This window comes from Flagellimonas marinaquae (assembly GCF_023716465.1).
Classification (GTDB): domain Bacteria; phylum Bacteroidota; class Bacteroidia; order Flavobacteriales; family Flavobacteriaceae; genus Flagellimonas; species Flagellimonas alginolytica.
Genome location: NZ_CP092415.1, coordinates 1,599,559 through 1,714,901, shown reverse-complemented (window position 1 = coordinate 1,714,901; position 115,343 = coordinate 1,599,559). Strand labels below are relative to the sequence as shown.

General features: G+C 41.6%; 115 protein-coding genes (2 of these 115 only partly in view). 36 read left to right on the top strand and 79 right to left on the bottom strand.

Annotated features, from left to right (window positions below):
* Both MJO53_RS07740 and hflX read right to left on the bottom strand, forming a co-directional pair.
* Positions 1-653 carry the 5' portion of a PA0069 family radical SAM protein gene (locus MJO53_RS07740; RefSeq protein WP_252081110.1) on the bottom strand. The gene continues 415 nt to the left of window position 1, outside the view, so only the first 653 of its 1,068 coding nucleotides appear in the window; the start codon lies at positions 651-653; its stop codon lies beyond the left edge, outside the window.
* Between the two features lie 393 nt (positions 654-1,046).
* Complete coding sequence (hflX, locus tag MJO53_RS07735) at positions 1,047-2,258, bottom strand: GTPase HflX (RefSeq protein ID WP_252081109.1); 1,212 nt, start codon at positions 2,256-2,258, stop codon at positions 1,047-1,049.
* Positions 2,259-2,343: 85 nt separating this feature from the next.
* Between hflX and MJO53_RS07730 the strand changes: the two genes are divergently transcribed.
* On the top strand, positions 2,344-3,288 hold the full coding sequence (locus MJO53_RS07730) for an endonuclease (protein WP_252081108.1): 945 nt from the start codon (positions 2,344-2,346) through the stop codon (positions 3,286-3,288).
* A gap of 151 nt (positions 3,289-3,439) precedes the next feature.
* A complete protein-coding gene (locus MJO53_RS07725; protein ID WP_252081107.1) occupies positions 3,440-5,635 on the top strand; it encodes a S8 family serine peptidase in 2,196 nt (731 codons plus the stop codon).
* A 526-nt stretch (positions 5,636-6,161) separates the two neighbouring features.
* On the opposite strand, the gene MJO53_RS07720 is transcribed toward MJO53_RS07725, so the two are convergent.
* Genes MJO53_RS07720 through hemA form a run of 14 tightly spaced genes read right to left on the bottom strand, consistent with a single transcriptional unit; the run spans position 6,162 to position 17,824 of the window.
* Entirely contained in the window at positions 6,162-6,875 is a 714-nt protein-coding gene (locus MJO53_RS07720; RefSeq protein WP_252081106.1) for a 3'-5' exonuclease, read from the bottom strand.
* Between the two features lie 9 nt (positions 6,876-6,884).
* Positions 6,885-7,355 (bottom strand): methylated-DNA--[protein]-cysteine S-methyltransferase, encoded by a 471-nt coding sequence (locus tag MJO53_RS07715; protein ID WP_252081105.1) that lies wholly within the window; start codon positions 7,353-7,355, stop codon positions 6,885-6,887.
* The gene (locus tag MJO53_RS07710; RefSeq protein WP_252081104.1) at positions 7,355-8,476 is read right to left on the bottom strand and encodes a CNNM domain-containing protein; all 1,122 of its coding nucleotides are present in this window, start codon (positions 8,474-8,476) and stop codon (positions 7,355-7,357) included. Before MJO53_RS07710 ends, MJO53_RS07715 begins: the two co-directional genes overlap by 1 nt.
* Before the next feature lie 45 nt (positions 8,477-8,521).
* Entirely contained in the window at positions 8,522-9,823 is a 1,302-nt protein-coding gene (locus MJO53_RS07705) for a serine hydrolase domain-containing protein (RefSeq protein ID WP_252081103.1), read from the bottom strand.
* 11 nt (positions 9,824-9,834) lie between these two features.
* Positions 9,835-10,824, bottom strand: coding sequence for a porphobilinogen synthase (gene hemB, locus MJO53_RS07700; RefSeq protein ID WP_252081102.1), 990 nt, complete (start codon positions 10,822-10,824; stop codon positions 9,835-9,837).
* A gap of 38 nt (positions 10,825-10,862) precedes the next feature.
* Positions 10,863-11,228 (bottom strand): four helix bundle protein, encoded by a 366-nt coding sequence (locus MJO53_RS07695; RefSeq protein WP_252081101.1) that lies wholly within the window; start codon positions 11,226-11,228, stop codon positions 10,863-10,865.
* A 29-nt stretch (positions 11,229-11,257) separates the two neighbouring features.
* Positions 11,258-12,046: a PhzF family phenazine biosynthesis protein gene (locus MJO53_RS07690; RefSeq protein ID WP_252081100.1), complete on the bottom strand. Its 789-nt coding sequence runs from the start codon at positions 12,044-12,046 to the stop codon at positions 11,258-11,260.
* A 22-nt stretch (positions 12,047-12,068) separates the two neighbouring features.
* Positions 12,069-12,971, bottom strand: a complete 903-nt coding sequence (gene hemF / locus MJO53_RS07685) for an oxygen-dependent coproporphyrinogen oxidase (RefSeq protein ID WP_252081099.1) — start codon at positions 12,969-12,971, stop codon at positions 12,069-12,071.
* Positions 12,961-13,494 (bottom strand): GNAT family N-acetyltransferase, encoded by a 534-nt coding sequence (locus MJO53_RS07680; RefSeq protein WP_252081098.1) that lies wholly within the window; start codon positions 13,492-13,494, stop codon positions 12,961-12,963. Before MJO53_RS07680 ends, hemF begins: the two co-directional genes overlap by 11 nt.
* A gap of 6 nt (positions 13,495-13,500) precedes the next feature.
* On the bottom strand, positions 13,501-13,986 hold the full coding sequence (locus MJO53_RS07675; RefSeq protein ID WP_252081097.1) for a DUF6973 domain-containing protein: 486 nt from the start codon (positions 13,984-13,986) through the stop codon (positions 13,501-13,503).
* Positions 13,983-15,008, bottom strand: coding sequence for a uroporphyrinogen decarboxylase (hemE, locus tag MJO53_RS07670; protein WP_252081096.1), 1,026 nt, complete (start codon positions 15,006-15,008; stop codon positions 13,983-13,985). Before hemE ends, MJO53_RS07675 begins: the two co-directional genes overlap by 4 nt.
* Complete coding sequence (locus tag MJO53_RS07665; RefSeq protein WP_252081095.1) at positions 15,005-15,667, bottom strand: uroporphyrinogen-III synthase; 663 nt, start codon at positions 15,665-15,667, stop codon at positions 15,005-15,007. The genes hemE and MJO53_RS07665 overlap by 4 nt, the downstream gene beginning before the upstream one ends.
* Positions 15,645-16,571, bottom strand: coding sequence for a hydroxymethylbilane synthase (gene hemC / locus MJO53_RS07660; RefSeq protein ID WP_252081094.1), 927 nt, complete (start codon positions 16,569-16,571; stop codon positions 15,645-15,647). The genes MJO53_RS07665 and hemC overlap by 23 nt, the downstream gene beginning before the upstream one ends.
* Positions 16,568-17,824 carry a glutamyl-tRNA reductase gene (gene hemA / locus MJO53_RS07655; protein WP_252081093.1) on the bottom strand — a complete coding sequence of 419 codons (1,257 nt, stop codon included), beginning with the start codon at positions 17,822-17,824 and terminating at the stop codon, positions 16,568-16,570. Before hemA ends, hemC begins: the two co-directional genes overlap by 4 nt.
* Before the next feature lie 198 nt (positions 17,825-18,022).
* Here hemA and MJO53_RS07650 point away from each other — a divergent pair, with 198 nt between their 5' ends.
* Both MJO53_RS07650 and MJO53_RS07645 read left to right on the top strand, forming a co-directional pair.
* Positions 18,023-18,913 carry a helix-turn-helix domain-containing protein gene (locus MJO53_RS07650; protein ID WP_224835852.1) on the top strand — a complete coding sequence of 297 codons (891 nt, stop codon included), beginning with the start codon at positions 18,023-18,025 and terminating at the stop codon, positions 18,911-18,913.
* Positions 18,914-18,923: 10 nt separating this feature from the next.
* Positions 18,924-19,682, top strand: coding sequence for a ThuA domain-containing protein (locus tag MJO53_RS07645; RefSeq protein ID WP_252081092.1), 759 nt, complete (start codon positions 18,924-18,926; stop codon positions 19,680-19,682).
* On the opposite strand, the gene MJO53_RS07640 is transcribed toward MJO53_RS07645, so the two are convergent.
* Both MJO53_RS07640 and MJO53_RS07635 read right to left on the bottom strand, forming a co-directional pair.
* Complete coding sequence (locus tag MJO53_RS07640) at positions 19,668-20,519, bottom strand: N-acetylmuramoyl-L-alanine amidase-like domain-containing protein (RefSeq protein WP_252081091.1); 852 nt, start codon at positions 20,517-20,519, stop codon at positions 19,668-19,670. The genes MJO53_RS07645 and MJO53_RS07640 overlap by 15 nt on opposite strands.
* Positions 20,519-21,583, bottom strand: coding sequence for a mechanosensitive ion channel family protein (locus tag MJO53_RS07635; RefSeq protein ID WP_252081090.1), 1,065 nt, complete (start codon positions 21,581-21,583; stop codon positions 20,519-20,521). Before MJO53_RS07635 ends, MJO53_RS07640 begins: the two co-directional genes overlap by 1 nt.
* A gap of 146 nt (positions 21,584-21,729) precedes the next feature.
* Here MJO53_RS07635 and hemH point away from each other — a divergent pair, with 146 nt between their 5' ends.
* The 4 genes from hemH to MJO53_RS07615 are packed head-to-tail and all read left to right on the top strand — an operon-like array spanning position 21,730 to position 26,156.
* Positions 21,730-22,776 carry a ferrochelatase gene (hemH, locus tag MJO53_RS07630; protein ID WP_224835856.1) on the top strand — a complete coding sequence of 349 codons (1,047 nt, stop codon included), beginning with the start codon at positions 21,730-21,732 and terminating at the stop codon, positions 22,774-22,776.
* 19 nt (positions 22,777-22,795) lie between these two features.
* The gene (locus tag MJO53_RS07625) at positions 22,796-23,587 is read left to right on the top strand and encodes a DUF3050 domain-containing protein (protein WP_252081089.1); all 792 of its coding nucleotides are present in this window, start codon (positions 22,796-22,798) and stop codon (positions 23,585-23,587) included.
* A gap of 38 nt (positions 23,588-23,625) precedes the next feature.
* Positions 23,626-25,002, top strand: a complete 1,377-nt coding sequence (locus MJO53_RS07620) for an MATE family efflux transporter (protein WP_252081088.1) — start codon at positions 23,626-23,628, stop codon at positions 25,000-25,002.
* A gap of 53 nt (positions 25,003-25,055) precedes the next feature.
* Positions 25,056-26,156, top strand: coding sequence for a lactonase family protein (locus tag MJO53_RS07615; RefSeq protein WP_252081087.1), 1,101 nt, complete (start codon positions 25,056-25,058; stop codon positions 26,154-26,156).
* Here the strand turns inward: MJO53_RS07615 and MJO53_RS07610 are convergent.
* From MJO53_RS07610 to MJO53_RS07585, 6 genes are all read right to left on the bottom strand, one after another.
* Positions 26,153-27,472: a tetratricopeptide repeat protein gene (locus tag MJO53_RS07610; RefSeq protein WP_252081086.1), complete on the bottom strand. Its 1,320-nt coding sequence runs from the start codon at positions 27,470-27,472 to the stop codon at positions 26,153-26,155. The two genes, MJO53_RS07615 and MJO53_RS07610, sit on opposite strands and share 4 nt — an antisense overlap.
* Positions 27,473-27,600: 128 nt before the next feature.
* Positions 27,601-28,533: an alpha/beta hydrolase family protein gene (locus MJO53_RS07605; RefSeq protein WP_252081085.1), complete on the bottom strand. Its 933-nt coding sequence runs from the start codon at positions 28,531-28,533 to the stop codon at positions 27,601-27,603.
* 7 nt (positions 28,534-28,540) lie between these two features.
* A complete protein-coding gene (locus MJO53_RS07600) occupies positions 28,541-29,635 on the bottom strand; it encodes a DNA helicase PriA (protein WP_252081084.1) in 1,095 nt (364 codons plus the stop codon).
* Between the two features lie 145 nt (positions 29,636-29,780).
* Positions 29,781-30,920: an SPFH domain-containing protein gene (locus tag MJO53_RS07595; RefSeq protein WP_252081083.1), complete on the bottom strand. Its 1,140-nt coding sequence runs from the start codon at positions 30,918-30,920 to the stop codon at positions 29,781-29,783.
* Between the two features lie 98 nt (positions 30,921-31,018).
* Entirely contained in the window at positions 31,019-31,522 is a 504-nt protein-coding gene (locus MJO53_RS07590; RefSeq protein WP_252081082.1) for a DinB family protein, read from the bottom strand.
* 16 nt (positions 31,523-31,538) lie between these two features.
* Positions 31,539-32,963, bottom strand: coding sequence for a Gfo/Idh/MocA family protein (locus MJO53_RS07585; RefSeq protein ID WP_252081081.1), 1,425 nt, complete (start codon positions 32,961-32,963; stop codon positions 31,539-31,541).
* A gap of 200 nt (positions 32,964-33,163) precedes the next feature.
* Between MJO53_RS07585 and MJO53_RS07580 the strand changes: the two genes are divergently transcribed.
* From MJO53_RS07580 to MJO53_RS07550, 7 genes are all read left to right on the top strand, one after another.
* On the top strand, positions 33,164-36,298 hold the full coding sequence (locus MJO53_RS07580) for a VPS10 domain-containing protein (protein ID WP_252081080.1): 3,135 nt from the start codon (positions 33,164-33,166) through the stop codon (positions 36,296-36,298).
* Between the two features lie 80 nt (positions 36,299-36,378).
* Positions 36,379-39,504 (top strand): VPS10 domain-containing protein, encoded by a 3,126-nt coding sequence (locus MJO53_RS07575; RefSeq protein WP_252081079.1) that lies wholly within the window; start codon positions 36,379-36,381, stop codon positions 39,502-39,504.
* Between the two features lie 18 nt (positions 39,505-39,522).
* Entirely contained in the window at positions 39,523-40,068 is a 546-nt protein-coding gene (locus tag MJO53_RS07570; protein ID WP_252081078.1) for a CopD family protein, read from the top strand.
* A gap of 114 nt (positions 40,069-40,182) precedes the next feature.
* Positions 40,183-41,610 (top strand): sensor histidine kinase, encoded by a 1,428-nt coding sequence (locus MJO53_RS07565; RefSeq protein ID WP_224836434.1) that lies wholly within the window; start codon positions 40,183-40,185, stop codon positions 41,608-41,610.
* 26 nt (positions 41,611-41,636) lie between these two features.
* Positions 41,637-42,419, top strand: a complete 783-nt coding sequence (locus tag MJO53_RS07560) for an enoyl-CoA hydratase/isomerase family protein (RefSeq protein WP_224835871.1) — start codon at positions 41,637-41,639, stop codon at positions 42,417-42,419.
* Positions 42,420-42,443: 24 nt separating this feature from the next.
* Positions 42,444-43,994 (top strand): hypothetical protein, encoded by a 1,551-nt coding sequence (locus tag MJO53_RS07555; RefSeq protein ID WP_252081077.1) that lies wholly within the window; start codon positions 42,444-42,446, stop codon positions 43,992-43,994.
* Positions 43,995-44,213: 219 nt separating this feature from the next.
* Entirely contained in the window at positions 44,214-44,918 is a 705-nt protein-coding gene (locus MJO53_RS07550; protein ID WP_224835873.1) for a collagen-like protein, read from the top strand.
* A 93-nt stretch (positions 44,919-45,011) separates the two neighbouring features.
* On the opposite strand, the gene MJO53_RS07545 is transcribed toward MJO53_RS07550, so the two are convergent.
* The 11 genes from MJO53_RS07545 to MJO53_RS07495 all read right to left on the bottom strand — a co-directional run bounded on the left by MJO53_RS07545 (position 45,012) and on the right by MJO53_RS07495 (position 53,746).
* Positions 45,012-45,944, bottom strand: coding sequence for a DUF3078 domain-containing protein (locus MJO53_RS07545; RefSeq protein WP_224835874.1), 933 nt, complete (start codon positions 45,942-45,944; stop codon positions 45,012-45,014).
* Positions 45,945-46,360: 416 nt separating this feature from the next.
* Positions 46,361-46,870, bottom strand: coding sequence for a DUF2480 family protein (locus MJO53_RS07540; RefSeq protein ID WP_252081076.1), 510 nt, complete (start codon positions 46,868-46,870; stop codon positions 46,361-46,363).
* A gap of 70 nt (positions 46,871-46,940) precedes the next feature.
* Positions 46,941-47,180: a TIGR03643 family protein gene (locus tag MJO53_RS07535; protein WP_224835876.1), complete on the bottom strand. Its 240-nt coding sequence runs from the start codon at positions 47,178-47,180 to the stop codon at positions 46,941-46,943.
* Positions 47,181-47,199: 19 nt separating this feature from the next.
* A complete protein-coding gene (locus MJO53_RS07530; protein ID WP_100816841.1) occupies positions 47,200-47,529 on the bottom strand; it encodes an iron-sulfur cluster assembly protein in 330 nt (109 codons plus the stop codon).
* Between the two features lie 6 nt (positions 47,530-47,535).
* Positions 47,536-47,958 (bottom strand): SufE family protein, encoded by a 423-nt coding sequence (locus tag MJO53_RS07525; protein WP_224835877.1) that lies wholly within the window; start codon positions 47,956-47,958, stop codon positions 47,536-47,538.
* A 72-nt stretch (positions 47,959-48,030) separates the two neighbouring features.
* The gene (locus tag MJO53_RS07520) at positions 48,031-49,257 is read right to left on the bottom strand and encodes an aminotransferase class V-fold PLP-dependent enzyme (protein ID WP_286037779.1); all 1,227 of its coding nucleotides are present in this window, start codon (positions 49,255-49,257) and stop codon (positions 48,031-48,033) included.
* 27 nt (positions 49,258-49,284) lie between these two features.
* A complete protein-coding gene (sufD, locus tag MJO53_RS07515) occupies positions 49,285-50,601 on the bottom strand; it encodes a Fe-S cluster assembly protein SufD (protein ID WP_252081075.1) in 1,317 nt (438 codons plus the stop codon).
* A gap of 92 nt (positions 50,602-50,693) precedes the next feature.
* Positions 50,694-51,446, bottom strand: a complete 753-nt coding sequence (gene sufC / locus MJO53_RS07510; protein ID WP_224835879.1) for a Fe-S cluster assembly ATPase SufC — start codon at positions 51,444-51,446, stop codon at positions 50,694-50,696.
* Positions 51,447-51,532: 86 nt separating this feature from the next.
* Positions 51,533-52,978, bottom strand: a complete 1,446-nt coding sequence (sufB, locus tag MJO53_RS07505; protein ID WP_224835880.1) for a Fe-S cluster assembly protein SufB — start codon at positions 52,976-52,978, stop codon at positions 51,533-51,535.
* 27 nt (positions 52,979-53,005) lie between these two features.
* On the bottom strand, positions 53,006-53,374 hold the full coding sequence (locus MJO53_RS07500) for a four helix bundle protein (RefSeq protein ID WP_252081074.1): 369 nt from the start codon (positions 53,372-53,374) through the stop codon (positions 53,006-53,008).
* Positions 53,375-53,416: 42 nt separating this feature from the next.
* Positions 53,417-53,746 carry a HesB/IscA family protein gene (locus MJO53_RS07495; RefSeq protein ID WP_224835881.1) on the bottom strand — a complete coding sequence of 110 codons (330 nt, stop codon included), beginning with the start codon at positions 53,744-53,746 and terminating at the stop codon, positions 53,417-53,419.
* Between the two features lie 248 nt (positions 53,747-53,994).
* Between MJO53_RS07495 and thiL the strand changes: the two genes are divergently transcribed.
* Positions 53,995-55,041: a thiamine-phosphate kinase gene (gene thiL / locus MJO53_RS07490; RefSeq protein WP_252081073.1), complete on the top strand. Its 1,047-nt coding sequence runs from the start codon at positions 53,995-53,997 to the stop codon at positions 55,039-55,041.
* A 118-nt stretch (positions 55,042-55,159) separates the two neighbouring features.
* Here thiL and MJO53_RS07485 read toward each other — a convergent pair whose 3' ends face one another.
* Positions 55,160-55,414, bottom strand: a complete 255-nt coding sequence (locus MJO53_RS07485; protein WP_224835883.1) for a hypothetical protein — start codon at positions 55,412-55,414, stop codon at positions 55,160-55,162.
* Between the two features lie 243 nt (positions 55,415-55,657).
* On the opposite strand from MJO53_RS07485, the gene brnQ reads away from it, so the two are divergent.
* Positions 55,658-56,956: a branched-chain amino acid transport system II carrier protein gene (gene brnQ / locus MJO53_RS07480; protein WP_252081229.1), complete on the top strand. Its 1,299-nt coding sequence runs from the start codon at positions 55,658-55,660 to the stop codon at positions 56,954-56,956.
* Between the two features lie 4 nt (positions 56,957-56,960).
* Here brnQ and MJO53_RS07475 read toward each other — a convergent pair whose 3' ends face one another.
* From MJO53_RS07475 to MJO53_RS07460, 4 genes are all read right to left on the bottom strand, one after another.
* Positions 56,961-57,575, bottom strand: coding sequence for a class I SAM-dependent methyltransferase (locus tag MJO53_RS07475; RefSeq protein WP_420485540.1), 615 nt, complete (start codon positions 57,573-57,575; stop codon positions 56,961-56,963).
* The gene (locus MJO53_RS16940) at positions 57,572-58,807 is read right to left on the bottom strand and encodes an alpha/beta hydrolase (RefSeq protein WP_286037778.1); all 1,236 of its coding nucleotides are present in this window, start codon (positions 58,805-58,807) and stop codon (positions 57,572-57,574) included. The genes MJO53_RS07475 and MJO53_RS16940 overlap by 4 nt, the downstream gene beginning before the upstream one ends.
* A 125-nt stretch (positions 58,808-58,932) precedes the next feature.
* The gene (locus MJO53_RS07465; protein WP_224835886.1) at positions 58,933-59,106 is read right to left on the bottom strand and encodes a hypothetical protein; all 174 of its coding nucleotides are present in this window, start codon (positions 59,104-59,106) and stop codon (positions 58,933-58,935) included.
* Between the two features lie 58 nt (positions 59,107-59,164).
* Complete coding sequence (locus tag MJO53_RS07460) at positions 59,165-60,457, bottom strand: aminopeptidase P family protein (protein WP_252081071.1); 1,293 nt, start codon at positions 60,455-60,457, stop codon at positions 59,165-59,167.
* Positions 60,458-60,536: 79 nt separating this feature from the next.
* On the opposite strand from MJO53_RS07460, the gene MJO53_RS07455 reads away from it, so the two are divergent.
* Together MJO53_RS07455 and MJO53_RS07450 are read left to right on the top strand one after the other, a co-directional pair.
* The gene (locus MJO53_RS07455) at positions 60,537-60,926 is read left to right on the top strand and encodes a DUF2721 domain-containing protein (protein WP_224835888.1); all 390 of its coding nucleotides are present in this window, start codon (positions 60,537-60,539) and stop codon (positions 60,924-60,926) included.
* Positions 60,927-61,110: 184 nt separating this feature from the next.
* Positions 61,111-61,542, top strand: a complete 432-nt coding sequence (locus tag MJO53_RS07450; RefSeq protein WP_224835889.1) for a hypothetical protein — start codon at positions 61,111-61,113, stop codon at positions 61,540-61,542.
* A 14-nt stretch (positions 61,543-61,556) separates the two neighbouring features.
* Here MJO53_RS07450 and MJO53_RS07445 read toward each other — a convergent pair whose 3' ends face one another.
* Positions 61,557-62,438, bottom strand: a complete 882-nt coding sequence (locus MJO53_RS07445) for an ATP-grasp domain-containing protein (protein WP_224835890.1) — start codon at positions 62,436-62,438, stop codon at positions 61,557-61,559.
* Positions 62,439-62,606: 168 nt separating this feature from the next.
* On the opposite strand from MJO53_RS07445, the gene MJO53_RS07440 reads away from it, so the two are divergent.
* From MJO53_RS07440 to MJO53_RS07425, 4 genes are all read left to right on the top strand, one after another.
* Positions 62,607-63,275, top strand: coding sequence for a succinate dehydrogenase cytochrome b subunit (locus MJO53_RS07440; RefSeq protein ID WP_224836437.1), 669 nt, complete (start codon positions 62,607-62,609; stop codon positions 63,273-63,275).
* Positions 63,276-63,277: 2 nt separating this feature from the next.
* Entirely contained in the window at positions 63,278-65,281 is a 2,004-nt protein-coding gene (locus tag MJO53_RS07435) for a fumarate reductase/succinate dehydrogenase flavoprotein subunit (protein WP_252081070.1), read from the top strand.
* Between the two features lie 6 nt (positions 65,282-65,287).
* Complete coding sequence (locus tag MJO53_RS07430) at positions 65,288-66,034, top strand: succinate dehydrogenase/fumarate reductase iron-sulfur subunit (protein ID WP_224835892.1); 747 nt, start codon at positions 65,288-65,290, stop codon at positions 66,032-66,034.
* A 68-nt stretch (positions 66,035-66,102) separates the two neighbouring features.
* The gene (locus MJO53_RS07425) at positions 66,103-66,582 is read left to right on the top strand and encodes a very short patch repair endonuclease (protein ID WP_252081069.1); all 480 of its coding nucleotides are present in this window, start codon (positions 66,103-66,105) and stop codon (positions 66,580-66,582) included.
* On the opposite strand, the gene MJO53_RS07420 is transcribed toward MJO53_RS07425, so the two are convergent.
* A complete protein-coding gene (locus tag MJO53_RS07420) occupies positions 66,566-67,270 on the bottom strand; it encodes a helix-turn-helix domain-containing protein (protein WP_252081068.1) in 705 nt (234 codons plus the stop codon). The two genes, MJO53_RS07425 and MJO53_RS07420, sit on opposite strands and share 17 nt — an antisense overlap.
* 139 nt (positions 67,271-67,409) lie before the next feature.
* On the opposite strand from MJO53_RS07420, the gene MJO53_RS07415 reads away from it, so the two are divergent.
* Positions 67,410-67,730, top strand: a complete 321-nt coding sequence (locus MJO53_RS07415; protein ID WP_252081067.1) for a hypothetical protein — start codon at positions 67,410-67,412, stop codon at positions 67,728-67,730.
* On the opposite strand, the gene MJO53_RS07410 is transcribed toward MJO53_RS07415, so the two are convergent.
* The 7 genes from MJO53_RS07410 to MJO53_RS07380 form a co-directional block, all read right to left on the bottom strand.
* Complete coding sequence (locus tag MJO53_RS07410; protein ID WP_252081066.1) at positions 67,716-68,234, bottom strand: GNAT family N-acetyltransferase; 519 nt, start codon at positions 68,232-68,234, stop codon at positions 67,716-67,718. The genes MJO53_RS07415 and MJO53_RS07410 overlap by 15 nt on opposite strands.
* A gap of 323 nt (positions 68,235-68,557) precedes the next feature.
* Positions 68,558-69,211, bottom strand: coding sequence for a 3-oxoacid CoA-transferase subunit B (locus MJO53_RS07405; RefSeq protein ID WP_252081065.1), 654 nt, complete (start codon positions 69,209-69,211; stop codon positions 68,558-68,560).
* Between the two features lie 2 nt (positions 69,212-69,213).
* Complete coding sequence (locus MJO53_RS07400) at positions 69,214-69,915, bottom strand: CoA transferase subunit A (protein WP_252081064.1); 702 nt, start codon at positions 69,913-69,915, stop codon at positions 69,214-69,216.
* Between the two features lie 97 nt (positions 69,916-70,012).
* Positions 70,013-72,337 carry a transglycosylase domain-containing protein gene (locus MJO53_RS07395; RefSeq protein WP_252081063.1) on the bottom strand — a complete coding sequence of 775 codons (2,325 nt, stop codon included), beginning with the start codon at positions 72,335-72,337 and terminating at the stop codon, positions 70,013-70,015.
* Positions 72,338-72,339: 2 nt separating this feature from the next.
* Positions 72,340-72,828 (bottom strand): gliding motility lipoprotein GldH, encoded by a 489-nt coding sequence (locus MJO53_RS07390; protein WP_252081062.1) that lies wholly within the window; start codon positions 72,826-72,828, stop codon positions 72,340-72,342.
* Positions 72,818-73,978 (bottom strand): PSP1 domain-containing protein, encoded by a 1,161-nt coding sequence (locus MJO53_RS07385; protein WP_224835901.1) that lies wholly within the window; start codon positions 73,976-73,978, stop codon positions 72,818-72,820. The genes MJO53_RS07390 and MJO53_RS07385 overlap by 11 nt, the downstream gene beginning before the upstream one ends.
* A gap of 102 nt (positions 73,979-74,080) precedes the next feature.
* A complete protein-coding gene (locus MJO53_RS07380) occupies positions 74,081-75,112 on the bottom strand; it encodes a rhodanese-related sulfurtransferase (protein ID WP_252081061.1) in 1,032 nt (343 codons plus the stop codon).
* A 268-nt stretch (positions 75,113-75,380) separates the two neighbouring features.
* Between MJO53_RS07380 and recA the strand changes: the two genes are divergently transcribed.
* The 5 genes from recA (at position 75,381) to MJO53_RS07355 (ending at position 80,283) form a co-directional block, all read left to right on the top strand.
* Positions 75,381-76,388 (top strand): recombinase RecA, encoded by a 1,008-nt coding sequence (gene recA / locus MJO53_RS07375; protein ID WP_224835903.1) that lies wholly within the window; start codon positions 75,381-75,383, stop codon positions 76,386-76,388.
* 98 nt (positions 76,389-76,486) lie between these two features.
* Complete coding sequence (locus tag MJO53_RS07370) at positions 76,487-76,927, top strand: hypothetical protein (RefSeq protein ID WP_224835904.1); 441 nt, start codon at positions 76,487-76,489, stop codon at positions 76,925-76,927.
* Between the two features lie 27 nt (positions 76,928-76,954).
* Positions 76,955-77,485: an RNA polymerase sigma factor gene (locus tag MJO53_RS07365; RefSeq protein ID WP_252081060.1), complete on the top strand. Its 531-nt coding sequence runs from the start codon at positions 76,955-76,957 to the stop codon at positions 77,483-77,485.
* A gap of 11 nt (positions 77,486-77,496) precedes the next feature.
* Complete coding sequence (locus MJO53_RS07360; protein ID WP_252081059.1) at positions 77,497-78,954, top strand: outer membrane beta-barrel protein; 1,458 nt, start codon at positions 77,497-77,499, stop codon at positions 78,952-78,954.
* 108 nt (positions 78,955-79,062) lie between these two features.
* Positions 79,063-80,283, top strand: a complete 1,221-nt coding sequence (locus MJO53_RS07355) for a histidine kinase (RefSeq protein ID WP_252081058.1) — start codon at positions 79,063-79,065, stop codon at positions 80,281-80,283.
* A gap of 1 nt (position 80,284) precedes the next feature.
* On the opposite strand, the gene MJO53_RS07350 is transcribed toward MJO53_RS07355, so the two are convergent.
* Positions 80,285-81,016, bottom strand: a complete 732-nt coding sequence (locus MJO53_RS07350) for a lysophospholipid acyltransferase family protein (protein WP_224835908.1) — start codon at positions 81,014-81,016, stop codon at positions 80,285-80,287.
* Between the two features lie 135 nt (positions 81,017-81,151).
* On the opposite strand from MJO53_RS07350, the gene trpS reads away from it, so the two are divergent.
* On the top strand, positions 81,152-82,120 hold the full coding sequence (trpS, locus tag MJO53_RS07345; RefSeq protein ID WP_252081057.1) for a tryptophan--tRNA ligase: 969 nt from the start codon (positions 81,152-81,154) through the stop codon (positions 82,118-82,120).
* 395 nt (positions 82,121-82,515) lie between these two features.
* Here the strand turns inward: trpS and dprA are convergent, their stop codons facing one another.
* Positions 82,516-83,622 carry a DNA-processing protein DprA gene (gene dprA, locus MJO53_RS07340; protein WP_252081056.1) on the bottom strand — a complete coding sequence of 369 codons (1,107 nt, stop codon included), beginning with the start codon at positions 83,620-83,622 and terminating at the stop codon, positions 82,516-82,518.
* A gap of 105 nt (positions 83,623-83,727) precedes the next feature.
* Here dprA and MJO53_RS07335 point away from each other — a divergent pair, with 105 nt between their 5' ends.
* Positions 83,728-84,672: an SPOR domain-containing protein gene (locus tag MJO53_RS07335; RefSeq protein WP_252081055.1), complete on the top strand. Its 945-nt coding sequence runs from the start codon at positions 83,728-83,730 to the stop codon at positions 84,670-84,672.
* A 62-nt stretch (positions 84,673-84,734) separates the two neighbouring features.
* Entirely contained in the window at positions 84,735-85,250 is a 516-nt protein-coding gene (locus tag MJO53_RS07330) for an acyl-CoA thioesterase (RefSeq protein WP_224835912.1), read from the top strand.
* A 3-nt stretch (positions 85,251-85,253) separates the two neighbouring features.
* Here the strand turns inward: MJO53_RS07330 and MJO53_RS07325 are convergent, their stop codons facing one another.
* From MJO53_RS07325 to MJO53_RS07235, 19 genes are all read right to left on the bottom strand, one after another.
* The gene (locus MJO53_RS07325) at positions 85,254-86,090 is read right to left on the bottom strand and encodes an aldo/keto reductase (protein ID WP_252081054.1); all 837 of its coding nucleotides are present in this window, start codon (positions 86,088-86,090) and stop codon (positions 85,254-85,256) included.
* 4 nt (positions 86,091-86,094) lie between these two features.
* A complete protein-coding gene (locus MJO53_RS07320) occupies positions 86,095-87,321 on the bottom strand; it encodes a murein hydrolase activator EnvC family protein (protein ID WP_252081053.1) in 1,227 nt (408 codons plus the stop codon).
* A gap of 1 nt (position 87,322) precedes the next feature.
* Positions 87,323-88,102 (bottom strand): DUF4292 domain-containing protein, encoded by a 780-nt coding sequence (locus MJO53_RS07315; protein ID WP_224835915.1) that lies wholly within the window; start codon positions 88,100-88,102, stop codon positions 87,323-87,325.
* Positions 88,102-89,019 carry a tetratricopeptide repeat protein gene (locus tag MJO53_RS07310; RefSeq protein WP_252081052.1) on the bottom strand — a complete coding sequence of 306 codons (918 nt, stop codon included), beginning with the start codon at positions 89,017-89,019 and terminating at the stop codon, positions 88,102-88,104. The genes MJO53_RS07315 and MJO53_RS07310 overlap by 1 nt, the downstream gene beginning before the upstream one ends.
* Before the next feature lie 41 nt (positions 89,020-89,060).
* Positions 89,061-90,077 (bottom strand): sugar phosphate nucleotidyltransferase, encoded by a 1,017-nt coding sequence (locus tag MJO53_RS07305; protein WP_252081051.1) that lies wholly within the window; start codon positions 90,075-90,077, stop codon positions 89,061-89,063.
* Positions 90,078-90,167: 90 nt separating this feature from the next.
* On the bottom strand, positions 90,168-90,602 hold the full coding sequence (dut, locus tag MJO53_RS07300; RefSeq protein ID WP_252081050.1) for a dUTP diphosphatase: 435 nt from the start codon (positions 90,600-90,602) through the stop codon (positions 90,168-90,170).
* Entirely contained in the window at positions 90,592-92,055 is a 1,464-nt protein-coding gene (locus MJO53_RS07295) for a lipopolysaccharide biosynthesis protein (protein ID WP_252081049.1), read from the bottom strand. Before MJO53_RS07295 ends, dut begins: the two co-directional genes overlap by 11 nt.
* 192 nt (positions 92,056-92,247) lie before the next feature.
* A complete protein-coding gene (atpG, locus tag MJO53_RS07290; protein WP_224836438.1) occupies positions 92,248-93,108 on the bottom strand; it encodes an ATP synthase F1 subunit gamma in 861 nt (286 codons plus the stop codon).
* A 100-nt stretch (positions 93,109-93,208) separates the two neighbouring features.
* Positions 93,209-94,789 carry a F0F1 ATP synthase subunit alpha gene (gene atpA, locus MJO53_RS07285; RefSeq protein ID WP_224835921.1) on the bottom strand — a complete coding sequence of 527 codons (1,581 nt, stop codon included), beginning with the start codon at positions 94,787-94,789 and terminating at the stop codon, positions 93,209-93,211.
* 2 nt (positions 94,790-94,791) lie between these two features.
* Positions 94,792-95,331, bottom strand: coding sequence for an ATP synthase F1 subunit delta (atpH, locus tag MJO53_RS07280; protein WP_252081048.1), 540 nt, complete (start codon positions 95,329-95,331; stop codon positions 94,792-94,794).
* Between the two features lie 6 nt (positions 95,332-95,337).
* Positions 95,338-95,838, bottom strand: coding sequence for a F0F1 ATP synthase subunit B (locus MJO53_RS07275; protein ID WP_224835923.1), 501 nt, complete (start codon positions 95,836-95,838; stop codon positions 95,338-95,340).
* A gap of 95 nt (positions 95,839-95,933) precedes the next feature.
* Positions 95,934-96,125, bottom strand: a complete 192-nt coding sequence (gene atpE / locus MJO53_RS07270; protein WP_053970734.1) for an ATP synthase F0 subunit C — start codon at positions 96,123-96,125, stop codon at positions 95,934-95,936.
* Positions 96,126-96,156: 31 nt separating this feature from the next.
* Entirely contained in the window at positions 96,157-97,296 is a 1,140-nt protein-coding gene (gene atpB, locus MJO53_RS07265) for a F0F1 ATP synthase subunit A (protein WP_252081047.1), read from the bottom strand.
* 119 nt (positions 97,297-97,415) lie between these two features.
* Complete coding sequence (locus tag MJO53_RS07260; RefSeq protein WP_252081046.1) at positions 97,416-97,805, bottom strand: hypothetical protein; 390 nt, start codon at positions 97,803-97,805, stop codon at positions 97,416-97,418.
* Positions 97,802-98,035, bottom strand: coding sequence for an AtpZ/AtpI family protein (locus MJO53_RS07255; RefSeq protein ID WP_224835926.1), 234 nt, complete (start codon positions 98,033-98,035; stop codon positions 97,802-97,804). Before MJO53_RS07255 ends, MJO53_RS07260 begins: the two co-directional genes overlap by 4 nt.
* Positions 98,013-98,435, bottom strand: coding sequence for a bactofilin family protein (locus tag MJO53_RS07250; protein ID WP_252081045.1), 423 nt, complete (start codon positions 98,433-98,435; stop codon positions 98,013-98,015). Before MJO53_RS07250 ends, MJO53_RS07255 begins: the two co-directional genes overlap by 23 nt.
* A 21-nt stretch (positions 98,436-98,456) precedes the next feature.
* Positions 98,457-100,958 (bottom strand): tetratricopeptide repeat protein, encoded by a 2,502-nt coding sequence (locus MJO53_RS07245; RefSeq protein WP_252081227.1) that lies wholly within the window; start codon positions 100,956-100,958, stop codon positions 98,457-98,459.
* Between the two features lie 130 nt (positions 100,959-101,088).
* A complete protein-coding gene (locus MJO53_RS07240) occupies positions 101,089-101,784 on the bottom strand; it encodes an ABC transporter ATP-binding protein (protein ID WP_252081044.1) in 696 nt (231 codons plus the stop codon).
* Between the two features lie 18 nt (positions 101,785-101,802).
* Complete coding sequence (locus MJO53_RS07235) at positions 101,803-103,272, bottom strand: DUF5687 family protein (protein WP_252081043.1); 1,470 nt, start codon at positions 103,270-103,272, stop codon at positions 101,803-101,805.
* Between the two features lie 117 nt (positions 103,273-103,389).
* On the opposite strand from MJO53_RS07235, the gene MJO53_RS07230 reads away from it, so the two are divergent.
* The gene (locus tag MJO53_RS07230; protein ID WP_252081042.1) at positions 103,390-104,436 is read left to right on the top strand and encodes a ferredoxin--NADP reductase; all 1,047 of its coding nucleotides are present in this window, start codon (positions 103,390-103,392) and stop codon (positions 104,434-104,436) included.
* A 6-nt stretch (positions 104,437-104,442) separates the two neighbouring features.
* Here MJO53_RS07230 and MJO53_RS07225 read toward each other — a convergent pair whose 3' ends face one another.
* On the bottom strand, positions 104,443-105,216 hold the full coding sequence (locus MJO53_RS07225; RefSeq protein ID WP_252081041.1) for a patatin-like phospholipase family protein: 774 nt from the start codon (positions 105,214-105,216) through the stop codon (positions 104,443-104,445).
* Between the two features lie 199 nt (positions 105,217-105,415).
* On the opposite strand from MJO53_RS07225, the gene MJO53_RS07220 reads away from it, so the two are divergent.
* Together MJO53_RS07220 and arsS are read left to right on the top strand one after the other, a co-directional pair.
* Positions 105,416-105,751, top strand: a complete 336-nt coding sequence (locus MJO53_RS07220; protein WP_252081040.1) for an arsenosugar biosynthesis-associated peroxidase-like protein — start codon at positions 105,416-105,418, stop codon at positions 105,749-105,751.
* 102 nt (positions 105,752-105,853) lie between these two features.
* A complete protein-coding gene (arsS, locus tag MJO53_RS07215; RefSeq protein ID WP_252081039.1) occupies positions 105,854-106,942 on the top strand; it encodes an arsenosugar biosynthesis radical SAM (seleno)protein ArsS in 1,089 nt (362 codons plus the stop codon).
* Here the strand turns inward: arsS and MJO53_RS07210 are convergent.
* From MJO53_RS07210 to MJO53_RS07200, 3 genes are read right to left on the bottom strand one after another with little or no spacing between them, the layout of a single operon-like run.
* Entirely contained in the window at positions 106,939-107,988 is a 1,050-nt protein-coding gene (locus MJO53_RS07210) for a glycosyltransferase family 9 protein (RefSeq protein WP_224835934.1), read from the bottom strand. The two genes, arsS and MJO53_RS07210, sit on opposite strands and share 4 nt — an antisense overlap.
* A complete protein-coding gene (locus MJO53_RS07205) occupies positions 107,972-108,577 on the bottom strand; it encodes a DUF4254 domain-containing protein (protein WP_252081038.1) in 606 nt (201 codons plus the stop codon). The genes MJO53_RS07210 and MJO53_RS07205 overlap by 17 nt, the downstream gene beginning before the upstream one ends.
* 39 nt (positions 108,578-108,616) lie before the next feature.
* Positions 108,617-109,546, bottom strand: coding sequence for a DUF6427 family protein (locus MJO53_RS07200; protein WP_252081037.1), 930 nt, complete (start codon positions 109,544-109,546; stop codon positions 108,617-108,619).
* A gap of 39 nt (positions 109,547-109,585) precedes the next feature.
* Between MJO53_RS07200 and MJO53_RS07195 the strand changes: the two genes are divergently transcribed.
* Positions 109,586-109,807 (top strand): DUF6341 family protein, encoded by a 222-nt coding sequence (locus MJO53_RS07195; RefSeq protein ID WP_224835937.1) that lies wholly within the window; start codon positions 109,586-109,588, stop codon positions 109,805-109,807.
* Here the strand turns inward: MJO53_RS07195 and purD are convergent.
* The 5 genes from purD to MJO53_RS07170 all read right to left on the bottom strand — a co-directional run.
* Positions 109,802-111,073, bottom strand: a complete 1,272-nt coding sequence (gene purD, locus MJO53_RS07190; protein WP_252081036.1) for a phosphoribosylamine--glycine ligase — start codon at positions 111,071-111,073, stop codon at positions 109,802-109,804. The genes MJO53_RS07195 and purD overlap by 6 nt on opposite strands.
* Positions 111,074-111,136: 63 nt before the next feature.
* Positions 111,137-112,108 (bottom strand): UDP-glucuronic acid decarboxylase family protein, encoded by a 972-nt coding sequence (locus MJO53_RS07185; protein WP_252081035.1) that lies wholly within the window; start codon positions 112,106-112,108, stop codon positions 111,137-111,139.
* Positions 112,105-113,256: a glycosyltransferase family 4 protein gene (locus tag MJO53_RS07180; RefSeq protein ID WP_252081034.1), complete on the bottom strand. Its 1,152-nt coding sequence runs from the start codon at positions 113,254-113,256 to the stop codon at positions 112,105-112,107. The genes MJO53_RS07185 and MJO53_RS07180 overlap by 4 nt, the downstream gene beginning before the upstream one ends.
* A gap of 23 nt (positions 113,257-113,279) precedes the next feature.
* Complete coding sequence (locus tag MJO53_RS07175; protein WP_252081033.1) at positions 113,280-114,473, bottom strand: glycosyltransferase family 4 protein; 1,194 nt, start codon at positions 114,471-114,473, stop codon at positions 113,280-113,282.
* Positions 114,470-115,343 carry the 3' portion of an alginate lyase family protein gene (locus MJO53_RS07170; RefSeq protein WP_252081032.1) on the bottom strand. Its footprint extends 713 nt past the window's final position, so the window shows 874 of its 1,587 coding nt (coding positions 714-1,587); the start codon falls outside the window, past its right edge; the stop codon is at positions 114,470-114,472. The genes MJO53_RS07175 and MJO53_RS07170 overlap by 4 nt, the downstream gene beginning before the upstream one ends.

The following is a 115,343-nucleotide window of genomic DNA, read 5'->3' as shown; positions in this document are numbered from 1 at the left end:
TCGATCGTTTTGAGTCTTTTTTGGATAGATGCCGTTCTGGGTTCCAGTGTTCGTCTTATTTTTTCCGACAATGAGGTTACGGAGATATTTACGCCGATCAAATTATAGCTGTTCAACTCCTTTAAAATGTCCAAATCCCTCAAAACCAATGCATTCTTTGTAATGATCCCGACCGGATGGCGATATTTTAAGAACACCTCAAGGCATTTCCGAGTTAACTCATATTCTTGTTCTGCTGGTTGGTAGCAATCGGTGTTCCCTGACATAACAATAGTGCTTGCCTTCCATTTTTTACGCTTGATCTTTTCTTCCAACAGTTCCGGAGCTGCTTTTTTTATGAGTATGTTACGTTCAAAATCCAATCCAGCACTATAGCCCCAAAATTCATGTGTATTTCGGGCATAACAATACACACAACCATGCTCACATCCTTGATAAGGATTCATGGAATATTGCATACCAACATCCGGGCTGCTCACTTTATTGACGATGGTCTTTGGAAAAATGGGCACATAAGTTGTTTTATTATGGTCGGCCACCTCCCCTTCCAACCTACAGAATTCCAAAAAATCTTCCCGAGTTTCGTACACATGTTGTAAAAACCTGTTATCGGTATTTTGTTGTGCTCCTCTCCCTTTCAGAAAATTTCCCATTTACAATATTTGGATTTATTCCAAATATATGGATTATTTCCTTTATTTTTTTGTTCAAAAATTTATGAGGACCTACTCTTATGCCCAGACCAATAAAAGACTTTAGCAATGGTCTGGGAGATAATATTTTAATCACTTGGCACAAAAAAAGCCCTCGATAAAGAGGGCTTTTTTGTGGGGTGAAAAAATATTTTTCCATGTTCTTAAGACCAAGGTCTAAGTAGGTTAAGATCCATAAGATCTGTGCATGACACTAAAATGACTTAAAAACATGGTGAAAGTATACCGCCGGTGGTCAGTTTCTAAATTTTTGTTGTGTAGGGCACTGAAATTGTGGTGAACCTGCCTCACCCATGTAGTTTATCGAAAAAACGGGCCGAACGTCCGTTCGCCTTAAAACTCATCCAAATGCTCCGGGTACAAAAAGTTGTTGTACGGAAAGCGGGTCACATGAATATCCCTTACGGCATGGTACACTCGTTTTCTGAATTCGTCCATGTTCTCCTTGTTAAGCGCAGAAATAAACAGAACCTTGTCGCCCAATTTGTTAAAATAAGTATTTTTCCATTCCTCAAGGGTGAAATGTGCAGTGGTGCGTTCGGTTACAAGGTCATCTTCTTCTATTGTTTCCGGGCTATATTGGTCTATTTTGTTAAAGACCATAATGGTAGGCTTGTCGGAACTTTCTATCTCGTCCAAAATCTGGGTTACTGAGCTGATATGATCTTCAAAATTAGGATGCGATATATCTACCACATGAAGCAAGAGATCGGCTTCGCGAACCTCGTCCAACGTACTCTTGAAACTCTCCACCAATTGGGTGGGTAATTTTCGTATAAACCCAACTGTATCACTCAATAAAAAAGGAAGGTTGCCCAAGACCACTTTTCGAACGGTAGTATCCAAAGTGGCAAAAAGCTTGTTCTCCGCGAACACATCGCTCTTGCTGATCACGTTCATTAAAGTGGATTTCCCTACATTGGTGTACCCGACCAAAGCTACACGGACCAAAGAACCTCGGTTACCACGTTGGGTTTCCATTTGGCGGTCTATTTTGGCAAGTTTCTTTTTGAGCAAAGCAATTCGGTCGCGAACAATACGCCTATCCGTTTCAATTTCCGTTTCACCGGGGCCACGCATTCCTATACCCCCTCGCTGCCTTTCCAAGTGGGTCCAAAGACCTGTAAGCCTTGGCAACAAATATTCATATTGGGCCAATTCCACTTGGGTTCTGGCGTAGCTTGTTTTTGCCCTTTGGGCAAATATGTCCAAAATAAGGCTGGTTCTGTCCAGCACTTTGCAGCGCAACAGCTTTTCAATATTGTTCTGTTGTGCGGGCGAGAGTTCATCATCAAAAATAACAGAGCCGATTTCGTTCTCCTTAACAAAACTTTGAACCTCTTCCATTTTTCCACTTCCAATATATGTTTTGGGATTGGGCACATCGACTTTTTGTACGAATCGTTTTGCGACCTCACCTCCTGCAGTGTAGGTCAAAAATTCGAGTTCGTCCAAATACTCTTTTACCTTTTCCTCGTTCTGGTGCTGGTTCATTACACCGACCAGCACCGCCTTTTCATATTCTATAGTCTTCTTTTCTAGCATTAAATGGGTTTAGATTGCAAATCTACATAATGTTTTGGAAGCTGTTTTTGTACATTCGCTTTTGAACAGTAACAATCAATAAAAATTGCTAAAAAAGAAGAATAGGTACACCATCGCTTTTTATAACCTTGAGAATTTTTTTGACACCAAGGACGATCCCTATTTGTTGGATGATGATTTTACACCAAAAGGTTTTCGAAAGTGGGATGAGCATAAATTTGGCAAAAAGGTAAAACGGATTGCGAAAGCCATTTCAAAAATTGGAAGAAAGGAGAGTGTCCACCCCCCGGTTTTAATCGGTATGGCCGAAGTAGAAAACAAGTTTGTGGTCGAAAAAATATTACATGCCCATAAATTAAAGAATACTGCCTATGATGTTATCCATTTTGATTCTCCGGACGAACGGGGAATCGATACGGCTTTGGTTTACCACAAACAACATTTTAAGGTATTGGATGCTCAAACCATTCCTTTGATCGTAGATAACACTAACGGGGAAAGGGATTTTACGCGAGATATTTTATATGTTAAAGGGGTACTTCACCAGGAGGAAATCCATGTTTTCGTAAATCATTGGCCGTCCCGAAGGGAGGGCGCAGATGAAACCAACTTCAAAAGAGTCAAAGCCGCAAAAACAATTCTGGATAAATTGGAAATAATGCAAGGGGATTCCGATAACATTATCATAATGGGGGATTTTAACGATGATCCACGTTCGGAAAGTATACAAACCTTGATGGAAACGGGTCGATTTATAAACCCTATGAATAAATTACTGTCCCCCAAAACAGGCAGTGCTAACTATAGGGGAAATTGGAATCTTTTTGATCAAATATTGATTTCCCATAGTTTTTTGAATTTCCAAGCTGGCACACATAGTTTTGTTGAAGCCAAAATTTTCGCGCCGCGCTTTTTAAAGGAATGGCATGGGAAGTATAAGGGGAACCCGTTCAGGACATATGCAGGAGGTAGTTATTTGGGAGGGTATAGCGATCACTTTCCTGTTTATGTTATTTTAGAAGAAAATTAAAAAGTAAGAAATAAATTACACAACGTAAAAGTTAATTTTCACAACAAAAGGCGTAAAAAGCCGTGTATTTCGTCGAATAAAGTAGGAATTTTATCGAAGTATATCATCTTTCCTAATATATTCGTAGTCCAAATCTTACCTAAACTTAATTATGGACTACAGATTTCCTTTAGGGACCAAGAGAGCTATCTTCTCTTTATGTATCTCACTACTCAGCGTGAGTTCCCTAATTGCACAATCTAAAAACGAGAAGGACAAGATTCGTTTTTCCTACGATCAAGGAAAAATATCTTCCTTGATTTCCGATTTTGAATCGGAGCACCAAAATAAGCGTCAAAAAATAGAAGAATTAATAAAGACCAAAGGTCTTTTTGCGTCAAAAAATAAAGGTGATGGCACTCAAATAGCACTTGAGGATATCGGCTCCGACGGCACTCCTTTGTTTTATACAACATTGAACGACCCAGCATCCCAAACATCGAGAGCCCATACCTTGTACGATAATGGCCTGTTGAACCTTGGGCTTACAGGAAGCAATATGGAAGTGGGCGTATGGGATTCCGGCATTGCTCTAAGCTCGCATCAAGAGTTTGATACAAGGGCATACAAAAATGATAATTCCACCGAAGTAAGTCTGCATGCCACCTTGGTAACGGGCAACCTTATATCTGCAGGAGTAGAGCCCAATGCCAAAGGTGTGGCCTATAACGCCAAGGCCTTGAGCCACGATTGGAGCCGAGATAAGATCGAAGTGGCACAGGCTGCCGCAAATGGCCTGTTGTTGAGCAACCATTCCTATGGAATTTTGTCCGACAGAGTACCAGATTGGTACTTTGGGGCTTACATAAAAGCTACCCAAGATTGGGACAGGATCATGTACAATGCTCCTTATTATTTGATGGTGACCGCAGCAGGGAATGCCAGACAATCCAACGATAATGCTAGCCCAAACTTTGGTAAGACCAGCGATGGTTTTGATCTTTTATTGGGATTTACAACATCAAAAAACGGATTGACCATTGCCGGTGCAAATACAGAAATAGACAACAAAGGAAATTTAAAGAACGTATCGGTGGCCGGATATAGCAGTTTTGGCCCTGTTGACGATGGCCGTGTTAAGCCGGACCTTGCAGGAGATGGAGGAAATATTCTATCTACCAGCTCATCGACCAACAGTAGTTATCAAGTGTCTGCCGGAACTTCCATGGCAGCACCCGGAGTAACAGGTTCTTTACTTTTGCTGCAACAATACCACGAAGAGCTTTTTGGCAAGTATATGAAAGCGGCAACCTTAAAAGGATTGGCTCTTCATACAGCAGATGATGTGGATGCCAAAGGACCCGATTACAAAATGGGTTGGGGGGTGATGAATGCCAAATCGGCGGCAGAGGTGCTTCAGAACAAAGACTACACCTCCTTGGTCAATGAAGAAAGTTTGATCAATGGTGATACCTATTCCTTAACGGTAACTGCACTTGAAAACCATCCTTTGATCGCTTCCATATCCTGGACCGACCCAGAATCGGAAAACATTAACCGTGGAGACTTGAACAGCACAACAGCCGCTTTGGTCAACGATTTGGATATTCGTATCACAAAAGATGGAAAGAACTATTTTCCTTGGAAACTTAATCCAGCCAGAGCCAACGACCCGGCAACCTTGGGAGATAACAAGGTAGACCCGTTCGAACGAATTGAAATCGAAAATGCCAAGGGTACGTATACCATCACTGTAAGCCATAAAGGGCGATTAAAAAACGGAATCCAGGATTTTTCCTTGATCGTGTCCGGGGCTCAAATATCCAATTGCTCTATTGAGGTTCCTACGGGTTTTGAAATTAAAAACTCTACGGAAGCAGGCACTACACTTTCTTGGAGCAATGCCGATGAAACATTGTTCGAATTTCAATATAAAAGTATTGATTCCGATAACTGGAGCAATGAACTGATTTGGGAAAACAGCTTTAATCTTGATTTACTGGAAACGGGAAAGGTATACGAAGCACGGGTACGTTCCATTTGTACCGAGAATGCAGTATCCGAATTTTCGGAAACGATTGAATTTGAGTTTAATGGTATAGAAACAGTATTGATTCAGAATACACCTATGTACGTACCACAGCAGTTGAGCATTTCCGTTTATCCTAATCCTACCGTGGACTACCTCAATGTAAACGGTGAGTTGTCCAAAGATGCAGAATTCTCTATTGTGACGACTTCCGGAAATGTTATAAAAAAAGGAAAGACCCAAGGCTCAATAAATGTATCTTCAATTTCTTCCGGCCTATATGTTTTGGTCATTCAGGATTATTCTGGGATAAAAAGTACCAAGTTTTATAAGAATTAGAGGTAAGGCCGGAGTGCCAATAACCTTTTGCCGCTCTGAAAAGGCCACCATCCATCGATATCGGGATTTACAGAACGGTCACTCTATTTTTGTAGGCTATTGAACGAAAGTTTGCCACAGGTAATCGTGGAAATGAAGTTTGTTGAACCCAAATAGAGATTTTACTAGACTTTTTGTAGTAAGAAGGTCTAAGGCTATCCAAAGAAATTATCGATTATATGTCATGCTGTTTATACTCTGGACAGCGATACCTTTTGAAGTGTACACACCAAAAGCCCATTAATGGGACACCATGTATGCAAAAGTAATATCGGAGGTCATTTCAACATGAGATGCAAAGCATCGATTGAGAAATCTCAAAATAAAAAGATTTCTCCCTGCTTCCTTCGACCCATTTCGACTTAGCTCAATAACCAGCGCTCAGGCTGACAGTTCGAAATGACGATGACAGACTTTTTAGTAGATAAAAAAAGATACCTTACTGCATTTGGAAAGACATATAATTAGCATGGTAAAGGGAACATGCCTATACCTTCTTAATTTCATCATCCGTTAAAAGTTCCTCGTTGCGCATGCGTAAAAACACCTGTGCAGTGGTCACAACATCCAATTCACAATAGGCAATGATTCTGTCAATATCATTCTCCTTGTAAAATACATCCTTTACCATACTGCCATCCATATCTTCTTTTGGTGAAGGTATCCCAAGAATATGCGACAATAATTTGAGGGAGGTATAATGCTTGTAATCACCGAACTTCCATAGTTCCATGGTATCCAAATGGGGTACTTCCCATGGCTTTTTCCCGAAAAGATCCAGTTTATAGGGTAGATTGATTCCGTTTATTACCATTCTGCGGGCGATATAGGGGAAATCGAACTCCTTTCCGTTGTGGGCACACAAGAGATGTTTGGCATGATTAAAATGGTCTTGGAGCAGTTGTTTGAATTCTATTAAAATTTTGTTTTCACTACCGTAAAAGGAAGTCACCCTAAAACTCCTTATGTCTCCTTTATGGGTAAAATAACCAACAGATATACATATGATCTTCCCAAATTCGGCCCAAATTCCGGCCCGGCCGTAAAATTCCTCAGCGGTGAATTCATCCTTACGTTGATATTGTGTTTTTTGTTCCCACAAGTGTTGACCAGTTTCATCCAAATCGGTGAAATGTTGATGTTGGGGCACAGTCTCAATATCCAAAAAAAGGATATGTTCCAGGTTAAGTTTATAAAGCATGGCAACTAATTAAAAAAGAGTCGTCTGCTTTGCAGGACTCTCGTGTTCCAATAACCATTTTTTTCTATGCAGTCCACCTGCATATCCTGTGAGGTCTCCATTGGTTCCTATTACTCGATGACAAGGAACCACAATCCAAAGTGGATTTTTGCCATTGGCCGAGGCTACTGCACGAATGGCCTTTACATCACCGAGTTGTTTGGAAAGTTCTAAATAAGAAATGGTTTTTCCAAAAGGAATTTCTAAAAGAGCATTCCATACTTTTTTTTGAAAATCGGTGCCCGATGGGTTTAGCTTAAGGTTAAATACCGTTCGGTTTCCATTAAAATACTGTTGAAATTGCTCTGCTGCTTCCTTAAGTTCCGTTGGTATTGTACCAATTGGTTTTTTGTTGTTTAAAACCGTAACCGATGCAAGTCCGTTCTTGTCTCCTTTTAACTCGGCTACACCTATAGGTGTTTGTATATAAGCAACTTCCATTATTCAACCTCATCTTCACCTTCAATAATACCCAACCGTTTGGCACGGGCATGCCAATTCTTTCTGGCCAGCTTTTGTAGGTCCTCAACATTGTCGCTTTCATCCATAATCTCGAACCCAAGAAGAGTTTCTATTACATCTTCCATGGTTACCAAGCCACTTACCGAACCATACTCATCCACAACCAAAGAAATGTGCTCGCGTTTCTGTACAAATGTTTTAAAAAGATCATTTATGGACTTTCCCCGGTTGGTAACAAGCAAATCCCTACGGATGGTGGCCAAGGTCTGATTTCCTTTTTTGTTGATGATGGCTTCCAATAGTTCGTCCTTTAAAAAGAAACCGGTAATGTTGTCCATACGGTCCTTATACAACGGAATCCTGGAAAATCGCAGGGGACGGTTCTTTTCAAAAAACTCTTTGATCGGGGTATCTTCGGACGCTACTTTCATTACCGTTCTTGGCGTCATTACATCACGGGCCAGGATTTCATCAAAATAGAGCAAATTTTTGATCATTTTGGACTCTGATTCCTTGAACACACCTTCTTCTTCGGCAATTTCCGTCATTGCACTAAAATCTTCCCTACTCAGTATGCTTCCGTGCTCTCCCTTGGCTCCTACAAGTTTGGTGAAAAGTTGTAATAGCCATAACAAACCTGTCCATTTTAGGATAAACACCATAATGTTCAATGCCTTGCTCGTAAAATTGGCCAATTGCTTCCAAAAAGTGGCCCCAATGGTCTTGGGAATTATTTCCGAAGCTACCAGAATTAAAATCGTCATAATAGTAGAAACGATCCCGACCATAAGATCTTCGGTAAGTGTAAAACCAAGAATGCTACGTTCGGCACTTCCGTACATTTCTGCGTAGGCAACTTTGGCCTGCACGCCCACCAAAATAGCGCCCACGGTATGTGCGATGGTATTAAGGGTAAGAATGGCGATCAGCGGCTTGTCAACGTCCTTTTTAAGGCTTTCCAAAGTGGCTGCATATTCTTTTCCCTCTTGTTTTTTTACATTGATAAACGTAGGGGTTATGCTCAGTAGCACTGCCTCCAAAATAGAGCACAAGAATGAAAAGAAAATTGAAATGAGGGCGTAAAAAATGAGTAGTCCCATAGAATGGCTAAATCTTTAGTACCAAGATAGGCAATCGGAATCAATTTAATGGCTTATACCCTGAGCTTTATAAAAAACATCCTGCAATGCTGTCCGGATGTTCAGATTGTACAGTTGACGATGGCTTCTGGAAGGGTATACCCGATTCGACAGAAAAATAAATGTAAGTTGGTTTTCTGGGTCCGCCCATACAAAGGTGCCGGTAAATCCGGAGTGCCCAAAACTTTTAGGCCCTACCCTAGGAGAGGGGTAAGCATCCTCCAGGGCAAGCTCGGCATTATCCAACAATGGCTTGTCAAAACCCAAACCACGACGGTTCTCGTTTTCCGGGTACTGCACTTGGGTAAATTCTTTTACGGTCTCGGCCGAAATAAGTTGCTTACCGTCCATCATACCATAATTTTGATAAAAAAGCATGATCTTGGCAAGGTCGTCCGCCGTACCGAACAATCCTGCATTGCCGGATACACCGCCCATAAGCAAGGCATTTTCATCGTGTACCCAACCTTTTACCAAGGATTTTCTAAAAAGAGTATCTATTTCCGTTGGCACTATTGCATTTATGTAATGGTTGTTTTTTGGCAGATATCCTAAGGTATGGCACCCTAATGGGCGGTAGAAATTTACATCCAGATAAGTCTCATAGTCGATTCCCGAGAGCTGCTCAATCAAACTAGGGAAAATAAGAAACGTGAGACCGGAATATCTATACTTCTTTTCATCTGAAACTTTGGAGCGGCCAATGAGTCGGTTCATTTTTCTTCCAAAACGGTCATTGATGTACAGACCATCATACACTTGTCCCTTAAATCTTTTATTGGATGAATTGCGGACAAACCGTTTTTTGATCTTGCCATTTTTTCGGAGCACTTGTTGCAAAAACACAATATATGGCTCTAGCCCTGCCTGATGCGCTAAAATTTCGCGGAGCGTAAGATCTTTTTTGTCTTTTATATTCTGCCAAGGTTTCCAGTAGGTACTGAAAGGTTTGTCCAGGTCCAATTTGCCTTCGTCCACTAATTTCATAAGGGCTGGCAGTGGCCCAGTAATTTTGGTTACCGATGCCAAATCATAAATGTCGTTCAGGGCAACAGGTCGCAGCTTATCATAAGTGTGAAAACCATAGACTTTGTGAAAAATTACCGTATCGTTTTTGGCCACCAAAACTTGAGCCCCGGGGAATGCCAAACTGTCGATGCCCATCTCCATAATAGAATCCACTTTTTGATTGATGAAATCTTCGTTGAACCCTAATTTGGATGGATATGCGTGTATAAGTTCGCGTTGGGCAAAGGTTAGGGGCATCACTAAAGTGATGAGCAAGAGTGAAATGGATATTTTCTTCATTTGGTAAAGGTTTATCCCAAAGATCGTACAAAATCCTTGGCAAAATAGCTCGCAATAATGTCTGCACCGGCTCTTTTTATGGCGGTCAATTGCTCCAACATCACGGCATCGTGGTCCAACCACCCTTTTTCTGCAGCTGCTTTTACCATGGCATACTCTCCGGATACCTGGTACACGGCAACGGGGGTATCGACTTCATTTTTAATTTCACGGACTATGTCCAAATAGCACAGACCGGGTTTTACCATTACAATATCGGCTCCTTCGTCAATGTCCATTTGGGTTTCCCTAATGGCTTCATACCGATTGGCATAATCCATTTGATAGGTTTTTTTATCCTTGGGCACGTCCGCAATATCCACAGGTGCGGAATCCAATGCATCGCGGAAAGGACCATAAAATGCACTAGCGTATTTTGCGGAGTAGGCCATTATGCCGGTATTCAAGTAGCCTTGATCTTCCAAGGCTTCACGAATGGTAAGGATTCGTCCGTCCATCATGTCGCTTGGTGCTACAAAATCTGCGCCTGCTTGGGCATGGGACACGCTCATTTCGGCCAACACTTCTGCAGTTTCGTCGTTCAAGATCTGTCCTTCTGCTACAATACCGTCGTGCCCGTATGCTGAAAAGGGATCTAAAGCCACATCCGTCATCACCAACATTTGTGGACAGGCATTTTTTACGGTTTTTATGGCACGTTGCATCAACCCGTTCGGATTAATGGCCTCGGTACCTTTGTTGTCTTTTAGTTTATCATCAACTTTTACAAAAAGTAGCACGGAACACAATCCCATCTTCCACAATTCTTTCACTTCTTTTTCAAGATTGTCCAGACTCAATCTAAAATAGTTGGGCATAGATGGAATTTCTTCTTTGATTCCTTTTCCTTCGGTTACAAAGAGAGGTACCAAAAAATCATATGGTGTAACTTGGGTCTCTCGGACCAATCTTCTAATGGATTCGGATGCGCGCAGTCTTCGGTTTCGTATTAGTGGGTACATGGTGTTCGTTTTAAGTTGTAAGCTTTAAGCTATATTATTTAAGTTCTTATTGATTTTTTTATCGTCTTGATTAAGGATGCAAGCATTTTCTTGATTTCATCTATTTCTGAAATAATGGTTTTAGATGTTTCTGATTCTATATATCCTAAGTCAGAAGCCAGCAGCAAAAGATAATCCAATTCGTGAGCAGAACCTGAATCGATGTATAAATATCTAATAAATTCTTTTTGAGTTTCCCTACCACAACACTCTGCTATATTGGTAGGGATGGATACGGAGGCTCTATTCATTTGGGAAATTAAGTTGTATTCTTCCGATTTTGGGAAGTTCTTGGTAAGTCCATATACGCTTAAAACAAGTCGATGTGACCTTTCCCAGACTTTATAATTCTTATAGTTTACCATAGCTTAAACTTATAGCTTATGACTTAGTCCTAAATATCTATTTCTCCTTCCAGATAAGGTACTGCTTTGCCAGAAATTTTAACCCTATCCCCTAAATATTCGCAAACCAGGTCTCCACCTCTTTTGGATAGCTGCTTTGCCGTCATTTTGGTCCGATCCAATTCTTTGGACCAATAGGGCGTTAAGGAAGTATGTGCCGAACCGGTAACCGGATCTTCGGGTATACCGCAGGAAGGGGCAAAAAACCGCGATACAAAATCCACTTCGGTGCCCGGTGCGGTAACAATAACTCCTCTAGCATCCACTTGATCTAAAAGGAAAAAGTTGGGCTCAATTTTTTCAATCTCTTTTTGAGAACTGTAGACAAGCATGTAATCGGTTTTACCCTTAAAGGTTTTGATGGGGGGCTTACCCAAAGCTTGATCGATCTCGTCAATATTTTTGATTGCAACAAGAATATCTGCCGGAAAATCCATTGTTAACCAGCCATTATCAGCTTTGGCAACAGTAAGTTCTCCGCTACGATGCGAGAAAAACCGAACGGTATCCATATCTAAATTATAAAAATGAAACAATACGAAGGCGGTAGCCAAGGTGGCATGGCCACATAGGTCCACTTCCAGCTCTGGAGTAAACCAGCGAATTTCGTAGGTGTCATCTTTTTTAACGGCAAATGCGGTCTCGGCCAAATTATTTTCCCGAGCTATGTTTTGCATCAGTTCTGGACTCAACCAGGCATCCAATATGCAAACGGCGGCAGGGTTGCCGGCAAAAGTCTGGTTGGCAAATGCATCAATTTGATAAATTTTCTGTCTCATGGCTTGTTTTTACGACTACATATTACACCCATTCTTTTGGGTATTGGAGTACTTCTATCAATTTTGCTTCGGCACTGTTCTTTTCTGGATGGTGATCGTACCTCCATTGTACATGAGGTGGCAGACTCATCAAAATACTTTCTATTCTGCCATTGGTGCGCAACCCAAAGAGCGTGCCCTTATCGTGCACCAAATTGAACTCCACATAGCGTCCTCTCCGAATCTCCTGCCAATCGCGTTGTGCTTGGGAGTACGGCAATTCCTTTCTTTTTTCGACAATAGGAACATAGGCCCCCAAAAAGCTGTCCCCGACCTCTGTTACAAAATTGTACCAATCTTCCATACTGGTTTCTTCGGATGCTTTGCAATAATCGAAGAACAATCCACCAACCCCACGGGCTTCGTTCCGATGGGCATTCCAGAAGTAGTTGTCGCACTTCTTTTTATAGTCGGGATAGAAATCCGGATTATGGGCATCGCAGGCTTTTTTACAGACTGAATGAAAATGAATGGCATCTTCATCGAACAGGTAGTAGGGAGTAAGATCTTGTCCGCCTCCGAACCATTGATCCACAATGTTACCTTCCTTGTCGTACATTTCAAAATAGCGCCAGTTAGCATGCACCGTGGGCACCATTGGATTTTTTGGATGAATCACCAAACTCAGTCCGCAGGCGAAAAAGTCCACATCTTCCACTCCAAAGTAGTTTTGCATACTCTTGGGCAACGGGCCATGTACTTTTGAAATATTTACGCCGCCTTTTTCGAAAACTGCTCCGTTTTCGATTACCCGTGTTCTGCCTCCACCACCTTCTTCGCGCTCCCAAAAATCCTGTTGAAATTTAGCTGAACCATCCAACTCTTCCAATTTATGGGTGATGGTATCCTGTAGTTTTTGAATGTATTCGTAAAATTTATCCTTCATAATATAATTCGTAAAGTTCCATATCGAGAAAATCTTCGTTGGGCGGTCGATATGCTTTTTGGATCGTTCTTTTCCATTGAAAACCGCATTTTAGAGCAACCCCTATACTTCCTCGATTAGTTTTATGCGCTATAATTTTAAGGGTTTTTAAATCTATTTTATCAAAAGCAAAATCTATTGCTTGTTTTATGCAAGAACTGGTGATGCCCTTACCATGGTAATCACTGTCCAAACAATAAGCAAGTTCTCCCTCTCCGATGTTGTGATCAATGTTTTTTAGTATGACCAAGCCGAGTATGCTTTGGTCATTATTCTCTCTTATGGCAAAGGTGAATTCCTCTTTCTTAGCAATTTCTTGGTCTTTTTTTTCAATGTAATTTCGAGAATCGAGCACTGAAAGGTTTTGTTGCAGGGTGTTTGGGAAGAAACGTTCAAATATCTCCCGGTTCGATCGCATTAAAAGAGATAAGCTTTCTGCATCGTCCGGATTAAGATAATCTATTTGAAAAGCTGTATTCATCATAACTTATCAAAGAATATGTACCATTTGGTATTTATAATTGGAAAGTTTTGACTTTTCATTTATTTTGATGGATTCACCGGTCATTTCTTTCAACTTGGCTATAACCTCGGTCTCCGCTTTATCGGCATTTTGCCTATAAATAAACCTACCTACCTCATTATTGTGCAAATCCATTTGTTTTGGCAATTTTTTGTTTGGAAACGAATCCTCGTGCCAATCGGTTACCCTTTTTGCCCATTGGGTTGCCGATTCTTCGTTTCTGCTCCAGGCAAAACATCTTTTGGCAATCAAATAATTCCATAGTGCATGCCTAAATGCGTTCGCCGGACCATTTTTATGGTGCAGTTTACCAAAGTACTTGCTCGAAATGGCCAAGCAATCCTTTGTTGCTCTTATAGTCGGGAGTATAAAGAGAGGCTTGCTCAAACCAATACCGATAACCTTTAGGAGATTCTTTACATCTAACCGTTTCAGTATCGCAAAAAGCTTCACCCTTTATACTCCTTAACCGCTTCTATAAAAGCTTGGGCATTCTCGATAGGAATGTTGGGCAAAATACCATGGCCCAGGTTTACAATGTATTGGTCCTTGCCAAAATCACGGATCATCTGTGTCACCATTTCCTTGATTTTTTCTGGGGGTGAAAGTAATCTTGCTGGATCAAAATTACCTTGAAGCGTGATGTTTCCTCCTGTTAAGTATCTGGCATTTTGCGCAGAACAGGTCCAATCGACCCCAACTGCGGACGCACCTGAATTGGCCATCTCTTTTAATGCAAACCAACAGCCTTTACCAAATACAATTACTGGGGCCTCATCTTTTAATGCATCCACTATTTGTTGGATATATTTCCATGAAAACTCTTGATAATCCACGGGCGAAAGCATTCCTCCCCAAGAATCGAAAACCTGTACGGCATTAACACCAGCTTTAACCTTTGCTTTAAGGTAAGCAATGGTGGTATCGGTTATTTTTTGAAGCAGTTCGTGGGCAGCTTTTGGCTGGGTAAAACAGAAACCACGGGCCTTGTCGAAACTTTTGCTCCCTTGCCCTTCCACACAATAGCAAAGAATGGTCCAAGGAGAGCCTGCAAATCCGATCAAAGGAATTTCATCATTTAATTTCTCCTTTGTCATTTCAATTGCGTCCATTACATACCCAAGCGAGTCATGAACATCGGGAACAACCACATGGTCCAAATCTTTTTGCGAACGGATCGGATTGGGAAGATACGGTCCAAAGTTGGGCTTCATTTGCACCTCGATGTCCATAGCTTGGGGTATTACCAAGATGTCACTGAACAATATGGCGGCATCCATGCCATAGCGCCGAATGGGCTGTACGGTTATTTCAGAAGCCAGTTCCGGTGTTTGGCAACGGGTAAAGAAATCGTATTTTTTCTTAAGTTCCATGAATTCTGGCAAATAGCGTCCCGCTTGTCGCATCATCCATACGGGTGGACGATCAACGGTTTCTCCTTTTAAAGCCTTTAGGAACAAGTCGTTTTTTATCATAAGTTCTTATAGTAGTTAATCGCCTGTACCAACACATTTTCAACAGTCGGTTTGTTGGCTAAAATTATATTCTCTGAATGTTTTTTAGCTTCGGCAGCGGTGGTGTTTCCAATGCAGAACAACATGCTGTTGCCCAATTTGTTTTCCAACAAGTAACTTTGAATACCACTGGGGCTGTAAAAAAGAATACCATCGAAATTTCTATTGAAGGCCTTAGGGTTCGAGTGAGTCCGGTACACCATCATTTCTTTATACCGAATGTTATTTTTTTTAAAGGCATTGGGCAAATCATCCCTTCTTTTGTTCCCACATAAAAACAAAAAGGATTCACAGCGGTATTTTTGTGCAATAACTTTTCCCAATTCTGAAGCATACTGCGTGGATTCCACGACCAATACTCCATTATCTTCCAAAAGCGATCGCGTTTTATCGCCTACGCAGAATGCACGAAACCCGGCCCTGTCCAATCCTTCGGTTTGCTTTATAAAAACCTTGACTGTATTCTGGCTGGTAAAAACGTAATTTTTGTGTTCCAAAGGTATCTTGTCTTCGAGAAACTCGATCGATAGCGCATTGTATTCCACCAATCCCAAGCCGGAATTTAGAAAAAGTTCTTTTTGTGACGGGCTTAATATTTTAGTGGACAGCACTGTTTTCATTTCTGATTTCCTGCATCAATTTATCACCGCCGTTTTTTAGCACTTCTTCCGCACACGCTTGACCAAGGTTCTTTGCTTCGGACAGTTTCACCTCTTTTTTGATTTCAATCTTTTTTTTGCCGTCCAAAGAGAACACTACGCCTTTAAAATGCACTTTCTTATCCTTTATTTGGGCCAATGCTCCTATTGGGGCAGTGCATCCTCCTTCCAAAGTGCGCAAAAATTCACGCTCTATGGTTGTTGCCACTTCGGTTTCCGAATGGTTAAGATGGGCCAATGCCTGTTGGGTAAAGTCATCTTCCTGTTTGGCGACCACCAACATGGCACCTTGTGCGGGAGCGGGAACCATCCAATCCAATTGAATGGCGTCTTTGGGCAATAGTTTTATACGCTCCAATCCTGCTTGTGCGAAAATGGCACCTTGCCAGTTGTTCTCGATAAGTTTTAACAAGCGAGTGTTTACGTTTCCCCTAAGGTCCACCACTTTGTGGTCGGGGTATTTGTTCAACCATTGGGCTTTTCTGCGCAAACTGCCCGTGGCAATGGTCGCAGGTTGGTCCTGCTCCAAAAAACCAGAACCTTTATGCACCAGAATATCGTGGGTAACGGCGCGCTCAAGTACGGCCACTTGTACTATGCCTTTAGGGAGTTGGGTGGGTACATCCTTCATGGAATGTACAGCAATATCTATATCGCCCTTTAACAAGGCTACATCCAGTGTTTTGGTAAAAATACCGGTAACGCCCAACTCGTACAGAGGTTTGTCCAACACTTGGTCCCCCATGGATTTTGTGGGTACCAAAATGGTATCGTACCCTAGTGTTTCCAATTTATTTTGAACGGTAGTGGCTTGCCACAGCGCCAATTCGCTATCGCGGGTTCCAATGCGGATTATCTTGCTCATTTGGAATGTAGTTCTAGCTGAAATACTTTCTGGATAAGTTCCAGACTGTCCTCCGTATCAACTTCGTTGCTCTTTAAGTGATTGGCAAACTGTTTGGTAATTTTTTGTATGATCCTATCGGAGATGATTTCTGCTTGAATTTGGTCGAAACCTTCTATTTTTTTGGTCTGAAAATCGATTTCTTCAGTTTTCATTGTGTTCAGTTTGTCCTTAAGGGCATTGATTACCGGAGCAAACTTTCGCGTTTCCAACCATTTAAGGAAATCTTTTCTCACTTTCTCAATAATCGCTTCTGCCTTTGGGATAAATTCCTTTCTTTTGGCCAAAGTCTCATCAGTAATTTGCGACAGCTGATCCAAATGCACCAAGGTAACGTTCTCCAGCTCTTTTACATCGTCGGATACGTTTTTGGGTACGGACAGATCCAAAATCAATAAGGGCTTTTTAGTGTATACCAAAGCTTTCGAAACGGTTGGCAGTTGGGCCCCTGTGGCCACAACAAGTATGTCGGCCTTTCGTATTTCCGACTGCAGATCTCCATAATCTTTTACCGTTAATTGAAACTTGCCTGCAACATCCTCTGCTTTTTCCCTGGTTCTGTTGATCAGTGTAATGTGGGAATTGTTGGAGTGTTTTACTAAATTTTCGCAGGTGTTCCGTCCAATCTTGCCAGTCCCGAAAAGTAAAATGTTCTTATTGGAAATATCATCCACATTATCCAGAATATATTTTACCGATGCAAATGCAACCGAGGTGGCCCCGGAAGATAGTTCCGTCTCGTTTTTAATGCGTTTGCTGGCCTGGATCACCGAATTGCACAAACGTTCCAAGAACGGATTGGCCATTTCCTGCTTTTTGGCACGGTAAAAACCTTGTTTGATCTGGCTGATGATTTCAAAATCACCCAAAATCTGACTGTCTAGACCAGTCCCCACTTTGAAAATATGGGAAATCGCGTCATGGTTTTTATATACATAGGCCACTTCCTGGAATTCCTCCACAGTGCCTTTGGTCTCCTCACACAACAGCTTTATAAGTTGATAGGGGTGCTGTGCAAATCCATACAGTTCGGTCCTGTTGCACGTAGAAATGGCCAAAAGTCCATCGATGCCCATTTCCTTCGCCTTGAACAATATATGATCAATGGCAGGAACATCCAGACTGAACTTTCCTCTAACCTCTGCATCCGCCTTCTTGTAACTCAACCCAATGGCGTAGAAGGAATTATGTTTTGAAATATGGTAGTTCCTCATAAAGGATATAAATCGCAGAACAAAATTAACAGGCTTATGTATCAAAAAATAACGGTAGCGGAACCAGATAGGCCACTACTATTTATTTCGTGTTTTATTTTTGATAAAATTTACGTCAAGTATTGATATTATTGATAAATTTGATATTGCAGAACACAATTTAGAGCCATTCTAAATTAACGAAACATCTAAACCAAATTGAAAAACAACTTAAAAAATATCGCTAGCGGTTCCTATGATGAAATTTTAGTAGAGGACGGAATTTACATCTTAAAGATTCAGAACGACTCCAAGGACCCTAGACTTATTGAGCGTGAAATAGACAGCACGTACATCCAATTCCATTTTTGTTTAAAGGGGAGGTCCAAATTCAATTTTAATGAAGGTAACTACTATTTGGAAGTAAATGAGGAAAACTCGTTGCTCTTGTACAACACCCAAAAGGACCTACCCTTGGATCTGGTGGTCTCGCCTGGCTCTTGGTTGCTTTCCGTAGTTATGACGATAAGGAAGTTCCATTCCCTGTTTTCCGACGAAGCGGATTATATTCCTTTCTTAAGCGACGAAAACAAGGAGAAGAAATACTATTCTCAAGAAATGGTATCTCCGGCCACGGCCGTTGTCCTTAGCCAGTTAATGAACTATAATTTGCATCCATCCATAAAAAAACTGTATTTAAAAGGCAAAGTGTACGAGTTGATCTCCCTGTACTTTAATAAAACCGAAGATGCCGATCTTGAACAATGCCCCTACTTGGCAGACGAGGACAATGTTCGCCGAATTCGAATGGCCAAGGAAATTATGATTTCCCGTATGGCTGAACCGCCAACACTTGCAGAACTCTCGCAAGAGGTTGGGTTAAGCCTTAAAAAACTAAAGGAAGGCTTTAAACAAATTTATGGAGACTCTGTTTTTGGCTTTTTGTTCGATTACAAAATGGAATATGCCCGTAAAATGTTGGAAACAGGAAAGCACAATGTAAACGAGGTGGGATTAAAAGTAGGGTACAGTACCGCTAGTCATTTTATTGCTTCTTTTAAAAAGAAGTTCGGCACAACACCTAAAAAATATTTAACTTCAAATGCCTAATTAAACCCTTATGAAAAAATTTGCGCTGTATTTACTCAGCTTCTGTTTCGCCCTTCATGTTTCGGCACAAGATATACCCGCTGAAAAAGAGAATACGCAAAAAATGCCCGATTTGGTTCTTGTTTTTACCAAAACTCAAGGATTCCGGCATAAATCCATAGAAAAAGGGGTACAGACCTTTAGGGAATTGGGCAGACAAAATGGTTTTATTGCCTTGCAATCCGAATCCGGAGATGATTTTAACACCTTAAATCTTGATAATTACAAGCTAGTGGTTTTTTTGAACACAACCATGGATGTGCTGAACCATACTCAACAGCTTGCATTTGAGCAGTTTATTAAAGGAGGTGGTGCTTTTATGGGTGTGCATGCCGCTGCCGATACCGAGTATGATTGGGATTGGTACGGTAAATTGGTAGGGGGCTATTTTGATTCCCATCCAAATGACCCTAATGTGAGAAAAGCTAAAATTGATGTGGTAAACAATATACACCCGTCCACTGCCCACTTGAAGGAAACTTGGACCAGAACAGATGAATGGTACAATTATAAAAATCTAAGTCCCGATGTTACCGTATTGCTCAATTTGGACGAGACCAGTTATGAAGGGGGCACCAATGGACCCGATCATCCAATTGCCTGGTTCCAAGAGTTTGATGGTGGCAGGGCCTTTTATACAGGGGGAGGCCATACGGACGATTCGTTCAATGAGCCTATGTTCCGCCAGCATCTTTTGGGCGCTATCGAATGGTGTTTAAAAAGAGACTAAAGCAGGTCTGGCAACAATGATTCCTATATTGCTTTTGATGTTTTTGAGGTAATCCGCCAACGGCAACTCGGAAATCTCTACTTCACCATTCTTACTGGAAGCATGTAATAGATGCAACCTACCATCGGGTCTGTGCAATGCAATTCCGGTATGTGTTACATCCAATCCTTTTATAGATGTGGCCAAAGCAATAATGTCCCCGGATTTTATCAGGTGTTCCTTGCTTTCTATTTGGCCCTTTGGCAAATAACAAATTTCTTCTGTGTCCAGTGCCTTTTCCACCTCTAATATTGCTTCAAAATTCTCATCGCTGGCCAAAAAAGGGTACAGGTTACGATGGGTCCCCATAAAATTAATGGACTTTTCCAGTTTCTCGCCCCCTAATTCCTCGGTGATGTCCTTTACTAACCCCTTACGCTCGTTATTCCGAATCCATTCTGTAAAATAGTGTAAACGAGAAGGATACCCGTTTAAACTGCCGTTTCTATACCGAACAGTCTCCAGATTGTCCGTAAAGCTTTCAAAATCCTTTTGCCGGTTTTGCAGCATCAGGCTAAAAGCCAATACATTTTCCACAAATGTTGTACAATCCAATCCGCCGAAGTTCACCACCAAAGTTTCCGTATCACCAACTTCGAGAGTTTTTTCCACATACGGAGTTCCAAGGAACGATCGGCCCACCTGTGCAATGGTGTCGCCCAAGTTGGCGCCTTTGGTTTGCATTAGGTCCAAAAGCTTAACTTCAAAAAGCGATTTGTCCTCTGGGGAACAGGTAATCTGTTGTGCATTTAACCCATATCCCAAAGTCAATAAAAGAGCGAGTATAGTTTGTTTCATCAATTTTCTTCATTTTTATGTTCAACCGTCAATCTCGTGGTTCTAGCAATACTTTCTGGGTAATTTTCTTGGAGGTAAACAATCAGTCTTTCCCTTAAATACACCCTGAGGTCCCAGGCCGTGGACGAGTCTTTGGCACTGACCAAACATCGAATTTCCAAATAATTTGGTTTGGTATCCGTAACTTGTACAACGTTTACCTTACCGTCCCAAAGATCGGTATTGTTCAGGATTTTTGTTTGTTCTTCTCGAATTTTATCAAACGGAACATTATAATCCACATACAGAAAAACGGTTCCCATTAAATCGGCAGATGTTTTGGTCCAATTTTGGAAGGGCTGATTTATAAAGTAAGGTGTAGGCACGATCAAACGCCTTTTGTCCCAAATACTCACCACAACATACGTTAAAGTAATCTCTTCGATACGGCCCCATTCCCCTTCCACAATTACCACATCATCAAGTTTAATGGGTTGGGCAATGGCAATTTGGATGCCAGCCAAAATAGTACCGATAAACTGTTGTGCCGAAAACCCGATAATGATACCCGCCACTCCTGCAGAAGCAAAAATACTGATGCCCACCTCACGGATTTCTTCAAAGCTCATCAATGCAAAACCAGTTGCAAGCAAGACTATGATAAAAATAAAAATACGCTCCAGAATTGTAAACTGTGTATAAACTTTACGTGCCTTTAAATTATCGGCAACACCAATGTCGTAGTTTTTGATGATTACCGCTTTTATAATCTTTAACATGGCGATCATTGCCCACGCCATGGCAAAAATAAATAGGATGGTGCTGGCCTTTCTAAACCAATATCCTGCATCCTCGAGGTTAAGGAGGTCACGTAATGCCTTCATCCTAAGGAGTACGGCAATAAAAATCAAAACCAATGGCGTAGCCAATCGTTTAAAAGAACTTTTGGGCAAAAGATACTTCGGATTCTTGCCCAATCGTTTCATCAGCGCTGCTGTACCCCAAAACAGGAGAACGAGCACAAGAAGGGCAGCGCCCAAGTAAATAAGCGACTCTTTGGAAACTGTATCATAAAAGGACTCCATACTCCAAAAATAAGACAGAAAAATTCAAGGCAATCCCAAAGTCTAAACAAAATCGATATTCATTATTTCATCATAAGAAAGTTTTGTAAGCTACAAAAGGCGAAGTCCTCTTGGTGTTGTATTTTAGCTGCTCAAAACAAATAAGTGTGAAGAAAGGAGTTTTATTGGTCAACCTTGGGTCGCCGGACAGCCCAACAGCCAAAGATGTTAAGCCGTATTTGGATGAGTTTTTGATGGACGAACGTGTAATCGATGTAAATCCTGTTTTAAGGAATATTATAGTTCGAGGAATCATTCTGAATACTCGCCCAAAAAAATCCGCCGAAGCATATTCTAAAATTTGGTGGGACGAAGGTTCTCCTTTGATCATTATTTCGGAAAGGTTTGCAGAAAAGGTCCGAAATCAAATCGAATTACCGGTGGCATTGGGCATGAGATACGGTTCCATGTCCATTAAAGAAGGGTTACAAGAATTGAAGGAGAAAGGGGTCGATGAGGTGTTCTTGGTGCCGCTGTACCCACATTATGCCATGTCTTCCTATGAAACGGTTGTTGTAAAAGCACTGGAGGTGCAACAACAAGATTTCCCTGATATGCAAATGACCACTCTACCGGCCTTTTACAGTAATCCAGATTACATCAAAATATTATCCAAAAGTATAGCGGAAGGTTTAAAGGGTTTCGATTACGACCATATCCTATTTTCCTATCACGGAATTCCGGAGAGGCATATCAGAAAATCAGACCCGACCAAGTTCCATTGCCAGCTGAACGGACAGTGTTGCAAGACCAATTCCGTAGCGCACCATACCTGCTACCGCCACCAATGTTACGATACTACCGAACTGGTAAAGAAAGAGCTGAATTTGCCAGAAGATAAGGTGAGCACCTCATTCCAATCTAGATTGGGCAGTGACCCTTGGCTGCAACCATTTACCGACAAGGAGTTTGAACGATTAGGGGAAGAAGGTATAAAAAAATTGGCCGTAATCACTCCTGCATTTGTGAGCGATTGCCTAGAAACTCTTGAGGAAATTGCCATGGAAGGCAAGGAACAGTTCCAAGAAGCAGGCGGTGGAGACTACATCCACATTCCATGCTTGAACGACCGCGACGACTGGGCCCAACTTATGGCCAAATGGATCAAAGCATGGGAAGTTAACGGTGCTTTGCCAGAAACCCATATCCGATAAGTCTGAAACCAAAGAGAATATGAAAATTGAAAATCTGGGGAAAGAACTTGAACCCCTTCGCAATACGCTCAAAAATCACCTACTTTATACCCAATTGGATTCGTTGGATGACATTAAAACCTTTATGGAAAGCCATGTGTATGCCGTTTGGGATTTTATGTCTCTCCTAAAAGCACTTCAGCGCAGCTTAACTTGTGTAGATTTGCCCTGGCAGCCATGCCCCAATACCGAGGTGGCTCGTTTCATCAACGAAATTGTCCTGGAGGAAGAAACGGACCGCAACGAGTTGGGAGAGCCTAAAAGTCATTTTGAAATGTACCTCGACGCCATGAAAGAGGTTGGTGCAGATACGGAGAAAGTGCAAGCAACTATTTCTTCGTTCAATAATTTGGATAAAATCTCCGATCAAATTAAAAAAGCTCAACTCAACCAAGCAGAAAAGGATTTTCTTCAATTTACTTTTGATGTTATCAGCACCCGACAACCGCATATAATTGCAGCAGCATTTACCTTTGGCCGGGAGGATTTAATTCCTGATATGTTCTTGAGCATTATTGAACAATCTGGCTCAAATGGGCCGAGCAGGTACAAAAAATTGGAATATTATCTTAAAAGGCACATAGAGCTGGATGGCGATGAGCACGGCCCTTTGGCCCTACGTATGATCAAATCCCTATGTGGTGCAGATGAGCAAAAATGGGACGATGTTAAGGTTTATAGCACCAAGGCATTAAAGGTGAGAATTGCGCTTTGGAATAGCATTGCACAAACATTGGAAAAGAAAAAGAGCAAGTTGGTGGGAACCCTGTAGTTAAGCAACCAACAAAATATGTAAAGCTTTAATCCGGCATGGCCAAAATAACCTCAAGCGAACTCGGCGAAGAACCCATCGGAAAATTACTGATCAAACAGGCCGTACCCGCATCGATTGGTATCTTGGTAATGTCCCTGAACGTATTGGTGGACTCCATTTTTGTAGGCAACTGGATAGGCTCCATTGCCATTGCCGCAATCAATGTAGTGTTGCCCGTATCCTTCTTTATCGCTGCCTTGGGCATGGCGATTGGTATTGGGGGTTCCAGCATTATTTCGAGGGCACTTGGAGCAAATAACAAGGAAAAGGCCCTTAAAACGTTCGGAAACCAGATTACGTTGACCTTGTTGGTCACTATTTCCATGGTGGCGCTAGGGCTCTATTTTGTGGATAACCTGATTCCAGCTTTTGGCGGTAAAGGTTCCATTTTTGAACCCGCTAAGATTTATTACACTATCATTTTGTACGGAGTGCCCTTTCTTGCACTTTGCATGATGGGAAACACCGTGATACGTGCAGAAGGAAAACCTCGATTTGCCATGATCGCTATGATCATCCCGTCCGTTGGGAACCTCTTAATGGACTACATTTTTATTTATGTGTTCGATTGGGGTATGCATGGGGCCGCTTGGGCCACCACGGTAGGTTATTTGCTCTGTTTCTTCTATGTGTTTTACTTTTTTCTGTCCAAAAATTCGGAATTAAAAATAGATATTTCCCATTTTGGACTAGATCGACCCATTCTTCGGGAAATCGGTTCCTTGGGGTTTGTGACCTTGGCCAGACAGGCCGTTACCAGCATTACCTATTTGTTGATGAACAATATATTGTTCAACTTGGGAGGAGAGGCGATGGTAGCGGTGTATGCCATTATCGGCAGAATGTTGATGTTTGCCCTGTTCCCCGTTTTTGGCGTAACCCAAGGATTTCTTCCGATAGCTGGGTACAATTATGGCGCCCAAAAATTTGAAAGAGTAAAACAATCCATCTATACGGCAATTAAATATGCAGCCTTGGTAGCAACCCTTGTTTTTGTGGTTCTTATGGTTTTTCCCTCGGAAATCGCCTCATTGTTCCTAAGTGACCGGCCGGAGCTATCTGTCGAAGAACTGGCAACCAACAATTTTGTTTTGGAGCATACGCCTTTGGCCATGCGCTTGGTGTTTGCCGCGACTCCCATTATCGCCATACAGTTAATAGGTGCCGCATATTTTCAGGCAATCGGCAAAGCCATTCCCGCCTTATTGCTCACTTTGACCCGACAGGGCTTCTTTTTTATCCCGTTGATTTTGGTATTGCCCAAGTTTATGGGCGAGTTGGGTGTATGGCTCTCATTTTGTATTGCCGATCTGCTATCGACCATTGTGACCGGTATTTTTCTTCAAAAGGAAATCAAGAACGAACTCTCTTAAATCCATTTATTTTGATTTAGAATGTTTAATTTGGGTGGCCTAACTAAACATCCATGAAAAAAATTATTCTAGTGGGTATAGTTGCTGTTTTAGCAATCGCTTGTGCGGAAAAACCTCAAGAAAAACCCATGTACACCCTATTTGTTGGAACGTATACCGATGGAGATAGTGAAGGCATCTACACGTATTCTTTTGATGCGAGTTCAGGGGAACTGTCCAGCAAAAAACTGGCGGCGAAGTTGACGAACCCATCCTATTTGGCCATTTCGGAAGACAAAAAGAACCTGTATGCGGTCCAAGAAACTGCCAATTTTGATAGTTTGGGCGGGGGTGTTTCCGCTTTTAAGTTGAAAGATGATATTTTGGAACTTCAGAACAGCATGGGAACCCAAGGGGCACATCCTTGTCATCTGTCACTTTCTGGAGACGGACATTTGGCCGTTGCCAACTATACCGGTGGCAATGTTTCTATTTTCTCCCTTAATGAAGACGGTTCTCTATCTGAAAATCCACAAATCATCGATCATAAACCATTGGACTCCGTTAAAACATCGCATGCGCACATGGCACAGTTTAATATAGATGGACTAATGGTTACCGATTTGGGACTGGATACGGTAAAACGATACAATCAAAAGGATGGAGAGTTCGTTCCTGCCGAACAGAGTTCAATATCGTTTGAAGATGGAGCAGGCCCTCGCCACTTTACCTATGGTAAGAATGGTCAAATGTTATATGTCATCAACGAATTGAACAGCACCATTTCCGTCTTTGAAAAAGATGGTGAAGGAAATTACCGAGAAGTTCAGGTGGTATTGACCTTAGCTGCTGATTTTGATGGGGAAAGCTTTTGTGCCGACTTGCATTTGTCTCCGGACGGGAAATTTTTATATGGTTCCAACCGTGGGGAAAACACTATTGTAATTTTTGCTGTGGATAGCGATTCAGGTCAATTGGAATTGGTTGGAAGAGAACCCGTTCAAGGGGATTGGCCGAGAAACTTTTCCATGGACCCAACGGGCGAATTCTTGTTGGTCGCCAATAAAAAGACCAGCAACATTGCAGTTTTTAAAAGAGATAAAGAAAACGGAACCTTGACTTTTATGAATGAGACCAGCCACCCAAACCCAGTTTGTTTGGTGTTTTTGGATTAATCCTTTGAATTACAAAATTCATCAATTTTTTCTTCGGCTTCCATAAACCCAAGATCTAATGATATTTTCCATGATTTACATGCTTCATCTAAGTTTCCCTTCTTTTGATGTATCAATCCTTGATTAAAATAGGGCCTATTATAATTAGGTTTTAAAAGCATTGCCTTTTTGTTCGATTTTTCTGCTTTTTCTAATTCACCTATCATTAAATATGAAAATGCCAAATGAGCGTGAAGATTTGGACTTTGGTCATTTACCAATATTCCTTGCAGAAAGTCATCAATTGCCTCATGGAATTGCCCAAGAATATTTTTAACATATCCTCTATTGTTAAATGAATTTGAGTTCCCGGGATTTAGCCTAATTGCTTCATCAAAATCTTGGATTGCTTCATTGTATAATTTAAGATCAATTTTGATATTGCCTCTAATATCCCATGCTGAAGCTAAATTTGGATTTAATAAAATTGCTTCATCGAGTTGGCTAATTGCTGTTTTTAAATCGCCAAGTTTTTCTTTTACAAGGGCAATAAAAACTAGGTTAATAGGTTTATTGTATCCTAATTCGATTGATTTTTTAAAAGCATTTATAGCTTCTTCTAAATTGTTTTCTTCATATTCATTCCTACCTAACCAGTACCAATCTTCTCCATTATAATCCTCTATTCTTTTGGGTGTTTTTGAGGCTTCTTTTACCTTTAATTTTTCTTCTTGATTCAATTTGCCTAAATAGGATTGAGATTCCTCTTTCTCTATTTTATCCCTTAGATTTTCTATTTGTTCAACAGTTTTTACTGCCTTTTCATGATGCTGCTTCATTTTTGACTTTTCTTCATTTATCATTTGCTCACTTATATTCAAAAAGTCTAATTGAAGATTTTCAATTGCCCGTTTTATAGGAATCTCTGATTTTTTTTCAACTTGCTCTCTTATCCATTTTTCGGTAAGTATTTTATTCAACTTTGCATCTGATAATTCGTGAGCTCTTTCTGTAAAGAAAGTGTTAATGGAGGAGGATAAATATTTCCATCCAAAAAAAGTTAATACAGCAATTGCAATACCTCCCACAACAGAAATCAACCAAATAAAATTTGTTAGTCTACCATCAACTTTTTCAAAATTGGAATTGCTCAATTTCTCATTCTCAATAAGAAGATCTTTTATATGGTTATTGTTGTTTTCTAATGTTCTATTTAAATCATTAATCTCATCCTCAAGTTGAATGATTGTTAATTCTTGAATTGAAATAGAATCTTTTTGGGCAGAACATATTAATACTGAAAAAACCAAAATGGTTAGAAGAAAATTTTTTTTCATAAGAAGAGGTTAGTGTGAAGAGGAACACTAACTTACAAAATATGTGCAGATTACATTACAATTGTTTTTGCTTTTTTAAATGAGACCAGCCACCCAAACCCTGTTTGTTTGGTGTTTTTGGACTAAGGTTATCTTCCGTGTGGCTCCATATTGGGAAGCGGGCTTTCGTCCCTGACATAGCGATCAAAGTGATTTTTCATGGCATGGAACATATCTTCTCGGTACTCTCGAATGCCATGGTCTGCTCCTTCGAACAAAATGAACCTTGTAGGGTGTTTATACTTGTACAATTGGCTTACCAAGCTCAATGATTCCTCCGCAGAAACACGCCAATCGGCACTACCGTGCATAACTAACAGAGGGGTTGTTTTGCACATTTTGTCGGCCCATAGTACAGCAGATCTTATGTTAAGTTGGTTTTCCTTGTCCGCCCAATAATTTGGTGCCAACTCCGAAAATACATGCTTTTCCATTTCGGGTCTGTTTTTTATACTTAAATGAGCATCTGCCATTCCAGCGATCGCTGCGGCCGCTTTAAACCTGCACGATTCTTTCATGGCCAAATAAGTCATCATGCCTCCCCGGCTACCACCCTCAATACCTATTCGGGCAGTGTCCGCCTTTGGCAATTGTTCCAAAACGGGCATTAAATTTAAAACATCGTTAATATCATCGCCGCCAAACTGCTCAATTCCTTCACCACCATCATTTCCTCTATATTGACTGGCGACCACAACATATCCCCAACTTGCCATTTTGCCCATAAAAAACGCAACGCTCAATGGATTCCATTCACCAAATTCCCTGTTGCCGCCCCGATTGGAGATTATACAGGGATATTTTCCTTCTTTTTTGGGCTCGGCAATATATCCGGTTACCTTAAGGCCATCGGACAGATATGTGATTTTAGAGAACTGAATTGCATCCAACTCCGGGACACTTTCCGCTAAACGGGTTCTTATTGAATCCGAAACAACCAAAGCTTCTTTTGAGATAATTTTTCCATCTTGAGCGCAGGCAATACTGCCGATTAAAAGTAAGAGCAAAAGCAGTTTTTTCATGTCCGCATTATTTTTTTGAAACAAGTACAATTACACCAATAAAGGCAAGTACAGCTACAACAGCAAAGAATATTTTCCAAAAACTGTAGGGTCTTGATCCAGATATTCGCCCATTCTCCCCATTTATAAAGAAATTATATTCCTTTCCATTGAATCGGTAAGCACTGACATAAACAGGCAATAGAATATGTTTAAAGGTTTCTTCGGACAAACTCATGTTCATGGAATGTACGCGTTGGGTATCCCCGCCAATATCCCTTCGGCACCAAGTATCCGCAATATCCCTGGCTATTTCTTTGGAACGCAGGTGCCCATCTTTAAGGGGAATCGTGTATTTTTCTGTCACGAACCCAGACAGGAAACCACTATCAAAAGGTTGTAGTTTTTTTAAGTCCCAAGATGCAATTTTGTTTGGAATCCGGCCTGTTTTTTGGTGGGATGCCTTGATCAAGGTATCGTCCACAAATCCTGAAACTTGTCCAGATGCAGGGTACCATCTAGTTTTCCGTACCCTTTGGGTCACCATTTTTCCTTTGGAATTGCGTACTCTTTTGGTCTCGTAATAATATTCGCCTCGTTGGCCGGTGTAGGTGGCGAACAGTTGCGCATCAAAGGTCCAGTAGGGCAAGTACAGACCTTTGGTAAATTGGGGGTCGAGCGCTGCTTTTTTTAAGTTGTTTGGGGCAAACCATAAGCGCTTAACCCAATTTTTGAATATCCCAAAAGACTTTTTCTTATCTATTTGAAACGGGAGTACGGCACCAGGAAGAATCCATTCTTCTTTGTAGGTATCTTCAATAACCAAGGGTTGACCGCAATACACACAATGCAGGGATTTGTAGTTTTCCTCTACGTGCTGATCCGCGCCACAGTTTTTACAATGGAGCATAGAAATTTCCTCACTGTGCTTTTGTGCACCCATTTCTTCAAGAAAAGGATACAGCTCCAATTCCTCGAACCCGTTTTCATCCAGGGCAATGGTCTCCAAATGTCCGCAATATTCGCAGCTTATCTGGGTAGTACCGGGCTTGTATTTAAGCTCTGCGCCACAATTGACACAGGCTTTTTTGAGTTCGGTCTTTTGGATCGTTGGTTCTTCCATGCTTGCTTTTCCGCCGAGGCGGACATCTTTATCAATTGAGATAAATTAGTATTTCGAACAAAAGTGAGAGACCCCTAGAGTGTTTCTAGTGATGAACCTTCTCAATCGTTGTTTTGCAACTCATTTCGAAATGACAATAAAAAGATTACTCTGTTGGTAATGGCGGCGGGGTATTTCCTCCCAAAAACGATTTTAATTCTTCCACTTCTTTAAGAGATGCCCAAGCCGACATGCCTTGTTTCCAAACCAAACTATCACGGTTAATGGTTCTTGAGGCAAAAAGGGATTGCATCTGTTCAAATGTAACCGGTCCGTGTTGTACTCCGTTGGTGGCATAATAGTACATGGTCTGCGTTGGCATTGGAGGCGGAACAGCTCCAGCAGTTTGCTGTGCAGCTTGTTGTGGGGCAGCTTGCATATTTCCGCCCATCATACCGCCCATTTGTTGGGCCAAAACAAATCCCATGCCCATGCCCATTCCTGCTCCAGCGGTTCCGCCCTCGTTTTGGGCAGCGGCCTCGATAGCCTTGGCTGTCTTGAACTTGGTCAATTTGTCCAGGTCAAGTTTGTCGATACGGCTGTACTCGAAGATTTCCTTTTTAAGATCTTCGGGCATGGATACGTTTTCAATGTAGAATTTCTCCAAGGAAATACCCACACTCTCAAACTCGGGAGACATCACCTCGCGGCAAGTATCAGAAAGTTCCGTAGTGTTGGCAGCATATAGTTCAATGGGCAAATTGGCTTGGCCAACGGTATTCGTGAACCCTGTAGCAATCAGACTTTTTAAGTGTTCGTTGATTTCGTAATTGGTAAAATTACTGTCGGTTCCTACAATGTCCTTGATAAATTTGCCTGCATCGGAAATTTTGAAGGCATAGGTCCCAAAAGCACGGATTTCCACCAATCCAAAGCGATCATCACTTAATGTAATTGGGCTTTTTGTACCCCATTTTTCATCGGTAAATAAGTGGGTGTTTACAAAGTAAACCTCTGCTTTAAATGGAGAGTTGAACCCATATTTCCAACCTTTTAGGGTAGCTAAAATAGGTAGGTTTTGAGTTGTAAGGTCGTAAGTGCCCGGTTCAAAAACATCCGCCAGTTGGCCCTCGTTGATAAAAACTGCCGTTTGTCCTTCCCGGACAATAAGCTTTGCGCCATTCTTTATCTCGTTTTGATAGCGTTCAAATCGATATGCTATGGTGTCATCGGTATAATCGAGCCATTCAACAATATCAATAAACTCATTGCTGAGTTTTTCTTTGATCTTTCCAAAAATATCCATGGTAGTGTTTTATTTAGATGATTAATTTATCAAAAAAAGGAGAAAGTCTCCGTTAGATTAGTGTAAAATGATGTAAGAATGTTACAATCGGCAATAAATCACGCTTTTAGCGCACTAACCGTTACCAATAACTGTCCCACATGCCTTTGACTGTGCTCGGCCGAATGAAAGATTAAACCGATAACGGTGGTCGGCAATTTTTTTCGCCCCACAAACCTTTCATCTGTTAGTGTAGACTCGGGAATGGTTTTAAAGTAGTCCAGAGCTTCGTTGACCTTTTGCTCAAATTCGGTGATCAATTGTTGCGACGAAGGTGCTTTTTCCCCATTACCTTCGTTTTTTAAAAATTGGAATTGCTCATCCGTGAGTGTCTCCTGTTTTGCATACGTGAGCAATCGGTCCAATACCCCGGTAAGATGACGGAGATGAAATCCTACAGAAGCCCTGCCGAACGGTGTGTCCCAGAGTTTTTCTTCTGGAAAATCCAACAAATAGTTCTTTGTTTCCCTGACTGATTGCAACAAAGCGTGGGCAGCGGGCTGTAAAAGTGACGGTACATTTTCTATTGGGCCGCTGAGCCAATATTCCTGGGAGGATGACATATATAATTTTTTATGATTAAAAATTCCGGTAATCCCCGGACAGATATTTGTTTGCTTTTTCTTCCTGAAACTGGGCGGTCTCGGCATTCCAATGCAAAGTTTCGCTAGGGAAACGGCCTGCAATGGTTCCCAAGAGAATAGTCTCGGTCAATCGGGCAGCATAGTCAAAAGGAGCGGTTGTATTGTCTTTGCCCAAACAAGCATCTACAAACTGATGATAATGCTTTGGGCCTTCAGTATTATAATTTCGGATGGGCTCACCTAAGTTGTGTTCTTTCGAAACTTTGGTAATTTCCCTTGAAATATCCACGTATTTCCCTTTTCTGATTTTTTTGGGCAATTGCATAAAATGGGGCAGCAATAACCGTCCTTTTTCACCTACAAACATGGCTCCTTGTTCTGGTAATTCATTTTCACCCGCCACTCCGGCATCCAAAGAAATATTATCTTTTGCGCTTTTAGTAACGGATGCGGTATTCTTTTTCATTTCCATGCCGGGCAATAAAAGGTCTTCGTGCATTGTGGGAGCACCTGGACCATCGTACCATATCCATTTTAGGGATTTACCCGTATATCTAGTGCCGGGAAATTCATAGGTAACGGTATTGTTTTCTGGAAACCCAAATCCATTGCTCGGACGGCATTCCGTTTTAATGGTTCTGGGAACATCCAATTGGAGCGCGTTGTAAGGCGTATCAAAAATATGTACTCCCATATCTCCTAAGGTTCCACAACCATAATCCATTAATTTTCTCCAATTGCCGGGGTGGTACAGATCCTTTTTATAGGGTCGTTTGGTGGAAGTTCCCAACCATAGATTCCAGTCCAATTGATCCGGAATTGGGTCTTGGCCTTGGGGCAATGGTCCATCATACCCCCAATTTTTTGGCGACCATGCATGTACCGTATGCACTTTACCAATAATACCGGACTGAATCAAAAGTGTGGCGAGTTTGTAATCGTAAAAGGAATGCACCTGAATGCCCATTTGCGTGATCAAGCCTTTTTCTTCCGCTACTTTTTTCATCTCCCTGGATTCGGACACGTAGTGGGTCAATGGTTTTTGGCAATATACCGCCTTATCCATTTCCATGGCCAATAACGAAGCCGGTGCATGAGTATGGTCCGGGGTCGATACGATTACCGCATCGATTTCATCCCCCATTTCTTCCAACATCACACGATAATCAAAAAAAACACGGGCCTCCGGATGCATTTTATGTGCAGTGGACAGATAAATGGCATCCACATCGCAAAGGGCAACTACTTCTACAGCGGCATGCGAAGAAATAGCTTTAAGGTCTTCCATACCCATATTACCCACACCAATATGTGCAGTTCTTAGCTTTTCTTTGGCAAACCCTTTTTCCAAAAAGGAAGGAGCCAGCATAATGCCCAAGGCCCCAACACTGCTCTTTTTAATAAACTCTCTTTTGTTCATGGTTGATTCTGGTTATTTTAACCCTTACGCATCCATTCATTTTTCGGTAAAAACAATTTCCCTTTAAAAAAAGTGAACGGAAACACTAAGAAATAAATATGGTTTTGTTTTTTGTAAGGATGGTTAAAGTACAAAATAAAGTGTAATTTTTTTGCGGGTTTTTCACTACATTTAAAGCAGACTAACTCAACACTTTAAAAATGAAGATTTGCTTTTTCAAAATCGGTTTGCTTTTGCTTACCGTATCATTATTTGTTACACCAATGCATTCCCAGCGCAGAAATAAAAAACAAAGCGCACCGGAATACCCCGAAGAATTGTACTCAAGTTTAGATTACCGATTGATCGGCCCATTTAGAGGAGGTCGCTCCGCAACGGTAACCGGTGTACCCGGAGAGCCCAACCTATTTTATTTTGGCGCTACCGGAGGAGGTGTATGGAGAACTACGGATGGGGGTCGCTCATGGGAAAATATATCCGACGGGTATTTTGGCGGAAGTATCGGTGCCGTTTCCGTAGCACAAAGTGACCGAAACGTGATTTATGTTGGAGGTGGAGAAAAAACTGTACGGGGCAATGTTTCTTCAGGATACGGAATATGGAAAACCGAGGATGCAGGTAAAACATGGAAATCGTTGGGCTTGGATAAAAGTCGGCATGTTTCACGTATCAGGATTCACCCTACAGACCACAATATAGTTTACGCGGCCGTAATGGGCAATTTATACAAACCAACCACCGAAAGAGGTGTTTACAAAAGTACAGATGGTGGTCAATCTTGGAAAAAAGTGCTCTACGCGAACGATATGGCAGGAGCCGTAGATCTAATAATCGACCCAAACAATCCAAGAATACTTTATGCTTCTACTTGGCGGGTACAGCGTACCCCATATAGCTTGAGCAGCGGTGGAGAAGGGTCTGGTCTTTGGAAAAGTACCGATAGTGGAGAAACTTGGACCGAAATTTCCAAAAACGAAGGATTTCCATCAGATACTTTGGGTATTATTGGTGTTACGGTTTCCCCTAAGAACAGTAATAGGGTATGGTCCATTGTTGAGAATAAAGATAAAGGAGGATTGTACCGTTCCGAAGATGGCGGAAAAACATGGGCGTTGGTTAATAGCGATAGAAGTTTAAGACAACGGGCATGGTATTACACTAGGGTATATGCAGATACCAACAACGAGGATGTAGTGTATGTATTGAATGTAAATTATCATAAAAGTACCGATGGTGGTAAAACATTTGAATCTTCGAATGCACCCCACGGTGACCATCACGATCTTTGGATAGCCCCAGAGGATTCAAATAGAATGATTATTGCCGATGATGGTGGTGCCCAGATAAGTTATGATGGTGGTGAAACTTGGAGCACATACCACAACCAGCCAACAGCTCAATTTTATAGGGTTACCACAGATAACGCTTTCCCATACCGTATTTATGTAGCACAGCAAGATAATTCCACCTTGAGGGTAAATTATAGAAGTGACGATGGGTCCATCGGCGAAGACGATTGGGAATCTACCGCAGGTGGCGAATCCGCTCATATTGCAGTGGATCCAACCAATAATGATATTGTTTATGGAGGAAGTTACGGAGGTTTTTTAACCCGAGTGAACCACGCCAATAAAACAGCAAGGGCGGTAAATGTGTGGCCAGATAACCCTATGGGCTATGGAGCGGAAGGGATGAAATATCGCTTTCAGTGGAACTTTCCAATAATGTTCAGCAAGCATGATCCAAAAAAACTATACACTTTCTCCAACCATGTGCATATGAGCACCAACGAAGGTCAAAGTTGGGAAGTGTTGAGCGATGATCTTACCCGTAATGATCCCGATAAATTGGTTTCCAGTGGTGGCCCCATTACCCAGGACAATACAGGTGTGGAGTATTATTGTACAATTTTTGCTGCTAACGAAAGCCCATTGACCGAGGGATTGATTTGGGTAGGTAGTGATGATGGACTGATTCACGTTACCAAAAATGGAGGACAGACCTGGGAAAATGTGACACCGCCCAATATGCCGGAGTGGAACATGATCAATAGCATAGAACCTTCTGCTTTTGATGAAGGTACGTGTTACGTTGCTGCTACTCGATACAAACTGGGCGACTTTACCCCCTATCTGTACAAGACCACCGATTATGGAAAAACCTGGACCAAGATTACCAATGGAATAGATGATGAGCACTTTACCCGAGTGGTTAGGGAAGACCCGAAAAGAAAAGGGTTGTTGTATGCCGGAACCGAAACAGGGATGTATATTTCCTTTAACGATGGTCAAAACTGGGAAAAGTTCCAGTTGAACTTGCCCATTGTTCCCGTTACCGATTTAACCATTAAGGACGATAACTTAATCGTAGCCACCCAAGGTAGAAGTGTGTGGGTGATAGACGACCTTACCGTTTTGCATCAATTGGACAATACCAAGAAGTCTGCAAGCTCTATCTTGTACAAGCCAAGAGATAGTTATAGAACCAAGGGAAGAAAGGCCAGAAGACCATCAAAAACCGAAGGAGAAAACCTTGCCAATGGCGTAATTACCCATTTTTATCTGAAGGATTTCTCCGAAAAGGACAGCGTTTCGTTGACCTATACCAAAATGAACGGAGACACCTTGGCCACATACAGCACATTCTCCAAAGAAAGAGGTAAAAAACTAGAAGCAAAAAAAGGAGGGAATACCTTTGTGTGGAATACCCGGGGAAAAGGAGCCGAAAGATTAAAGGGCATGATTCTTTGGTGGGCCAACTTAAGCGGTCCCAAAGCTGTTCCCGGAACTTATAAGGTAAGTTTAAATGTGAACGGCAACGGGCAAACGGAGGAATTTACCATTCTTCCAGACCCTAGGGCAGAAGTTTCGGTGGCCGATATGCAAAAGCAGTACGATTTTATCACAGAAGTAAACCAAACTGTGGATAGAGCACATCAATCCATTAAAAAAATAAGGGCCATCAACGAAAAGTTGGACGAGTTCATCAAAAAATATAAGGATGATGAAGCTACCAAAGCATTGGTGGAAAAAGCCAAAAAGATGAAGGAGGAATTTGGTGCCATTGAAAAAGAACTGTATCAGACCAAAAACAGAAGTAATCAAGATCCATTGAACTTCCCGATAAAGCTTACCAACAAACTGGCACATTTGAACAGTTTGGTTTCAATCGACGATTTTCCTCCAACAGATCAGGATATCGCTGTAAAAAATGAACTGTCTGCACAAATTACAAAGCAGTTGGAGGCTTTTGATAAACTTGTGGACCAAGAAATTGGAGCATTCAATAATGAATTCAATCAACTCAAATTGGATTATTTGAGCATTGAGGAATAATACACCAAAGCCCCTACGTAAAACATAGGGGCTTTTCTTTTTTTAGACTACCATACTTCTTAAACAAACCAGCATTTACCATGAAAAAAGGACTTCTTTTTCTGTTATGCAGGGTTTTTGGGACGCTAGCATTCGCCCAGACCGCCAACGATTATTTTGAACCCATGAAATTTAGGAACATCGGCCCATTTCGTGGTGGTCGGTCTGTTACCGCTAGCGGTGTAGTTGGAGACCCACTTACCTATTATATGGGAACTACTGGTGGAGGATTGTGGAAAACCAGTAATGCCGGCGGCAAATGGGAAAACATTTCCGATGGTTATTTTGAAATGGGCTCCGTGGGAGCAGTTTCGGTTTCCCGATCCAATCCCAATATTGTGTACTGTGGGATGGGAGAACATGCTCCACGAGGTGTAATGACATCTTATGGAGACGGTGTATATAGGTCCAACGATGCTGGAAAAACATGGGTAAAGCTCGGCCTGGAAAAAACTCAACATATTTCACGGATAATAATTCATCCAACAAACCCTGAAATTGTATATGTTGCCGCACAAGGAGCATTATATGCGCCGAACCCCGAAAGAGGGGTTTACCGTTCTATGGATGGCGGAAAAACATGGGAGAAAATCCTTTATGTAAACGAAGGTACGGGAGCTGCCGAACTTTCAATGGACGCAAACAACCCAATGATTCTGTATGCGGCTATGTGGGAACACCAGCGTAAACCCAATATCGTAATTAGCGGTGGACCGGGCAGTGGTCTCTACAAAAGCACCGATGGAGGAAATACTTGGCAAGAGATGACCAAAGGCCTGCCAGAAGAAAAAGGCAAAATGGCCATTAGCGTAAGTCCTGCAAATTCTGAAAAGGTATATGCTTTGATCGAGAGCGATTCCAATCAAGACAAAGGCGGTTTGTTTGTATCGAACAATGCAGGGGAGAGCTGGCATATGGTGAGCGGTGATAACAGATTGGTGCAACGCGCCTGGTACTATATTGAGGTCTTTGCCGATCCCAACAACGAAAATACCGTATATGTGTTAAGTGCACCTATGCTACGTTCCGAAGATGGTGGGAAAACTTGGGAGACTATCTCTGTGCCCCATGGCGACACCCATGATCTGTGGTTCAACCCCGATAATTCCAAAAATATGGTGATGGCCAACGATGGAGGTGCGGCCATAACCTTTAACTACGGAAAGGATTGGTCCACATTGGACAATATGCCCACGGCTCAATTCTATCGAATCAATACGGACAACCTATTCCCCTACAACATTTATGGAGGACAGCAGGACAATACCTCGGTGAAAATTGCAAGTCTTTCGTTGGGCAGATGGAGCATCAACCAAGAAGATTGGCATTATTCCGCAGGAGGCGAAAGTGCATTTTTGGCCTTTGATCCCGACGATCCGAGGTATGTGATGGGAGGAAGTTATTTAGGCACAATAGAGTTGTTGGACATGGAAACCAAAATGTCCAGCAAGGTTATGGCGGCCCCAATTCAATACTTGGGCAGGGATGCCCGCGACATGAAATACTTGTACAATTGGAATGCACCGATCATATGGTCTAAACACGAGCCGGGAACATTTTATCATGGAGCACAATTGGTACTGAGAACACGGGATAATGGAGTAACTTGGGAAGAAATTTCACCAGACCTTACCAGAGACCAAGATGCACTCCAAGGAAAAGGAGGAGGTCCATACACCAACGAAGCAGTAGGCGCTGAAAACTATGGAACCTTGGCCTATATTATTGAATCGCCACATGAAAAGGGCGTTTTAATTACAGGAAGTGATGACGGTTTGGTACATATTACCAAAAATGGCGGAGAGACTTGGCAAAATATAACCCCAAAGGGGTTAAAGGAATGTTTGGTCAACGCCATCGAAGTATCCCCACACAATCCTGGTACTATTTATATTGCCACGACCCGCTACAAGTTCAACGATTACACCCCCGCCCTGTACAAAAGCACCGATTACGGAAAAAACTGGACAAACATCAGCAATGGCATACCATATGGCGCATTTACCCGAGTGGTCCGTGAGGATTTGGAACAAAAAGGACTATTATATGCCGGCACCGAAAAAGGATTGTATGTTTCTTGGAACGATGGTAAAATGTGGGAGCCCTTGCAATTGAATCTACCCAAGACACCCATCACCGATTTAAAAGTGCACCGAGGGGACTTGATCGTGGCCACATCGGGCAGAAGCTTTTGGATCTTGGATAATATTACTACCCTGTCGCAATACAATGGTAGTCCACAAAGTCTGGGGCTTTACCAACCAGAAGAGGCCATTTTTGGCTCTTGGGGCAGTGCAATGAACAGTAATTCTAAAAGTTTGAGCGGTACCAACCCTTTTGAGGGGGTAAACCCAGCTAATGGAATGGTAATCTATTACCATCTCCCAAAACAAATGGATTCATCCGAAGTAACTATGGAAATTACGAACACACAAGGGAAAGTGGTACGGAGTTTTACATCAAAAAAAGACCCTGGTTATATTCCCCATAATGGTGGGGGTGCCCCGCCTGCTCCGGTTCTGGGGACCGATAAAGGCTTGAACCGTTTTGTGTGGGATTTAAAAACGCCAATAGTTCCGGGTGTTCCGGGCGTTTATATCGAAGCCAATTTTACCGGCCATAAAGTGCCTCCGGGGGAGTACACCATCAAACTTAAGGCAGGAGATGAAGTGGTTACCGTGCAAGGAACGGTAATCCCAACACCAGAAACAAACATAAGCAAGGAACGTTTTGCGGAATACGATGCGATCATGAACGATTTTGAGGCCAAGGTAACCGAGATGCACAATAGAGTGAACCAGCTAAAAAAAGTACAAGATCAATTGGGAGCACTGATCAAGGATATGGACAATGAAGGGTTAAAACAAGAAGGGCAAGACTTGTCGGATAAACTAAAATTTTGGGACCAGGATATGGTGCAACGTAAATCCCAAGCGTATGACGATGTGGAGAATTTTCCCAACAAGTTTACTGCGGAGTATCTTTTTGTGATGAACCAAAGCAACAGTGAACTGCCACAGATCAATCAACCATCAAAAGATAGAAAAGCAGAGTTGGATGCCCAATGGATCGGATTAAAACAACGGGCAGAAACTTTAATACAAACAGAAATCCCTAATTTTAACACCAAACTTTGGGAGAATGGCATTGGTGCCATTCAACTGTAAAATTAAAACGTAGATCTATTGCTGTATCCTTATATAAAATCGTTGCACCTCATATTTGTGGTAACTTGGTTTGCCGGGCTTTTTTATATTCCAAGGCTTTTTATTTATCATATTGAGGCTTGGCAAAAACCGTCACCGGATAAAGAAATTTTATCCGAACAGTTAAAATTAATGACCAAAAGGTTGTGGTACATCATCACATGGCCCTCTGCAATTATTTGCACGCTTACGGCCATTTGGCTCTTAATTTTAATGCCGGCATGGCTACAACAACCTTGGATGCATGTAAAACTTGCCTTTGTGGCCTTGCTTTTTGGGTATCATTTTAAGTGTCATCAAATATTTAAACAGTTGCAACACGATGAAGTAAAGTACACCTCAAAGTTTATGCGAATCTGGAACGAAGTGGCGACCCTTATTCTTTTTGCGGTCGTTTTTTTGGTAGTCTTAAAAAGCGCCTTCAATTGGATTTACGGTATTGTGGGCATGTTTTTATTGATGATATTGTTGATGTTGGGAATACGATGGTACAAGAAAGTGCGGGAAAGAAACCCCAATGCCTAAACGTAAAACTGCCGTGGATATATCTCGACTTGGCTCGATAATTGCGTAAATTTATCATTAAATCAAGCGAGCTTGTTTAGAAAACTATCCTTACGATCACGTATTTTCTTTGCCATGATCACCTTGGTAGTGGTTGCCTCTGTACTTATAGCCGGGGTTACGGTTTACCAATATAAGGAACAAGGGGACGATTACCATAACGAAAGATTGGAACGTAAGGAGGAGCAATTGATCAAAAGTATCAATTACACCTTAAAAGAGACCACCTACCCGGTTACTACCGAAAATCTTCATCTTATTTTTAGTGAGGACATTTACAAGATAGCCAATATTCAAAACGTAAATTTCAATATATACGATCTGGAAGGCAATCTGGTCAAAAACTCAAGGCCCAGTTTTGATTCGAACACATTTGCAACGTGCTTGGATGCCGAGATACTCAACTTTTTAAGAGGAAGTGGAGAAACACGGTTTGTTGAGGAAAAAAGAGCTGCAGGGGATAACTATCAATCCACCTACACCTACATCCACGACCTAAAATTTAAGCCCATTGGTATTTTGCACTTACCTTATTTTGAGGATAACACCTTCAATAATATGGAATTGAAGGAATTTCTTTTCAGGTTGGGAATGGTATATGTGTTAATGTTGATTGCGGCCATAATTCTTGCCTATTTCATATCAAAATACATTACACGGTCCTTGCAGGCGATATCCGATAAAATGAACCGGACCAATCTTACCCAGGAAAATGAAAAAATCTATTTAGATCGTCCGGGCGAAGAAATAGAAAAATTGGTGGATTCGTACAACCGAATGATCGATGAGCTTGAGGAAAGCGCCGTAAAATTGGCTCGGAGCGAGCGGGAACAGGCATGGCGGGAAATGGCCAAACAGGTAGCGCACGAGATAAAAAACCCATTAACACCCTTGCGCCTTACCGTACAGAGTTTTGAACGCAAATTTGACCCCAACGACCCAGACATCCACGAAAAACTGAAAGAGTTTTCCAAAACGTTGATCCAGCAGATAGATACCATGAGCAATATCGCCACGGCATTCTCCAGTTTTGCAGATATGCCGGCCCAACAGAACGAAACCTTGAACGTGGTAAAAGTTGTGAAGCTGGCCTTGGAGATCTTTAACGAGGATTATATTCATTTTATAGCGGACGAAGAGGAAATCGTTGCCAAACTGGATAGAACACAGCTGATCAGGGTAATTACCAATTTGGTGAAAAATGCCATACAGGCAGTACCCGGGGTAGACTCCCCACGAATATTAGTGACCGTTGCAACTGATGGTCCCGAAGTAAAAATTTCGGTAGCGGACAACGGCATAGGTATATCGGAAGAATTTAAGCACAAGATCTATGAACCAAAGTTCACTACAAAGTCAAGCGGAACAGGTTTGGGCCTGGGAATGGTAAAGAACATTGTGGAAAACTATGGCGGAACCATTACCTTTACTTCTCAAGTAGGCAAGGGGACAGTTTTTTGTGTAAGGTTCCCAAAAGAGCAAAGTACAGAACGGAAAAATTAATAGACCATTTCAAATTTATAGCAAACATGGACTTCGAGAACATTTACATTGAAGAAGAAAACAATTTGGCCACAATTACCATAAACAGGCCAAAAAAATTGAACGCGCTCAACAAAAGGACCATAGAGGAGTTACATGTTGCGTTCAAAGAATTGGAAGAAGACAAGGATATAAAGGCGATCATAATAACCGGAAGTGGGGAAAAGGCCTTTGTGGCAGGTGCCGATATTTCGGAGTTCGCCGAGTTTTCGGTTAAGGAAGGGCGTCAACTTGCAGCTACAGGCCAGCGTACGCTGTTCGATTTTGTGGAAAATCTATCCACTCCCGTAATAGCGGCCATTAACGGCTTTGCCCTGGGCGGCGGATTGGAATTGGCCATGGCATGCCATTTTAGAGTGGCCAGTAGCAATGCACGAATGGGTTTGCCCGAGGTTTCCTTAGGTTTGATCCCAGGCTACGGCGGAACGCAACGATTGCCGCAATTGATAGGAAAAGGGAGGGCCATGGAAATGATTATGACGGCCGGAATGATAGATTCGGACAAGGCCTTTGGTTACGGATTAGTGAACCATGTGGTTTCTTCGGAAGAACTGTTGCCCTTTTGTACAAAAATAGCAAGCAGGATATCGAATAATTCCTCAGTTGCCATAAAACACGCAATAAAAGCCGTAAATGCTGGTTTTAAGTATGACGCCGATGGCTATTCTGTGGAGATCGATGCTTTTGGCCATTGCTTTGGAACCGACGATTTTAAAGAAGGTACATCAGCATTTTTGGAAAAACGTAAAGCCGATTTCCCCGGATCATGACCATTGGCCTAACCAAGCCAGATCATGAGAAAAACTTTCTTACTACTTTTTTGTACAATTTTGGGCATGTTTGTAAATGCCCAAAAAATGCCCGTATCCTACGATTTTGGAGAAAAATATAAGGATCGCTATCGCTACTCCAATCTAGTCGCCATAGAAGAGGACGACTCGGGAGGATACATTTTGGTCCGATCCTATTACCAAGGGCTCATTCTTAAACCAAAGGGCTATTTGATCGAAAAGTATAATAGCGATCTACAATTGGTTTCCGAATATAACTACAAACTCAAGGGGCTGGATTTTGTAAACGGCTTCCTTAAAAATGGGCAGTTGCATCTTCTATTTTTAAATTACAACCCGCTAAAGGGAGAGTATGAATATTGGGCGCATAGCAGTCCAACCATTGCTTTTAATTTTAAGGAAAAAAAGTTACTGTCGATCGCATCGGCAGAAGTAAGCGACCCCGTGGGAAAAAATTATTACAATCGTGATTTTTCGCGCGGATTTACCACGGCCATTCTTTTTAACGAGGATAAAACCGGTTTTGTGATCAGTACGCATCATAAAAAAGGAAAGAGCAATAAACATATGATCCATATGTTCGATACCGCGCTCAACAAAAAATTCGAATATGATTTTTCCGATGAGATAGAAGAAAAAAACTATGCCTTCGAGAACGTGGCTTTCTCTCCCGATCTACAAACAGCTTATATAGTGGGAAAGGCCTACTTTAAAAAGCGACGCTTTAGGGTAGACGAAAGAAAGTTCCAATACGAGTTGATCAAAGTATCTCAATATGGCAGTCAAACACAATCCTTTGTGGATCCGGGCAAGTATCCAGAAGCATTGTATCCCGTTCTTAATAAAGGTAAATTGATTTGCGTAGGCTTTTATTCGGATAGAAAGGATAATAGGTACAACGGTATCGCTTATTTCGATGTTGCCCCGAACAGTTTAACGATCCAATCGCAGATATACAACCCATTCTCCCAACAGTTTATGGACGATAAGTTTGGCCGTGAAGAAGATAAGGACATCAAGAACCTTGTTTTTAAGGGGGTTGAAGTAACGGACGAACAAGAAATCTTCTTTAATGCCGAAGAGTATTTTGTTACTTCCGGATTGGAAACCACCGGAGCCGGTCAGCGGATCAAGATAGAACGCTATCACCACAACGATATTGTGAGCGTAAAACTAGATGCGAACGGCAATATGGAGTGGGCACGGAACATCAACAAGACCGAAGTTACCCAAGGCGATGGAGCCTATGCCTCCTACAGTTCGTATAGCAAAAACGGGAATACCTACTTCTTTATCTGCACTGCTGCAGAAAACCCACAATTGATCAATAACGAACGCTTGATCTTTAAACAAGGGTTTAGTAGAAACCGGAATGTGTTCATGATCTCTTTGGATCAAAACGGGGTAATGGATTATGAAAAAATAATAGACCAACAAGAAGCAAGATTGCCTCTCATGGTCTCCAAACCACTAAAGGACGAGATGGATGATAAAATGCTTTTCTATGCCAAACGAGGAGGCAGGAAACAATTGGTAAAGGTGGATTTTAAATAAAAACACTCTTTAATATAGATAAAACAATGGCCCCGTTCCGGGGCTTTTTTATTTTGCTGAAACAAAATAGAAAGAAAATACTTACAATATAAATATTACATCAATTGATAAGCATCATCCATCAAATGGTGGCCTGTCTACGTTAATTAGGGTAAAATCACCCCATTTTCCTACCATACTTTTGATGCATTAATAACCCTAATTTAAAAACAAAAAATTATGAAATCTTTAAAATTAGTATGTATGGCCATGCTTTCCATGGCAATGATTATGACATCCTGCAGCGGCGAGGATGGTGAAACTGGACCGCAAGGAGATCCCGGTGCAGATAGTACAGTTCCAGGACCACAAGGTCCAGCTGGAGACGATGGAATTAGCTGTTGGGACCTTAATGGAAATGGTATTGGAGATGCGGATGAGGATATTAACCAAGATGGGAATTTTGATGCACAGGACTGCCAAGGCGAAAGTGGAGAGCAAGGTGAAGATGGAAATGCGAATGTTATAGCAATAGAGGATCTCTTTATTCAAGACGTTTCTATTGGAAGTATTTATCAATTTCAAATTGATCAAATAACTGGGATTCCTGTGGAAGAATTGCCAAATTATTCTTTCCTTTTTTATCTAAAAAGCGCAAGCCTTAATATGTACCCGGTTCCAGGTCACCTTATAAACAATGACCACTACGCAAGAATCTATTATAATGAAGGTAATGGAGATGGTGAGTTAAGCTTTTTTAATACTTCTGATGACTCGCCATATGTTGTACCTATTGCTGAGTATTTTTCTCTTACAATTATTGCCATCGAACATTCTACATTGGGCAATAAAAACGGAAGCAATGATATAATGGCAGAACTAAAAGCTGCTGGAGTAGATACTTCGGATTACAACGCTGTGGCCACATATTTTGGTTTAGAATAATTTTTAATGGATCTACCCCTCTAGTGGGGCAATCTAACCATTAGCTAAAAAGCCGGACAATTGTCCGGCTTTTACTTTTACTTCTGCTTGTTTTTAGAACTTATAGCTCAATCCTAAAGTCCAATACGTTTGTAGTTCGTTATCTATACTTTCAAAAGTTGCTGTAGGATCTGGCGTTGGGGCATTGTTCAGAACATAGTTCAAGGTTTCTTGCTTGTTGTTTCTTAACCCAAAATCGAAACCAACCCCAATCATTTTCCATAATGTATAGCTAAAAGAGTTCGTCCAGGTCCAGTTACTGTAATCACCGCTCTTGTAACTTTGGAACATGGAAAGGTTGCTCTTAAAACTAACTGCTCCAATCTGTTTGGTGTAATCGGCAACAATCTTGGCACCCATAGAAGATTCAAAAATGGTATCCTCATCACTGAACACAAAGTTATAGTTGAGAGGGTGCATTACAACTATTAAATCGGGTATGGGCGTCCAAGTAGCACCAACCCCTAAATCCAAGTAACCTGGATCGTTAAAGTTGCTTAATATGGTAGTACGATATTCCATTAAGCCGGAAATCGCAAATTTTTCGCTCAGTTTTCTACCGTACAATGATGATATATTAAAAACATCTGTAGCCTGTCGGAAGCTATCGTCGTCCGTAGGATCGTCCTTATCATCCAACTTTACCCAAGCAAGGTTTATGTTGGCCGCATTACGCCAAAAGAATTTTTCCTCTTGAAGGTTGGCAAATGCATTAACGGTAAAACCTATGTTTCCGGCAGAGTTATTTGGAATGCCCTGGGCAAACCAATTATTAAATTCGGAAATGCTTCCACCAATAGTTCCAAAAGCACCGATTTTCCATCCGGGAAGAGCATCCAGTTTTGCCTGTAGGGCATCCACCCTTGCCTGAATAGCCGCAATGGAATCTTTTTTCGGGGCAATTTCTGATTTTAGTTCCTCAGCTGTCTGTGCCGAAGCAGACACAAATACAAAAAGGGACATAGCTGTAAAAAACAGTTTTTTCATAGTATGGAGTTTAGTGTTAAGACCCGCAAAAATAAGAAAAGTCACTTTCTAAAGTATTATCAATACAGAAATCAGTCATCAGATGTTAGATTTTTGATATAAAACTCTAGAAATGAATGTTTAAAGTTGTTAAGGACAATAATGATAATAAGTATAATTCTTGTCAAATCAATGAGCAATGAATACTGCGTTGTAGAAAACAACTTCATCCTATTTCATTTACAAAAATCTTACTGCTTTTACGACTGAGCGATACTTAGCGCGACAGCTCGAAATGACAATGACAGGCTTATTTAATAGATAAAAAAGGTGCTTCACGACGTTCGAATTGACAAAGAGTCCTATTGGTGATAATTCGTGAAATTGGTGTCAGCAGCATACTGCCTACTGCCCGCTGGACTACTGCCAATTGAAATCTATTTCTTTCTTTTAAACAAGGGCACCGAGGAACAGGCTTCGCCGTACATTACACTTTTGGCCACTTCCTGTATTTTGGTCAAGGCCATAAGGTAGGCGTTTTCTGGGACGGGTTTATTGGAACATCCTTTTATAATCACGGGTTTGTCCTTAAAATCAGAAACGTCCAATTGCTCCAATATTTTTTGATATAAAGCGGTTTCCAAGTATTCCAAACTTCCATGAATCACCTTTTTGGCATAGGGCTGTAGTTTAGAGGCAATCAGCATAAAGGCCCAACCGGGCACTATGGCATCCGAGGAACAATGTAGCGCCACATAGGCATCTTGATAGGCTGTCCAATCATGTTCATCAACGTGTGCACGGAACTCCTTTTCACGTAAAATAAAGCCTTCGTACAGCCAATCCTTAATGTCCAACACCTTTCGCTCTCCCTTTGGATAATAATCCTCTAGGTTGAAAGTGATCAACTTGCTTTGGGCTACTCTATTTACAATTTCTTCAGACATCAGATGTTAGATTTCAGTAGTTAGACCTAAATACCGACCAGTGGACATTTCTAAGAAAACAAAAAATGCATTAGAGCTTTTGATTCTGCGAACGAAACCGATTGGCCGGCGATGTTTTCTGGTGCTTGGTCTTTCTTCCTTTTACCCGCTTTCTCCACAACTCAAAAGACGAACGTTTAAGGTTGCTGCGCATTATTTCCCTTACATCGTTTTCCTTGAGGTCAAATTGGTATTCTATGGCTTCAAAAGGGGTTCTATCCTCCCAAGCCATCTCAATAATCCTATCGATTTGTCTTGTGGTCATCTGCATTTGGGTTTGGCTGTGTATTTTACAGGAGCCCGAGTTCCAATTTGGCTTCTTCGCTCATCAGTTCTTGGGTCCATGGTGGGTCAAAAGTAATCTCCACTTCCACATCCTTCAAAACGTCAATGGACTTTACCTTTTCTTCTACCTCCACGGGCAAAGTTTCCGCCACGGGACAGTTAGGGGATGTCAGGGTCATCAAGATCTTAACTTCGTATTCTTCGTTCACAAATACATCGTAAATCAGTCCCAACTCGTAAATATCCACAGGGATTTCCGGATCATAAATGGTCTTGAGCACCTTTACGATTTTTTCGCCCAATTCTTGTGTATCTATGGTAGTTTCTTCACTCATTCTGTGTTATTTTAACTGTGTTTGATAGGCAACTGCATACAGTTTCAATTGCTTGATCATACTTACCAATCCGTTGGCGCGGGTGGGGGACAAATGTTCTTTTAGTCCAATTTCATCAATGAACTCGGTATCGGCATCAATAATGTCCTGTGGTTTTTGGTTGCTGAACGCCCTGATCAAAATGGCAATAATGCCTTTGGTGATAATGGCATCGCTATCTGCTGTAAAAACCAACTTGTCTCCATCCAGTTCGGCGTGTACCCACACTTTGCTCTGACAACCTTTTATGATGTTGTCGTCGGTTTTATATTTTTCTTCTATTAACGGAAGTGATTTACCGAGCTCGATCATGTATTCGTAGCGCTGCATCCAGTCGTCGAACATGGAAAACTCGTCTATTATCTCTTCCTGTATCTCTTTTATGGTCATGCAATGGTTTTGTTCAAAAATACAACTCGCTATGCTGCGATTCAAGTGTTTAAGATAAAGATAACGCTTTGCCTAAAGCAACATGTTTTTGGCTCGTTTTATACCTTCTACCAGCTTATCCACTTCTTCCTTGGTGTTGTAAAAGCTAAAACTGGCCCGTACAGTTCCCGGAATTTGGTAAAAATCCATGATGGGCTGTGCACAATGGTGACCGGTTCTAACAGCTATCCCCAGTTTGTCCACAATGGTACCGATATCGTAGGGATGGATTCCCTCAATATTAAAGGATATCACCGAAGTTTTATGTACTGCAGTTCCGTAAATCTTGAGGCCTTCGATCGTGAGCAACTGCTCCGTAGCATATTGCAACAATTCATCTTCATATTGGGCAATGGCATCAAATCCGATACTGTTCATATAGTCCAAAGCTGCTCCAAAAGCGATTCCACCGCAAATGTTGGGTGTTCCGGCTTCAAATTTATGGGGCAGGTCGGCATAGGTGGTCCTTTCAAAGGTCACCTCCGCGATCATTTCGCCTCCGCCTTGGTAAGGAGGCAATTTCTTGAGCCATTCCTCTTTTCCATATAGCATTCCAACACCCGTTGGTCCACACATTTTATGTGCGGAAACGGTGTAAAAATCCACATCCAAAGCTTGCAGATCAGCTTTAATATGTGGGGCTGCCTGTGCTCCATCTATCAAGACTGCTGCCCCTACCTTGTGTGCGGTATCAATAATTTTTTCAATTGGGTTAACGGTTCCCAATGCATTGGACACGTGGTTGCAGAAGACCAACTTCGTCCTATCGGACAATAGGTTATGGTATTCCTCCATGACCAATTCCCCATTCAGATTCATTGGAATCACTTTAAGAAGTGCTCCCGTGCGTTCACATAGCATTTGCCAGGGAACAATATTGGAATGGTGCTCCATGGCAGACACTAAAATCTCATCTCCTTCTTTTAAAAAGGAAGTGAATCCGGTTGCCACCAAATTGATGCTTTGCGTGGTTCCCGAAGTAAAAATTATCTCGTGTGCTTTTGCAATATTGAAATGCTTCTGGATTTTGTGACGGGCAGCCTCGTAGGCGTCAGTGGCTTCTTGCGACAAGGTATGCACCCCACGATGGATATTGGCATTATAGTTTTGATAATAATCGACAATGGTGTCAATCACCTGCTGTGGCGTCTGCGAGGTGGCTGCATTGTCCAAGTATACCAAAGGCTTACCATTGACCTCTCTTTGGAGGATGGGAAAATCCTTTCTAATGGTCTGTATGTCCAAAGTGGTCTCTATCATGGTAATGTAACGGTGAAAATCCTTTTTTTAGAGGTCAAAACCCATACGAACGCCGAGTTTATCCGCAATGATTTTATTGATCCTAACTTTTAGTTCAGGGATTCGAACGCTTTCCAATACGTTGTTCGCAAAAGCGTACATCATTAAAGCCTTGGCCTCTTTTTTTGGTATTCCCCTTGATCTTAGGTAAAAAAGGGCCTCATCATCCAACTGACCAATGGTACATCCGTGCGAACATTTTACATCGTCCGCAAAAATCTCCAATTGGGGCTTCGAATTTATAGTAGACTTATCGCTCAACAATATATTGTTGTTCTGCTGAAAGGCATCCGTTTTCTGTGCAATCTTGTCCACAATGATCTTACCATTAAAGACCCCGGTGGAACTATCGCCAAAAATGCCTTTATAATCCTGATGGCTCTCACAATTAGGTTGTGCGTGGTGCACCAAGGTATGGTGGTCCACATGCTGCTTATCTCCCAAAATGGTTACACCCTTCAAGGTAGAGTCGATACGTTCCCCATTCTGATAAAAGTTCAGGTTGTTACGGATAAGTTTACCGCCCAAAGAAAAAGTGTGTACGCGCACTACGCTGCTATCCTTTTGTGAAATATAGGTGTTGTCCACCAAGGAGGCTGTAGATGCATCGTTCTGTACCTTGTAGTAGTCAACAATAGCGTCCTTGCCCGCAAAAATCTCGGTCACGGAGTTGGTAAAAACTTCGTTCCCCGTCAAACTCTGGTGGCGCTCTATAATCTGGACCTCCGCGTTGTCTTCTGCCACGATCAAGTTACGCGGCTGTAACATCAGGGCCGCTTCGTTACCCGTTGCCAAATGCAGAATCTGGATGGGTTTTTTGGGCATTTTGTTCTTTGGGATGTAGATATAGGCTCCTTCTTTACTGAAAGCTGTGTTCAACGAGGTCAGCGTTTCATCTTTTGATGCCGCTTTGTTGAAATATACTTCGATCACTTGCTGGAACATGGGCTTGCTAAAGGCCGAGCTCATCAAACATACATCCACTCCATCGTGTGTGGTTTCAGATAGGTAAGAACTGTAGACTCCATCTACAAATACAATTTTGTATGTGTCTATCTCGTGTAGGAAATATTTTTTGACATCCTTGTACTCCAACGAGGTCTCGTGTTTTGGAAAGATGCTGAAATCTATCTTTTCCAAACTTTTAAGGGATGTATATTTCCAGGCTTCGTCTTTTTTGGACGGAAACCCTTTGCTCTCAAAATTCTTTATGGCCCTGGACCTTTCTTCGTGTACGGGATGGTCTAAATCCATACCATCTTCAAAAGCCAAAAATGAGGAGACTAATTTTTCCTTTAAATCCATTCGTTTTTAATTGTCATTCCTGCGAAAGCAGGAATCGAATTAATGATTCTTTTTCATTTGGATTCCCATTTTCATGGGAATGACAAAACTGGTTATACCGAAGCTTCTTCTTTAATCCAGTCGTACCCTTTTTCTTCCAGTTCCAAAGCTAGTTCCTTGGTCCCGGATTTTACGATTTTACCATTGTACAATACATGTACAAAATCCGGCACAATGTAATCCAACAATCTTTGGTAGTGCGTTATCACAATAATGGCATTGTCCTTGCTGCGCAATTTGTTTACGCCATTGGCCACGATACGGAGTGCATCGATATCCAATCCGGAATCGGTCTCGTCGAGAATGGCCAATTTGGGTTCCATCATTGCCATTTGAAAAATCTCGTTCCGTTTCTTTTCACCACCAGAAAAGCCTTCGTTCAAAGAGCGTGAAAGAAATTTTCTGTCAATTTCCAACATTTCGGACTTCTCACGAATCTTTTTGAGCATTTCATTGGCCGGCATGTCTTCCAATCCTTGTGCTTTTCTGGATTCGTTTATTGCGGTCTTCATAAAGTTGGTCACCGACACTCCAGGAATCTCAACTGGGTATTGAAAGGACAAGAACACTCCTTTGTGAGCTCTTTCTTCTGGTGAAAGTTCTTCCAAGTCCTCTCCTTCCAAGAGAATGTTTCCTTCTCCCACTTCAAATTCTTCCTGACCTGCAATTACTTCGGCCAAAGTACTTTTACCTGAACCGTTGGGGCCCATAATGGCGTGCACCTCTCCTGCGTTCACCTTTAGGTCGATTCCCTTAAGGATTTCTTTATCGTCTACGCTTGCGTGTAAATTTTTGATTTCTAGCATCTTCTATAATTGTATCCTATCTTATTAATTGTGATTTCGACTTAACTCTACCACAAATCGAATTGGGTAGCTGAGCTCAACCGAAGCTATCCTACTGATCCTTCCAAACTAATTTCCAATAGTTTTTGTGCTTCTACTGCAAATTCCATTGGAAGTTTGTTCAACACTTCCTTACTAAATCCGTTCACGATCAAGGCAATGGCCTTTTCGGTATCGATCCCCCTTTGGTTACAATAGAAAATTTGGTCCTCTCCAATTTTACTAGTGGTAGCCTCGTGCTCTATTTGTGCCGATTTGTTTTTGGCCTCGATGTAGGGGAATGTGTGCGCTCCACAACGGTTGCCCATCAACAGGGAATCACATTGCGAAAAGTTTCTGGCGTTTTCGGCCCTGCTGTTTACTTGAACCAGGCCTCGGTAACTATTTTGTGATTGTCCGGCGGAAATTCCTTTGGAAATTATGGTACTCTTGGTGTTTTTTCCCAAGTGGATCATTTTGGTCCCGGTATCCGCTTGCTGAAAATTATTGGTCACTGCAATGGAATAGAACTCACCTATTGAGTTGTCTCCTTTTAATACACATGATGGGTATTTCCAAGTTACGGCCGATCCTGTTTCCACTTGTGTCCAAGAAATCTTGGCATTTTTTTCACAGATCCCTCGCTTGGTCACAAAATTGAACACCCCTCCTTTACCTTCACTATTGCCCGGGTACCAATTTTGTACGGTAGAATATTTGATCTCGGCATCGTCCAAGGCGATAAGCTCTACAACCGCTGCGTGCAGTTGGTTCTCGTCGCGGGAAGGTGCGGTACAGCCTTCCAAATAGCTTACATAGCTGCCTTCATCCGCCACCACCAAGGTTCTTTCGAACTGTCCTGTTCCCGCTTGGTTGATACGGAAATAAGTGGAAAGCTCCATGGGACATCTTACTCCTTTTGGGATATAACAGAATGACCCATCGGAGAATACGGCGGAGTTCAACGCTGCATAAAAATTATCTTTTTTGGGCACTACAGTTCCCAAGTATTTCTTCACCAATTCAGGATGTTCTTGGATAGCTTCTGAAATGGAACAAAAAATTATTCCTTTTTCCGCCAGGGTTTTTTTGAAGGTTGTGGCCACAGAAACGGAATCCATCACAATATCCACCGCTACCCCGGCCAACTTTTTCTGTTCGTCCACGGATATTCCCAACTTTTTAAAAGTCTCCAACAATTCTGGATCTACCTCGTCCAGACTATTGTACTTGGGTTTTTTGTTAGGGGCCGAATAGTAGGAGATATCTTGAAAATCGGGTTTTTCATAGGTCACATTGGCCCATTCTGGCTCCTCCATTTCCTTCCAGGCACGAAAAGCTTCCAGTCGCCACTCCGTCATCCACTCGGGCTCCTCCTTCTTTTTGGAAATAGCTATTACAATATCCTCGTTCAACCCTTTGGGCAGGGTGTCCGATTCAATATCCGTGTAGAAACCGTACTCGTATTCCTTGGTCTCCAGTTCTTTTTTTAATTCTTCCTCTGTATAAGCCATATATTCTCTCAGTTAAAAGTCAAAAAGTCAAAGATTGCTTCGCTTTTTAACGTACTTGATATAATTAGCAAGCTGTTTTGAAATGTTGATTACCTGCTTTTTGTAATCGACCAATTCTTCAGCTTTAAAATATCCTACCTCTTCCATTAAGTTAAAAAGATTTCTGATTTCTCCGGCCGAACCTTTGGAGAAATAAAGGAACCTTATCAACTCTTTATCCGTTTCCCTTTCAAATCCTTCCGAAATGTTGTTTGAAATTGAAATGGTAGCTCTTCGTACTTGGTCAACCATTGCAAAATCTTCTTTTAAAGGACTTCTCTTCAATAAATCATAAACTTGGCCAGTAAACTTTATTGTTGTTTTGTAAACTTCCAAGTCTTCAAAAGAGCTGTACATTTATACTTTTACTTTTTTAATGTTTAGCTCTTTTAACTCATTTTATAGTGAAAAACTCTCTCCACATCCACAGGTTCGTTGGGCATTTGGATTATTGAAAACAAAGCCCTTTCCGTTTAAACCTCCGGAATATTCCAATGTGGTGCCCACGAGATACAAAAAGCTTTTTTTATCCACGATAATCCTTACGTTATTATCCTCAAAAACCTTATCTGTATCAGCAGCCGACTTGTCGAACTTTAACTCATAAGACAATCCGCTGCATCCTCCGCTCTTTACACCAACACGCACATAATCTGTGGTCGCATTGAAACCTTCTTCGGTCATGAGCGACACCACTTTATGCCTTGCTGATTCTGAAACCTTAATCATCTTACTTGAATTTAATCTAAATAGCTTACAAATATACTGTATAAGTAGTGTTTTACCATAGCAGCTAACATTATTATAACGAATGATTCCATAGGTGTTCTTTATAGAAAACAGTACCGATAGAGCCATATGGCCCAGCAACCTTGAACTTATAGGCACTAAACAACATGTTTTGCTCAAATTGGACCAAAAAATATTATGTCGCCAACAACACCAAATTATTAGATTATCCTCATTATTTTTGCAAAATGCTAGAAGACAAGAATCAAGAACGTACTGCACTGGAGAAATTGGGTGAATTTGGCCTGATCGAACACCTTACCAAAAATTTCGAACTATCCCAATCTTCAACCATTAAGGGTGTTGGGGACGATGCCGCCGTTATGGATTACAATGGCAAAAAAACAGTGGTTTCCACCGATATGTTGGTGGAAGGAGTTCACTTTGATTTGAGTTATGTGCCCCTTAAACACTTAGGTTATAAATCTGTGATGGTGAACCTATCCGATATCTACGCCATGAACGCCATGGCAACACAAGTTACGGTTTCGTTGGCCATTTCCAACAGGTTTCCCCTCGAAGCCCTGGAAGAGTTTTATGCCGGGGTTGCACTTGCTTGTAAATTGTACAATGTTGATTTGGTAGGTGGCGATACTACATCTTCTACACGCGGAATGATAATAAGCGTTACCGCAATTGGCATTGCCAATGAAAATGACATTGTTTACCGCAAAGGGGGCAAACCAAACGATTTATTGGTAGTGACCGGAGACCTTGGTGGCGCCTACCTGGGACTACAAGTACTTGAACGGGAAAAGGAAGTGTTCAAGGTAAACCCGAACAGCCAACCAGATCTTGAACCCTACTCTTACATCGTGGAGCGACAACTAAAGCCTGAAGCCCGCAAGGACATTGTGGAACTCCTCACGAAATTGGAAGTAAAACCTACTTCCATGATAGATATTAGCGATGGACTATCTTCAGAGGTTCTTCATTTGTGCAAGCACAGTGATTTGGGATGCAATGTTTTTGAGGATAAAATTCCTTTGGACCCCACGGTTATTTCTGCTTCAGAAGAATTTAAAATGGATAGCACCATGATTGCCCTGAGTGGCGGGGAGGATTATGAATTGCTGTTCACCATTGATCAAGCTGATTTTCCAAAAATTAAAGGAAACCCAAATTTAACCGTAATAGGTCACATGACAGAAAAGAATGAGGGGATACATTTGATTACCAGGGCGGAGACCAAAATTCCGATTACGGCGCAGGGCTGGAATTCTTTTGAGAAATAAAAAATCCCGAAAATCAAGATTTCCCTACAACATGGTATTGGGGCACGTAACCAGTAGCAGTAGGTAATTACTTAAGTTTCCGGGATAAGATTTGGGCCTTTTTTAAAAAGAAAAAGGGTTATGCCACTTGGTGCACCACCCTACTTTTTCGTTTTCTGTACATATCTTCCAATGTACTGTTGATTTCTTGCATTTGAGGAGTCAATGCAGATAGTTTTCCGCTGACATCCGTTGTAACCTGTTTTTGGCAATGTACACATTTGTACTCTTTAATGTGTTCTGTTACTTTTTTGGAAACCACATAATGGTGCCCGAACAAACTACAAAAGAAAGAAGATAATTTTTTGCCATGCTGGATAGTAGATGTTTTCATAAGCTGGTTTGTTTGAAGAAAAGCAATGGTTGACGAAATGGGGCTTCGAAAAATGCTTAAATTGGTTACTTGTAATTTTTTGTTATAAGAATATAATTTAGAGGTTACTCTTTTTACTGGAACGGATGTTGATAACTTTTTATTTTATCAATACACCGTTAAAATACTTTTTTCGATGAAATACCAAAAAATCGACTAAAAGACATATTTTTCCGCCAAAAAACGCTTTTGAAAGATACTATATTGAAAACAAATTATCAACAACGCCAGAATAAAAAAACGTTAACTGTAACTGCATTTGCTCTGTTTTCCCTCTTTTTTGGCGCAGGAAATTTGGTTTTGCCACCGCTTTTAGGATACAAATCAGGGAGTTTATGGTGGCTAGTCACCCTAGGTTTCTGTATTTCGGGTGTTCTCATCCCTATTTTAGGAATAATGGCACATGCCAAACTCCAGGGAACCTTGTTCGATTTTGCCAAAAAGGTGTCGCCCATGTTCAGTGCCATATACTGCTACATAATTTATGGCATCGCCATTTCTCTGCCTTCACCAAGAACAGCTTCGGTGACCCACGAAATGGCCATTCAACCATTTTTGGACTCGTCATCACTACTGACCAGTTTGATCTATTTTATTTTGGTATTTATTTTTGCCATAAATCGCTCCAAAATAATGGACCTTTTGGGTAAATTATTGACCCCGGGCATTCTTATTATACTGATCGCGATAATTGCCGCAACGATTTTTTCCCTGGATTTTGACTTTGTAACTTCCGAGATGGAACGCCCTTTTAGTTCCGGGATTTTGGAGGGCTATCAAACCTTTGATGCCATTGGAGCGGTGGTCGTTGGGGCCGTAATCATCATTTCCGTTAACATAAAGGAAAAAACAGCCTCGTTCCAAGAAAAGAAAACTCTTATTGCAAAAGCGGGACTTTGGGCGGGCATTGGGTTGCTTTTGGTTTATGGAGGACTAATTTTAACCGGCGCATTGTTTGGAGGGTCTTTTGATGACGAAATTTCCAGAACCGCACTTTTACGAGGCATTAGCACCGAAACTCTGGGTCAAAAAGCCAACTTTTTCCTAAGTGTATTGGTAAGCTTTGCCTGTTTTACTACAGCCGTGGGCATTGTAACGGGTACGGCAGATTTTATAAAAGGTAGGTTCAACAATTCCATTTTAGCATATCGGGTCACTGCACTTATAAGTTGTTTTCTAGGGATAATGGTGGGGCAATTTAATGTAGGCCATATTATTGCCGTAGCGGTTCCTGCACTTATGTTTATTTATCCCATCACTATTGTATTGATTCTATTGAACGTGATTCCGGAACAATGGAGCTCTTCCAAAGTGTTCAAAAGAGTGGTAAGTGTAACTGTTCTGTTCAGTATTCCCGATTTTTTGGGAAGTGTTGGACTGGGCGATCATATATCCCATTATACCACTTGGATACCTTTTAACGATTATCAATTAGGTTGGGTTCTGCCCAGTTTGGTGGCTTTTTTAATTTCCAACTTGGTTCACGGAAAAAAACAAGCGTAAAGTATTAGCCACCCATTCGTTTAAAGCTACAAAAAGTAAAATTCTGTTTGGTGCCGAAAGGTGTGATATGGTCAAGTGTTCGGCAACTGATTTTTGTGAAATTTTGAAACGTTTCTGCCATTTGAACTTCATTATATTGCTTAATATCCAAGCCACTGCATTTTTTGGGCCCGTTCTCGGAGAACGTGCCTAGAATCAAATAGTCCAAAACAGCTTTTTCTGCCAAATTCACGTAAGCCTGAATCTGATCTTCCTCTGTCAAAAAATGAAATGCCGCCCTATCGTGCCAAACATCATACCTTTCTTCGGGGTAAAAATCAGTGATATCACACTCGACCCATGTTACTTTTCGAGCTTTGTCTCCCAACCTCGATTGAGCTCTTTCAATCGCCTTGCCCGAAATATCAAGAACCGTTATATTTTCAAATCCTTCGTTCAGCAAAAAATCGACCAACTTACCATCTCCTCCGACTACATCAATTATTTTGGCGCTCTTGTCCAAATTAATTGCCTGTATCAATTCGAGTGATGTTTTTGGGACATCTTGGGTCCAGCTGACCTCATCCGGATTTTTTGTCCGATAAACGGTTTCCCAATGATTTTTTCTTTTTTTCATCATTTATAAAAAACAGAATCAAAAAAGGATTTCATTTTTGCAGCGTAAGGGGCACCGTATCTTTCGAAAGTTTTCCTGGTCTGTGCATCCGGTTTCCAATCAAAAAAAGCGTGTCCGGCTCCTTTAACCTCTATGTTCTGAACCGTCTGCCCTTGCTCCTTTAATTCTTGAACGTATGGTTGCACTACGTTCTTGGTGACCAAGCCATCCTCGGTCCCTCTGACCATAAAATGTGGTATGGCCCTATGGGCACTGCTCGGAACATGGGCAACCGGAGATATGGCATCTAAATATCCTTGATCCTCCTGGCGAATAAATGGTTTAAAATCCGAGGCACTAAAAAGGCCATAACTCGGCGCCGCTACTTTTATTGCTCCCATAATCCGTGAACGGACTTCTTCCATACTTTTTCCCTTGGGAATATAAGTTGGAGCAAACTGATAGACACCATCGGCAATGCCAAAACCACCATCCCCGATCAACGAACATAATACTGCCGCTGAGGCCGACAAATGTCCTCCCGCACTATCTCCCGTTACTGCAATGCGATCGGGGTCCCCGCCATATTTGGTAGCATGCTCCTGTATATGTGCAATTGCCCCGAACACATCTTCAATCAGTTGGTGCATTGAATTGGCCTCAGTATCCCCATCCAAATTGTTTATCCAGCGATAATCGATACTAAAAACAACATATCGATCGTCTTTTGCCAATTCCCTTGCCAAACCCCTCATAATATCTTCGTTGTTGGCAGACCATCCACCTCCATGTACAATAATGACCATAGGCAATTTATGTGCCCCCTTAGGCGAAAACACATCATATTTTAAAGGTTTTTTGCCCGGTCGGGCATAGACTACATCATGGGTAACGTTGAGGTTTTCCACCAAACTGTTTTTCACAAAAACTGCTCCCAAATCCAAATCCCTGTCCACGGTTATCTTCATGGTAGGCTCAAAGCTCTCTACACTCAACGTACCCCAAGGCCCGCCCTTAAAGGTATAATAAATCGCATCCAAACTATATCCTGCCGTTGCCGTTGCCGTTACGGTAAGTTCCGTACCGGAAAGCACTATTCCATCTGCAGGTATTTCCGGGGAAACCACATAAGAGCCATGTTCCGAAGGAACCTGCGTAACCTTAAAGGCTTTTTGGACGACCATTGTATTTGGATTGGCGTACGCTGTATAAGCGAAAGCAAAAAGCAATGAAAAAATATAAGTTGTTCTGGACATTTTTTATACGATAAATTGCGAAAACCTAAGTTAAGCGAATCCAACAAAGGTCGCAAGTCCAGCACCATATATAAACCCGTAGTTTAAGGTTTATAAGAAAAGGTATTGTTATGGGATTGCCTCAGCTAGTCGGAACCGCGGTTCTTTTTGTTGTAATAGTATATGGCATAAGCAATTCCTGCCAATACCACAAAAGGGAGGTAACTCCCGATCACCACACCTATTTCGTATGCGCTATCGGGAGCTTCCTTAATTTTTTGTTCAATGTTGGATTGTTGAATCGACCAGAATAGATTCATATACATCGTGTTTAAAAAAGGGGTGTCACAGCAATTTATATTTGCTTAAATTGACACATTAACTATTCATCAATTCTTCTATCTCTTCGATTTCTATTGGGATGTTGCGCATTAAATTGAACGGTTCTCCTTTTTCTTGTATAACCACATCATCCTCCAAACGAATGCCCATACCCTCTGCTGGAATGTAGATACCAGGTTCTACCGTAAATACCATATTGGCCTTCATCGGAGTTTTTAACTCTCCATAATCATGTGTGTTAAGTCCTATGTGGTGACTGGTACCGTGCATAAAGTATTTTTTATACGCTGGCCATTCGGAATCTTCGTTCTGCACATCTGCTTTATCCAATAGTCCTAGCCCCAAGAGTTCCAAGGTCATAAGCTTTCCAACTTCTTTATGATATTCGGCCCAAATGGTCCCGGGCACCAACATTTTTGTAGCTTCATCCTTTACTCGGAGAACGGCACGGTATACCTCTTTTTGTCTTTCGGTAAACTTACCACTAACCGGTATGGTCCGCGTCATGTCACTGGAATAGTTGGCGTACTCAGCGGCTAGATCCATCAAAATTAAATCACCTGCCTTGGTTTGTTGGTTATTCTCGATATAGTGCAATACGTTGGCATTCCCACCAGATGCTATAATAGGACTGTAGGCAAATCCTTTTGATCGATTTCGGATAAATTCGTGCAGGTATTCTGCCTCGATCTCGTGTTCCCAAACGCCCGGCCTTACAAAGCCAAGTACTCGTCTAAACCCTTTTTCGGTAATATCGCAAGCTCTTTGCATTATTGCTATTTCCTCGGGTTCCTTGACCCCGCGGATTTTTTGTAGGATGGGGTTGCTCTTCGCCCATTGGTGCGCCGGATATTCTTTTTTTACCTTTTCTATAAAACGGTCTTCCCGGGTTTGGGTTTCCACCGCTTGCCTGTAGTGTTCGTTGGTATTAAAATAAATGGTATCGGCCTCGGTCATCAGATCAAAGAATATCTTGTCAAAATCCGAAAGCCAATAAATGGTTTCTATGCCCGACACTTCGGTCGCTTTTTCTTTGGTCAGCTTTGCCCCTTCCCACACCGCAATATGATCATTGGTCTCCCTAACAAATAAAATCTCCCTGTGTTTGGGATCCATTGCGTCCGGAAAAAGCAACAGAACGGTCTCTTCTTGGTCGGCACCGCTCAGATAAAAAATATCCCGATCTTGCTCAAAAGGAAGGGTGCTATCTGCGCCAATGGGGTAAATATCGTTAGAATTGAATACTGCAATACTTTTGGGCCTCATGTATGCCGTGAACTTTTTACGGTTCTTTACAAAAAGTTTGCTGTCTATTTGATCGTATTTCATATCTATATTTTGATTTGCTCAAATTTAGGTAATTGCCATACCGATGACAAATTCTTACCTTACCTTTCAAATTAAAACTATGCAGCTCAGCCTAAGTATTCCAGCTCTACTTTTTCCTGCCATTTCGTTGACCATGTTGGCATACAACGCCCGTTATTTGGCCATTGCCGCTTTAATTCGGCAATTGCACAAACAATTCGAGGAAACCTCCGCCCAACCCCTTAAGCAACAGATCAACCAATTACGCTCCCGTTTGGGCATAATTAAGAATATGCAGGCCTCTGCGATAGTCAGTTTTTTATTGTCAGCGATAACCATGTTTTTAATTTATGTGGAAATGCAGGTCTGGGCCAATGTAATATTTGGCATAAGCTTGGTCTTTTTAATGATTTCCTTGGTACTCTCCCTTTTAGAAGTTCAACTTTCCACAAAAGCGTTGGGCATTCAATTGGAGAATATGGAAAAATAATAAGGGTTTTTAACGGTGTTTGTAGGAATACTTCTTTTTGGCAAAAAAAGGTCGATTTTCCCGTCAATTGAAACGGCCGATACACCAACCAACAAGGGGCATCGGTAAAATAGCGCCATTGATAACCTATGCTTGACTCTATTTTTGATGAAGACATGGATTCATCAAAAAAAGAACAGTTTTTATGCAGAGCGTTAAAGAGTTGGAGTTTTTTAAAAACATCCGGGAGATCAGGGAATACGAATTTGGCATATTTTATTTTTTTGACGGTTTGGTCATCTCCGAAATGAAAGAGGGTGCAATTTTTAATTGGGATATTGCCGAAAAGATCATCCTAGTTGCCTACCAAGTTTTAGGAAAGGACAAGCCCATTGCCTATATCAGCAATCGAATCAACGATTACTCCGTTGTTCCCACCGATTGGTTAAAGTTTTACAAACATCGGCATCGATTGGAGCATTACTCCATTGTTGCCTATAACAAAAGTGGATTGGCCAGTGTAGTGTTGGAGCGAATGTTCTTTCGTCATAAAATCCGTCAATTTTCCAATCTGGAAAACGCCATTAAATTTAGTCTGTCCAAAGTTTCGGGTAAAGAAATCGACCTATCTGCATAAAAAAGCTACTGCCATTATCGCTTACCATTTTTCTCCACGTACCGAACGATTGCCTTGGCCACATTTACACCTGTGGCAGATTCGATTCCCTTGAGCCCGGGCGAAGCATTGACCTCTATCAACAAGGGACCACTTTTGGATCTGATCAGATCAACTCCCGCCACCCCAAGTCCCAAATGTTTGGTCGCATTCAAGGCCATATACTTTTCTCGCGGTGTTAGTTGCACCTTTTGTATCTCTGCTCCCCTGTGCACATTAGATCTAAAATCGTCCAGTCCACTGGTCCTTTTCATGCTGGCCACAATTTTATTGCCCACCACGATTATTCTTAAATCTTCCCCGTTTGCCTCCTGTATAAATTCCTGCAACAAAATACTAGTATTCATATTATACAAAGTATCGATCACGGATTTTGCGGACTTTTTGCTTTCTGCCAAAATAACCCCCTTGCCTTGGGTCCCCTCTTGTAGTTTTATAATTACGGGAGCTCCGCCCAGCAATTCGATTTGATCTTCTACATTGTTGGGATTGATGGAAAATACCGTTTTGGGAATTGAAATTCCTTTTTTGGACATCAACTGGAGGGTGGCCACTTTGTTTCTTGCTTTTAGTATGCCAAGGGATTTTGCGGTACTGAACACATGGTTCAATTCGAATTGTTTTACGATCGCTGCACCATGCCTAGTAACCGTAGTGCCGATTCTCGGCACAACGGCATCGAACTCATCCGTAATGTTCTCGGATTCGAAAAAAATCTGAGGTCTTTCCCCGCTCAAAAGCACGGAACATTTAGTGTGATCAATATGCTCAACATAGTGTCCCGCTTTTTCGAACTCCTCCGCGATTCTCGCTGTGGAATACACGTTTAGACTTACGGAAAGCAGGGCAATGTCCATGTTTTACATTGGTTTGATAATCAATCCCAATATCGGTTAAAAATCCGAAAAATAAATCCTGAAGGGTTAAATCCCAGTAGCTTAAAATGAGTCTAAATAACCTGTTTTGCGTTGTTGAAAGCTTGTTAAAAACTCATCCGTGCCGTAAATTTGTGTAAAAACTAACTTCTGATGAGTTTGATTAAATCTTCGTTGGCCAGAAAATATGTGATGGCCCTATCGGGTCTTTTTTTGGTCATATTTTTGATTCTACACGTGACCATCAACTTGGCCTCGGTATTTTCCCCGGAATTTTTTAATGAAGCATCCCATTTTATGGGCTATAACCCAATAGTCCAATTTTTGATGCAACCTATTTTGATCATTGGTGTGATTGTGCACTTTGTGATGGGCTTTGTTTTGGAAATCCAGAACAAAAAAGCAAGGGATGTTCGTTATGTAAAGTACAAGGGCAGTGCCAATGCTCCATGGGTTTCCAGAAACATGATCTACTCCGGCCTGGTAATCCTTGCCTTTTTGGCCTTGCACTTTTATGACTTTTGGGTACACGAAATGGCTTACAAGTACATTGAGGCCAACCCTGAGGACCCAACACGTTACTATGGAGAAACCGTGGAGAAATTCGCTCCTTTCTGGAGGACCATTCTTTACGTTATTTCCTTTGTTCTGCTCAGCTTGCACTTGTGGCATGGCTTTGCTTCATCCTTCCAATCCATGGGTGCAAACAACAAATACACCGTTGGATTCACAAAATTTGCTAAAATATTTGCGGTAGTGGTACCCCTGGCATTTGCATTTATCGCCATATACCACCACCTTAACCCAATAACACATTAAGTATGGGCATATTGGACTCTAAAATTCCATCTGGGCCATTGGCCGATAAATGGACCAAGCATAAAAACGACATCAACCTGGTTAACCCTGCCAACAAAAGGAACATCGACGTTATTGTTGTTGGAACAGGACTTGCCGGTGGTGCCGCAGCAGCAACTTTGGCCGAGCTGGGTTACAATGTAAAAACATTCTGCTACCAAGATTCACCCCGAAGGGCACACTCTATTGCTGCCCAAGGAGGTATCAATGCGGCAAAAAATTATCAAGGAGATGGTGACAGCAATTATCGTCTTTTTTACGACACTATAAAAGGTGGCGACTACCGTTCCCGCGAAGCCAACGTTTATCGATTGGCAGAAGTATCCGGCAACATTATAGACCAATGTGTGGCACAAGGGGTTCCTTTTGCCCGTGAGTACGGCGGAATGTTGGACAACCGTTCTTTTGGTGGAGTATTGGTATCCAGAACTTTTTACGCCAAAGGACAAACTGGACAACAATTATTGCTCGGTGCTTATTCCGCAATGAACCGCCAGATAAACCGTGGTAAGATCCAAGCCTACAACCGTCACGAAATGATGGACTTGGTATTGGTGGACGGAAAAGCAAGAGGAATCATTGCCCGGGATTTGGTTTCTGGCGAAATTGAAAGGCACAGTGCACATGCCGTTGTTCTGGCAACCGGGGGATACGGAAATGTTTTCTTCCTTTCTACCAATGCCATGGGAAGTAACGTAATGGCCGCTTGGAGAGCACACCGTAAAGGAGCATTCTTTGCCAATCCATGTTTTACCCAGATCCACCCGACTTGTATTCCTGTTTCTGGCGATCATCAATCCAAATTGACCTTGATGTCGGAGTCACTTAGAAATGACGGGCGTATTTGGGTGCCTAAGAAAAAGGAGGATGCCATCGCCATTCGCGAAGGAAGGCTAAAGCCTACCGAACTGGCCGAAGAAGATCGCGATTATTATTTGGAAAGAAGATACCCTGCCTTTGGTAATCTGGTTCCAAGGGATGTGGCATCCAGAGCGGCCAAAGAGCGTTGCGATGCAGGTTTCGGTGTAAATAAGACCGGTGAAGCCGTATTCTTGGATTTTGCAGCGGCCATCGAACGATATGGAAAAGAAAAGGCACTGACTTCTGGGATCAAGAATCCCGATAAGGCCACAATCACCAAACTTGGTGAAGAGGTCGTCGAGGCCAAATACGGTAACCTTTTCCAGATGTATGAAAAAATTGTGGACCAGAATCCATATAAGACCCCAATGATGATCTATCCAGCGGTACACTATACCATGGGAGGTCTTTGGGTGGATTACAATTTACAAACCACAATTCCCGGTTGCTATTGCGCCGGAGAGGCCAACTTTAGTGACCACGGAGCCAACCGTTTGGGAGCCTCTGCCCTAATGCAAGGTCTTGCCGACGGTTACTTTGTGCTGCCATATACCATCGGGGATTATTTGTCCGACGACATTAGAACGGGAGCTATTCCAACAGATTCCAAGGAGTTCGAAGAGGCAGAGCAACAAGTACGAGACCGAATGGAAAAATTGATGGGCGGTTCTGGAATCCATTCCGTGGACTACTATCATAAAAAGCTGGGCAAGATCATGTGGAACAAATGTGGCATGGCCCGTAATGAAAAAGAATTGAAAGAAGCTATCGAGGAAATTTCCGCCCTTAGAAAAGATTTCTGGGAAAACGTGAAGGTTACCGGAACCATGGATTCCAAAAACCAGGAGCTAGAAAAAGCTGGACGGGTTGCCGATTTCTTGGAATTGGGCGAACTTTTCGCAAAGGACGCCTTGCACCGAAACGAGTCTTGTGGAGGTCACTTCCGCGAAGAGTACCAGACCCCAGAGGGTGAGGCTCTCCGAGACGATGAGAACTTTAAGTATGTGGCCGCCTGGGAATACGTGGGCGAGCCCAAAGACGCCAAATTGCACAAAGAGGATTTGGTATACGAGAATATTGAACTGAAGACAAGATCCTACAAATAAGAAACTATGAAATTATATCTAAAAATATGGCGTCAAAAAGACGCATCCACCCCCGGAAAAATAGTGGATTATACCCTTGATGGTGTAGAAGGTGATATGTCTTTCTTGGAGATGTTGGATATTTTGAACGAAGAACTGGTCTCCAAAGGAGAGGAGCCTGTTGAATTTGATCACGATTGCAGGGAAGGTATATGTGGAACATGTTCCCTGCAAATTAACGGCGAACCCCATGGTCCCGATAGACTGATTACCACTTGCCAGTTACACATGCGTAAATTTAACGATGGTGACACCATTGTTATTGAGCCGTTTCGTGCCAAGGCATTTCCCGTGATCAAAGATTTGATCGTGGACCGTAGTGCCTTTGACCGTATTCAACAAGCTGGTGGGTATATTTCCGTTAATACTTCTGGAAACACCATAGACGCCAATGCGATTCCTATTAACAAACATGCTGCGGACGAAGCCATGGATGCTGCAACCTGTATTGGCTGTGGAGCGTGTGTTGCTGCTTGTAAAAATGCGAGCGCCATGTTGTTCACATCTGCAAAGGTTTCGCAATTTGCATTGTTGCCACAAGGTAGAGTGGAAGCCGTGGAGCGTGTACAGAACATGGTTCGCCAGATGGATCTGGAAGGCTTTGGTAACTGCACCAACACAGGAGCATGCGAAGTGGAATGTCCTAAAGGTATTTCCTTGACGAACATTGCACGTATGAACCGTGAGTATTTATCCGCTTCGTTAAAAGGATAAACACAATACATTTTAATACTCGAGACCCAAATTCCAATAGGAGTTTGGGTTTTTTGTTATCTTGGAGTATGCCCAAAGAATACCCAACAGAGCGCATAAAAGTCCCTCGGTTCAATGAGGAGTCCGGTTTTTACACCACCCCTGAGCGTTCCAAGATCATGGGGAAAATCCGGGGCAAGAACACAAAGCCAGAACTAGCCTTTAGAAGAGCTCTGTGGCAAGCGGGCTACCGATACCGTATCGACTACAAAAAGCTCATAGGAAAACCCGATATAGCCCTTAAAAAGTACAAGACCGTTATATTTATTGATGGCGAATATTGGCACGGTTATAATTGGGAAGAACGCAAGCAAAAAATCAAGACCAACCGAGATTTCTGGATTCCCAAAATTGAACGGAACATACAACGTGATCAAGAGGTGAACCATGCCCTGAAGGAAAAAGGATATACCGTGTTCCGGTTTTGGGAAAGCGAGATTAAGAAAAACTTGGATGAATGCCTTGGCCTAGTCCTAGACCATTTAAAAAGTATCAAAACTGCTTCTTAACGATTTTGAATACCTGTAACACATCATCCAAAGGCAATTCAAAGTCCTTAAATTCGGGCGATTTGTTCAAATTATGACACTGGAGCGATTTATTGATCTTATTAAACCCTGTAAGCTGTTTACAGATAATTCTATCCGAACAAACCAATACATATGATTGGTTCCAAGAGGTCGGACGGCTTTTTGTAAACGACTCCTTTTTTACTTCCAAGCCTAGCACGTATGCCTTGTTCGGAATTGAGTTGGACGTACCATCGTTCATGGAATCCCCGGAAATTTCAAAAATTCGATGGGGTTCGTCGGTTAAAAAATCAATTACAAAACCGCCTTGGAACGGATTGGTCAAACTAGTGCTCTGAAGACTTTCGATATATTTTCTGTGCCACTCGACCAATACCAGAGGGGCCATTACCAAATATTTACCGTGCTCCAATGGGTAGAAAACGCTGCCGTGCTTGGTAAACGGCTGTCGTTTGGTGTACGCCTCGCCCATATCGTTGACTTCGTGCATGTAGAGTTCTGCAATGGTAAGCCCAAAATACTCGGCAATCTTTGTTAAATTTTTGATCGGGATATTCGCATCTTTGCGTTCGTAGAGCTGAATAGTGCGCAGACTTACACCAATTTCTTTCCCCAATTGTGATTGGCTAATATTATTTTTTCTTCGTAACTGCTTAATTATATACATTTATTTCTATATTGTGTAATATTGTTACGCAATACGCACTTAACGCAGCAATTTATCTAGTTTTCTGTAATTGGGTTACAAGCCAAATATAGAAAATAGGTTTCGACCCCAACATATTATTATTTAACACGACTTATGTATGGGATCAATTAAAGGGCTTGGGCCCATTGTAAAAACCGAACTGATTTTTAGAGATGAAGATTATGGAAAGCCTATTAACGAAAGGCTTTCCATTGTACTTCGACGAAACACCACAAAAAACGATTTTGCCAATATTGCCATTAAAAGCAATGTTAGCTTTTCTACCATTAGAGATGTGGTTTACCGGACCAATAGCTTAACCAAACTAAATGCTTATGCAATTTCGTTGCTTATCCATGCTGCTTTCGAGAATTCTTTTGCGTACAAGTTACAAGCAGAGGGGGATATTCTGTTTCTGGGAGATTTATTGAATCTCTAATCGCAACAACCAATCGGTTTGTTCATCTGTTCCTATAAAGTATGGGTGTTCTCCGAACTTTACAAATCCATGGTTCTGATAAAAACGTATGGCCTTTGGGTTATGCTCCCAGACACCCAGCCAAATATATTGCTTGTGCATTTCTTTGGCCTTTTCGGCAATTCGTTTAAGCATCCGTGAGCCAATCTTTTTGCCTTGATGTTCATTGAGCACATAAATACGTTCAATCTCGAGAGCTTTGGGGTCTTGTACATCCGATTGGGCAGATTCAACATTTAGTTTAAAGTATCCTACCAATTCTTGGCCATCGTATACAAAATAAAAAAATGTGTTTTTATTGGAAAGTTCTTTGGCCAATTGTTTGGATCCAAATGCCTTTTGAAGATAGGTACGAAAGTCATGTGGATCATTGTCCTTTTCAAAAGCATCTGAAAATGTGATTTTGGAAAGTTGTACCAGAGAGTCTAGGTCCGTACTATCACATTGTCGAAAATAAAGTGCCATTCCATCTAAATTACATCTCAAAATACCATAAAAAAAGAGCCTAACACGATGTTGGCTCCAATTTTTTCAGGGGGATGAATACTGACCTATAGCATAAAAAGCTTCTTGATCAATAACATAAAACCTGTAAAAAAATCGTTTCTGTAAACTTGTACGTTCTCGTTCATCGTGGTGTTTGATTTTAGTGCCATGGTTAATAGGTTTTAACGGTGTTAATTTGGGTAAAAATTTCGATATAACCAAATATATAATCGATGAACTGCCTGTAAAAACTATTGTTGTGTAATCTCTTTTTTTTGTTGTAAAATTGCGATTGATTCGATTCAAATATTCATTTCGGGAATATCTCCTTCCACAATCAACTCTCCCTCAGTAGCTTTCTTGATTTCTTCCACCGAAACACCGGGAGCCCTCTCCAATAATTTGAACCCTTTTGGCGTCACCTCGAGCACCGCAAGGTTGGTCACTATTTTTTTTACGCATCCTACACCTGTCAACGGCAGTGTGCAGCGTTTTAACAGTTTTGATTCCCCTGCTCTGTTGGTATGCATCATAGCTACGATGATATTTTCCGCCGATGCCACCAAATCCATGGCGCCTCCCATTCCCTTGACCATTTTACCGGGAATTTTCCAATTGGCAATATCCCCGTTTTCGGCCACTTCCATAGCTCCAAGAATGGTGAGGTGTACATGTTGTCCACGGATCATTCCAAAACTAAGTGCAGAATCAAAAAATGAAGCTCCGGGCAATGTGGTAATGGTCTGTTTTCCTGCATTAATGATATCGGCATCTTCCTCTCCTTCAAAAGGAAAAGGCCCCATACCGAGTACACCGTTCTCACTTTGAAACTCTACACTGATATCATCGCGTACAAAATTGGCCACCAGGGTTGGGATTCCAATCCCTAGATTCACATAATACCCGTCTTTGACCTCTTTTGCGATGCGTTTTGCAATTCCATTCTTTTCCAACATAACTATGCTTTCTGTCTTACGGTTCTTTGTTCAATTCGTTTTTCAAATTTTTCACCTTGGAAGATTCGTTGTACAAATATTCCCGGAATGTGGATTTGATTAGGGTCCAAGCTTCCTGCAGGAAGCAGCTCCTCCACTTCTGCGACGGTAATGGTCGCAGCTCCACACATGCATGGATTAAAATTTCTTGCGGTTCCTTTGAATATAAGGTTTCCCGCCTCATCGCCTTTCCAAGCTTTCACAAATGAAAAATCGGCCTTAAAGGCGGGTTCCAGCACATACATTTTGCCATCGAACTCCCTAGTTTCCTTTCCTTCGGCAACTTCGGTACCATAACCTGCCGGAGTATAGAACGCAGGGAATCCGGCTTGGGCTGCCCGACATTTTTCTGCCAGGGTGCCCTGTGGTGTCAATTCCACTTCGAGCTCTCCACTGAGCATTTGACGCTCGAACTCATCATTCTCTCCTACATAGGAAGATATCATTTTTTTAATTTGATGTTTTTGCAACAACAGGCCAAGCCCAAAGTCATCTACACCAGCATTGTTCGAGATACAGGTAATGTCCTTAATGCCCAAACGTACCAGTTCGCCAATTGCATTTTCCGGAATGCCACATAGGCCAAATCCGCCCAACATAAATGTCATACCGTCCTTAACACCATGTAAAGCTTCGGCAACATTCGCAACTGTTTTATTGATCATGCATTTCGTATTTATGATTGCCTGAAATTACGATTTAAATAAAAAAGCCCCAAGCAAATTATGATATGCTTGGGGCTTTCTTTTAAATTATTTCCAGTTAGAAGTCCAAATCGTCCAAATCGTCGTCAGTATCAATATCTTCCTCTTCTTTTTGCTTGGAACAATCCACATTTATGGATAAGTCCTCCGGCTCTTCAAATGCATCTTGCGACACTCCCAGTTCTTCGTTGGCATAATTCTTTTTCATGTACAAGGCCCAAATAGGCAATGCCATCGCAGCACCCTGACCGTAAGCCAAACGATTGAAATGGATAGATCTTTCCTCTCCGCCTACCCAAACACCGGTCACCAAGTTGGGTACCATTCCCATAAACCAACCATCACTTTGGTTCTGTGTGGTCCCTGTTTTACCAGCTATGGGATTATACAGCTTGTATGGATAACCCGTTACAACTTCTTTGTAAACTGTATTATTTACTCCATATGTATGTCTAAGCCTTCCGCCCGATCCGGCTTCGGTAACGCCTTGCAATAGGTTAACTACTGCATAGGCCACATCTTTGCTCAGCACATCCTTAGTTTCTGGTGTATATTCATAAAGCACGGTTCCATTCCTATCTTCTATACGGGTAACCATTACGGGCTTAACGTACACACCTTGATTGGCAAATGTTCCAAAGGCCCCTACCATTTCATAAACGGATACATCCGGTGTTCCCAGCGCAATGGAAGGCACTTCGGGAATTTCTTTGGTAATCCCCATGCTTTTCGCAATTGAAACCACCGCACCCGGGCCCACTCTATCTATAAGTTGAGCTGTTATTGTGTTTACCGAGTTCGCCAGAGCGTTCTTTAGGGTCATATCTTCCCCAGAGTATTTGCCATCGGCATTTTTTGGGGTCCAGGCTTCCATGTTTCCATGTTTTCCTGGCTCAATACTATACTGATTGTCCGGCAAGGTATAGCAAGGCGAATAACGCAACTGATCAATGGCCGCTGCATACACGAAAGGCTTGAACAAAGAACCTGCTTGCCTTGCTCCCTGTATCACATTATCATATTGGAAATGCTTGTAATCTATTCCTCCGACCCATGCTTTTACATGACCAGTTTGTGGCTCCATGGACATCATCGCGGTTCGCAAAAAGGTTTTATAGTACCTGATTGAGTCCAGTGGGGTCATTATGGTATCCTTCTCGTAGGAATCACTGTTCCAATCAAACACGGTCATTTCCGCCTTTTTGTGGAAAGTGGCTTCAATATCTTTATCCGACAGTCCCTCGCGTTTTAGATGACGCCACCTTGCAGAGCGTTTCATGGCGTTTCGCATTATGGTGTCCACAGCGCCTTTACTGATGTCCAAAAATGGTGTAGTAGGGTTGCGCTCGGGCGTATTTTGGTTAAAGAACTCGGCCTGAAGGTTTTTCATGTGTTCCTGTACCGCTTCTTCTGCATTTTTTTGCATTCTGGAATCTACGGTCGTGTAAACTTTTAACCCATCCAAATAGATATTATACTTTTCACCATCGGGCTTTGGGTTGTCCTCTACCCATCGGTTCAACCAGCGTTGCATGTACATTCTAAAATAGGTGGCCAAACCTTCCCTGTGTGATTCTGGGTTAAAATTGATTTTCATCTCCAAGCTTTGGAGTGAGTCTTTCTCCTTTTCCGAGATGTATCCATATTTTGCCATTTGGCCCAACACGGTGTTTCTTCGGTTGAACACCAATTCTTCTCTTCGTATGGGATTGTATAGCGATGAATTTTTGAGCATTCCTACCAAAACGGCAGATTCTTCTGTTTTTAGCTCTGTTGGTTCTTTTCCAAAATAGATTCTGGCCGCGGAACGGATACCATCGGCATTGTAGTTAAAATCATAAATGTTCAAGTACATGGCTATGATCTCCTCTTTGGTATAGTTCCTTTCCAGACGGGTGGCTATGACCCACTCCTTTATTTTTTGGGTAACGGCTTCGAAAAGGTTTCTGGATCTTACCCCCACAAAAAGCTGACGTGCCAATTGTTGAGAAATGGTACTTGCACCTCCTTTGGATCCCAGATAGGCCAATGCTCTGGCAAATCCCCTGGCATCGATTCCTGAATGATCATAATACCTGGCATCCTCTGTTGCAACTAATGCGTCCACAATATTTTGAGGCAAGGTCTCATAATCCACCCATGTACGGTTGTCATCCAAATAGAGCTTACCCAAGGTTTCGCCATCCGCTGAAATGAATTCCGTGGCCAGATTGGTCTCGGGGTTTTCCAATCGTTCAAAAGTGGGCATTTCGCCAAACGCGCCCCAAGAGGCCAATTGAAAAATAAGAACAACGGAAAGTATTCCTATTGCGAATACAATCCAAAACCACTTAATAAAAGGTCGAAAATTTTGTTGCTGTTTTTTTTGACGCTTTTTTGCCATTATTATTTGGGTGCTTTTTCTATTTCCAAACCAACATCTGTTACTCCTTCCAAAATATGGAGTCCTTCCACATTGCCATTTTTGCGCATGGCGTGCGAAACATTCACTTTATATACGCCAGATTCCGAAAAATCGATCATTTCCTTGTACCAAAGTTTATTTTCCTTTACGCTTCCCATTCCCTTTCCCAACCATTCTCCACTGGGTTCCGCCATTCTATATTCCAACGTATCCTTAATTGTGTTGCCGTTTGGATACTCTAACTCGGTAATTAAGAATAAATTGCTAAAAGGATAAGAATCATCATTTCTAATATTGATGAACAGGTTGTATGTCTGCGTGGAATCAAGTCCGGAGAATTCAAAATCCACTTTTTTATCGAGCTCCCACTTTCCTTCCTTGATTGGCCGATAATCGGAATACACCAACAACTCATTGCAAGAAGATAGGGTCACTACTGCAATAAGAAGCAACAAAAATTTATTTCGCATTGGATGATGCTTTAGGTTTTGGCTTTCTTCGCTTTTTATTTCTTCGTTTTTTCTTTTTGGGCCTATCGAATCGGGTAAGACTGTCTTGACCGACCACGTTCTCGAAGGTTGTTTTCTCTTCGATCACATTGTCGGCAGCATACTCCTCGAGACTTGCCACTTTTTGATTTTTTTTGTTCAGTTCCAAAATTTCCAACACTTGATCTTTGGTCAAAGTGTGCCAAATTGCAGGTTCGTCCTTGTATGAAAACCAGAGCTTTTCTTTAAAAATATCGGCTTTCTGACAAAAGGCCAGGCCCTTGTTTGTTTTTAGCTTACAGTCCGACGAAGGAAAGTTTTTTAGGGCTTCGAGATACATGTCGAGCTCATAGTTGAGACAACATTTTAGCTTGCCACATTGACCTGCCAATTTTTGGGGGTTCAAGGCAAGCTGTTGGTAGCGCGCAGAGGCGGTACTCACCGATCTAAAATCTGTCAACCAAGTGGAGCAGCAAAGTTCACGCCCACAGGAACCGATTCCTCCCAAACGTTGTGCTTCTTGCCTGTAGCCGATTTGGCGCATCTCTATTCTGATACCAAAGGCTTTGGCCATGTCCTTGATCAATTGTCTAAAGTCCACACGATCTTCTGCCGTGTAATAGAAGGTAGCTTTGGAACCATCGCCTTGGAACTCCACATCGCTCAGTTTCATCTGAAGTTTAAGCGATATGGCAATCTCACGGGAACGCTTTTTGATTTCTTCTTCCTTGTCCCTACATTTTTGCCAAATATCAATATCCCTTTGTGAAGCTTTTCTATAGATCTTTGGAATATTCTTGTCCTCTGGTGAAACTTTTTTGCGTTTCATTTGAATACGCACCAGTTCACCGGTCAATGTAACCACACCAACATCGTGACCGGACTTGGCCTGAGTGGCCACAACATCACCTATGGACAATTGAAGATTGTCCGAGTTCCGATAAAATTCTTTTCTGCTATTTTTAAAACGTACCTCAACGCAATCAAAGGGTTTTTGACCGTTGGGCAACGACATATTGGAAAGCCAATCAAAGACTGTTAGCTTGTTACAACCATCTGTGCCGCAAGTTCCATTGTTCTTGCAACCACGCGGTTGTCCATCCTTGCCGGTTGAACAACTGCTACACGCCATATTTAATATCTTGATTTAAGGAAATTTGAACCATCTCCTTAAATAGGGTTCATAAAAATTACTCATTGTAAATATAGTACAATTTGTGGCAGCAGGGAAATGCTACTTCTTGTATTTCAACACAGGGGAACGTCCTTTTTTAAATATTTTGTTGCTGGCGCCCTTTCCCTTTCGCAAACGTTTTTGTTCTTCATAAGGTAAAGCATGCACTTCTTTACATTCCACGGAGCAACAATTGTTCATCTCTTGGGCACATTCCTCGCATTGAATAAACAATAAATGACAAGCTTCGTTGGCGCAGTTCACATGGGTATCGCAAGGTTTTCCGCATTGGTGGCAGTGCGCTATCACTTCTTCAGAAATTCGTTCGCCCCTCCTATGGTCAAAAACAAAGTTCTTACCGAGAAATTTGTTTTCCAAGTTCTTTTCGCGCACTTGTCTGGTGTATTCGATTATCCCGCCTTCTAGTTGGTACACATTTTTAAAACCTTTGTGTTTGTAGTAGGCACTGGCTTTTTCGCAGCGGATACCTCCCGTGCAGTACATCACAAGTTTTTTATCCTCCTTGTGCTCAGCTAAATTTTGCTCAATAATATCGAGTGAATCTCGAAAGGTGTCTACATCTGGAGTTATGGCATTCTTAAAATGGCCTATCTCACTTTCGTAGTGGTTGCGCATATCCACCAACACAGTACTTTCGTCCTCAATAAGTTCGTTGAATTGCTCTGCTCCTACATGGACTCCTTTATTGGTGACATCAAAAGTGTCGTCGTTGAGGCCATCGGCCACAATCTTTTTGCGGACCTTTACCTTGAGTTTTAAAAAAGATTTATTGTCCTGTTCAATGGCAATATTCAAGCGTACATTTTCCAAGAAAGAAATGCTATCCAAATGCTCCTTAAAAATCCCGAAATTCTCTGCCGGCACCGAAAGCTGGGCGTTGATCCCTTCGTGAGCGACATAAATGCGGCCAAGAACATCCATATCGTTCCAAGCCAAAAAAAGATGGTTCCTCAAAATTTGAGGATTCCCTATATGTGCATATTTATAGAAAGAGATCGTAAGCCTATCCTTGCCGGCTTCCTCAATAAGAGCTTCCCTTTCTTTTGCACTTAATGTATTGTACAGTTGCATGCTATACTTGATTAAGTTAAAGAATGGTCCTTTAAATTTTTTGCAAAGATAGGGATTGAAAAGAACAGTAAATCAAAAGGGCCATTAGGCCCCCTTAATTCACTTTTTCTTTTTCACAACTAAATTTTCTTTTCTAGCAATTCTGAGCTAAATACAGCTCTATAAAGATGAGTTAGTACACCCAAGATGCATTGTTATTAAAAAGGTTGCGTCGTCTTTGTGGCATGTAGAAAGAAATGGTATTTTAGCCTTCCTAACAATTTTTACCATGAGCAAAGAGAAAGAAGCAAAATTAAAAGCCCTCAAACTTACACTAGATAAATTGGACAAAACCTACGGCAAAGGTGCCGTTATGAAAATGGGGGACAGTGTTGTTGAAGATGTCGAGGTTATTCCTTCAGGGTCGTTAGGTCTGGATATTGCACTCGGGGTCGGCGGTTACCCAAAAGGAAGGGTTGTTGAAATATATGGTCCGGAATCATCCGGTAAGACCACTTTGACCTTGCATGCGATCGCAGAAGCTCAAAAGGCCGGCGGCATTGCCGCTTTTATCGATGCCGAACATGCTTTTGATCGTTTTTATGCGAAAAAACTGGGGGTGGATATCGATAATTTGATCATCTCACAGCCCGATCATGGGGAACAGGCCTTGGAAATAGCCGATAACCTTATCCGTTCCGGCGCCATTGATATTGTGATTGTGGATTCCGTAGCGGCCTTAACTCCAAAAAGCGAAATCGAAGGGGAAATGGGCGATTCAAAAATGGGGCTCCATGCACGATTAATGTCCCAAGCGCTCAGAAAACTTACCTCTACCATAAGCAAGACCAAGTGTACCGTAATTTTCATAAACCAGTTGCGGGAAAAAATCGGGGTAATGTTCGGAAACCCCGAAACTACCACCGGTGGGAATGCCCTAAAATTTTATGCTTCGGTGCGTTTGGATATTAGAAGGTCTACCCAAATTAAGAGTACCGATGGCGAAGTCCAAGGGAACAAGACCCGGGTAAAAGTGGTAAAAAACAAAGTGGCACCTCCATTTAAAACCGCCGAATTCGATATTATGTACGGAGAAGGTATTTCAAAAATCGGCGAAATACTCGATTTGGGCGTAGCATACGAAATTGTAAAGAAAAGCGGTTCTTGGTTCAGTTATGGAGACACCAAATTGGGACAAGGCAGGGACGCGGTAAAAACATTACTGTTGGACAACCCCGAACTGTCCGAAGAACTAGAAGAAAAAATACGGGAAGCCATTGCCGCAGTAAGCGAATAAGCTTTTAATCGATTTTTTGGGCAGATTAACTTTTGGTTATGAAAATCCTACGCAACCCTTGATTGTACCGCACATCTAAGGGAAAAAGGATTTTTGATATGAAAAAAGTGTTAATGCCCATTGTATTATTTGTGGCATGCTCATGGTTCGTTTCCTGTGAAGTGGACGATGATTCCCCCAATTTTTACTTTACCGCGCTTCATACGATAGAGGCCGATGTGCCCGAATCTTTCGAATACGGTAGAACTTACGACATCGACATAACCTACCAACGCCCTAATGGCTGTACATTTTTTGAAGGGTTCGATGTGGTGCAGACCGCAATGACCGATCGCGATGTGGTGGTGATCGGATCCGTGCTCACCGACGAAAACAGAGCGTGTACACAAGCTGTTGAAGAAGTAATGGCCACATTAACGTTTAATGTAATTTACAACAAAGATTATACCTTTAGGTTTTATGCGGGAGACGATGCCGAGGGGAACCCGACCTATTTGGAATATACAGTTCCTGTAGCAACGGAATCCACGCAAAAGTAAAAATACGAATCCAGAATTGACCAACATTTGGATCTTGAAGAACTGATACATAACTGTAAAAAAGGGAATCGGCAGGCGCAAGCTGAGTTATACCGAAGGTATTCCAGCATCCTATTTGGTATGTGCCTAAAATATTCCCGGAACAAAACCGAGGCGGAAGATAATCTGCACGACAGTTTTATGACCATTTACGAGAAAATAGGGCAGTTCAATTTTAAAGGGTCCTTTGAAGGGTGGATCAAAAGAATAACCGTAAACACAGTTCTTCAAAAGTATCGAAAGGATCAACACCTCAATGTGGTTTCGGAAAACACAGAAGATGAGGTCGAGGTGGACACCGAGGCTACCGATGTCAGCCTCTCCACACTTTTGGGATACATTCAAGAATTGCCGCATAAATACCGGTTAACATTCAACCTTTATGTATTGGATGGCTATAGCCACAAAGAAATTAGTGAGCTATTGGGAACCTCAACAGGAACCTCAAAATCGAATTTGGCGAGGGCCAAGGCCATTTTGAGAGATAAAATAGAAAAAACCAAGATCAACATTGCTTAAATAGACAGACCATGGGGAAAAAGAATTTAGAGCAATTGTTCAAAGAACAGTTTCGGGACTATCAAGAAATTCCGGACCAAAAAGTATGGAGTGCCATTGAATCCTCTTTGGACAACAAAAAACAGAAGAAACGGATCGTGCCCATTTGGTGGCACCTAGGCGGTGTTGCCGCTGCCTTGGTGGTCGTATTGTTCGCTATCGATCCATTTGCCGGTGAACCGGCAGAGCAACAAATCATTACAAATGTCGAGGACGACCCCTCCTCTCCAACCAATGCCGAAAAGGATGTGGATACCGACACTTTCAATAAACCATCTCTTTCTCCTGGTACTGATTTAACGCTTGACGACAAAGTTTTGGCAGATACGGAAAACTCCAAAAAGAACAGTAATTCCAAGCCTTCTAACAATAAAGCAAATACAACTTCGAGCTCATTGCCCACTTCCACCACCAAAAACAATTTCACTGTAGCAGATAATGTACCTGAAAATAATTTGGCCCCATCGAAACCTAAATTTTCAAAAAGCCGTGGAACAGCATCAGAAAGCAATGCGGTCTTGGCCTCCAATAAACTTGTTGGAGAACCTACTGATAAGCAGCAGTCTATTCCAACTACTCCCAATTCAGAGGAAGCAATTGCGTCTACCGAAGTAGAAAAGGATAAGATGGAAAAACAATCCATTTATGATGCTATTAAAGAACAAGAAGATCTAGATAAGGCTGTTGCCAACAACAACGCTGGCAAATGGTCCGTTGGCCCTTCTTTGGCACCAGTTTATTTTGATGCTTCTGGTGATGGCTCCCCAATCGGCCCCGACTTTTCTTCCAATTCAAAATCGGGAAACCTTAATCTAAGCTACGGGCTCACCGTAGCCTACGAAATAGGAAAAAAAATAAAACTCCGTTCCGGGGTACATCGCGTTAATTTCGGGTACAGCACCAACGATGTTCTTTTCTCCTCTACATTAAACGCCGCAGCAACGGACAGAATCGCTAATATTGACTACAAACCAAACCCAACAAACATAATTGTTGAAAGTAGGGATGCAAACAAAGGTTCACCATCCGCGACCTCTAAAGAAATAGCGTTGAACAGTACTCCCGCCCTAGATGGTAAAATGGTGCAACAATTGGGCTACATAGAGGTCCCTTTGGAAGTAAATTATGCTCTTGTGGACAATAAGTTCGGTGTGGATTTGATAGGGGGCTTTAGTTCTCTGTTATTGGTGGATAATTCCGTGTTGTTGGAATCCAACAATTTGGTAACAGAGGTGGGTGAAGCGAACAATATAAATTCGCTAAACTTTAGTGCTAATGTGGGCATGGGCCTCAATTATAAGTTTTCCAAAAAAATCAAGATAAATGTGGAACCTGTTTTTAAATATCAATTGAACACCTTTTCCAATGTTTCGGGTAATTTTCAACCGTATTCCATTGGTGTTTACAGTGGTTTTAGTTTTAGGTTTTAGCATAAAGAAGTTGGTTAGGAAGATTGCTCCTCTATGCAATCATTTAAGCGCTCTTGTTAATCAAGAGCGCTTTTTTTAAACAAAATATTCGCATATTATTCTTACATTATGCCTCAAAACACAAACCAACTCCCTGACAATGTGAATGCTGATCAATTTGAAAATATCCTTATCTATTTTTCCAAATCCCTTATGGGCATGGAAAATGAAGAAGACATTCTTTGGGATGTTGCAAAAAACTGCATTTCCAAATTGGGGTTTGTCGATTGTGTGATCTACTTGGTTGACCCTGGCCAAAAAATGCTAATTCAGAAAGCGGCATACGGGCCAAAAAGCCCAAAAGACCAAACATTGTACAACCCTGTGAAAATTGCCGTTGGAGAAGGCATTACAGGCAGTGTCGCAACCACTGGTTCACCCGAACTGATTCTCGACACTACGAAGGACTCGAGATATATCGTGGATGATGATTTTAGGCACTCAGAAATTTGTGTCCCCATTAAATATGAAAATGAAATTTATGGTGTAATAGACTGTGAACACCCGGAAAAAGGTTTTTTTACTGATCGGCATTTAAAAATGCTATCTGCCATTGCATCTATCTGTGCCATAAAAATTAGAAGTGTGCGCACCAATAGACAATTGCTGGAAAAACAGCGTAAGCTTATTGAGGTAAGGGAGGAAATACTCGAGCTAAAGTTAAAAACACTGAGTTCGCAACTTAATCCGCATTTTGTGTTCAATGCCTTAAATGCCATACAATACTTTATTACTTCTCAAAATACCAAGTTGGCCCTTGATTATTTTTCTACATTTAGTAAGCTTGTCCGGTTTTATTTAAAGCAGATAGGTCAAGACTCGGCTTCTCTGTACAACGAGGTCGACATGTTGAATTGGTATTTAAAGCTTCAAAAATTGAGATATGATGATTCTTTCGACTACACTATCTCAATGGAAAAAAATAATATTATTTCAAAAGAAGCTTACATCCCGCCTTTTGTAATACTTATGCTCTTTGAGAATATTGTGGAACAATCCATTATAAATGGAGTTACCGATCAGCATTTTAAGATTGGAATAAAAACCATAAAAAACAAGGTTACTTTTGATGTTGAATATCATTGTAAAGGGATGGATTCCGAGTCCACAGACAATCATTGGTACCGTAAAAACATGATAAATTGGAAAGAGCAGATTGAACTTTTGAACACGGTAAAAGGGTATCAAATTTTCCATGAGACCACGAGCTCCTTCAACAATGGAACAGATATAAAACATATTGTTTTACAACTGCCCAACCTTGCTATATCGAAAAACGCAATGGATTAACTCAAATCAGTTCCTCAAGAATAACATCCCTGACCTCTTCCCTTAAGGTGGATGTGTCCTCCGGACTCAAGATCCCGGTTTCAAAAAATTGATGCACCCGTACCCGGATTCTACCAGGTCCGCCACTGTAAAAAGTAAATGAGAACCTCTTTTTGTTATCATAAAAAGTCATCGGCACCACCGGAATTTTATGGGTTATGGCCATTTTAAATGCTCCGTCCTTAAAACTGTCCAAAACTACTTCTTCGTCAGGGACCCCTCCTTCTGGAAAAATACAGATACTTAAACCTTGATCCAATCGCCTTTGTGCCCTTCGATACACACCTGTGCGGCTTTTAACACTGTCCCTATCCACCAAAATGCAAACTCTTTTATAGAAAAATCCAAATATGGGAATCTTTACCAATTCCTTTTTGCCCACAAAAACAAAAGGGTTTTTACTTACATGGAGCATCAACATAATATCGAGCATGCTGGTATGGTTGGCCACCAACATATAACTCTTCCCCCTATCCATCCGTTGTTCGCGCACAACTTTAGGAAAGCATCCCATACCGTACAAAATGGGACGAGCCCATAAATTTCGGGCCAACCAGAAAAATTGGGGATAGGTCTTCTCCGAAATTGTAGTGGCCAGTAGAAAGGGAAAAAACAGAAAAATAGGAACAGCCACCAAAATATAGAACCAAACCCTATACAACCAATGCCCCACATTTTTGATTATTCCAAGCATCTGCCAAAAGTAACCTATTTCCCAATTTTAATCGATATGGGATGTATGGGCATAACCGGTTCTTTAAACAAACAGTCATATATCCAGCTTTTTTTATAATCAGCGGATGCTTACTTTTACGGTCAAAAATTAAAAATGGCCAGAATTCTTACAGGAATACAAAGTACAGGCACGCCCCATTTAGGAAATATTTTAGGTGCAATTGTCCCTGCCATTGAAATGGCGGAAAACCCTAAAAACGATTCCTTCTTGTTTATTGCCGATATGCATTCGTTAACTCAAATAAAAAATGGGGAGCTGTTAAGGGGCAATACCTATGCCATTGCTGCTGCTTGGCTCGCTTTTGGCCTGGATATTGAAAAAACTGTTTTTTACAGACAGAGTGATATTCCCCAAACTGCGGAATTGGCTTGGTACTTAAGCTGCTTTTTTCCATACCAGCGACTTACTTTGGCCCATTCCTTTAAAGATAAGGCCGGCAGGCTGGAAGATGTGAACGCAGGACTTTTTTCCTATCCCATGCTAATGGCCGCGGACATATTGTTGTACGATGCAGAAATTGTTCCTGTAGGGAAAGATCAACTGCAACATTTGGAAATAACAAGGGATGTAGCTTCTCGTTTTCACAATCAGATGGGCGAAACATTTGTAATGCCCGAGGCCAAAGTCCACGAGCAGACCAAATACGTTCCAGGAACAGATGGTGAAAAAATGAGCAAAAGCCGTGACAACCTTATAAACCTTTTCCAAACCGATAAAAAATTAAGAAAACAGATCATGGGCATTGTTACGGACAGTACACCCATGGAAGAACCCAAAGATCCCAGCAAGGACAATGTGTTTGCACTGTACAAGCTTTTGGCCAGCCCAGAGCAAATCGAGGAAATGAGCGCCAATTATTTAGCGGGCAATTATGGTTACGGACACGCCAAACAAGCCTTGTACGAGCTTATTATAGAAAAGTTCGAAGAGCCCCGGGAAAAGTTTGAGTATTACATGAACCATACAGGCGAGATCGACGAGGCTTTGGCCTTTGGTGCGGAAAAAGCCCGAAAAGTGGCCAATGAGGTATTGGTCCGTGTTCGAGAAAAGTTGGGGTATTAGCCTTTTATCGATATTTTGACTTAATAGGCCCATATTCAAGGAGCGGGTAAATTTGGACTTCCTTGCCAAACCCTTTTTAAAAAGGAAATAAAACCCGATTTTTTGTGGCAAGTCTTCGATGAACAACGCCCTAAAACAGAGTGACTGTTCTGTTATCATTCCATACGACGAATGTCATTCCTGCGCAGGCAGGAATCCATCATCAAAAAACTGAAAACTAAATCTGGTGGAATTCTTTGCTCTTCTTCCACAAGCTCAGGATGAGAGCTCTTGATGACGGTTCGCAACAACACCTTACCACACCCATAACTGTCTGTTGAACGACCACCGACTATTGTTTCGAATACGCTCAACGACCTACTACCGACTGCTCCCTACCAATTGAATCTTGGAAACTACACCGCCTCGAACAGTTTACCGGGCAGTGGTCGGATCACGCCCTTCATTTCCATGTTCAATAATGTGCTGGAAACTTTAAAAATGGGCAGATTACATTCCAAAGCAACGGTGTCCAGTAGTTGTTTTCCGTTTATTTGCAAGTAGTTGTAGATTGACTGTTCTGTTTCATCCAACTCGACAAACAGCTGCTTTTGCACCGCTTTTTCTTGTTTTTCCGCTTCAATTTCCCATCCAAGAAGATAAACCAGTTCGGCTGCAGACGTCAATATATGCGCTTTTTGATATTTTATGAGGTCATTACAGCCTTTGCTCCATTTATCGGTAGCCCTGCCAGGAACGGCAAAAACTTCCCGGTGGTACCCATGTGCCAGATCGGCGGTTACCAAGCTCCCCCCTTTTTCCGCAGATTCGATCACAATGGTTGCTTCACTTATTCCTGCAATTATCCGGTTTCTTTTGAGGAAATTTTCCCGATTAGGCTGGCTTGTACTCCAAAACTCCGTCATAAACCCACCATTTCGCTCTATTTTGGTTTGATATTTGGCATGTACCTTAGGATATATTTGATCCAATCCATGCGCCATACAAGCTATGGTCTGTAATCCATGGTCCATGGCCGCCTTTTGAACAGCAATATCCACTCCGTAGGCGAATCCACTAACGATAACCGGGTTCAAAGGCGCCAATTCCTCTATAAATCGATGACAGAACGAGACACCATAGTTGGTCACATTTCTTGTGCCCACCACACTGATTAGCTTTTGACCCTTTAAATCTATATTCCCGCGCTGAAACAATATAATAGGCCCGTCCAAACAATGTTTCAACCGGGCCGGATAATCTTCATCCATAAAATAGGAGGTGGAAATATTCTGCTTGGACAGAAATTCGAATTCTTCTTGGGCTTTTTCAAGGTACATTGTGTCCTGCAGACCTTTCAAAGTAACTTTTCCAATGCCATCAATTTTTAAAAGATGATGCATTTTATCTTCAAAAACTGCTGTTGGGCTTCCACAATGTGCAATTAATTTCTTGGCGGTCACATCCCCGATATTCGGAATGTTTTGCAGCCGTAAAGCCGCAATAATTTCAGGTTCAGTCATTTGATTTGGGAGTCAAAGTTGTTCACAAAATACAGATTTTTAAATGTTAATAAAAAGTTATGCTGCATATTTTGTACTCCCCCTTTTTTTGCAATATTTGTGGCTATGCGGATAGACTCATACCTAGAAAAATTATTGTTCGAGTACAACTGTGTGGTTGTTCCCGGTTTTGGGGCGTTTTTAGCTCACGGAAAATCCGCAGAAATCGATTTGACCACCAACACATTGGTACCACCGAGCAAGGTAATTTCCTTTAATGCCCAACTTACCAAAAACGATGGGCTATTGGTATCCCACATATCCAAAGAAAAGAATATCGGGTACGAGGAAATGCTAAAGGAAGTGGAAAATATCTCACTGGATTGGAACAATAAATTATCCAAAGGTGAGAGCATTGAGCTTTTTGGTATAGGCAAACTATGGCACAACAACGAGCATAGAATCCAATTTCAGCCAGAGGAAAAAATCAACTTTTTGACGTCTTCCTTTGGATTGTCCGCTTTTGCCGCTACGCCGATTAAGCGTGAGGTGATCAAGGAGGAGGTTGAAGAACTGGAAGAGCGCATCCCATTTATAATTACCCCTGAGAAAAGGGAACAGACCTCGTTCAGGCCTTGGTTAAAATATGCCGCGGTTATTCTATTGGCCGTTTCCATGGGTGTAACATCGTACCGAACTTATGATGATTTACAGCAAAAAGAGGTTGCGGCCCAGCAAGATGCACAACAAGAAGTTTCCCGTTTGATCCAAGAAGCTACTTTTTTTGAGAGTTCTCCTTTGGAACTGCCCGCCATCAACCTTAGCGTGACCAAAAAGAAAAGGGGACACCACCATATTATCGCGGGAGCTTTCCGGGAGCAACAGAATGCTGAAAAAAGGGTAGATCAACTTAAGGAAAAAGGATACAATGCCTTTTATCTTGGGGTGAACAAATATGGCCTGCACCAAGTGGCTTACGATAGCTTTGAAGACCCTCAAAAAGCACTGCTGTTCCTACGAAAGGTCAAAGTTGAGGATTCCAGGGATGCTTGGATGCTTTCCGAAAAATAAATAATCCCGCTTTCTTTTAAAACCTTTCCGTACTTCAATATCTTTGCGCAAAATTTAAAGGTATGACGCCTAAGACTCCTAGTGAATCACGTACGGTAATGACCGATTTGGTATTACCCAGCGAAACCAACCCGTTGAACAACCTTTTTGGCGGTGAACTATTGGCCCGTATGGATCGTGCTGCCAGTATTTCTGCCCGTAGACATAGCAGACGTATCACCGTAACTGCCTCCGTGAACCATGTTGCATTTAACAGCGCAGTTCCTTTGGGCAGTGTGGTGACCGTAGAGGCTTCTGTTTCCCGCGCTTTTAATACCTCCATGGAAATTTTCTTGGATGTTTGGATAGAAGATCGCTTTACGGGAGAGCGTACCAAGGCAAATGAGGCCATTTACACCTTTGTTGCGGTGGATGACACCGGCAAACCAACGGAAGTCCCACCGTTGGAGCCGGAAACCGAGCTGGAAAAGCAACGTTTTGCCGCTGCGTTACGACGTAAACAGCTCAGCTTGGTACTTGCCGGTAAAATGAAACCTGCCGATGCTACCGAACTAAAAGCATTGTTTACTACTTCCTAAAGTTTAAAAATCAAAGTTGTCCGGATCGGGGCCAAATCGTTTGCCTTTGTCCAAACTATCGAGGAGCTTTACGTCTTCATCCGAAAGTGTAAAATCGAACAGCTCCGAATTGGTTTTGATCCGTTCTTTTTTGGATGATTTAGGAATGGTGACCACTCCTTTTTGCAGATCCCATCGCAGCACGATCTGGGCAATTGTTTTGTTGTATTTAGCTGCCATGTCCTTCATAATGTCCAAATCAAAGATGTTCCCTTGCATTAAAGGGGACCACGCTTCATATTGGATTTGGTGCGAGCTGCAAAAATCCATCAACTCTTGCTGCACCAAGTAGGGATGAAACTCCATTTGATTGACCATGGGCACAATCTCGGCGGTATCCAAAAGATCTTCTAAATGGTGCTTTAAAAAGTTGCTAACTCCGATGGCGCGCACCCGTTTTTCCCTATACAGTCTTTCAAGTGCTCGCCAGGTGTCTTTGGACAGGTCCCCTTTGGGCCAATGGATGAGGTACAGGTCCAGATAATCGGTTCCCAAACGATTTAAACTGGCTTCGAATGCCTTCAATGTAGCTTCGTATCCTTGATCGGTATTCCAAACTTTACTTACCAAGAACACATCTTCCCGAGGTACATTGCTTTGCCTTATTCCTTCGCCTACCCCTTCCTCATTTTCGTAAATGGCAGCGGTATCTATATGACGATAACCGTGGTTCAAAGCTTCTTTTACCGCATTGATCACCTCTTCTCCATCTTTGGAAAGGTAAACACCAAGCCCTAAATAGGGCATCTGGACCCCATTGTGGAGTTCAAAGGAGCCTTGCAAGTCTGATAATTTCTTCATAGTGTTAGAGTTGATATATCCAATCTTCAGGGTTCAATCGGTTGGAATCCCTATACAGATAGAACTTCAATTTTGTTGTGCCATCAAACCGATTGGTATTTATTTCGCCCAGAATATCCTTGGCAGCTACTTTATCCCCTTTTTTTACATAAAGATCGGATAGGTTATAATAGGTGGTGATATAGTTTCCGTGTTTTATTTGAACACCCTTGTTCCCTCCTGGAACGGTAAGTATGGCTATTACCTCTCCCTCAAAAATAGCCCTTGCCTTGCTGCCCTTGTCCGTAGTAATGGTAACCCCATTGTTCCTGTGCTTGATTCCAGGATACAATTTATCGGCATAAACCCCGTACCCTTGGCTTTTAACTCCTTTTTCCACCGGCCAAATGAGCCTTCCTTTATTGGAGGTAAAGTTGTCCGCAACCAATTTTGTTTCCGGGGTCATGGCAAAAGTTGGACTGCTGGTCGATTTACCGGAGCTTTTATTAGAGCTGGCGATCGCACTTTTGATCATTCGTTCTATCTCTCGATCAATTTTACGGGCCTCTGCCTGCTTCTTGTTTATTGCTGTAGTATATTTTGCTTCGTTTTGTTTTATGCTCGTTAAAAGTCTCTTTTGGGTCTCAATTTCTTTGGTCAGTTCATCTTTTGCCTTTCTATTCTCCGCAATGAGTTGGTCTTTTTGCTTGCGCTGACTTACCAAATCCTGGTTTAAAAGGGTAAGCTCTTCGGTTTTCTTTACAATATCTTCCCCTTGTTTTTTTCGATGTTTGGCATATTGTTGCATATACTGAAGCCTTTTAAAAGCCTGAAAGAAATTCTCAGCTGAAAGCAAAAACATGAGTCGATTGTTCTGTGATTTATTCTGGTAGGTTTTTTGGATCAAATGGGCATAATCTTCTTTTAGGGCATTTAAGTCTTCTCTTAATTTGCTTATGCTTCTGATGTTTACATTTATCTGCCTATTTAGCAAGTTCGACTGTTGGTTGGTTACTCGAATAAGTTCTTGGCGAACGCTGATCTTGTTGTCCAAGGCTTCCATTTGGTCCAATACGGTGCCCTTTTCTTTACGTTCTGCAAAGAGCAATCTATTGATTTCCTTAATTTCTTTCTGCAGTCGTTCACGTTTGGCCTCCAGTACTTTTTGCTCGCTGGTCTGGGCAAAACTCCCCGATGAAACAAAGAATATAACTAACGCATAATAAAACAGATATGAAGTTTTATCTTTCATACTACTTTAATGTAATTTTATCATATCCTTTGGGTATCTTATAGGGAAAACTCATGGGTTTGTTCAATTCCAGGTTTCTAAAACTTAGGTCAATAGTGGTCAGCTCACCTGCTTCTTCGGCGACAATCTTAACTTCGTTCGGCAGCACATTTCCTGAAATATCCTGATAGGTATATTTAGCCATTAGTTGTCTGGAATTTTCCGGCTGGGATATTTCTTGAGACGCTATCTTAAAGTTTTTGGGTTCCAACTGAAACAGTATTTTGAAAAGCTCTTGGGCCTTTTTCGGTTTTAATTGGTAATTCCCATTGTACACTTCGCTATTGAATTTTTCCTTTCGCAGGTCCAACACAGCATTGCCGAGGAGTAGGTTCTGTACTTTTTCAAAATCCAATTGGGTGCCCAAAAGTTCGCTCAAATAACTAAAATCACCATCGAAATATTCGTTTTGTAACTTGTTGTAGAAGGAAACCTTCTTTGGGGTAATGTGCGCCTTGACCACTCCTAAGGGAGCACTCATCCAAATAACCTTGTCCTTTTCCATTCTTAGGCTCACATTAACTCCTTGCGAATCGTCTCCGTTGGCGTAATCTATCTTTACCCTTCCCCTCAATGTCTTAAAATTGGATTGATTGGCGTAATGGGCGTTTATAATGTTCTTTGCAGTAAGGCGCGAATTGACCTCCCCACCAGTAATGGATTTAGTGCCCTTACAAGCGCCCAATACGAACAACAACATTGGTATTGCGGTGAATCTTATTATATTTTTATGTAGGTTCATTATAATCCCGAATTGATTTTGTTCAAATACTCATTGGCTTTCTGTGTGTCACCAATTTTGGCATATCCTGCGGATAGCTGCTTGTATATTTTATTTTGAAGCTGGTTGTCATCCAACAGATAGTCCAGTCCGCTTAACAACACTTCAACACCCTTGCTTGCATTTCCCGTGTTATTTAGTGCTGTGCCATAAGCATAATAGAAATAGGGCTGTAAGGGATAAGTGTCCAGAGCCTCTTGCGATTCGCTCAACAGCTTCTTAAAATTGGACGCTGAGATCAATTGTTCCATTGTTGCTTGCAATTGCAGTACCGGATCATTGCTATTATTTCTTTGTTCTACTGTCCGAACTTCTTGCATCTGACCTCCTTTTTCCAAAGAATCGTTTATTTTTCGAGTCAGCTCTGTTTTTAAACCCGAATTCTCCATTGTACCCAACACGTTAGAAGCTTCCTCATACTTTTTCATCCTAAAGAGCGAAACCGCCATGTTTTGCCGTAACTTTTCATTTTGATAAGGTATGCGTTGCTTAATCCCTTCTATTGGGCTTCCCTGTTTGTCGAGAATGGTCAATAGATTGTCCAAATACCAATAATCTTCTGGTTTTGAAAGAAGCGCTGCAACAGCATAATCTTGAGCCTGTATGTACTTTTTGTCCAAAAGATAGGCTTTGGCCAGTTCGTAGTCCACAACACTGTTATCGGGCTCCAATTGCTTACATTTTAAAAACAGATCAACTGCTCTATCGTAGTTTTGGATACCTTTTTGTTTTAAGGCCTCAAAAAAGTTTTCTTGAAACTCATCGGTATATTCGTCGAGGTAGACCTCGGCGCTTTCCTGTTCTTCTTGGGCATAGGTATCACAATGCATCAAGATTGATGCTGTTAAAAACACCCAAAGAAGTAATACATTTTTCATACCGTCTTAAGTCCCCGTCAAACTAAAAATCTATACTAAAGTTATTCCAAAACGGAATAATCTCCAATACTAATGGTCTCAAAATTACCATTATACACCACGTGATTGCCGATCATGGCATTATCCAGGTTTGCGTTGCTAATTTTACTGTTGCTCTGGATAAGGCTGTTTTTTATGGTAGAATTTTCCAAAACCGTGTTTGCCCCTACGGATACATATGGGCCAACAGTTGTATTTTTTAGCACAACATTCTCACCGATAAAGCATGGTTCTATAATGTTTGCATTTTCTTGTTGTACCGTTTCGGCCACCATATTCTCCCCTTCCTGCTCCAAAAAGCCCAACATGCGCTGATTGGTTTCCACGGTTACATTTTTATTGCCACAGTCCATCCACTCGTCCACCTTTCCGGGAACAAATTTCATGCCCTTTTCCATCATTCGTTTTATGCCGTCGTTGATTTGGTATTCGCCCCCATGCGTAATATCGTTATCCAACACATGTTGTAGCTCGTTTTTGAGAACTTCCACATCCTTGAAATAGTAAATTCCGATTACCGCTAGATCGGAAACAAATTCTGCTGGTTTTTCGACCAACTCAACAATTTCATTTTGATCATTTAATTGTACTACTCCATAAGCTTCGGGATGTTCTACTTGTTTTACCCATATTACGCTGTCCGCAGATTTGTCCAAATCAAAATCTGCACGGATCAATGTATCGGCATAAGCTATTACCGCTGGTCCACTAAGGGAGTCTTTTGCGCTCATTATGGCATGTCCGGTTCCAAGTGGCTGATCTTGTCTATATATTGATCCTTTGGCTCCCATTTCGCTGGCCAATTCCATTAAGCTCTCTACAACATCATCGCCAAAAAAGGCGGGATCGCCCAGAATAAAGGCAACCTCATCAATTGGTTCACCCAACACTTTGGCGATATCGGTAACCAGTCGGTGTACTATCGGTTTTCCCGCAACAGGTATCAATGGTTTCGGAACTGTTAATGTATGTGGTCTTAATCGGGAACCTCTTCCCGCCATTGGAACGATTATCTTCATAGTTTACGCACCTGTCTGGCCAGGTGTCTCTTTTTAATGGTTAGACTTTTATTAAAAAGGTCAAGACTAAGCTCGACCCTACATTCTTCTTTATTTGGTTCCGGTACTTCCGAACCCACCTTCGCCTCTATCAGTTTCTGAAAGTGTTTCAACTTCTTCCCACTCGGCGCGCTCATGTTTGGCAATTACCATTTGGGCGATACGCTCTCCATTTTCCACAATAAAATCCTCATTGGATAAATTGACCAAGATTACCCCGACATTACCACGATAATCGGCATCGATGGTTCCTGGTGCATTGAGCACAGTAATACCTTTTTTTGCCGCCAATCCGCTACGAGGGCGTACTTGTGCCTCATAACCTACGGGAAGTTCCATAAACAGTCCCGTGGGAACAATGGCTCGTTCCAATGGTTTTAAGGTTATGGGCGAATCGATATCGGCCCTTAGATCCATCCCTGCCGAGGCAAGGGTTTCGTAATGTGGCAACTTGTGGCCGGATGTATTGATTATTTTAATTTTCACGTTTTATAAAAATACTTCTAAGTTTATCTCCTTCCATCTTATATACTAACCCCAAAAATAAGAAAAGTAGTATGCTGCCCACTATTAAATTTCTATTAAAAACATAGAACGATAGTATTGAGAACAAGAGTGATACAGCGAAATAAAAGACAATTTTCCTCATGTTATAGGGGACAGGGTAATATTTCTTTCCAAAGTGATACGATAGGACCATCATGGTCGCGTAGGCCGCCAGAGTTGCCAGGGCCGATGCCATATATCCTATTTTGGGAATCAAGCTTATATTGATGGCCAAAGTGATGATTGCTCCAACGGAAGAAATATAGGCGCCAAATTTGGTGCGATCCGTTACTTTGTACCAAACCGAAAGGTTGTGATAAATGCCCAAACAGAAACTTGCCAAAAGTATGATAGGAACCACGTCCAAAGCCTCCCAAAAAGCAGAATCCCTGACCAACAATTTTTTTAAAGGGTCTATGAACACCATTACCCCTAAAAAAATGAGACTGCCCATAATTACAAAGTAATTGGTAATCTGGGCATAGGTTTTTTGAGGGTTCTCCGAGTCTGCGTGGCTAAAAAAAAACGGTTCCACCCCCAACCGAAAAGCGGTTCCAAACAGCGTCATGAATACCGCCAATTTATAGCAGGCCGAATATTTCCCTATCTCTGCCTTGGCAATGTCCTCTGGTAATAATCGATCTAAAAGAATGCGGTCGAACACCTCGTTGACCGTAAATGCAAGTCCGGCCACCATAATGGGCATGGAGTACTTGAGCATTTCCTTCCACAAACCTTTATCAAATTTATATTTGGTGTCAAAATAAATTCCGCTCACCCATAAAAAGGCAGCACCACTGGAAATTACATTGGCAATAAAGACATACTCTATCTGAAAATCTGGTTTATAAAGAGCTGCCCAAAATGATTGCCCATTTTCAGCTAATCCGGGCAATAGGGTCAAGAAAAATATATTCAACAATAAATTAATGGCCACACTGGTGACTTTTACTATCGAATACCTTAATGGCCGTTCATTTGCCCTGATCCAAGCGAACGGCACTATGGCCAATGCATCTAGCACCAGAATCAAAATAATATATATGATCAACGATTCCTGTACATCTATAAAGGCGGCAAAGGTTCCTTTGAAGAGAAAGGCTGCACCAAAAAATATAAGGGAAGACAACAGCAAGGATATCAAGGATGTAGAAATTACATTTCCCTTATCCGGGTATTTATTAAAGAATCGGAAAAAGGCTGTTTCCATACCATATGCCAACACTACATTAAAAATGGCAAACCATGAGAAGATCACCGATATTTCCCCATAGGTTTCCGGGTCCATTACAGAAGTGTACAAAGGCACCAATATAAAGGAGAGGACCCGCGGCAATACCGTGGCCAAACCATAGATAAATGTTTGTTTAAAAAGCTTTTTTAGTGGATTCAATAGGTGTTGCTTCTTTGAAAACCTTGCTTAGGCGGCTACAAGTTACGCAAAAGCCAGTATTACCTAAACCTTATTGTCCTAAGAAAAACCAAAAAGGCCACCGAATCGGTGGCCTTTGTATATATTAAATTATGTATATCCTAATTGTTCAACGCTTCCGCTATTGAATATTTAGCCTCACTTTGGTTCGGCTTAATTGTTCAACGCTTCCGCTCCACCAACAATTTCGAGGATTTCGTTGGTAATCGCTGCTTGACGGGCTTTGTTATACGTTAATTTAAGCTCGTCCCTAAGCTCTGCGGCATTGTCCGTTGCTTTGTGCATGGCCGTCATACGGGCACCGTGCTCACTCGCGAAAGAATCTCTAATGGCCTTGAACAATTGTGTCTTCAAGGATTTAGGTATCAACTCTTTTACGATTTCCACTTTTGAAGGTTCAAAAATGTAATCGGCAGCAATGGCTTCATCACCTTCTGCGCCAACAATGGGCAGGAACTGTTCTGTCATCACAATCTGTGTCGCGGCATTTTTGAACTTGTTGTACACCAACTCGATTTTATCATAATCACCTTTGGTGAACAAACGCATTAAAAGTTCGGCAATCTCGGCAACGTTCTCAAAGGTCAAATCATCATACACCTTGCTCTGGTCGCCTAAAATGGTATGTCTTTTTCTAAGGATATCGTTTCCTTTCTTACCAATGGTATAGAAATCGACCTGTTTGCCCGGATACTTATTGGACACCAAATTGTTGCTCTGCTTGATGATGTTGGAATTGAATCCACCACAAAGACCTCTATTGGAAGTAATGGCTACCACCAAAACTTTGTTCACTGGCCTTTTGTCGGCGTACTCGCTTCCTCCATCTCCTTCCAAACTGGCGCTAAGCCCTTGTAGGAGCTCGGTCAGTTTATCGGAATAGGGACGCATCGCCGTGATAGCATCCTGTGCCTTCTTCAACTTTGCAGCAGATACCATTTTCATGGCACTGGTAATCTGCATCGTTGATGAGATGGATGATATCCTGTTACGTATTTCCTTTAGATTTGCCATATTCTTCTTTGTCATTCCGCACTTGATGCGGAATCTTTTTGGTTATGGATTCCTGCAGTGCCCTTCGACTACGCTCAGGGCCCTTCAGAAATGACAATTGTTATGCTTTGTACTTGCTTGAAAGGTCCTTGCAAACAGCAGTCAATGTATCGGTAACCTCGTCGGTCAATTTACCGGCTTTAAGCGTATCCAAAACATCTCTGTGCTTGGCGTTCAAGAACTCCAAGTAATCTTTTTCAAACTCTTTTACCTTGTCCACAGGAACATCTCTCAACAAGTTCTTGGAACCTGCAAAGATGATGGCCACCTGATCTTCTACGGTAAATGGATCGTTCTGACCTTGTTTCAAGATCTCCACGTTTCTACGTCCTTTTTCGATTACGTTCAAGGTAGCGGCATCCAAATCGGAACCGAACTTGGCAAAAGCTTCCAATTCACGGAACTGGGCCTGGTCAAGTTTCAAGGTACCTGCTACTTTCTTCATGGACTTGATCTGCGCGGAACCACCCACACGTGATACGGAGATACCTACATTAATCGCAGGACGAACCCCTTGGTTGAACAAATCTTGCTCCAAGAATATCTGACCATCGGTAATGGAAATTACGTTGGTAGGGATATAAGCGGATACGTCACCTGCCTGTGTTTCGATAATTGGAAGTGCTGTTAAAGAACCTCCACCTTTTACTTTAGACTTCAACGATTCAGGAAGGTCGTTCATATTCTTTGCAATAGCATCGTCACCGATTACTTTCGCAGCACGCTCCAATAGTCTGGAGTGAAGGTAGAAAACATCTCCAGGGTAAGCCTCACGTCCCGGCGGTCTTCTCAACAACAAGGAAACCTCACGGTAAGCTACTGCCTGTTTTGACAAGTCATCATAAATAATCAATGCAGGACGGCCTGTGTCCCTGAAGTACTCACCGATAGCAGCACCCGCGAACGGGGCATATACCTGCATAGGAGCAGGGTCGGAAGCATTTGCGGCAACAATGGTCGTATAGGCCAATGCCCCTTTTTCTTCCAACGTTTTGGCGATGGCGGCTACCGTTGATGCTTTCTGACCTACGGCAACGTAGATACAGTAAACCGGCTCACCTGCATCGTAAAATTCTTTTTGGTTTAGGATGGTATCGATACAAACTGTGGTCTTACCTGTTTGCTTGTCACCGATCACCAACTCCCTTTGTCCACGACCAACCGGAATCATGGCATCGATAGCCTTGATACCTGTTTGCATTGGTTCGTCAACGGGTTGTCTAAAAATTACACCAGGAGCCTTACGTTCCAAAGGCATCTCGTAGGTTTCACCAGCAACAGGTCCTTTACCGTCGATAGGTTTACCCAAGGTATCCACCACACGGCCAACAATTCCTTCACCAACATTGATGGAAGCAATACGCTCGGTTCTCTTAACAGTAGCGCCTTCCACGATCTCTTTGGATGGGCCCAACAATACAACACCTACGTTGTCTTCTTCCAAGTTAAGAACGATACCTTGCATACCACCCTCGAACTCTACCAACTCCCCGTACTGGGCATTGGAAAGTCCATATACACGGGCAATACCATCACCTACTTGTAATACGGTACCTACTTCATCCAAAGAAGCGGATGCTTCGAAACCTGATAACTGTTTTTTCAAAATTGCTGATACCTCAGCGGCTTTTACTCCTGCCATTTTTATAGACTATTTGTAAATTCTCTTTTTAATCCGTTCAATTTGTTTGCGATGCTTGCATCGTATTGGGTGTCGCCCACCCTAAGTACAAACCCTCCGATGATGCTCTCATCGATTTTATTCTCCAAAGTCACCTTGTTGCCGGTAGCTTTGGTAACCTTGTCCAAAATCTTTTTCTCCAACTCGGAGGTCAAAGGAACAGCAGTTGTTACATAAGCTACTTCTTCTCCCTTCAATTTTTCGTGAAGGATGATGTACTTGTAGGCCACTTCCTGTAACATATCTATTCGCTTGTTGCTGATCAACGTTTGAAGAAGACCTTTGGTGATTTCGTTGGCACCTTTGAAGATTTCGAGCAAACTGTTCTTCTTTACTTCTGATTTTATGATAGGGCTCTCCAATACATTTTGAAGTTCCACGTTTTCAGAAATGGTCGCAGCTATCTCCCGCATGTCTTTTTCAACGGCATCGGCCGCTTTCTTTTCGACTGCGAAATCCAAGGTTGCTTTTGCGTAGCGTATGGCTGCCCTGTTTTGGTTCATGGTCTGTTAGTTCAGTTTAATATCGCCCAACATGTCCTCTACCAACTTTTGTTGTTTGGTTTTATCGGACAATTCTTCTTTGATTACTTTTTCCGCAATCTCAACGGATAGGTTGGCCACTTGCGCTTTGATGTCGGCAACCGCAGCTTTCTTCTCAGCTTCAATAGTAGCTTGAGCTTGCTTGATCACCTTATCGCCTTCAACTTGGGCTTGTTCCTTGGCTTCAGCAATAATGCTTTCTTTGATTTCCCTGGCCTCTTTCAACAACGCGTCCCTTTCAACTTTGGCCTCCCTCAAAAGCTTTTCGCTGTCGGCAGTAACGTTCTGCATTTCCTTTTTTGCCGCCTCAGCTGCCTCAAGTGCATCTTTTATACCCTCTTCACGTTTTTCAACCGCACCAAGGATAGGTTTCCATGCATACTTTCTAAGCAATAATAAAAGAGCGATAAAAAGCAACATCTGCCAAAAAAACAACCCGAAGGAAAACTGCTCGATTAACTTTTCCATTTATCTTATTCTATTAATTCTTTTAAACTATATCATTTAAATCAATGAAGGGCCACAGCCAACCGCTATGGCCTTCATCAATGTTTTTACGGTTATTAAGCAGCAAAAAGAGCGGCGAAACCGATACCTTCAATAAGGGCTGCTGCAATCAACATTGCTGTTTGGATCTTACCAGAAGCTTCAGGTTGACGTGCAATGGCTTCCATTGCTTGTCCACCGATTCTACCGATACCCAATCCTGCTCCGATTACGATCAAACCAGCACCTACGATGTTTGGAATTGTCATGATATATGAATTTAAATATTAAACGTTCTAATTAATGATGATCTTCTTCTACCGCCATACCAAAGTATAGAGCGGACAACATGGTGAAAATATACGCCTGTAATGCCGCCACCAACAATTCCAATAAGGAAAGTGCGAATGCCAACAAGAAAGACAATGGGCTACCTATCCAGTTCTTGAATATGAACATAAGCCCGATAATACTCATCAATACCACGTGACCTGCGGTAATGTTGGCGTATAAACGAATCATCAACGAAAATGGCTTGATGAAGGTTCCCAACAATTCGATGGGCGCCAATATAATTTTCATTGGAACAGGTACTCCCGGCATCCAAAAAATGTGTTTCCAGTAGTTTTTGTTCCCCGTAAATGTTGTAATAAAGTAGGTAATGATCGCCAATGCGAAAGTAACGGCAATATTGTTGGTTACGTTAACCCCAAGTGGTGTCAATCCTAAAAGGTTGATAATCCACACAAAGAAGAATACCGTTAACAAATAGCTCATGTACCTCTTATACTTGTGCTCACCAATATTAGGGATAGCTATTTCATCGCGAACAAAAAGAACAAGGGGCTCCAAGAATCTTCCCAATCCTTTTGGCATTGTACTCTTCTGATATCTTTTGGCCATGGAGCGGAACACCAAAAACATAAGAAGCGCCACTGCAATTATGAACACAACATTCTTTGTTATGGAAAAATCCAAAGGCTTTTCGTTGGTAGGATGGGAATCGTCCACCACCAAGTTCTCACCAAAAGCATCCTCGGTATGTGTTTCCTCACCATGGTGCCCTCCGTAATTAATGGTACCCTCGGCGTCGGTCTTATAAATTTTATTATGGTAAAGCTTGTAGTAGTTCCCATCAACCTCAGCCACGCCTTCTCCGTGCTTTAATTTAGATGAGGAAAAAACCTTAAGACCGTTGTCCCAAAGAATTACAGGAAGCGGAAAGCCAACGTATTTATGTTCCCCTGTATCCGTAGTGTAGGAATAAAGGTTGAAATCATGCGAATCCAAAAGGTGATGGTCGATGTATTCCTTAATCTCTGTTTTTAAATCATGGCCGCCGGTTTCAACTTCTTCTCCCTCATGGTTTTGGGCCGACACAAATCCCGCAATCAAAAAGATTACGGCAACTATTTTTTTACTGAAAAAAGAATTTCGCATATGATCCAACTAATGGGTCCTCAAAAATTGGTGCAAAAATACATTCCCCAATCAAAAGAAAAAAGCTTTTTACAGTATTATTTTTTTTATTGTTTTTTTAGGTGATTTTCAGGGCTTTGCTACACAGTATTAAGCAGTTTCACCAAAAAGAATGTTTCGAGCACCGATGCAAATCCGTAGGGCACAAAAAACACAAGGAACTCCAAACGTTCCATATTGCCGTCTTGATTAAATCCTGGATATAAAAAAATGAAGAATAGGGTAAATTTTATAAGACTTCCCCCCAAGAAAAAAAAGCCCAGCAGATCACGATGTTTATTTCGAAAAATATAAATGGCAAAAAACACGATCAATGCCATTATGCCGTTCAGCACATAGCTTTTCACAATTTGAAGGCCGGAAAGTTGATGCCCTTTATTTTCAAGCAGCCAAATCTGGGCAAAAAACAGCACAACTAGACCCAATAACAAGGAGGAAACAAAAAGGGCCGGGTAATACCTAAATTTCAATCGTTGATTTTTTTTAGTTGTTGAATCACCAAATATATGGAAATGGCAACCGCTAGCAGGGTACAAATGGGAAGGAATATTTTTTCGGTACCGTAATGGGCGTCCAGCCACTTGCCTCCCCATACGCCCAAATAAATAACAATGCCCATTTGAATGGCAGAACCAGACAAACGGGCAGCTGTATTAATTGCTTTGTTATACTTTTTCTTAGGAGGCTTTTGCTGGCTCATCTTTTTTGGATGACTGCATTTTAGTGGCCGTTGCAACAGGTCCTTTGCCCATGGTACAGGCGGCGTTAAAGGTAGCTCCGGGTTCTACGGCCAATTTGGCCACGCTCACGGTTCCTTCTATCGTTGCAGAAGATTTTAAAGAGAGTAGATCTTTTACCATAAGTTCTCCATTGAACTTCCCTTCTATATCCGCGTTTACACACTCTACCTTTCCGTTGATGTAACCATCTTTCCCAATGACTACCTTACCGGAAGTGGTTACATTTCCTTCCAGTTTACCGTCTATCCTAAAGTCGGCCTCGGAAGTAATGTCGCCTTTTATTGTCGTGTTCTTTTCAATTCTATTGGGCTGGCCGCCAAATTCATTCATAGGTCGTGGTTTTTTGTTGTCGGAAAACATGGTGTTCTGGGGTTTTGGGGTTTAAAATTGTGCTTTGTACGATTCTAGGTTTTTGTGGACTTGTATTATTTTGTAATTCTCTGATAAAATTACAAAATTCTCATCTTTAATAAGGTAGTCCCTGTTGTTTTTTATAAGTTCTGCAAAGCCCAAGGCAAAGTCTTTGGAACGGAAACCATGTACCACCACAAACTGATCTTCCAAATTATAGATGTCCTTGGAAATCCGGTTGTTGTACCGCAGTTCTTTTATTACCTCCTCGAGTCTCTTTTTCAGTTCGTTCGCCTTTTCGTCGTTCCTGATCTTAAACTGGAATACTACCTTCCAATTACCGGCTCCTGTTGAACCCGTTTCTGGAGAAAACTCTTTGTTCCCCAATTTTGGCAATTGTTCCTCCACGATCTGTTCCGCTTTTTTACCTTCTGGATTATTGGGGTAAGTCAGCGCCACATAGTTCAAAGCCTCTTTAAAAGGTTCAAATCCCTGTAGGCGGCCAATCGCATTGGCCTTCAGCATTTCGAACTTGGGCACAATGGGATCTCCCGTAAACTTGCTTATATATTCTTCGGATCGGGTAATTACATTTAAAAATTCCTGTTGTTGGTATTGTTTGAACAATGCTGCGTACCTGGCATCTGGGCTATCGGTATTGCCATCCAATACCGCCTGTGGGTTTAGCAAGATCTCCGCATATCGTGTATCCGGGTGATTGGAAATAATATCCTGCTTTATATTGTTCGCCAATGGACTTCCTGATTCTTCGTAGATTTTGTAAAGGTTATATTTTGATGGCAATATTAATCGCTCCTCGGGATTAGAAGATAGTACGCGCTCCAATTTGGCGGCAGCCAGCATATTGTCCTTGAATTTTTCTTTATAAATAAGGCCTAACTGATAATTGGCAAAGTTGCGCTCGCCCTTTAAACTATCGATCACGGCCACATCGGTAGGTATCTGGGCCAAATAGTACTCCGTGGAATACTTTTGGTCCTCTGTTAAATTATCCTCTTTGTTGGCGATAATTTCACCTGTAGCTTCGGAAACGGAGACCCTGGCCTTGTTGCTCCATCTCCAATCGTCTTCGAGCGCTCTGTTGCCCCATCGGGTCTTAAAATCGTTTTTTCCGTAGCCCAAACTGGTAATATTGTAAAAATAGAACTTGCCTTTGTTCTCCTTTCCGCCTTTACTGTCCGCAAAAGTGGCGAATCCGGCCACTGTTTTTTGCAGTTGCTTTTCTGCCTCTGCCTCCTCTTTTCGTTTTAATTCGGCAATATAGTCATCAAAATAGGCCTTACGCTCGGCAACGGGCATTTGATATAGGGTAATAACACTGTCGGCATGCTGAACAATATCCTCGTATTTGATTACATCTTCAAGGTTGTCCAACTTCTTTGTAATATCGCGGTGTTTTCTGGTATTTTCATTCAGGTTGGTCAAAGTACTATCATAGTATGACCCCGCAATCCTATACTCGTCTTCATCAAAATAATAATCGGCCAAACTCTGATAATTGAGCGCATTTAACTTTCGTTCTCCCTGTGTGGCTTGGATGGATTTGTTGTAATAGGCCAATGCCAAACTATCGGATTCAAATGCCATGTGGTATTCGGCCACTTGTCGATAAATTTTATCCAAGAAAGGTCGGTTTTCCCTGTTTTCTTCCAGTTTGGTAAGGTACTCCAACATTTCTTCCCTGTTGTCCTCGGTAAGTTGGGTATTTTGGATTTTTTTCAGATGCGCGTTGATCATATACACTCTCGGCGATTTGCGGTTGAGTGCTATTACCTTATCGTAGGCAAAATTGGCACTGTCCTTATGCCCCAATTGATCGTACAACTGCCCAATTATGAACAGGTATCTACCTTTTTCCGGATTCTTTTTGGTATAGGCCTGCGATATTTTAAGTTTTTGGATAGCTGTATCCGGGGCATTAAGGTTGATGTAGCATTGGGCCAAAACGGCATTGGCGTCGGCATATTCCTGATCCTTGAGCCTTTCGTACTTAAAAAGGCGTTTTAGATTTTTTATGGCCACCTCGGGGTTGTCCAATCGCATATTGGTTTTTTCTCGCCAGATGGTTGCCTCGTTGAGTTTATCGCTGGAACTATATTTTCTCAGGATGTAGTTGAAAGATTCCAAGGCAGGGATATAGCGTTGATCGAAGTATCGGGACTTCCCCAGTAAAAGAAAGGCTTCGTCTGTTTGTGGGTTTCTTTCTTCATCCTTAATGTCCATGCTGTGCTTTTGGATGGCCTTGGTGGCCTTTTCCTCAGCAATAATAAAATTGGGATTGTTATCTTCTGAGTCGAGTTTTACCTCGTCGGTGACCTTAAGGCGTTCCACGGGCAAAATTTCCCAATAGTCGTCCCGATAATTGGCGTTGATTTCTTCCAGCCCTTGTTGAAAGGCCAAATTTCCGTTGTACAAGGTGTTGTACTTTGTGTTGAGTGCATGCCAATTTCGGTTGACGAATTTGTCCTTTTTGGTGGAACAGGCATTAAAAACCAGTCCTCCCAAAACCATGGCGCCTATAAATGTGTGATGAAGCTTCAAAATTATCGATAATCTTGTGTAACCATTAACTCAAAAATGAGCGGATTATTATAAGCCTTATCGATAAAGTGCAAGAATTTCTTCAGGTCGTTTTAAAACATCAACCCGCAAAGAAAGCTTCAAGCTCTTTCATGGTTTCTGCCGAGGTGTGGATGTCCTTTACAATTTCGCCTTTGTTGAGCACCACGATACGCTCGCAGACTTCGGTTACATGAATCAGATCATGACTGGACACCAAAACGGTAACTCCCTCTTTTGCGGCCAGATCTTTTATAATTCCTTTTAATCGAATTTGCGTGGTGGGGTCCAAATTGGCAAATGGCTCGTCCAAAATAACCACTTCGGGGTTACCGATAAAGCTGGCCACTATACCTACCTTCTTTTGGTTTCCTTTGGAAAGGTCCCGCAGATACTTTTTTTGACCCAAGATCTCCCCATGAAAAAAATCTTCAAAATTGGACAAGAGAGCATCCACATCCGCCTTGTTCCTGCCACGCAGTTCGCCGATAAAGTAAAAATACTCTTCCGGGGTCAGGTAGCCGATCAAAAAAGTCTCATCAATAAATGCGGAGGTAAAGGGTTTCCATGCTTCGCTTTGGTCCACTTGTACCTCGTTGTTTATAATATGGCCTGTGGAAGGTTGAATCAAATCCAACAACAAACTAAATAGAGTGGTTTTTCCTGCTCCGTTGTTCCCAACAAGGCCAAAGCTCTGTCCTTTTGGTATTTCCAATTGATCAATGTTCAAAACGGTGTTCTGTCCGTAGGTCTTGGTTAAATTATGAACTGTTATCATCTGTGTTTTTTATGTTGGTTATTTCTGTTTGTATGCTTGTAATGTTTTGTACTTCTCCTTTTTATAGATGCCCTCGATCATGGTAAACACTTTGTTTTTAAAAACAAATCCGAGCAATCCAAAAACTGCCACAAAAATGTATCCGGCCATAGGAGAAATTAAAAAGTGTCCAATGGCGTAAATACCCATGGGCAAGGCCAACTTTGGCAGCGTGAGCAATAGTGTTTTGGCATTAAATGCCTGTTTATCGCCAAAGGCCTTTTTGTTGGAGGTTAAATCTATCGGTGTTTTTACATAGGCCCCTCCCCAAAGCACAAGGTAACTGTTAATACCGATATTATAGATGGCGCCTACCAATACTGCGGCATAGGCCTCCCAACCAAAATAGATATAAAATGAAGCCAAAATGGTGGAAATAATGGTTGCAATGATTACCAAGTACCATTTTGAGGAAAGGTACTCACGATATTTAATATTCTGGCTCATCATTAAAGGATAATAGCTACTGTCCCAGCTGGGCACATACTGCCCAAAACTGAAGAGAAAACCTCCGGTAACAAATATGCCTGCGAATACTTTCCAGAAAGGGCCTTCATAAACTTCCAAAGCTCCGGTAAAAAATAGAAGTCCGTAAAAAATAAAGAAGGCTCCTGCTATTACGGCCGAACGTGATCTCTTGTTCCTTTTTATCAGTTTGATGTCGTTCTTGAGGAATGTTCCCAAATTGCCAAAGCGGTCCAACCACTCCAAATTTTCTGTTTTGGCCACCGATTGCTTTTTGGCCAGACCACCATCCAAATACATATGTTTTTTAAAATAAGCATAGGCTCCATAATACATGCCAGCTACAGCTGCCCATGGTATTATGGCCGACCAGGGCATATCGTAAAATAGGTCGAAAACAGGTTGGGTGTAAACAGTAATATCAAACCATTGGTAATACTGCGATGCCCCGGCCAATATAAATATGGCCGCAAATACATAGAAAACCCCATTTTGATTGTTCACCATAACATTGATAAAGTTGTTACAGTAAAACAGGGACATCAATGCCAAGTGCCATCCAATAACCTGCACGGGAGGATAGCCCTCTATCAGTAAAACAATACTGAACGGCACAAAAAAGAAGGCATGGGCAATATTAAAAAAAGAGATTACCGTTTTCCCCAATGAAAAGTTTACCACCTTGCTCTTATTTATGGGCAAATAGAGCAATGGTTTTATATTGGTCACCGGCATTTTTTGCAGCATGTACCTAAAAACAAGATCAAGGGCCATGTAATAGACCATAAACTGGTTGACAACACGCAAGGGGTCGCCTATCTCCATTTTCTCGATCAAATAAAAGGCCCCGACCCCCATTCCCAAGAAAACGACAATAAAGTAAAGGGCACCCAAGGCCATCAATATTTTAAACCAAATCTCTGTTTTAAAACTGGCAGACCTAAAAAATGACTTCCATTGAAGTCCCATAAAATGTTTGAGCATGGCTGGCTTTTTTTTGTTGGTGTCTAATTTATCGGTTTTGTTACAAAACCCATGCTTTTTCTTAAAATGACTGTTCAAAACAAGCGTAATGCTTAATTTTGTAACAAAATTTTGTACATGAGCGCATCCCATGCTTTAAAAATAGCTGCAGTGGACCAACTAACTCCAAACGCTGTGGCCCTTACTTTTAACATTCCTGAAAACCTTACAAACGCTTTTGCCTTTAAAGCAGGACAATACATCACTATAAAACACGAGATGGACGGAAAAGAACTCCGGAGAGCCTATTCCATTTCATCCCCCCCTTCATCTGGTAAACTTACAGTGGGCATTAAAAAGGTGGAAAATGGTACTTTTTCCGTTTTTGCCAATGAACATATCAAAGTTGGCGACACCTTTGAAATTATGCCCCCCGAAGGCCGGTTTATCTTTGAAGACGATTCGCCCAAAAACATTGCTGCTTTTGCGGCAGGTAGTGGTATTACCCCGATAATGAGCATTGCCCAAACCGTATTGGAAAGCAATCCCGAGAATGTTTTTGTTTTGGTATTTGGCAATCAATCGCCAGAAGAGACCATGTATTTTAAGGAAATACAGGCTATTAAAGAACAATATGGTGATCGTTTTTTTGTACAATATGTGTATAGCAGATCTACAGAAAAGGACGCTCTTTTTGGGAGGATAGAAAAATCCACCGTAAACTTTGTGCTAAAAAACAAGTTCAAGGAAACTGCTTTTGATGGATTTTATCTTTGTGGACCAGAGGACATGATCCACTTGGTAACGGACACTTTAAAAGATAACGGTGTTGATGAGGGCGAAATTCATTTTGAACTTTTCACAAGTGGGGATGCCGAAGATTCCTTGGCCGAAGATTTGGAAGGGAAAACCCAAGTAACCGTAATTTTGGACGATGAGAGCTACAATTTTGTAATGGATAAAAAAGAAATTGTCCTAGATGCTGTTCTAAAACAAGATATAGACGCGCCGTATTCCTGCCAAGGTGGGGTCTGCAGTAGTTGTATAGCTCGGCTAACCGAAGGCAAGGCCGAAATGGTGAAAAACCAAATTCTAACCGATGGCGAAATCAATGATGGTTTTGTCCTGACTTGCCAATCACACCCAATTACATCAAAAATTACCGTGGATTTCGATAATGTATAAACTGGGTCAGGTCTTGGAAAGTATGTTGTCCAAGGCCTTGCGCCCATGTTCGTAGCCGATGTTATAAGCATTTTCAATGCCTTTCTTGTCCAACACGCCTATTTTTTCAAGTCCTTGGGGCTCAATAAAAAGGTCGCACCTCTGCAATTTTTCGTCGTTGGAAGCATGTATCATCAAACTGGTGACTCTCCCGGTCAATTGAAATGAATTTCGAAGGTCCTTTTTTTGCAGTGGCACGGTGACGGACACATTGCTCCCGATCATAAAATCGGTTTTATCCTCCACATATTCCGTTGGAAAGTTGTTCATAATTCCCCCATCGGCATACAGGGCATCATTGATTTCAACAGGACTAAAAACTGGGGGAAGCGCGGCGGAAGCCAATAAGGGTTTTATAAGTTCGCCTGTGTTAAAAACAGTTTCCTTGCCCCTCATTAAATCGGTGGCAACAATATAAAGTGGCCTTCCCAAACTTTCAAAGGAGTTGGATGGGAAAAAGTGCTCAAATACATTGGCATACCGTTCAGTATCTATAAAACCGGGTTTATTTATGGTAAAAAAACTATACTGGAACAATGGTGTTTCTTTAAAAAAAGAGAGCATTTCTTCAGCGGAATTTCCATTGGCATAAAGTGCGCCAACCAATGCCCCGATACTGGTTCCGGAAACAACATTGGCCTCGATTCCGTGTTCGCGCATGGCTTTGATCAACCCTATGTGAGCCATTCCCCGTATACCCCCACCGGATAGCACAAGCCCTATTCTTTTATTCTTAAACATCTATTCCTTTTATAACAAATGTACATTTTTGGATGGTTCCATAGTGTAAATATATCAACCGAATCGTCATCTTAATATTAAGTTGATAAACAGGCTACATTACTAGTCTATTGCAGATAGAAATGGATTTTTGAAGGTTACAGCAAAATACAATCGTGATATTTGTTGTAAGTTTAGGTGTAACATAAAAATTTGAAGCATGTCCAAATCCTATTACGACCCGGCAGACCTGAGAAAATTTGGTAATATTACAGAGTGGAGCGAAGAGCTTGGCAATAAATTTTTTGATTATTACGGCAAAGTGTTCGAGGAAGGTGCTTTGAGCGCTCGAGAAAAATCATTGATCGCCCTGGCTGTTGCGCATGTAGTAAAGTGTCCTTATTGTATTGATGCCTATACCAAAGATGGTTTGCAAAGAGGCATCACCAAAGAGGAAATGATGGAGGCCGTGCACGCAGGTGCAGCGATCGAAAGTGGTGCCACTTTGGTTCATGGTGTTCAGATGATGAACAAGTACGAGAAACTTTCCATGTAGTTTCTAGAGCGCCTTGCCCATAGAAACAAGACCGCTACCCTTGTAGATGTTAGCAATAACCTCAATTGAATTGGATTGCTCTAAATCCTATAAAAGCATTAAATGGAACAAAGCATATTGACAGACCTAAAAAAAGCAGCTAAAAAATCCTTAAAAGCGAACCAAAACGCACTTGCCAGTACGCAAAAGCAACTGGAAATATTGAACGGGGAACTTTTTGAGAGTGGCGATCTACCATACTTTAAGGATAAAATTGCCGAAACGGGTCAGTCTCCCTTAAGACCAAAAAAATTAGAGGTGCTTCAAATCAACGTCGGATATATGTGCAACCAAGTTTGCGGACATTGCCATGTAGATGCGGGCCCCGACCGAAAGGAAATTATGACCCGAGAGACCATGGAACAGTGTTTATCCGTAATCCGGAATACCAGCGCCCATACGTTGGACCTTACCGGTGGTGCCCCCGAAATGAACCCTGATTTTCGGTGGTTTGTGGAAGAGGCTTCCAAGGCCGGTATCAAGGATTTTATCGTACGGTCCAACTTGACCATTATATTGGCCAACAAGAAATACCACGATCTGCCGGAATTCTTTAAAAAGCACAATGTTCATGTAGTTTCATCCATGCCCCACTATACCCGTGGCAAAACGGACAAACAACGTGGCGATGGGGTTTTTGATAAATCCATAAAGGCTTTGCAAATGCTCAACCAAGTGGGTTATGGTAGGCCAGATAGCGATTTACGTTTAGATCTGGTGTACAATCCTTCCGGAGCATTTTTGCCCACTGATCAAGCTGCCATGGAGCATGACTTTAAAAAAGCGTTGAAAGCTGATTTTGATATCGATTTTCATAATCTTTTTGCCATTACCAACTTGCCTATTTCACGGTTTTTGGACTACCTCATCGCTTCGGACAATTACGAGGATTATATGTATTCTTTGGTAGATGCCTACAACCCTGCTGCGGTAGAAAATGTAATGTGCACCAACACCATCTCAGTAAGCTGGGATGGATGGTTGTACGATTGCGATTTTAACCAAATGTTGGACCTTAAAGTGGCAAGTAAAGTAAAACACATCAAGGATTATAATGATGATGTGCTGAGCAATCGGGATATAATTATCTCACAACATTGCTATGGGTGCACTGCAGGGGCCGGCAGCAGTTGCCAAGGAACGGTGGCTTAATGGTCCAATATTTCCACTAGCTTATCCAGCACCTCTTGAGGTTTGATGGTGCTCATAACATTTTCATATCCCTCTGGCACTTTGTTGCCATACACAGAGGTCGGAATCAAAGGATATTTTTTTCTATCCGCCAATAGGGCATTGTCCATGGACTGCCCAAACGGATAAAACCCAGCATATGGGTGGGTAACCCCCCAGAGTGTCACCACCGGGATACCATAGTTTGCTGCTAAATGTGCATTTCCACTATCCATGGACAACATGGCATCCAAATTTGAAATTAATTGTAGTTCTTCGGAAAGATCGAGCTTGCCCGCCATGCACAAGGCGTTTTCATGCGTTCCTGCTACCTTTTCCAACACATCAACCTCTTTGGCCCCACCTCCGAACAATAAAATTTTATACTTATTGGTATTGTTTAACTGCTTAATAACTTCCTCGGTAGAATCCAAAGGATACATTTTTCCATCATGAGCTGCAAAAGGTGCAATTCCAATCCATTTCTTGGTATCTTGTTGCACCAGACCCAGCACTTTTTCAGATAGCTGGATCCTTTCCAGTGGTTTTGCTTTGGTTAAGTCGATGGGGAAACCAAGTCCGGCAAACACATCGGCATAGCGTTGGTGGGTTGTCTTTAGTTGTTCAAAAACTTTGTTTTTGGGCCGGGTGAGTGCTTTTTTGTCCCTTCGTCCCTTGTCCAATTGTACAACGGGCACCCGTTCCAAAGTAAAATATTTTTTAAGAACCCTGCTACGCAGTACATTGTGAAGATCGGCCACTGCATCAACCTTTAATGGTTTAAGTTCTTTAAATAACCGCCAAAGCCCAATAAGTCCCTTGTGTTGTTTTTTTACCTCCGCTGCTACAACTTCCACATTGCCCATCCCATTAAAAATAGGCGCAAACGATTTTTTGGTAAGCACCGTAATCCGCATTTGGGGGTATTTTTCTGTAAAAGTTCGTAGTACGGGCACAGTCATGGCCACGTCACCCATTGCAGACAAGCGGATAACCAATATATGGGTATGTTCACCCTTTTTGTCCACGTAAAACCGGGTTTAGTTCATCATCGTTGTACATTTTCATTTGCTTATACACTTTCATGTACTTGTCCCCGGATTCAATATCCATTAATAATTGATCTATGGCAGTGGACAGGTCTTTCTTTTGCTCGAGCAATACGGCGAGTTTATCGCTACATTTTTTAATATGCTCGGAAGAAGCGTCCGTTCGGTTTACCTCTTCTTGCATATGATAGATCTTCAGGGCCAAAATAGAAAGCCTGTCAATGGCCCATGCCGGGCTCTCCGTATTGATCTTGGCATTTTGCTTTACCTGTACCGATTGGTATTTATTTAAAAAGTAACTGTCTATATATTCCACCAAATCGGTACGGTCTTGGTTACTTGCATCAATTTTACGTTTAAGGTCCAAGGCTGCAACAGGGTCAATTTCCGGGTCACGTATAATATCTTCATAATGCCATTGAACGGTGTCTATCCAATTTTTTCTATACAACAGGTGCTCCACTTTATCCTTTGGATAAGGGTTGGAAAATTCTTGATAGACATCATCCTTGAGATGGTACTTTTCTATACTTTCCTCAAATATGTTGAAGGCAAAATCGCTGAACATAATAGTAGTTTTGTTCAAAGATATTGCTTTATGGCGTACTTAGTTTAGATGGACCACAAAAAGAGTGGAGGCCAACACCAAACAACCGATCAAAACCACTTCTTGAAGGTTTTGTTTTTTTATTTCTTCAAAATAATTGGTAAGGAAAATTGATGCGGGAAAAAACGTGATCATTACCGGCGAACGATCCACAGGGTTAAACAGAATCAATACCGTGGCCAGCAAAAAGGTGAAAAACACAATTCGTAGGAGCAACAATTTTCCCCCGCTCACATTTCGCAGGCGCACAAATACCGTGATGGAAACAATGGTGATCAAAATTAGATAAATCAATATTTTGAAATCCAACACTTGAAAAAAGGATTTATCGGTAAACAATCCTAAAGAAAATTGATAGTGTTCCGCAAAAAAATGAAGAGATCCCTTTAGCTTGAGCACGGTAAACGTTAAAACAAAAACAGTGGCCGTTCCCAAAACAGGCACCAGCCAATTTTTAAAGGTTTTACGGTCGTAAACCCCTATCACATAAAAGATCAAGAGCATAAACGCCAAAGACCAATCGTAGAATAAGCTTGCGGTGGCTATTAACATGGAAGCATCAAAAATCTTGTGTTTTACGTTCCTAATGGATTTAATGGACAACACCCTCCAAAATGCCAAAAGCAGAAAAAAATTGGCAAAAATAATGTTCTGGTGCCCCAAATGGTCGGAAAAGGAGATGGCCAAAAGCACAAAAAACACCATGGTATAGGAATTGGACTCGGTCGCCTTTTCCTTTCTCACGATTTGATTTGTGATAAAAACGGAGAGTAGCAATGCGGTGAACATCAGCAGTTCAAAAGGGATGATCTGGCTAAATTTTTGCCCGCTAGGCCCAAAAAAAATATTGGCAAAATAAAAAAGGAACAAGAACACTCCCAGCACAATATAGTTTATGGGCTTTGTTTTTCCGAAAAAGCTTGAAATCATCCTATCTTTTGCTACTTTTGTAAAGTAAATATAGCCAACATGAGCAAGTTTTTTTACGGTATAGAGGACTTATTTGTAAATTACCTATTCGCACCTTTGGATTTTCTACGCTTTATGCACAGCTGGTGGGGTGCCAACACGATCAACTGGATCTTTATGATCATTGGTTTTATCGCAATGGTCTATTGGATGAAACAATTAAAGATCTTTAATGACAATAACGAAGAGAACAAGGAGATCAGCTCCCATTCTTATCTATAGGTCAAAACCAATATCTTTTCTGTAGTACATTCCATCAAAATGGAGCTTTTCCATATTTTGATAGGATTGCTGTAACGCTTCCTTAAAATCTTTTCCGAAAGAAGTGATGGCGATTACACGCCCTCCATTGGTAACTACTTGCCCGTTCGACACTTTGGTTCCGGCGTGGAACACAATGGAATCCCTAACGTTTTCTGTACCCGTAATTACCTTGCCTTTTTCATAAGCTTCGGGATAGCCACCAGAAACTGCCATTACCGTAGTGGCCGCTCTATTGTCAATATCCAGTTCTACTTTATCTAATGTCCCCTTGGCCATGGCCATAAGCACCTCTACCAAATCACTTTTAAGCCTTGGGATCACCACCTCGGTCTCAGGATCGCCCATCCGAACATTGTATTCGATCACTTTAGGCTCGTTGCCAACTTTGATCAGGCCGATGAAGATAAAACCTATGTAAGGCAAATTGTCTTTTTTAAGGCCATCCACGGTCGGTTTTACAATCTGGCGCTCTATCTTGTCCATAAATTCGGAATCGGCAAATGGAACAGGGGAAATAGCACCCATTCCTCCTGTGTTGAGCCCAGTGTCTCCCTCTCCTATTCGTTTATAATCTTTTGCTGTAGGGAGTATTTTATAATTAGCGCCATCGGTAAGAACAAAGCAGCTCAGTTCTATGCCGTCCAGAAACTCTTCGATAACGACCGTTGCACTTGCGTTTCCGAATTTGGAATCGAGCAACATGGATTTAAGCTCATCCTTGGCTTCTTGAATGTTTTGAAGAATAAGTACTCCTTTACCTGCCGCCAGGCCATCTGCCTTGAGCACGTAGGGCGGTTTTAAGGTTTCCAAGAAGGCATAGCCCTTTTCTAATGTATCTGCCGTAAAACTCTGATATGCTGCAGTGGGAATATTGTGCCTCATCATAAACTCTTTGGCAAACTCTTTACTTCCCTCAAGTTCTGCAGCGGCTTTTTCCGGCCCAATTACAGAAACTGCCCTTAGCTCGGTATCGTTTAAGAAAAAATCGTGCACCCCCTTTACCAAAGGGTCTTCCGGCCCCACTACCACCAAATCAATGCTTTCTTTCAACACCAATTGTTTAATGGCTTCAAAATCGTTTACGCCCACTTCGACATTTGTCGCTATTTGAGAAGTGCCTGCATTACCGGGCGCAACAAAAAGTTTAGAAGTTTTAGGGCTTTGGGATATTTTAAGGGAAATGGCGTGCTCGCGACCACCTGAACCTAGGACCAGAATGTTCATGTATTAAAGTTTTGGCAAAAATAACTCAATTGTATTTTAATTTAAGAGTTATTTGCAAATGATCTATTGTGAAAATTCTCTATGGGCTTCCCACAACTGATCATGTGATAACGATTTGAAATACTCGAACACTTTTTTGAGCCCATCGGAGCGGTGCACCTTGGGTTCCCAGTCGAGTATTTCTTTTGCCCTCGAAATGTCGGGCTGGCGTTGCATAGGATCGTCTTGCGGCAATGGTTTAAATACGATTTTCTGATCGGTTCCTGTTAGTTTTATTATTTCTTCCGCAAATTCCAGAATGGTAGTCTCATCGGGATTACCAATATTGATGGGCTCTACATAATCGCTCATCAATAAACGGTAGATTCCTTCGATTTGATCATCGATGTAGGTAAAGGAGCGTGATTGCGAGCCATCCCCAAAAACCGTTAAGTCTTCGCCACGAAGTGCCTGCCCCATAAAAGCAGGGACTACACGGCCATCGTTCAATCGCATTCGAGAACCGTAGGTGTTGAATATTCTAACTATTCGGGTGTCCAATCCATGATGCCTATGGTAGGCCATGGTGATGGATTCCATAAAGCGCTTGGCCTCATCATACACCCCTCTTGGACCAATAGGGCTAACATTGCCGAAATAATCCTCATTTTGTGGGTGCACCAAGGGGTCGCCATACACTTCGGATGTGGATGCCACAAGAATTCTTGCTCCATGGTCACGGGCCAAGCCCAATAAGTTCAAGGTTCCCAAGGAGCCCACTTTAAGGGTATCTATCGGAATTTTAAGATAGTCGATAGGGCTTGCCGGTGAGGCAAAGTGGAGGATATAGTCCATTTTTCCGGGTACATGGACAAATTTGGTAACATCGTGATGGAAGAACTCGAAACGTTTTAAGTGAAATAGATGCTCTATGTTTTTGATATCGCCTGTGATCAGGTTATCCATTCCGATAACATGATGGCCCTCGGCAATGAACCTATCGCAAAGGTGCGAGCCTAAAAATCCGGCTGCCCCGGTGATGAGTGTTTTTTTCATTCCTTAGTTTTCTTCTTTTGAGGAGAATCCTCCTTTTTCCCTTTGATAGCCTCAATTTTTCTTTTCAGACGAATTTTCTGTTTTAAGGTGGTGAAGTTATAATTGTATCTAAAAAATATATACCCTAAAAAAATTACTACACTTACCAACATTATCACCATTCCTGTATTTTTTGCTTTACTGCCCAGAATAATAAAAAGCACTACAAAAATGATATTGAAGCAACCTATTATAAAGCTTGCCTGTTTATGGGATAATCCCCAAAAATCGATAAGGACGTGATGTACATGGTTTCTATCCGGAGAAAATGGTCCTTTTTTGTTAGCCAATCGTATTGCAAAGACTCTAGCCGTATCAAACAAAGGGACAATTAGAATAGAAATGGCGATCAATGGCGCATTCTCCAATAAAAATGGTAGTTCGCCATAAGAAGTTGGTTCTAGCGCTAAAAATTTTAAAGTAAGAATGCTTATTATAAAACCAACGATTAATGAACCTGTATCACCCATAAATATTTTTTTATTAGAAGATACATTAAATCCAAAAAACGCCATTAAGCAAGCATTCATAGTAATAGCCATCAACGCAAAAAAATATTCTTGGGATAAGTAGAAAATCGTAGTATAAATAACCATGATAACTATACCAACTATTGAAGCAAGACCATCTATCCCATCAATTAAATTATATGAGTTGATAATTGTTAGCATCAAAAAACCTCCAATCACCAAATACAGGTAATAAGGGATTTCATAAATATTGAGAAAACCGTTTAAAGACTCTATTCCAAAACTATCATTTACTAGTACAAAACTGATTGCAAAGACTTGGGCTATTAATTTAGAACCGGCAGAAAGTACTACCATATCGTCTTTAAGACCTACAATAAACAAGATTGTTAAACCAGGTATAAGGTACATGTCCTCAGAATATTCGTGCCAATTCTTAATAAAGAATAGGGCAATAATTAGTGTAAAAAAGAAAGAAACTCCCCCTAAGGTCGGTGTTTTACTGCTGTGCGAGCTTCTTTGGTTCGGGTCGTCCATAAGTCTCTTATATTCCACAACACTAATGATCTTGGGAATAGTAAGGTAAACCAACAAAAAGGAACCTATAAAAACTAGGATGGCCGTTTCGAGAAAATTCATCTCATTAAAATTAGAAAATTGTATTATTTACTTATAAATGATAACATTTGAATTGCAATATTATTCCTTTTAAAATCGGATACAAAAGTGTCGAAAGGATAATCTTTGCCTTTTTCCTTTTTTAATTTTTCAACTTTGGCTAAAAAATCCATTTCGTTTTCGGGTTCAAATGACTCTCCGATCCCATAGTTATTGACAAGAACTTCGGACTCTCCCTCTACACCTAATAAAATAGGCTTGTGCATCGCTGATAACTCAAAAATCTTTGAAGGTATGACCGATTTAAAAGTATCTGATTTTTTTAAATTTACTAGTCCTACATCCAACAGTGAAATATACTTGCTTACTTCTTCTTTTGGAACTGAATCCAACATGGTAACATTTTGTAAGCCCTGTTTTTCTTTTAATTTCAACAGATTTTCTTTTTCTGCACCTGAACCAAGAAATATAAAGTGAATTTTAGGGTCTTTTATTTTTTTAGCCGCATTCAAAATAAAGTCTAGTTTATGTGCCAGACCATGGGTTCCTATGTACCCAAAAATAAATTTATCCGCTAACCTAAGGTTCTTTAAAAGTTCTAGGTTTTTGGGAGTGGGCTGAAATAAGGAGGCATCTATACCATTTTTAAAAACCCCTATTTTTTCTGGCGAGATATTGTGCTTTTCGACTAGCTGTTTTTTAAAACTATCTGTTACCGTAATTATCTTATATGCAGTTTTGTACATTCGTCTTTCCAAGTACTCAAAATAACTGATAATAAAATTACTTTTCATGGCCCCCACCGCTTTGATCGATTCTGGCCAAATGTCCCTAACCTCCATAATCCATTTTTCCCTTTTGAATATAGAAAGCCATCTTCCTGCAATGGCTGTAAAGAATTGTGGAGATGTTGCAATAATCAAATCGGTTTTCACAAAAAGTCCTGCTACAATTGCAGAAATCATAAAACTGATGTAATCTAAAATCCTTTTAAAAAAACCTTCGTTTGCGGCAATATAGGTCCAAACTCGAATTACTCTAATACCTTCTACCCATTCTTCTTGTCTCCATTTGTTTTTATAGCCCTCGAAGACTTCTCCTTTTGGAAAGTTTGGCGCACCGGTAATTACAGTAACTTCTGCCCCTTTTTTTACCCATTCGGTACAATGGGCAAAAGTTCTAGACGCTGGAGCGTTGAACTCAGGTGGAAAATTGTCCGTTAGAAAAAGAATTCTCATCTATTTATTGTTCTTATAGTTGTCTCTAAGGTTTGATTAAAGTTTACCTCTATTTTAATTGCTCTTCTTCGGGTATTGAAGCCTTCAGCAATATGGCATGATTGATTGGAAACTTTTATTCCCTCTCCTTGAAAAAAGATGGCAATTCCTTCTGGTCGTAAAATGATTGAATCCCCTTCTTGTTCTATGTTGTTAATACTTGGATGGAAATGAAAATGCGCGATTGCATGTTCCTTTTGGTTTTTGATGTTGTCTATTATTTTGAATTCATTATCGCCAATTCTAAACTCTCTTTCATGAAGGGTAGGATAATATCCATTGTGGGAGGCTTTAACATAACTATTCCCTTCTTCAAAGTCAACGACCTTGGCTCTTTTCCCAACTCTAAAACCACCCCATACCTGTGTCTGTTCTCTATTGCCAATTTTAACGGTATTGTGTGCGTCAGTTTCTCGCTCTTTCTGTCTTAATTCGTTTTTTTCGTAGGTCGATGTTCCCGTATCAACAATTACAGGTATGCCTCTGAAATACAATTCAAAGCTAAAAGTGTCGGAATGTGCGTGTCCAGGTTGATAATCGGGGCCAACATTTCCCACGTCCATAAAAATTTCAAAATTGGACTTTTCGAACTTTCGGTATCCTGATGAGATTAGTTTACCTCTTTTCCATCTTAGCCCAAGGTCATTCGCATAATCAAATAAATCTTCTGAAGATGGAGCAATTCCATAAGCGCTATCATTTACCATAGGGATATTACCATTCGAAAAAGTAACGGTTTGAAGCCATGAAAGCATTTTTTCGGCCTTCCCTTTTAATAATGGTAACAATCTGTTAGACTTCCAAGGGTTCAATTCGGCAAGATTTATACAA

Excerpts from the sequence above, each read along its gene's own strand:
- hflX (WP_252081109.1), bottom strand. The coding sequence starts at position 2,258 with ATGCTAGAAAAGAAGACTATAGAATATGAAAAGGCGGTGCTGGTCGGT.
- MJO53_RS07725 (WP_252081107.1), top strand. The coding sequence starts at position 3,440 with ATGGACTACAGATTTCCTTTAGGGACCAAGAGAGCTATCTTCTCTTTA.
- MJO53_RS07720 (WP_252081106.1), bottom strand. The coding sequence starts at position 6,875 with ATGCTTTATAAACTTAACCTGGAACATATCCTTTTTTTGGATATTGAG.
- MJO53_RS07715 (WP_252081105.1), bottom strand. The coding sequence starts at position 7,355 with ATGGAAGTTGCTTATATACAAACACCTATAGGTGTAGCCGAGTTAAAA.
- MJO53_RS07710 (WP_252081104.1), bottom strand. The coding sequence starts at position 8,476 with ATGGGACTACTCATTTTTTACGCCCTCATTTCAATTTTCTTTTCATTC.
- MJO53_RS07705 (WP_252081103.1), bottom strand. The coding sequence starts at position 9,823 with ATGAAGAAAATATCCATTTCACTCTTGCTCATCACTTTAGTGATGCCC.
- hemB (WP_252081102.1), bottom strand. The coding sequence starts at position 10,824 with ATGTACCCACTAATACGAAACCGAAGACTGCGCGCATCCGAATCCATT.
- MJO53_RS07695 (WP_252081101.1), bottom strand. The coding sequence starts at position 11,228 with ATGGTAAACTATAAGAATTATAAAGTCTGGGAAAGGTCACATCGACTT.
- MJO53_RS07690 (WP_252081100.1), bottom strand. The coding sequence starts at position 12,046 with ATGAGACAGAAAATTTATCAAATTGATGCATTTGCCAACCAGACTTTT.
- hemF (WP_252081099.1), bottom strand. The coding sequence starts at position 12,971 with ATGAAGGATAAATTTTACGAATACATTCAAAAACTACAGGATACCATC.
- MJO53_RS07680 (WP_252081098.1), bottom strand. The coding sequence starts at position 13,494 with ATGATGAATACAGCTTTTCAAATAGATTATCTTAATCCGGACGATGCA.
- hemE (WP_252081096.1), bottom strand. The coding sequence starts at position 15,008 with ATGATAAAAAACGACTTGTTCCTAAAGGCTTTAAAAGGAGAAACCGTT.
- MJO53_RS07665 (WP_252081095.1), bottom strand. The coding sequence starts at position 15,667 with ATGAAAACAGTGCTGTCCACTAAAATATTAAGCCCGTCACAAAAAGAA.
- hemC (WP_252081094.1), bottom strand. The coding sequence starts at position 16,571 with ATGAGCAAGATAATCCGCATTGGAACCCGCGATAGCGAATTGGCGCTG.
- hemA (WP_252081093.1), bottom strand. The coding sequence starts at position 17,824 with ATGAGGAACTACCATATTTCAAAACATAATTCCTTCTACGCCATTGGG.
- MJO53_RS07645 (WP_252081092.1), top strand. The coding sequence starts at position 18,924 with ATGAAAAAATTTGCGCTGTATTTACTCAGCTTCTGTTTCGCCCTTCAT.
- MJO53_RS07640 (WP_252081091.1), bottom strand. The coding sequence starts at position 20,519 with ATGAAACAAACTATACTCGCTCTTTTATTGACTTTGGGATATGGGTTA.
- MJO53_RS07635 (WP_252081090.1), bottom strand. The coding sequence starts at position 21,583 with ATGGAGTCCTTTTATGATACAGTTTCCAAAGAGTCGCTTATTTACTTG.
- MJO53_RS07625 (WP_252081089.1), top strand. The coding sequence starts at position 22,796 with ATGAAAATTGAAAATCTGGGGAAAGAACTTGAACCCCTTCGCAATACG.
- MJO53_RS07620 (WP_252081088.1), top strand. The coding sequence starts at position 23,626 with ATGGCCAAAATAACCTCAAGCGAACTCGGCGAAGAACCCATCGGAAAA.
- MJO53_RS07615 (WP_252081087.1), top strand. The coding sequence starts at position 25,056 with ATGAAAAAAATTATTCTAGTGGGTATAGTTGCTGTTTTAGCAATCGCT.
- MJO53_RS07610 (WP_252081086.1), bottom strand. The coding sequence starts at position 27,472 with ATGAAAAAAAATTTTCTTCTAACCATTTTGGTTTTTTCAGTATTAATA.
- MJO53_RS07605 (WP_252081085.1), bottom strand. The coding sequence starts at position 28,533 with ATGAAAAAACTGCTTTTGCTCTTACTTTTAATCGGCAGTATTGCCTGC.
- MJO53_RS07600 (WP_252081084.1), bottom strand. The coding sequence starts at position 29,635 with ATGGAAGAACCAACGATCCAAAAGACCGAACTCAAAAAAGCCTGTGTC.
- MJO53_RS07595 (WP_252081083.1), bottom strand. The coding sequence starts at position 30,920 with ATGGATATTTTTGGAAAGATCAAAGAAAAACTCAGCAATGAGTTTATT.
- MJO53_RS07590 (WP_252081082.1), bottom strand. The coding sequence starts at position 31,522 with ATGTCATCCTCCCAGGAATATTGGCTCAGCGGCCCAATAGAAAATGTA.
- MJO53_RS07585 (WP_252081081.1), bottom strand. The coding sequence starts at position 32,963 with ATGAACAAAAGAGAGTTTATTAAAAAGAGCAGTGTTGGGGCCTTGGGC.
- MJO53_RS07580 (WP_252081080.1), top strand. The coding sequence starts at position 33,164 with ATGAAGATTTGCTTTTTCAAAATCGGTTTGCTTTTGCTTACCGTATCA.
- MJO53_RS07575 (WP_252081079.1), top strand. The coding sequence starts at position 36,379 with ATGAAAAAAGGACTTCTTTTTCTGTTATGCAGGGTTTTTGGGACGCTA.
- MJO53_RS07565 (WP_224836434.1), top strand. The coding sequence starts at position 40,183 with ATGATCACCTTGGTAGTGGTTGCCTCTGTACTTATAGCCGGGGTTACG.
- MJO53_RS07560 (WP_224835871.1), top strand. The coding sequence starts at position 41,637 with ATGGACTTCGAGAACATTTACATTGAAGAAGAAAACAATTTGGCCACA.
- MJO53_RS07555 (WP_252081077.1), top strand. The coding sequence starts at position 42,444 with ATGAGAAAAACTTTCTTACTACTTTTTTGTACAATTTTGGGCATGTTT.
- MJO53_RS07550 (WP_224835873.1), top strand. The coding sequence starts at position 44,214 with ATGAAATCTTTAAAATTAGTATGTATGGCCATGCTTTCCATGGCAATG.
- MJO53_RS07545 (WP_224835874.1), bottom strand. The coding sequence starts at position 45,944 with ATGAAAAAACTGTTTTTTACAGCTATGTCCCTTTTTGTATTTGTGTCT.
- MJO53_RS07540 (WP_252081076.1), bottom strand. The coding sequence starts at position 46,870 with ATGTCTGAAGAAATTGTAAATAGAGTAGCCCAAAGCAAGTTGATCACT.
- MJO53_RS07535 (WP_224835876.1), bottom strand. The coding sequence starts at position 47,180 with ATGCAGATGACCACAAGACAAATCGATAGGATTATTGAGATGGCTTGG.
- MJO53_RS07530 (WP_100816841.1), bottom strand. The coding sequence starts at position 47,529 with ATGAGTGAAGAAACTACCATAGATACACAAGAATTGGGCGAAAAAATC.
- MJO53_RS07525 (WP_224835877.1), bottom strand. The coding sequence starts at position 47,958 with ATGACCATAAAAGAGATACAGGAAGAGATAATAGACGAGTTTTCCATG.
- MJO53_RS07520 (WP_286037779.1), bottom strand. The coding sequence starts at position 49,257 with ATGATAGAGACCACTTTGGACATACAGACCATTAGAAAGGATTTTCCC.
- sufD (WP_252081075.1), bottom strand. The coding sequence starts at position 50,601 with ATGGATTTAAAGGAAAAATTAGTCTCCTCATTTTTGGCTTTTGAAGAT.
- sufC (WP_224835879.1), bottom strand. The coding sequence starts at position 51,446 with ATGCTAGAAATCAAAAATTTACACGCAAGCGTAGACGATAAAGAAATC.
- sufB (WP_224835880.1), bottom strand. The coding sequence starts at position 52,978 with ATGGCTTATACAGAGGAAGAATTAAAAAAAGAACTGGAGACCAAGGAA.
- MJO53_RS07500 (WP_252081074.1), bottom strand. The coding sequence starts at position 53,374 with ATGTACAGCTCTTTTGAAGACTTGGAAGTTTACAAAACAACAATAAAG.
- MJO53_RS07495 (WP_224835881.1), bottom strand. The coding sequence starts at position 53,746 with ATGATTAAGGTTTCAGAATCAGCAAGGCATAAAGTGGTGTCGCTCATG.
- thiL (WP_252081073.1), top strand. The coding sequence starts at position 53,995 with ATGCTAGAAGACAAGAATCAAGAACGTACTGCACTGGAGAAATTGGGT.
- MJO53_RS07485 (WP_224835883.1), bottom strand. The coding sequence starts at position 55,414 with ATGAAAACATCTACTATCCAGCATGGCAAAAAATTATCTTCTTTCTTT.
- MJO53_RS07475 (WP_420485540.1), bottom strand. The coding sequence starts at position 57,575 with ATGATGAAAAAAAGAAAAAATCATTGGGAAACCGTTTATCGGACAAAA.
- MJO53_RS16940 (WP_286037778.1), bottom strand. The coding sequence starts at position 58,807 with ATGTCCAGAACAACTTATATTTTTTCATTGCTTTTTGCTTTCGCTTAT.
- MJO53_RS07465 (WP_224835886.1), bottom strand. The coding sequence starts at position 59,106 with ATGAATCTATTCTGGTCGATTCAACAATCCAACATTGAACAAAAAATT.
- MJO53_RS07460 (WP_252081071.1), bottom strand. The coding sequence starts at position 60,457 with ATGAAATACGATCAAATAGACAGCAAACTTTTTGTAAAGAACCGTAAA.
- MJO53_RS07455 (WP_224835888.1), top strand. The coding sequence starts at position 60,537 with ATGCAGCTCAGCCTAAGTATTCCAGCTCTACTTTTTCCTGCCATTTCG.
- MJO53_RS07450 (WP_224835889.1), top strand. The coding sequence starts at position 61,111 with ATGCAGAGCGTTAAAGAGTTGGAGTTTTTTAAAAACATCCGGGAGATC.
- MJO53_RS07445 (WP_224835890.1), bottom strand. The coding sequence starts at position 62,438 with ATGGACATTGCCCTGCTTTCCGTAAGTCTAAACGTGTATTCCACAGCG.
- MJO53_RS07435 (WP_252081070.1), top strand. The coding sequence starts at position 63,278 with ATGGGCATATTGGACTCTAAAATTCCATCTGGGCCATTGGCCGATAAA.
- MJO53_RS07430 (WP_224835892.1), top strand. The coding sequence starts at position 65,288 with ATGAAATTATATCTAAAAATATGGCGTCAAAAAGACGCATCCACCCCC.
- MJO53_RS07425 (WP_252081069.1), top strand. The coding sequence starts at position 66,103 with ATGCCCAAAGAATACCCAACAGAGCGCATAAAAGTCCCTCGGTTCAAT.
- MJO53_RS07420 (WP_252081068.1), bottom strand. The coding sequence starts at position 67,270 with ATGTATATAATTAAGCAGTTACGAAGAAAAAATAATATTAGCCAATCA.
- MJO53_RS07415 (WP_252081067.1), top strand. The coding sequence starts at position 67,410 with ATGGGATCAATTAAAGGGCTTGGGCCCATTGTAAAAACCGAACTGATT.
- MJO53_RS07410 (WP_252081066.1), bottom strand. The coding sequence starts at position 68,234 with ATGGCACTTTATTTTCGACAATGTGATAGTACGGACCTAGACTCTCTG.
- MJO53_RS07405 (WP_252081065.1), bottom strand. The coding sequence starts at position 69,211 with ATGTTGGAAAAGAATGGAATTGCAAAACGCATCGCAAAAGAGGTCAAA.
- MJO53_RS07400 (WP_252081064.1), bottom strand. The coding sequence starts at position 69,915 with ATGATCAATAAAACAGTTGCGAATGTTGCCGAAGCTTTACATGGTGTT.
- MJO53_RS07395 (WP_252081063.1), bottom strand. The coding sequence starts at position 72,337 with ATGGCAAAAAAGCGTCAAAAAAAACAGCAACAAAATTTTCGACCTTTT.
- MJO53_RS07390 (WP_252081062.1), bottom strand. The coding sequence starts at position 72,828 with ATGCGAAATAAATTTTTGTTGCTTCTTATTGCAGTAGTGACCCTATCT.
- MJO53_RS07385 (WP_224835901.1), bottom strand. The coding sequence starts at position 73,978 with ATGGCGTGTAGCAGTTGTTCAACCGGCAAGGATGGACAACCGCGTGGT.
- MJO53_RS07380 (WP_252081061.1), bottom strand. The coding sequence starts at position 75,112 with ATGCAACTGTACAATACATTAAGTGCAAAAGAAAGGGAAGCTCTTATT.
- recA (WP_224835903.1), top strand. The coding sequence starts at position 75,381 with ATGAGCAAAGAGAAAGAAGCAAAATTAAAAGCCCTCAAACTTACACTA.
- MJO53_RS07370 (WP_224835904.1), top strand. The coding sequence starts at position 76,487 with ATGAAAAAAGTGTTAATGCCCATTGTATTATTTGTGGCATGCTCATGG.
- MJO53_RS07360 (WP_252081059.1), top strand. The coding sequence starts at position 77,497 with ATGGGGAAAAAGAATTTAGAGCAATTGTTCAAAGAACAGTTTCGGGAC.
- MJO53_RS07355 (WP_252081058.1), top strand. The coding sequence starts at position 79,063 with ATGCCTCAAAACACAAACCAACTCCCTGACAATGTGAATGCTGATCAA.
- MJO53_RS07350 (WP_224835908.1), bottom strand. The coding sequence starts at position 81,016 with ATGCTTGGAATAATCAAAAATGTGGGGCATTGGTTGTATAGGGTTTGG.
- trpS (WP_252081057.1), top strand. The coding sequence starts at position 81,152 with ATGGCCAGAATTCTTACAGGAATACAAAGTACAGGCACGCCCCATTTA.
- dprA (WP_252081056.1), bottom strand. The coding sequence starts at position 83,622 with ATGACTGAACCTGAAATTATTGCGGCTTTACGGCTGCAAAACATTCCG.
- MJO53_RS07335 (WP_252081055.1), top strand. The coding sequence starts at position 83,728 with ATGCGGATAGACTCATACCTAGAAAAATTATTGTTCGAGTACAACTGT.
- MJO53_RS07330 (WP_224835912.1), top strand. The coding sequence starts at position 84,735 with ATGACGCCTAAGACTCCTAGTGAATCACGTACGGTAATGACCGATTTG.
- MJO53_RS07325 (WP_252081054.1), bottom strand. The coding sequence starts at position 86,090 with ATGAAGAAATTATCAGACTTGCAAGGCTCCTTTGAACTCCACAATGGG.
- MJO53_RS07320 (WP_252081053.1), bottom strand. The coding sequence starts at position 87,321 with ATGAAAGATAAAACTTCATATCTGTTTTATTATGCGTTAGTTATATTC.
- MJO53_RS07315 (WP_224835915.1), bottom strand. The coding sequence starts at position 88,102 with ATGAACCTACATAAAAATATAATAAGATTCACCGCAATACCAATGTTG.
- MJO53_RS07310 (WP_252081052.1), bottom strand. The coding sequence starts at position 89,019 with ATGAAAAATGTATTACTTCTTTGGGTGTTTTTAACAGCATCAATCTTG.
- MJO53_RS07305 (WP_252081051.1), bottom strand. The coding sequence starts at position 90,077 with ATGAAGATAATCGTTCCAATGGCGGGAAGAGGTTCCCGATTAAGACCA.
- atpG (WP_224836438.1), bottom strand. The coding sequence starts at position 93,108 with ATGGCAAATCTAAAGGAAATACGTAACAGGATATCATCCATCTCATCA.
- atpA (WP_224835921.1), bottom strand. The coding sequence starts at position 94,789 with ATGGCAGGAGTAAAAGCCGCTGAGGTATCAGCAATTTTGAAAAAACAG.
- atpH (WP_252081048.1), bottom strand. The coding sequence starts at position 95,331 with ATGAACCAAAACAGGGCAGCCATACGCTACGCAAAAGCAACCTTGGAT.
- MJO53_RS07275 (WP_224835923.1), bottom strand. The coding sequence starts at position 95,838 with ATGGAAAAGTTAATCGAGCAGTTTTCCTTCGGGTTGTTTTTTTGGCAG.
- atpE (WP_053970734.1), bottom strand. The coding sequence starts at position 96,125 with ATGACAATTCCAAACATCGTAGGTGCTGGTTTGATCGTAATCGGAGCA.
- atpB (WP_252081047.1), bottom strand. The coding sequence starts at position 97,296 with ATGCGAAATTCTTTTTTCAGTAAAAAAATAGTTGCCGTAATCTTTTTG.
- MJO53_RS07255 (WP_224835926.1), bottom strand. The coding sequence starts at position 98,035 with ATGAGCCAGCAAAAGCCTCCTAAGAAAAAGTATAACAAAGCAATTAAT.
- MJO53_RS07250 (WP_252081045.1), bottom strand. The coding sequence starts at position 98,435 with ATGTTTTCCGACAACAAAAAACCACGACCTATGAATGAATTTGGCGGC.
- MJO53_RS07245 (WP_252081227.1), bottom strand. The coding sequence starts at position 100,958 with ATGGTTTTGGGAGGACTGGTTTTTAATGCCTGTTCCACCAAAAAGGAC.
- MJO53_RS07240 (WP_252081044.1), bottom strand. The coding sequence starts at position 101,784 with ATGATAACAGTTCATAATTTAACCAAGACCTACGGACAGAACACCGTT.
- MJO53_RS07235 (WP_252081043.1), bottom strand. The coding sequence starts at position 103,272 with ATGCTCAAACATTTTATGGGACTTCAATGGAAGTCATTTTTTAGGTCT.
- MJO53_RS07230 (WP_252081042.1), top strand. The coding sequence starts at position 103,390 with ATGAGCGCATCCCATGCTTTAAAAATAGCTGCAGTGGACCAACTAACT.
- MJO53_RS07225 (WP_252081041.1), bottom strand. The coding sequence starts at position 105,216 with ATGTTTAAGAATAAAAGAATAGGGCTTGTGCTATCCGGTGGGGGTATA.
- MJO53_RS07220 (WP_252081040.1), top strand. The coding sequence starts at position 105,416 with ATGTCCAAATCCTATTACGACCCGGCAGACCTGAGAAAATTTGGTAAT.
- arsS (WP_252081039.1), top strand. The coding sequence starts at position 105,854 with ATGGAACAAAGCATATTGACAGACCTAAAAAAAGCAGCTAAAAAATCC.
- MJO53_RS07205 (WP_252081038.1), bottom strand. The coding sequence starts at position 108,577 with ATGTTCAGCGATTTTGCCTTCAACATATTTGAGGAAAGTATAGAAAAG.
- MJO53_RS07200 (WP_252081037.1), bottom strand. The coding sequence starts at position 109,546 with ATGATTTCAAGCTTTTTCGGAAAAACAAAGCCCATAAACTATATTGTG.
- MJO53_RS07195 (WP_224835937.1), top strand. The coding sequence starts at position 109,586 with ATGAGCAAGTTTTTTTACGGTATAGAGGACTTATTTGTAAATTACCTA.
- purD (WP_252081036.1), bottom strand. The coding sequence starts at position 111,073 with ATGAACATTCTGGTCCTAGGTTCAGGTGGTCGCGAGCACGCCATTTCC.
- MJO53_RS07185 (WP_252081035.1), bottom strand. The coding sequence starts at position 112,108 with ATGAAAAAAACACTCATCACCGGGGCAGCCGGATTTTTAGGCTCGCAC.
- MJO53_RS07180 (WP_252081034.1), bottom strand. The coding sequence starts at position 113,256 with ATGAATTTTCTCGAAACGGCCATCCTAGTTTTTATAGGTTCCTTTTTG.
- MJO53_RS07175 (WP_252081033.1), bottom strand. The coding sequence starts at position 114,473 with ATGAGAATTCTTTTTCTAACGGACAATTTTCCACCTGAGTTCAACGCT.